Below are 112,868 nucleotides of genomic sequence, written 5' to 3' on the forward strand. Positions count from 1 at the left end.
ATCTCCGGCGGCTCCCGCCCCGAGGGCACGCTCCTCGACGCGGCCCTGCGCCAGGGCTTCCGCCCCCGCGTCGCCCATGTCGTCGGCGAGTGGACCGCCAAGCTGGGCCACGTCGCCGCGGGCCTCGGCGTGACCCTGGTCCCGGCGCTGGCCGCCGAGTCCGTGCGCCCGGACGTGGCACTGCTGCCGGTGCTCGACGAGGGGGCTCCGGCGCGGGCGGTGTATGCGGCGACGGTGCGGGGGCGTTCGCTGTCACCGGCGGCGGAGGGGTTCATCGGGGTGCTGCGGGAAGTGGCGGCCGAGTTGGCCGCCTCCCCTCAATGATCTACCCATGCTCCTCCCGTCACGCCATACTGCCGAGCACGCTTCCCCACGGCGACGGAAGGACCTGACTCCCTTGAATTCCATACGTGTTCGGATCGGCGTACTCGGACTCGCCCTGCTGGCGGGGCTCGCCGCCCCGACGACGGCGACGGCGGACACAGCCCCGGCCCCGACTGTCGAGGAGCTGCGGCTGGACAAGGCGCAACCGCAGGAGATCCTCAGGCGTTCCGGATTCGACACGGTGGCGCCGGAGTTCGCGCGAGCGCTCGCGGCGACGGAGACGTATGCCCAGGCCCGCCGGACCGTCGTACGGGAGGGTTCGGCGCTGTGGCGGCGGGCCGTGGCTCGGGCACAGGGTCGGGCGCCGGCCGGCGGGGATCTGAGCCGGGACGACGACCGGCCGCTGTACTGGGCGCGGCTGGGGATGACCCGGGAAGTGCGCACCTGGGAGCCGGAGTTCGGGCTCAGTGGCGCCCAACGGGCCCGGCTGATCGAGGAGTTGGAGCGGAGTTCTCGCGGGCAGACCGCCATCCGGTATCCGCAGGGCAAGGGAATCAAGCGGGTTCTGGTCACCGGGTTCGACCCGTTCACGCTGGACCGGGACATCCGGATCTCCAACCCGTCCGGGGCGACCGCGCTGGCCCTCGACGGCACGGTGATCGAGACGGCGGACGGTCCGGCACGGATCGAGACCGCCGTGTTCCCGGTGCGCTGGCGGGACTTCGCGGCAGGGACGGTCGAGCGGACGCTACGGCCCTATCTGCCGAAGGTGGACCTGTTCACGACCGTGAGTCAGGGCCGGGTCGGGCGGTTCGACATCGAGCGGACCAACGGGGCCTGGCGGGGCGGCTCGCTGGACAACGAGAACACCGGTACGGCCGAGACGATCCCGGTCACCGACCCGGCCTCGCAGCCGCAGTGGACGTCGACCAGCCTGCCGTATGCCGCGATCGTGGCCGCGAGCACCGGGCGGTTCCCCGTCTACGACAACACGAGCGTGACCGAGATCCCGGCGGTGGCACCGAGCCCGTCGTGCGGCCGGACGGACCGACGCCCGGGTCGACGGCGCGTGCCGGGGGCGGCGGCAACTACCTGTCCAACGAGATCGCCTACCGGGCCACGCTGTTGCGGGACCGGCTGGGGCTGCACGACTCGCTGCCGGGCGGGCATGTGCACACGCCGGTGCTGCAGTTCGGCACGGGCAACACCGACCCGGCGACGGGGGCGGTCACCGACCCCGAGTTCGTGCGGAACCGGCTGGACATCATCGGTCAGGTGCGGGCGATCCTGACGGTGGCCGTCAACGAGTGATCACTGACTGATCACTGGGCGATCACTGGGCGATCACTGGGTGACTTCCTCCTCCTCGGAATCTGCGGCGCCGTCCTCGACGGTCTCCTCGCCGGCCAGGTCGCGGGCCATCAGCGTGGCGCCCGCGACCGCGCCCGGCATCAGGAACACCGCGACGAACGGGACCACGAAGGCCAGCGCGAGGGGGGTGCCGAAGCCCCAGACCAGGGTCTTGCGGGAGCGGAGCAGGGTGAGGCGGTCGCGCAGGTCGACGCAGCGGCGCTGGAGGGCGACGGAGGTGAGTTCCTCGGTGAGGAAGAAGCCGGTGACGAAGAAGCCGATCACCGGGACGACCGTCTGGCCGACCACCGGGATGAAGCCGCAGGCGAAGAGCAGGATGCCCCAGAGCGCGGCCCGTATGAGGACTCTCAGGCTGTCGCGGCCCGAGATCCACAGCTCGCGCCAGAGCGGCAGGCCGGACTCCGGTGCGGTGCCGTCCGGGGAGACGTCCCGGTCGACCTTCTCGGAGAGGTTCTCGTAGAAGGGCTGGCCGATCAGGAGGGTGACCGCGGTGAAGGTGAGGACGGCGAGGAGCAGGCCGAGGGCGAACAGGACGGCGGTGAGGAAGCCGCGGAACAGGCCGAGCCAAGGGCTGGACCAGTCGTCGGCGAAGGGCGTCGCCCACGCCACGAAGTCCTCGCCCCACAGCGCCAGCGAGACCAGCGCCGCCGCATAGAGGACGAGCGTTATCAGGCCCGGGACCAGCCCGAAGCCGTACTGCTTGCCATGCCGGGCCACCCAGCGTTGGCCCTTCAGCAGGTAGTTGAAGCCCACCCCAAGATCGCGCATGGAGAAAACTCTAGCGGCACGCACTGACAGTGACGGGGTGGGCCGTGGGGAGTGGGCGGGGTCAGAAGGGGCGGTCGCCGGCGATGGCGACGCGTTCGGCGACCCGGCGGTGCGAGCCGTAGTCGTTCACCGCGTAGTGCTGTGTGGCGCGGTTGTCCCAGAAGGCGACGTCTCCGGGCTGCCAGCGGAACCGCACCTGGTACTCCGGAACGTGCGCCTGCTGGAAGAGGATGCGCAGCAGCCGGTCGCTCTCCTCGCGCTCCATGCCCGTGATCCGGGTGGTGAACGAGGTGTTGACGAACAGCAGCCGGCGGCCGGTTTCCGGATGGGTGCGCACCACCGGGTGCTCCACGGGCGGGAACTCGTCCTGATGGGGGGCGAGGCGCTCGGGGCCGTAGAAGCGGGCGAATCCGGGGATGAAGTCGTGCACGGCGGTGGCGCCGTCGATGCGGTCCTTCACGTCCTGCGGCAGGTTGTCGTACGCGGCGGCCATGTCCGCCCACATGGTGTCCCCGCCGAACGGCGGGACCTCGCGCAGCTGCAGCACGGCACCGAGCGCGGGCCGCTCACGGAAGGTGACGTTGGCGTGCCAGACGTTCTCGAAGGTGGGCGTGGCTTCGCCACCCTTGTCGAAGCGCACCACGTCCTCGCTGGATCCGCGGGCGAGCAGCGGGTTGGTCTCCAACTCCCCCCAGTTACGGGCGAAGTCACGCTGCTGCGCGGAGGTGAGGTGCTGAGCACGGAAGAAGAGGACCTTCCACTCCAGCAGGGCGCGGTTCAGCTCCTCGCGCAGGGCGGGGTCGAGCGGACGCGACAGGTCGGCGCCTGTCACCTCGGCCCCGATGGTGCAGCCCTGCGGCACAAGCTCAAGGTGCTGATACGGCCGTTCCTGCCACCCTTCGGGCAGCCGCCGCAGCGTGCGCGCACCCTCGTACATCCCGCCCTCGGGCACGCGTGCTTCGCGCAGCACCGTCGGCGGTACGGCGGATGGGACGGTCACGGTCATGGAGTGTCTCTCCTCGTTCGCGTTGTCCATGGCAGAAGTCGTCCATGGCTGAAGTTGTCCATGGCAGAAGACGGCCGCAGACGACGGCCGACGCGAGACGTGTGCCTTGGAGCGTCGCGAACGAAGGGCGTTGCGCGCGGCGAGCACACGGCTCGGCGGCAACTCGACTAGCGACCGGAGCGTTCGCACCCGGTCCGATCAGGGGCACGCAGAGGCCCCGTCGTCGTGTCGAACCGGTACTCGATCATGTCGACGATTGTGTGGGCCCCCCTTTGCCCTGTCAATGGCGCGCCGCCCCGGTGACCGGTCACCGGGGCGGGCGGACGCTCCCGGCTATCCGAACTGGCCGGGCTGGTAGTCGCCGGCGGGCATCTGGAGCATGACGTTCGCCCGGTTGAAGGTGTTGATGAGGGCGATCCCGCACACCAGGGCGGCCAGCTCCTCCTCGTCGTAGTGCTTGGCGGCATTCTCCCAGGCCTCGTCCGTGACACCGCCGGCCGCGTCCGCGATGCGGGTGCCCTGCTCCGCCAGTTCCAGCGCGGCCCGCTCGGCCTCGGTGAAGACCGTGGCCTCCCGCCAGGCCGCGACCAGATTGAGACGCTCGGGGGTCTCACCGGCGGCGACGGCGTCCTTGAAGTGCATGTCGGTGCAGAAGCCGCATCCGTTGATCTGGCTGGCACGGAGCTTCACGAGCTCCTGTGTCGCGGCCGGCAGCGTCGAGTCCTTGAGCACCGTGGTCGCCGCGGTGATGTGCTTGAAGGTCTTCATGATGGTCGGGCTCTTGAAGGCGTCCAGTCGGGCAGTCATGGTGATCTCCTCCGCCGTTGTTGTTGGCTACACAGCTATGACGGAACGACCCCGGCACGGTGTGACATCGCCGGATGTGACCTGCGTCTCCTTGCCTCAACCCGCCACGGACACGGCCACCACAACCCCGCGATCCGCCGCCGGAGACACCGCCGCCGTCACCCGCACCGCCGCAGCCCGCGCCACCCGCCCCGCTCGCGAGGCCGTGGCCAGCATCAGGGGCTGAACCGACTCCAGTGCGGACACCACCAGTTCCTCCCCGGCGATGAGCACCGGCCGCGCCGCCTTCGTCGTCGCCGCGGCGGCTTCCGTGAGGTCGGCGAGAGGCGGCAGGGCAGCGCGTACGACACCCGCGCCCGCGGCGGCCGCACGCTCGGCCAGGGCCACCTGGAGCGGCATCAGCGGGGCCAGCGCGGACGTCAACGCGTCGGCAACACGGCGGAGTTCGGGGGTCGACTCGTTGAGGACGTCGGTCGCCGCCCGGATCAGCGGAGTGAGAGCGAGCAGCACACCCGCGGCCAGGCCCGCCGCCGCGGGCAGCAGCGGTGACGTCGCCTCGACGAAGTCGCCGAGGGCGGTGGCGAATTCCTCCACCGCGGGCTCCACCGCGTCCAGCACCGGCAGCAGGCTGTCGCTCAGCGCCGCCAGCAGCGCCTGGGCGGGCTCGCTGACCGGGTGCACGGCGAGCGGGGCGCCGCTGGTGCCGAGCCGGGTGAGGGTGTCGACGATGCGGTAGAACGCCTCCTGGGCCTGCGGGGAGGCGCTGGCCTCGGCGAGTTCGGCGGTGGTCTCGCGCAGGACGCGCAGCACCTCCGCGCCCGAACCGTCCCGTGGGTCGAAGGTGTTGATGGCGATTCTGGTGATGTTCCCGGCCGTGTCCAGGAGTTGGCCGGTGATGTCGGTCGTGCTGCGGGCCATGCGCAGCATCTCGTCCCTGCTGGGGAGCGAAGGGATCGTCGCCATGAACACTCCTCGCGTAAGCGCTCCGCTGGAAGGCGGTGACTCGGCTGCGGGTCCGTCGGGGCTGGTCGCGCAGTTCCCCGCGCCCCTTTGGGCGCTGCGGAACCGCCAGACCCTCCCAGGGCACACCGCCGGGCCCCCTCAGCATGCCCCGTTCACCGGGCCGGGGATGCGCCATCCGGGGCATCGGCGACACGGACTCCCTCTTGTTGCCGTTGAGTCGAACAGGTACATCTCGCCGTACCGATCTCAGGAAGCCCGGAGGAGGTACGCGTGCGCACCACGAGAACCGCCCCTGCGAGACCCGTCCTGATCACCGCCCTGGCACTCACCACGGCGGGCTCACTTCTGCTCACCCCCGGCAGCGCCGGGGCCGACACCGAGCCCGTCACCCGGGAAGGCCCCGCCCTCGACCGACAGGCCGCCCTGACCCCGGTGAGCGCGGCCGAACGGGCCCTCGCCACCAACGTCGGCAGAACCGATTCCGCAAGCGGCTATCCCCGCGAGCAGGTCCTCACCCCCGGCCCCGAGAACCCCGCCGACAAGTCCATCGAGCTCGGCCTCACCCCGTACCACGCGATCGCCCCGAAGCTGAACGCCCTGCAGGCCCTGGGCGATCGGGTGAGCGTCGAGGTCGTGGGCCGCTCGGCAGGCGGGCACCGCCTGTACCTCGTCACGGTCACCGCCCCGGAGTCCGCCCGCCAGACCCGCGCCCAGGAGCGGATGCGCGAGCTGATCGAGAAGGCGGCCGCAGTCGCGGCCAAGTCCCCTGAGATCAAGGCGCGTTACAAGATCCCGCTGTTCGTGAACAACAACATCCACGGCAACGAGTGGGAAGGCACAGACGCCTCGCTCGGCCTCATCAAGCAGCTGGCGACGGCGAACGACACGAAGACCAAGGACCTCCTCTCCCGCTCCCGCCTCTACTTCAACATCACCGCCAACCCGGACGGCCGTATCGCCGGCACCCGCACGAACGCCAACGGCTTCGACATGAACCGGGACTTCGTGACCGCCTCGCAGCCCGAGGTGCGCGCGATGCGCCAGATCCAGATCGACAAGCAACCCGCCGTCATGCTCGACCTGCACGGCTACGTCAACGGCACCCTCATCGAACCCACCACTCCCCCGCACGGCGAGAACTACGAGTACGACCTCTTCCTCAAGAACACCTACGCCAACGCCCTGGGCATGGAGTCGGCAGTCAACGGCCTCGGCTACACACCTGCCAAGGACGGCGTAGAGCCCGCCCAAATCCCCTTCCGTGATCAGCAGGAGGGCTGGGACGACTGGCCGCCCATCTTCACCCCGCAGTACGCGGCCTTCCAGGGCACGGTCGCCGCGCACACCGTAGAGATCCCCCTCGCGGTGAACAACGAGGAGTACGACACCCTCCCGACGGCGGAACTGCGCCGTAGGTCCGCGATCAACGTCGACGTAGCGGGCGCCGCCATCCGCGCCACCCTCGACTTCACGCGCACCCACCGCGGTTCACTGATCGCCGACCAGATCGAGGTCTTCCGGCGCGGCGCGGCAGGCGAGGCGCAGATCCCGGTATCGCAGGAGACGGTCCCCGGCGTCCCCGGCATCGGCCCCGAGGACGTCTACACCACGAACTTCCCCCGCGCATACGTCATCCCCGCAGGGCCGCCCCAGCGCTCGGCGACCGCCGCCGCCCGCCTCGTGGACCACCTCCTCGCCAACGACGTCACCGTCACCCGCGCGACCCGCCCCTTCCGGCTCGCAGGACGGACGTACGCACAGGGCTCCTACGTCATCGACATGCACCAGCCCAAGCGCGGCCTCGCGAACGCCCTCCTCGCCGACGGCACCGACATCAGCTCCAAGGTATCGGTCATGTACGACATCTCGGGCTGGAGCCTGGGCCGCCTCTGGGGCGCCACGGTGAAGCCCGCACAGAGCGGCAGTCTGCCGTACGACGCACTGCGCACCATCGAGAGGGCCACGCCCGTCGCCCACGTCGCCCCCTACGGCCGCTTGCGCCTCCGCCTGGACACCCCCCAGGAGATCGCGGCCCTCAACGACCTCCTCCAGCAGGGCATTTCCCTACGCCAGGCCCCGGACGGCAGCGCAATCCTCCAGCCCTCGGCACGCAAGGCGGCAGTCACCGCAGCCCGCACCCACGACGTGGCCTTCGAGGCAACGCACACGCGCGGCACCACGGAACTGCGCCGACTCCGCCTGGCAGCCGCCGTCACAGCGGGCGAGCTGTTCGCGCTCCGGGAGATGAACTTCGAGGTCACGCCCGTCTCCACGGCCGTACTGAACGCGGGCTTCGACTGGTCGAGGACAGACGCTCTGTTCGTCTCGGCCGGACTGTCCTACGACGCCCTGAATCCGGCTGCCCGCAAGGCGCTGGACACCTTCCTCACCCACCACGGCGGGCTGGTCGGCCGAGGCACCACCGGCGCGGACCTCACCTCCGCGACCGGACGGCTGGCCGCCAAGCCGGTGGAGGGCAACGGTGACGCCAACGGCGTGGTGCAAGTCGTCAATACGGGCGGGCGGATCACGGGCGGCGCTCCGGACCACAGCTTCGTGTACGCGCCCGTCTGGTTCACCGACCTCGGACCCGAAGCGCGGGTGGAGCAGTCGTACACGACCGGTAACCCCCTGCTCTCCGGGCACTGGCGGCCATTGGAGGACGGCAGTGGCGGTCCGGAGGCAGCGGCCGGGCAGGCCTCGGTCGTCAGTGGTCCAGGTGCCGTGCTGTTCGGCACCGAGCCCCTCTTCCGGGATCATCCGAAGGGGGAATTCGCGCAGGTGGCCCGGGCATTGTTCACCGTGGCACAGGCGAGTCAGGAGAGTGGTGGATGACGACGAAGGAGATCCACGGCACCGTAGCGGACGGTTTCGACGCAGTGCGCGACGAATTCGCCGCGTTCGTGGCGAGCGAACGGGACGACTACGAGGGCCAGTTGTGCGCATACGTCCACGGCCGCAGAGTCGTCGACCTGTGGACCGGCGACGGCGCCGACGCCGCATCCCTCTACGGCGTGTACTCGTCCACCAAGGGCGCCGCCCACCTCGTGGTCGCGCTGCTCGTGCAGGACGGCACGCTGGAACTCGACCGCAAAGTGACCTACTACTGGCCGGAGTTCGGCGCCGAGGGCAAGGCCGCCCTCACCCTGCGCGACCTGGTAACCCACCGGGCAGGCTTGATCGGCCTGGACACCGGCTTCTCCCCCGACGAGCTGGCCGACGACCGCATGATCGCCGAACGGCTCGCGGACCAACGCCCGTTCTGGCGCCCCGGCACCGCCTTCGGCTACCACGCCCTGGTCATCGGCGCACTCACGGGCGAGGTGGCACGCCGCGCGACGGGACGCACCCTCCAGGAACTGTTCGAGGAACGCGTACGCGCCCCGTACGCCCTCGACTTCCACCTCGGCCTGCCGCAGCCACTCGACCCCCGCTTCCGCTCGGCGCAACCCATGCTGCCGACCCCGAAACAGCAGGCCGTACTGGACGCGGCCCCGACCGGCCCGCACACCCTCGCGTCGATCGCGTTCAACGCCCATGTGCCGAACCCGGGCGAATTCACCGACTTCGCCAACTCCCGCACCGTACGTGCCAAGGGCCAGGCCTCAGCGGGCGGCGTGGCATCCGCGCGCGGCCTGGCCGGCATGTACGCGGCGGCCATCAGCGAGATGAACGACCGCCCACCCCTACTCAAGCCGGACACCGCAGCCGAGGTGGGCCAGATCCACTCCATCGGCTACGACCTGGTCACCCGCACCCACCGCTCCTACGGCCTCGGCTTCCAGGCCACCGCCGACACCTGGTACCCCTTCCTGGGCGCCGGCGCCTTCGGCCACAGCGGCGCCCCCGGCTCCCAGGCCTTCGCCGACCCCCGCAGCGGCCTGGCCTACGGCTACACCCGACGCCGGTTCGCCTACCCAGGCGGAGCAGCACCGGAGAACGAGCGGTTCGTAAGGGCCACTCACAGGGCAACGCTGGCGACCTGACCGCAAACAACAACAAACGGCAAGAGCCCACCAACAACAACTGGTCCGACGCGCCGGCCGCGAGGGAGCCGTAGGGGGCGCGCCGGTGTCGAGACGGCGAACGCGCGGAGGCGCGAAGCGCTGAGCACGATCGCCGTCTCGACACCGGCATCAAGCGCCCCCGGAGGCGCCCGAGCAATCAGATCAGCACGGTGATGTTGCCGCGTGTGGCCTTCGAGTACGGACACACGAGGTGGGCCTTCTCAACCAGAGACCTGGCCGTTTCCGCATCGACATTCGGAATGTCCGCAGAGATCTCCACGATGATCCCGAACCCGTCCGCGTTCTTCCCGATCCCCACCTTCGCGGTGACCGTAGAGCCGGAAATATCAGCATTCTCCCGCCGAGCAACAACACCCAGCGCCCCCTGAAAACAAGCGCTGTACCCAGCGGCGAACAACTGCTCCGGATTGGTGCCGGAGCCGCTGCCGCCCATCTCCTTGGGCGGGTTGACGACGACGTCGAGCTTGCCGTCGTCGGTGGCGACGCGGCCGTCACGGCCGTTCTCGGCGGTGGCGACGGCGGTGTACAGGACCTCGGACTGCTGAATGGGCATGCGGTTGTCTTCCTCCTCGTCCGCCGCGACTCGCGCCCACGATCGACGGCGGTTTCGGAAAGAAGTTATCGCATGCCGAAAACTAGGGGTAGGCCTCAGGGGTACCCCGTAGATCCTGAGGACTACGGTGGATCACCACGCAGAGTGACGCGGTCTACACTCCTGGCCTCCTAGCCTCATCAGCATGAATCGTCTGCCTCGCGGCGCCACGGCCGCGTTACTCGGCCTGTCCTTGGCCCTCCTCGGCACAGGCACGGCCTTGGCCGCACCCACACATACGCCCGCCCCTGCCCCCACCCAGAGCAACCAAGTACGCCTGGAACTCCCCCGCCCCACAGGCCAGTCGGCCATAGGCCGCGACACCCTGCACCTGGTCGACAAGACCCGCCCCGACCCGTGGGTGCCGGAGGCAGGCGCCCGAGAGCTGATGGTGTCGCTGTACTACCCCGCCCGCCCCGGACACGGCAGGACAGCCCCGTACATGACCACCGGCGAGGCGCGAGCCTTTCTGGAGGACCGCGATCTGGCCGACACCGTGCCCGCCGAGACACTCAGCGGCACCCGCACCCACGCCCGCCCCGGCGCCCGCCCTGCCCAGGGGAAGTTCCCGCTGGTCGTGCTGTCGCCCGGGTTCAGCGTCAACCGCTCGACCCTGACCCTGCTCGCCGAGGAGCTGGCGAGCCGTGGGTATGTGGTGGCCTCCGTCGACCATGCCTATGAGTCGGTGGGTACGGCGTTCCCCGGCAATCGCCTGCTGACCTGCGTCGCCTGCGAGAAGGCGGCCGGAGCCGGGGAGAACGTCGCCGAAGGCCGTGCCCAGGACGTCTCCTTCCTGCTCGACCGGCTGACCTCCCGCCATCCGGCCTGGCGCCACGCCGAGCTGATCGACCGCACCAGGATCGGCATGGCCGGTCACTCCATAGGCGGCGCTTCCACCGCGTCCACCATGGCCAGCGATCAACGGGTCCGGGCCGGGGTCAATCTGGACGGCACACTGTTCGACCCCGTGCCCGCGAGCGGCCTGGACGGGCGGCCGTTCATGCTGCTGGGCACCGAAGGGGACGACACATCCTGGGTGCGTGACTGGCCGCACCTCGACGGCTGGAAGCGCTGGCTGGCCGTGAAGGGCTCCGGACACTTCACCTTCACCGACACACCGGTGCTCGCCGGCCAGTTGGGGCTCCTGCCCCCGGAGGAGCCCCTGTCGGGCGAGCAGTCGCAGCGAATAACGCGCCGCTACGTGACGGCCTTCTTCGACCTCCACCTCAAGGGCGTCAGCCAGCCCTTGCTGGACGGCCCGTCATCGCAGTTCCCGGAAGTGCTCTTCTACAAATGACCTGCGGCTACGGGTGACCGTCGACAAATGACCTACGGGTGATCGTCGACTCAGAGCTTGACGATCATCTTCCCGGTGTTGTCGCCGCGCAGGACGCCGAGGAAGGCCTCCAGGTTGTTCCCGATGCCCTCGACGACCGTCTCGCGGTACTTGAGCGCACCCGAGGCGACCCAGGGGCCGACCTCCTCGACAAACTGCGGCTGGAGGTCGTAGTGGTCGCCGACCAGGAAGCCCTCGATGCGGCCGCGGGTCTGGATGAGTCGGGCGAGGTTGCGCGGGCCGGGGGCAGGCTCGGTGTTGTTGTAGACCGAGATCATTCCGCAGACGGCGATACGGCCGTCCCGATTCAGCCGGCCGATCGCCGCCTCCAGGTGATCGCCGCCGACGTTGTCGAAATAGACGTCGACCCCGTCCGGGGCGGCATCCCGGAGCTGGTCGCTGACCTTGCCGTTCTTGTAGTTGAACGCGGCGTCGAAGCCGTACTCCTCGACCAGCAGCTTGACCTTCTCGTCCGAGCCCGCGGACCCGACGACCCGGGAGGCACCCTTGAGCTTCGCGATCTGCCCGACCTGGCTGCCGACAGCACCGGCCGCACCCGACACGAACACGACGTCGCCCTCCTTGAAGGAGGCGGTGCGCAGCAGACCGGCGTACGCAGTGAGGCCGGTCATGCCGAGCACACCGAGGTACGTGGACAGCGGCGCGGCGCCCGGGTCGACCTTGACGGCGTTCTTCGCGTCCACGGCGGCGTACTCGCGCCAGCCGAAGAAGTGCAGGACGTGGTCGCCGACGGCGATGCCCTCGGCGTTGGAGGCGACGACCTCGCCGACGGCTCCACCCTGCATGACCTTGCCGAGCTCGAAGGGGGCGACGTAGGACTTGGCCGCCGACATGCGTCCGCGCATGTACGGGTCGACGGAGAGGTACTTGTTCCGGACGAGGACCTGGCCTTCGCCCGGCGTCGGGACCTCACTCTCGACCAGGGCGAAGTCCTCGGGCTTGGGCCAGCCGACAGGGCGGGAGACGAGGTGCCATTCGCGGTTGATCATGGGGGGCGCCTTTCCGAGCGAGCGAGAAATACTTCGATGCCAATAGTTCAGCACCTGAAACAACCATGCTCCTGAATATTTCATGATGTCAAGTAACGGGGTACGCTGAGCCGCATGGCCACTGACCGGAAGACCCGCCGCCCCGACGCCCTCACCATGGAAGTGGTCGAGCTGATCGGTGACGTCGTGGCCCGCTACCACGAGGACTTCGACGTCGCCGCCGCCGACCACGCCCTGACCGGCGCGCAGGCGCGGCTGCTCAGTCTGCTGTCCCTGGAGCCGCTGCCGATGCGCAAGCTGGCCCAGAAGCTGAAGTGCGAGCCGTCGAATGTGACCGGGATAGTGGACCGGCTGGAGTCCCGGGGGCTGGTGGAGCGCCGCCCGGACCCGAACGACCGGCGGGTGAAGCTCGCGGCCACGACCGACGAGGGCCGGCGTGTGGCGCGCGGCCTGCGGGAGTCGCTGCGGTTCGCGCGGGAGCCACTGGCGGGACTCTCCGAGGACGAGCGACTGGCGTTGCGGAATTTGCTACGGCGGATGTTGGAAGCGAGCTGAGCGCTTCGCTGGAGGGTGCCGCGATGTGCCGGGATGTGGCCGTCGTTCGACTGCGGCGCCGTCGTGGTTGGTCGCGCAGTTCCCCGCGCCCCTTTGGGGCGCTGCCGAAACCCCACTCTGCTGGCTAGGCGCACCACCACAGGAACCGCTCGCACGTTTCCGAAGGCGAGGGATCCGGTGTCGGGTCCGAGGTGGTCGGGTCCGCGCTGGGGGCAGGGGTCTCGGCGGGGGCCGATGGGGCGGGATCCGGGGTGGTCGGGTCCGGCGCCGGGGCCGCTGTCGCGGACTGGGAGTCCTGCTCGGTCTCTTCCTTTGTCGGCTTGTCGTCCTTCGCGGACTTGGACGCCGAGGGGGAGGTGGAGCCGGACGGGCTCGCGGAATCCGTCGATCCGGCGGTGCCCTCCGCGTCGCCTATCGGCTCGGCCGTCTCGCCCGCCTCCTTCGACGTGCCGCCGTCGGCGGACGCGTCGCCGCCCGCGGCCGCCGGTTTCGAAGGCGAACCCGGGGCGTCTATGCCGAGTTCCGCAAGGCTCAGGCCGGCGGCAGCGAGGATGAAGCCCGCGGATATCAGCACGGTCCGGCGACGGCGGCGCCGGTGGGCCGCGGCCTTGCGGTCGCGACGGCTCGCGCCCCCGGCGGGGTCCTCGTCGTCGGCACCCTCGGGGTCGGGCTCGTCGTCCGACTCGTCGTGGACACCGACCGCACCCACGGCGACCGTGACATCCCGCGCACGACCCCGGCCCCGACGACGACCACGACGCCGGGCGGCACGTCCGCGGGGCTCGTCCTCGTCGCCGTAGTCGTCGTCGCCACCGTCGCCGTACTCGTCGCCGCGACCCGTGCCGTACTCGTCATCGCGTCCGGCGCCATGCGCCGCGTCGCGATCATCACTGTGGGCCTCACCCTCACCGGCGCGTGGAGCCTCGTACGACCCGGCGGGCGCCTCGTAGGACCCCCCGGAAGCCCTGGGAGCGTCATAGCCCCCCGATCCCCCGTACGCCCCCTGCGGAGCGCCGTACGCCCCGCCCGGAGCCTCGTACGCCCCCGCGTACGCCGTTCCTGCGCCGAGTGAGCCGGGCGGTGCGCCGCACCCCGGGCAGGCCAGGGCGCCGTTCAGGTGCCTTTGGCACGGGTGGCAGTAGTCCATGACGCGAGGAGACTAAGTTCCTCACAGGCAACGTTCATAGTCACAGCTGTGAAAGTTATGTGGGGAACTTCCGCTTCCGGTATGGCACGTTGACGGCGGGGCACCGAAAGCTCTTCTCGAAAGTGTCGAAACTGTTATGTGTTCGACCCATTGACACCCCGACCGCCCCGTCCTTACTGTCACGCCAGCATTTCGAACGAGTGACGAAATATCGAACAACAACCGAGCCGACGACGCAACAAGGGGCAACTGCAGTGCGCATCACCGGAATCAGCACATACGTGGTCGGAACGCCGTGGCGCAATCTGACGTATGTCCAGGTGCACACCGACGAGGGGATCACGGGTGTCGGCGAGACCCGGATGCTGGGCCACACCGACGCGCTGATCGGCTACCTGCGGGAGGCCGAGAACAACCACATTCTCGGCTCCGACCCGTTCGCCACGGAAGACCTCGTACGGCGGATGAAGTACGGGGACTACGGGCGGGCCGGCGAGATCGTCATGTCCGGGATCGCCGTCATCGAGATGGCCTGCTGGGACATCAAGGGCAAGGCGCTCGGCGTACCCGTGTGGCAGCTGCTCGGCGGCAAGGTCACCGACAAGGTCAAGGCCTACGCCAATGGCTGGTACACGACGGAGCGGACGCCGGAGGCCTACCACAAGGCGGCCCAGGAGGTCATGGCCCGCGGGTACAAGGCGCTCAAGATCGACCCCTTCGGGACCGGGCACTACGAGCTGGACCACCAGCAGACCCTGTACGCCGTGTCGCTGATCGAGGCCGTGCGCGACGCCATCGGGCCGGATTCCGAGCTGATGCTGGAGATGCACGGCCGGTTCTCACCCTCCACCGCCGTCCGTCTCGCGCACGAGCTCGCGCCCTTCAAGCCCGCCTGGCTGGAAGAGCCCGTGCCGCCGGAGAACCTGAAGGCGCTCGAAAAGGTTTCGGCGAAGGTCGACATGCCCGTCGCCACCGGTGAGCGCATTCACGATCGCATCGAGTTCCGCGAGCTGTTCGAGAGCCAGGCCGTCGACATCCTGCAGCCCGATGTCGGCCACATCGGCGGCATCTGGGAGACCCGTAAGCTCGCCGCCACCGCCGAGACCCACTACATGCTGGTCGCGCCGCACAACGTCGGCGGCTCCGTGCTGACCGCCGCCTCCCTCCAAGTCGGCTTCTCCACGCCGAACTTCAAGATCCTGGAGCACTTCAACGACTTCGCCGACGCGGAGATCAAGAAGGTCGTCAAGGGGGCGCCCCAGGTCGTGGACGGGTACTTCGAGATCTCCGACGCGCCCGGTCTCGGCGTCGAGCTCGACACCGACGCGGCGGCCGAATTCCCGCAGCAGCAGGCCCGGTTCGACCTGTGGGCCGAGGGCTGGGAGCAGCGCAAGCCGAAGGGCAGCGGGAAGTGAGCACCGCCGTCGTCATCGAGGCGCCCGGCGAGCACCGGCTCACCGAGCACACGCCGCGTGAGCCCGGTCCCGGCGAGGCGCTCGTCGGCGTGCACGCCGTGGGGATCTGCGGCAGCGACCGCGAGGTCTATCAGGGCAACCGGCCCGAGGGGTACGTCCGTTACCCGCTCACCCCGGGTCACGAGTGGTCGGGGACCGTGCACACCGTCGGCGCCGGTGTGCCGGAGTCCCTCATCGGCCGCAAGGTCGTCGGCGAGGGCTTCCGCAACTGCCAGGTCTGCGACCGCTGCCACGCGGGCGAGACGACCCTGTGCACGGCCGGCTACGAGGAGACCGGGTTCACGCAGCCGGGCGCCATGGCCGACACGCTCACCCTCCCGGCCCGGCTCCTGCACGTCCTGCCGGACGCGGCCGACCTCACGGCGGCGGCCCTGCTCGAGCCCGCCGCCTGTATCGCGGCCGCCGCGCTCAAGGCCAATGCCCGGCCCGGGGAGCGCGTGGCCGTCGTAGGCACCGGCACGCTCGGCATGTTCGCCGTGCAGTTCCTGAAGGCGGGCTCCCCGGCCGAGCTGCTGGTCGTCGGCACGCGGGGCGACCGCGAGGCGCTGTCGCGCCAGTACGGCGCCACCGACTTCCGTACGAAGGACCAGCCGCTTCCCGACGACTTCGACGTGGTGATCGAGACCGCCGGGTCCGCGTCCGCCGCGCGCACCGCCGCCTCCCTGCTCAGGCGCGGCGGACGCCTGGTCCTGACGGGCATCCCGGCGCCGGGCGCCGAGGGTCTCGACCCGACCGATCTGGTCGTACGGCAGCTGGAGGTGCACACCGTCTTCGGGGCGCCGCCGGACGCCTGGGCGCACACGGTGCGGGTGTTCGCCGCCGGGCTCCTCGACCCGTTGCCGCTCGTCTCGCACGAGCTGCCGCTGGCCGAGTTCGCGCAGGCCATCGAGCTGGTGGGATCCGGTGATCCGAAGGTCGGCAAAGTGCTCCTGCGCCCCTAGCCGTACGCCGGTACGGGGGCAACCTGACGGCTTCCGTACCGGCGTACACCCAAGCCCCCCGCACCCTGAGCCGCGAACTTCGTCCGACATATCGAACAAGAAGGACAGCTTGTGACCGACGCCTCCGATACGGCAGCCCGTCGACCCGGTGAGCAGGCCCTCACCACGCTCGGCCTGGGTGCGCCCACCCTCGACCCCGCCGACGCCTCGCCGCACTCCTTCCCCGGTGGCGGCGGCTGGCGCACCGAGGTCCCCTCGTGCGAGGGACCCGAAGCGCTGGCCGTGATCCTGAAGGAGTCCTCGCGGCTCGATGTGCCGATCCACCGGATCAGCCAGGGCAGCGGTGTGTGGATGCTGACCGACGCCGAGATCACCGAGATGGTCGACGCGACGAATGCTCGTGACATCGAGCTCTGCCTGTTCACCGGCCCGCGCGGGACCTGGGACATCGGCGGATCCACCCGGACCGACTCGCGCGGCGGCGGTCTGCGCGCCCGTGGCCATGACGCCGTCGCCGGCTGCGTCGAGGACGCCGTCCGGGCGACGGAGCTGGGTGTCAAGTGCCTGCTGGTCGCCGACGAGGGCGTGCTGTGGACCCTGCACCGGGCCCGTACGGCGGGCATCATCCCCGCCGACACCACCCTCAAGGTCTCGGCGCTGATCGGACCGGTCAATCCGGCCGCGTACGCGGTCTACGAGAATCTGGGCGCCGACTCGATCAATGTGCCCAGCGATCTGACGCTCGACCATCTCACCGAGATCCGGCGGGTGTCCGCCGCTCCCATGGACATGTACATCGAGGCCCCCGACGATCTCGGCGGCTACGTGCGCATGTACGAGGTCGCCGAGCTGATCCGGCGCGGTGCACCGCTCTACCTCAAGTTCGGCCTCTCGAAGGCGCCCGGTATCTACCCGTACGGGCACCATCTGCGCGATCTGACGCTGACCACGGCCCGGGAACGGGTGCGGCGCGGCCGGCTCGCCCTGGACCTGCTCGCGCGGCACGGAGCGGACGGCGAGATGGCGCCGCTCGGCTCCCGGCTGCCGGGCGCGCTCCGTCGTTTCGAAACACCCTCATAACGTTCCGGCCGTCACCTCTTCACAAAAGAAGACGCAGCCGAACACAATCCCACACACCCTCTCTTCGGTCGTACCGCACCACCGACGGGTTTCACCGCACCGCCAGACCGAGCCAGTCACAGACATCAAGGATGATGATCATGCGTACTCGCCGAGCCGCACTCGCCGCGATAGCCACGGCCGCCTCCCTCTCCCTCACCCTCACTGCCTGCGGTCAGAGCGGCGAGGGCGGCAGCGAGGAGGGCTCCGGTAGCTCCGAGGGAGCCACCATCGGCATCGCGATGCCCACCAAGTCGTCGGAGCGCTGGATCGCCGACGGCAACAACGTCAAGAGGGAACTGGAGTCCAAGGGGTACAAGACCAAGCTGGTCTACGGCGAGGACGACCCGGACCAGCAGGTTTCCCAGGTCGAGAACCTGATCACGCAGAACGTGAAGGCGCTGATCATCGCGGCCATCGACAACAAGTCGATGAACAACGTGCTCCAGCAGGCCAAGGACGCGAACATCCCGGTCATCTCCTACGACCGCCTGATCCTCGGCACCCAGAACGTCGACTACTACGCCTCGTTCGACAACGAGAAGGTCGGCGAGCTCCAGGGCAACTACATCGTCGAGAAGCTCGGCCTGAAGGACGGCTCCAAGAAGGGCCCGTTCAACATCGAGCTGTTCGCCGGCTCCAACGACGACAACAACACCCGCTACTTCTTCGGCGGCGCGATGAAGGTCCTGCAGCCCTACATCGACAAGAAGCAGCTCGTCGTCCGCTCCGGCCAGACCAAGCTGACCCAGGTCACCACCCTGCGCTGGGACGGCGGCACCGCCCAGAAGCGCATGGACGACATCCTGACCGGCTCCTACAAGTCCGAGCGGGTCGACGCGGTCCTCTCGCCGTACGACGGCATCTCCATCGGCATCCTGTCGGCCCTGAAGTCCGACGACTACGGCTCCACGAGCAAGCCGCTGCCGATCGTCACGGGCCAGGACGCCGAGCTGGCCTCGGTGAAGTCGATCATCGCGAACCAGCAGTCGATGACCGTCTTCAAGGACCTCCGCGAACTCGCCAAGGTGGCCTCGAACATGGTCGACGCGGCGCTCAACGACAAGGAGCCCGAGGTCAACGACACCAAGACGTACGACAACGGCTCGAAGGTCGTCCCCGCCTACCTGCTGGAGCCGGTGGCCGTCGACAAGTCCAACTACAAGAAGGAACTCATCGACTCCGGCTTCCTCAAGGAAAGCGACCTCTAAGACAACCGCCGCACCTAGGGATTGGAAGGCACGACCATGGCGGGACCCGTCCTGGAAATGCGCTCGATCGTCAAGACCTTTCCCGGCGTCAAGGCGCTGTCGGACGTCACTCTGACCGTCCAGCAGGGCGAGGTCCACGCCATCTGCGGGGAGAACGGCGCCGGCAAGTCGACCCTGATGAAGGTCCTCTCCGGCCTTCATCCGCACGGGACGTACGACGGTGAAGTCCTCTTCGAGGGAGAGGTCTGCAAGTTCAAGGACATCAAGGCCAGTGAGCATCACGGCATCGTGATCATCCATCAGGAGCTGGCCCTGATCCCCTACCTCTCCATCGCGGAGAACATCTTCCTCGGCAACGAGCACGCCACCCGCGGGATCATCAGCTGGACCGAGACGCTCAGGCACGGCACCGAGCTGCTGCGGCGGGTCGGTCTCAGCGATCACCCGGACACCCGCGTCGCCGACATCGGCGTGGGCAAGCAGCAGCTCGTCGAGATCGCGAAGGCGCTGTCGAAGAAGGTGAAGCTGCTCATCCTGGATGAGCCGACGGCCGCCCTGAACGACGAGGACAGCGGCAAACTCCTCGATCTCATCCTGGAGTTGAAGAAGCAGGGCATCACCTCGATCATCATCTCCCACAAGCTCAACGAGATCCGCAAGGTCGCCGACTCGGTGACGATCCTGCGCGACGGCCGCACGATCGAGACGCTGAACGTGAAGGCCGCGGAGACCACCGAGGACCGGATCATCAGCGGCATGGTCGGCCGGGATCTGGAGCACCGCTTCCCGGAGCGGTCGAAGCACGACACCGAGGTGGGCGCCTCGGCAGCCCTGGAGGTCCGCAACTGGACCGTGTTCCACCCGATCGACCAGCAGCGCAAGGTGGTCGACGATGTGTCGCTGTCCGTGCGGCGCGGGGAGATCGTCGGCATCGCGGGCCTGATGGGCGCCGGCCGCACCGAACTGGCGATGAGCGTCTTCGGGCGCACCTACGGCCGGTACGCGGGCGGTTCGGTCTTCAAGGACGGTCGGGAGATCCGTACGAAGACGGTGGCGGAGGCCGTGAAGCACGGCATCGCGTATGTCACCGAGGACCGCAAGCACTACGGCCTCAACCTCATCGACACCATCGGCCGGAACATCTCGCTCAGCGCCCTGGGCAAGGTCTCCAAGCGCGGGGTGGTCGACGAGCACGAGGAGCGGCAGGTCGCCGAGGGCTTCCGCAAGTCCATGAACATCAAGGCGCCGACCGTCTTCGAGCCGGTGGGCAAGCTCTCCGGCGGCAACCAGCAGAAGGTCGTCCTCAGCAAGTGGATCTTCGCGGGTCCGGATGTGCTGATCCTGGACGAGCCGACGCGCGGTATCGACGTCGGCGCCAAGTACGAGATCTACACCGTCATCGACCAACTCGCCGCGCAGGGCAAGGCGGTGGTCTTCATCTCCTCCGAGCTGCCGGAGCTGCTCGGCATGTGCGACCGCATCTACACGATGGCCGCGGGCCGGCTGACCGGTGAGTTCTCGCGGGCCGAGGCCTCGCAGGAAACGCTGATGCGTCAGATGACCAAGGACAAAGAGGTAACCCGATGAGCACGGATGTGACCGCCAAGACGCCGGCCCCCGCGCCGGCCGGGAAGGGCGGTTCGAGCACAGGCGACGGCCTGTTGCAGCTGATGTTGGACGGTATGCGCCGCAATATGCGGCAGTACGGCATGCTGTTCGCACTCGGCCTGATCGTGGCGCTGTTCGCCGTGTGGACCGACGGCGACCTGCTGCTGCCGCGCAATGTCTCCAACCTGGTGCTGCAGAACAGCTACATCCTGATCCTCGCGATCGGCATGATGCTCGTCATCATCGCGGGCCATATCGACCTGTCGGTCGGCTCGTTGACGGCGTTCATCGGCTCGATGGCAGCCGTGTTCATGGTCAAGAACGACCTGCCATGGCCGGTCGCGGTGATCCTCTGCCTGGCCATGGGCGCGGTCGCGGGCGCGGCACAAGGGTTCTTCATCGCGTACGGCGGCATACCGAGCTTCATCGTCACCCTCGCGGGCATGCTGATCTTCCGCGGTCTCACCGAGATCTTCCTCGAGGGCCAGACGCTGGGCCCGTTCCCGGAGGGGCTGCAGAAGGTCTCCAACGGCTTCATGCCGGAGGTCGGGCCGGATACCAACTATCACAACATCACGTTGTTGTTGGGCATCGGGCTGATCGCGTTCGTGGTCTTCCAGGAGTTCCGCGACCGCCGCCGGCAGCAGGAGTTCGACCTCGACGTCCTGCCCACCAAGCTGTTCCTGCTGAAGCTGGTCGCGCTGGGCGCCGCCATCCTCACGGTGACGCTGATGCTCGCCAGCTACAAGGGCGCCCCGATCGTGCTGCTCGTCCTCGGTGTGCTGCTGGTCGGCTTCGGCTATGTCATGCGCAACGTGATCATCGGCCGCCACATCTACGCGATCGGCGGCAACCTCCCGGCGGCCAAGCTGTCGGGTGTGAAGGACAAGAAGGTCACCTTCCTGGTCTTCCTGAACATGGGCATGCTCGCTGCCCTGGCGGGTCTGGTCTTCGCCGCCCGCTTCAACGCGGCCTCGCCCAAGGCCGGTCTGAACTTCGAGCTGGAGGCGATCGCGGCCTCGTTCATCGGCGGCGCGTCGATGAGCGGCGGCGTCGGCACCGTCCTCGGAGCGATCATCGGCGGTCTGGTCCTGGGCGTGCTGAACAACGGTATGAACCTCGTCGGTATCGGCACCGACTGGCAGCAGGTCATCAAGGGCCTGGTCCTGCTGGCGGCGGTCGGCTTCGACGTGTGGAACAAGCGCAAGGTCGGTTCGTAAGTCGTCCCGGGCCCCGCTCACAGAGCGGGGCCCCTCCATTTGCAGGAGCCGCACATGGACATGAACAGACGTACGGTCATAGCCGGAGCCGCGGCGGCGGGGATCACCGCCGCGACCATGGGCACCGCGCACGCCACGGGAGGCAAGAAGCCGGTGAAGTCGCTCTTCGGCAAGCTCGCCGACGGCACGAAGGTCCACAGCTGGTCGCTGGAGAACGGGGGGACGCGGCTGAAGGTCCTCTCCTACGGCGGCATCGTCCAGTCCCTGGAGATCCCCGACCGGCGCGGGCGCTACACCAACGTGTCGCTGGGCTTCGACAACATCGAGGACTACGTCGCCAACAGCCCGTACTTCGGCGCGCTGATCGGCCGTTACGGCAACCGCATCGCCAAGGGCAAGTTCACCCTGGACGGCAAGAGCTACCAGCTCTCCGTCAACGACGGCGAGAACAGCCTGCACGGCGGGACCAAGGGCTTCGACAAGGTCGTCTGGAACGTCGAGCCGTTCACCAAGGGCTCGGACGTCGGCCTGTACCTGTACTACACGAGCGTCGACGGCGAGATGGGCTACCCCGGAACGCTGAAGACCAAGGTGACGTACACCCTCACCCGGCACGGCGACTGGCGCATCGACTACGAGGCCACCACCGACAAGGCCACCGTCGTCAACCTCACCAGCCACGTCTACTGGAACCTCGCGGGCGAGAGCAGCGGCACCATCTACGACCACGAGCTGTCCATCGCCGCGTCCCGCTACACGCCGGTCGACTCGGGGCTGATCCCCACGGGCGAGCTGGCGAAGGTCGCGGGCACCCCCTTCGACTTCCGCTCCACCAAGACCGTCGGCGAGGACATCCGCGTCGCCCACCAGCAGCTGCTGTACGGCAAGGGCATCGACCACAACTGGGCGCTCGACAAGGGCATCACGGCCAGGCCGCAGCACGTCGCCACGCTCCGCGACCCGTCCTCCGGCCGCACGATGAAGATCGCCACGACCGAGCCGGGCCTGCAGTTCTACTCGGGCAACTTCCTCGACGGCAGCTTCGCCGGCACCGGCGGCAGCATCTACCGGCAGGGCGATGCGCTGTGCCTGGAGACACAGCACTTCCCGGACTCGCCGAACCAGCCGTCGTTCCCGTCGACAACGCTGCGACCTGGGCAGACGTACCGTTCGACGACGGTTCATTCCTTCGGGAAGTGACCCTGCTTCACAGTAGCTTCACAACTTTCCATCGAATTCTCAGCGGTTGAACAGCGCCTCATAGGCATCCGTATCTAAGGGCGGCCCGCGCTCCCCCGCGCGGGCCGCCCAAAGACGACGGACCCGGTCGTCCCCACCGGGTCCGCCCCATACGGAGGTTCCATGGCTGAGAACGTCACCTCGCTGTTCCGCAGCACGGCGGCGCACAGCCCGTCGATGGCGGCGCTGACCCGCGAGGGCGGCGACGGAGCCGGTCCGATCGACTTCTGTATCCCGTGCAACCCGTACTTCCCCACGCCCGCCATGTTCGACGACATGGCAGGCCGGTTGCGCGACATCATCACGTACTACCCCAGCAGCGCCGACACCATCACGGCCGAGCTGTGCAACCTCCTCCAACTCCCGCCGCAGGCCGTCGCGATGGGCAACGGCTCGACCGAGCTGATCACCTGGATCGACCACCTGATGGTGCGTGAGTCCCTCGCCATCCCCGTCCCCACCTTCGGCCGCTGGACCGACCAGCCGATGGAGACCGGCAAGCGGGTCGACATGTTCCCGCTCCAGGAGTCCAGCGGCTTCGCCCTCGACCTCGCGCAGTACGCCGAGTTCATCCGGGCCCGCGGCACCCGCGTCGCCGTCATCTGCAACCCGAACAACCCCGACGGCGGTTATCTGCACAAGCACGCGCTGGTGCAGTTCATGGACGCGATGGCCGACCGGGATCTGGTCGTCATCGACGAGTCCTTCCTGGAGTTCGCGGACGCCGAGCAGGAGCCGTCGGTCGTCCACGAGGCGATGCTCCGCCCGAACGTCATCGTCCTGCGCAGCCTCGGCAAGAACTTCGGACTGCACGGCATACGGTTCGGCTATCTGGTCGCCAACCCGGCGCTCGCGGGCCGGGTCCGCTCGATGCTGCCGAAGTGGAACCTCAACGCCTTCGCCGAGCACGTGGTGTTCATGCTGAAGAACCACGGCCAGGAGTACGCGCAGAGCCTGCACCAGGTGCGCCGCGACCGCCTGGACATGGCCAGCCAGCTCTCCGCCCTGCCCGGCCTCACGGTCTACCCCTCCCAGGGCAACTTCCTCTTCGTGCGCCTCCCCGTGGGCGCCGAAGGCACCGTGGTCCGGGACCGGCTGCTCACCGAGCACCGGATCCTGGTCCGCGAGTGCGGCAACAAGATCGGTTCGTCCAGCCGCTTCCTGCGACTCGTGGTGCGCCCTCAGGTCGACGTGCGTCGCCTGGTGTCCGGCCTGGAACAGGTGCTCTACGGGACCAGGAGGGGAGCCGCCGTGCCCGAGCTGGATACAGGGACCAACTACAGCTCGGGTACGGCGGCGGTGGACCGGCTGGTGGGGCAGACCAACGGGGCGGGTGTGCAGGGTCTTGCGGCGATGGCCTCCGGCGGCATGGCGGCTCCGGGGCAAGCCGGAATGCCGACGCCGATGCCTATGCCGATGCCGGCGGCGGCTTCGGCGCAGTCCTACCCGCAGCCGGTTGCCGCGCAGGCGTATCCTCAGCCGGTGCCTCCGGCGGCGCCAGTGCCTCCGCCTGCGCCGACGCCGATCCCGGCGCCCCAACCCATCCCCGCGCCCCAGCCCGTCCCCGCGCAGTTCCCGGCCGCTGCCGCGTCGGCGGCCCAGCCGACGGGCCCCACCCCGCCGGGAGTTCCGGCCCGGGGTGGGCTCACCGCCGCCCAGGTGCGGGGAACCAATGGGCTGACCCCGGCGCCGGCCACTGGGTGGCCCAATGCCGGGAGTTGGCCGAGTGCGGCGGGGCAGGCCGGGTAGCGCCCTTTCGCCGTAGGGGTGCGGGTGCTTGGGCGACTGACGGTTCGTTGTGGCTTGTCGCGCCCGCGCGGCGGAGCCGCAAATTGATACAGCCCCGCGCCCCTTACGGGGCGATGCACTACCCGGAGTTCAGACGCCACTGTTGGCAGTTGTTGCCCAGCCAGCTCCACTGGCGTACGTCCGTCCCGTCCGCCGTTCCGCAGTTCGTCGCTTCGGCCACCTTGCCCGTTGCCTGGTTGACGATCCTGACGTAGCCGCCGTCTGTCGCCACGAAGCGGAACCGTTGGCAGGTGTTGTTCAGCCACGACCACTGGCGTAGGTCGGCGCCGTCGGCGGAGGAGCAGTTCTCGGTGTCGAGGGCCTTGCCGGTGGCGACGTTGACCAGGCGGTGGGTGTCGTCGCCCAGGTCTTCGAGCCGCCACTTCTGGTTGTTGCCGCCGCTGCACGTCCACTGCTGGACATTGGCCCCGTCGGCCGTCGAACCCCCGGCCACCTCAAGGCACTTACCACTGTTGCGGTTCGAGAGGGTGTACGTCGTGGAGGCGGAGGCCGGCTCTCCCGACGGGCCGGTCATGCTCGCGCCGAGGCGTGCCGGTGTGCCGAAGTTCGGGGTGCCGTCGGAGTTCCAGGTGAATTTCTGGGCGCGGGCTGTGCGCCCGTTGTCGCAGCCATCGCTCGCGGCGTCGTTGGCGTGGTAGACGATCCAGTTCTCGGTGCCGTCGGGGGACGTGAAGAAGCCGTTGTGTCCGGGGCCGTAGACGCCTGCCGCGTCATTGCGCTGGAAGACGGGCGTGGACTTCTTGGTCCAGGAGGACGCGGAGAGCGGGTTGGAGCCGGTGAGGGTGAGCTGGCCTAGTTTGTAGTCGGGGGTCCAGCAGCCGCTCGCCGAGTAGATGAGGTAGGTCCGGCCGTTGCGCTGCAGGATCTCCGGGCCCTCGTTCACCGTACCGCCGGACCTCTCCCAGGAGTTGGTGGGAGTGGAGATGGTGGAGAAGCCGGTGGCGAGGGTGTAGGGGTTGGACATGCGGGCGGCCACCAGGTTCTGGGTGCCTCCTCCGCTCGCGCTGCCGAACAAGTACAGGCTGCCGTTGATCGTGGCGACCGTCGCGTCCAGCATCCAGGCCGAGTTGAGCTGGTTGCGGTAGGTGTACGGGCCCATGGGGTCGGACCCTGCGCTCTCCAGGACGTGAGTGCGTTGGGTCGGGTTGTAGTCGGAGACGTTCTGGCCGGCGACGTAGTACAGATACCAGCGGCCGTTGATGAAGTGGATCTCCGGCGCCCAGATGTTGCAGCAGCGGTTCGGCGCGTCGCCCTTCCACACCTCCACGCTGGGCGCGGAAGCGAGCCCCGCCAGGGTCGTGGACTTGCGCATGGTGATGACGTCGGTCCAACTCGTCGCCACCATGTAGTAGTTGCCGTTGTGGTACGAGATCCAGGGGTCGGCGCCCTTCTGCGCCTTGACCGGATTGGTGAAGGAGGCCGCGCTCGCGGAGGACTGTCCCAGCCCCAGCAGGATGACCAGCGCGGCCAGCAGGGTCAGTAGGCGACGGGCCATCCGCTGCTCCAGTTCAGTAGGTTGATGCCGAGTTTGGGCCTGCCGTTGTCCTGGCCGTCGTAGTAGTGGTAGACGATCAGGTCCCCGTCGGCATCGTTCATGATCGACTGCCCGCCGGGTCCGATGTACCGGCCGTGCGACTCCAGCACGGGCGTCCCACCGTTGTTCATCATCGCCACGCCGTTCTTGTCGTAGTACGGCCCGGTGACGCTGGTGGCACGGCCGACCTTGACCTTGTACGTCGAACTGGTGCCGGCGCAGCAGGTGTCGTACGAGGCGAAGAGGTAGTAGTAGCTCCCCCGCTTGACGATGTAGGGCGCTTCGACGGCCTTGGTCCCGGTGGGGCGGGAGGCGAGCGAGTACCGAGTGGTGTTGCTCGACAGCTGCTTACCGGTGGACGGATTGACCTGGATCATCTTGATCCCCGTCCACCAACTGCCGAAGGACAGCCACCACTTGCCGTCGCTGTCGACGAAGAGGTTCGGGTCGATGGCGTTGTAGTCGCTGGACGAGCCGGAGGTGTAGACGGTCCCCTGGTCGCTCCAGCTGCCCGGCCGGCCGGTGCTGGAGGTGGCGAGCCCGATGGCCGAGGTGTTCGAGCCGAACTTCGAGACGGAGTAGTACAGCAGGTACTTGCCACCGTGGTACGAGATGTCCGGCGCCCAGGCCTCCGGCACGGAGGAGTACGACGACCACCAACTCGGCCGCGACGAGAACGCGTCCGCGCCCGCACTGAAGGCGGTGCGGTTGCCGGACGTCTTGCTGGCGATGCCGCCGCCGGTGGCGTACAGCAGGTACTGGCCGGACGACGTGCGGATCATCGTCGGGTCGTGGGTGACGATGGAGCCGGTGACGGTACCGGGGTTGGGGTAGGCCGACGCGCTGGACGGGATGAGGGCCAGCAGGGCGGCGGCGGGGAGGGCGAGAAGGGCGGTTTTGGTGCGGCTCACGTGAACGCTCCTGTTCTGCATCTCGAACAACGATCGTCACTTCGGACGGACCGTAGAATCGAATCACTTGCGCGTCAATGACCCGCGCACGTCGCAGAAGTCGACGACCCACGCCCACCGAAACGGGCCAGCCATCCCGGCAGGTCCACCTCCGCAAGGACGGTCTTGCCGGGAGGGTCCCGGTCCAGCACCTCCCACCGGTCGGCCAGCGCCTCGACGAGGACGAGTCCGCGGCCGTGTTCACCGAGGAGACACGGAGGCGGTACGTCGCCCGGCTTCGGGAGGCCGGGTTCGGTACGGGTGTCACTGACCTCGACCCGGATGCTCCCCGTCGGCAGCGACAGCCGCAGCTCGAAGTCCCGCCCGGGGACCCGGCCGTGGGTCACCGCGTTGGCCGCCAGTTCGGCGACGATCACAGCGACCGCCTCCGAGGCGTCACTGCCGTACGGGATGCCCCAGGTGTGGAGCTGGTTCAGGGCGAGGTGCCGGGCGAGACGGGCGCCGCGTGGGGTGGCACTGAGGCGCAGGGTGAACGTACGTACGGTAACCGGGGGTTGGGGGGTGAGCGGTGCGTGCATGCTCAATCTGGCGGTCCTGCGGGGCAGTTCACCAGGCCGGCGGCGCGTACGGTGCGGGAGCGTACGCGGTTACGGGCTGGACAGTACGCGTGACCGACCGTGACCATGTGCGCGGGAGGTGACCGACAGTGGTCGATGCGGTGGGTGGCGGTGAGCCGGAGGCGTCGGACAGTCTGCGGACGTTCGGGGCGGTGGTGCAGGCGTTGCGGGAGCATGCGGGGCTGAGCCGGGAGGAGTTCGGGGAGCGGGTGGGGCTGTCCAAACACACCGTGGCTTCGGTGGAGTTGGGGCGGCGGATGCCGGATCCGGAGTTCGCGGAGCGGTCGGAGCCGGTGCTCGGCAATACGGGGGCCGTGCGGAACGCGGCCAAGCATTTGGCTCCGCAGCCGGGGTTGGCGGCGTGGTTTCGGCGGTGGGCGCGACTGGAGACGACCGCGATCACACTGTGCACGTACGAATCCCGGATGGTTCCCGGTCTACTGCAGACGAAGGACTACGTGCAGGCATTGGCCGCCGACCAGTTGCCGCCGCTGGACGACTCGCAGATTGAGGAACGGTGGGCAGCACGGGCGGAGCGACAGCGACTGTTGCGGGAGCGGCCGAACACGGCGTTCAGCTTCATCCTCGAAGAGCACCTGTTCCTTCGACGCACCGGCGGGGTGGACGTGACGCGCGCGCTCATCGATCACGTACAGGAGATCGCCCAGCTGCGGAACGTCGAGATCCAGATCATGCCCCTCGTGCAGGAGTCGCACGCCGGGCTTCAGGGCCCCATGCGGCTTCTGGAAACCCCGGACAACCAGTGGTTCGCCTACTGCGAGGGGCAGGAGAGCGGGCAGTTGATCTCCGACCGGAAACTGGTCAGCGTGCTCCAGAGCCGGTATGCCAGGATGCGTTCACAGGCTCTCACCCCGAAGGACTCCATGAGCCTGTTGCAGCGGATGCGAGGAGACCTATGAGCACGTCCGAGATGACCTGGTTCAAGAGCAGTTACAGCAGCGCATCCGGCGACGATTGCCTCGAAGTAGCCCTCTCCTGGCACAAGTCCAGCTACAGCAGCGGCGGCGACGGCGACTGCGTCGAGGTCGCCCTCACCCCCGCCACCATCCACGTACGCGACTCGAAGAACAATCGCGGCCCGCAACTCACCCTCTCCCCCACCACCTGGACGGAGTTCATCGCGCACGTGGCTGGCCGTGGCCGGTGAGATCCCCGCGTCGTGGGCGAGTTCGGTCGTCGTCACGCCATGGTCCGCGACCGAGTCGAAGCGGGTGAGGACGCGTCCCCACCAAGGGGCCAGCGCGGTGGCTAAGTACTGCCGTAACACACGCGCGAGGTGGGCGACCGTCTCCTGGTCACCGTCGGCCAGCGGCCTCACCCAGCGCAGTCGGCGGCCGGCGGCCGGCGCGGGACAGTTTCATGAGGGTCTTCCTTCCCCGTTGGGTGCGTACGCGACGTCGTACCGCGTACACGGACCAGCCTGTGCCCCATGAGCCCGCAGCCGCACACCGCTTAGACCTGGATCGAATCGAAACGGCATGTCCGGCAAGCAACTTGACGAACACTCACCCCATGGACCCCACAGATCGCTCCCGAGTCAATGGTCCGCGCAGCACCGGTGGTCTGCGCACGTCTCCCGAGCCGGGACTTGACGGGTACCGGAGGTACCCCGTTCGTGCACCGCACTGTGCCCTCAAGCTTCTTGCCCTGCTCGATCGGGCCGCGTAGGAACGGTCCAGAGGGATGTCTCGGCCGAGTTGCCGGGACTCAGCGGGAGCCAGGAGGGATGCGCAACCATGCAGGCCCACGATCACGACGTGACGAGGGGCGCGGAGCGAGCCCGTACGGCAGCTCCACCCGCCAAGAGCCCGCTCCCGCAGAGCCAGAACTCGCCCGCCGTCGGCGGAATGCCCCCGGCTCCACTGCTCGCCCTGCAGCGCACGGTCGGCAACGCCGCCGTCTCCCGCATGGTGGAGCAGGAGCGGCACGAGCACGGTCCTGACTGCGGGCACGAGCAGGCGGAGCCGGTGCAGCGCCGCCACCGGCCGGCGGAGCCGGTGCAGGGCCGTTCCGCGGTGCACGATGTGCTCGGCGTTGGGGGCCGGCCGTTCGGCGGGCCGCTCAAGCAGGAGATGGAGGCGCGGCTGGGCGCCGACTTCTCCGACGTCCGGCTCCACACCGACGCCGCGGCCAAGGCCTCGGCCGCCGAGATCGGCGCTCGTGCCTACACCTCGGGCAACCACGTGGTGCTCGGCGCGGGCGGCGCCGACAAGCACACGCTGGCCCATGAGCTGACCCACGTCATCCAGCAACGCAGCGGCCCCGTCGCCGGGTCCGACAACGGTGCGGGGCTCAAGGTCTCCGATCCGCACGACCGGTTCGAGCGTGCCGCCGAGGCCAACGCCCACGCCGTGCTGAACCGGCCGATGCCCACGGCGTCCTCCGACGCCGGAGCCCACGAGGGTGACCGCTCGGTGCAGCGCGCCGAGAAGGCCGGGACCGTTCAGCGCACGCCGGACGGAACGACGCCGCCCACGAGCCAGAACCCCGGTAACCCCGCCCCGCCCGCAATCAGCCAGGAGCAGTTCCTCGCCGTTATGGCGGGTGTGAAGGACCACATCGCGAACAGGTACATCGAGGACCACGTTCCGGACCTCAGGGACTGGGCCACCGGCGCGAACGACGCGGAGGCCTATCGCACGATGACCGACAAGGGCTCCTTCTGGACGCGTTCGCGGAACCACGAACCCACCACCACAGGGGGCCGGGCCTTCGTCGCCTCGAGGTCACAGACGAACACGGACGACATGGCCATCGAGCGCGGCCCGAACAGCGCGGACTGGCAAACGGAGGTGGAGCAGAAGTTGGTGGCGGCACTCAACGAGAGGGTCCTCCACCACTACACCTCCGAGGGGCGCATCAACACGATCTTCGAGAACGGCGAGCCCGGCGAGATGAAGTCGAAGCAGAAGCTCGTCAAGGACGACCCGTCGAAGGCGAACGCCCACAACACCGGGGAGTTCGACGAGCAGGAGCTGGCGAACGACGGATTCGTGTTCTTCTTCATCGGCAAGAAGAACGCGGCGTTTCGCAACACCCGATTCTCCGAGGGTTCCGGCCGTCCGGCGCGCATCGAAGTGCCGATCGACGGCCTGGTCAAGAGCGGCTGGATCATGATGAACGACTTCCTGGATCAGGAGTACCCGACGCTGCGCTCCGACGCGGAGGGGAACCTCCTGTCGTACAAGCGGGACGACCTCCATCCCCAGGACCCGAAGTTCAACTCCCCCGAGGGAAAGATGATGGAGGCCATGGCGTCGATCCGGGGGATCTGGACGCAGGTCCCCCACCTCGACGTGCTCGCGAAGAACATCGCAACGTTCCTCTCGCAGTCGTTCGCAAACGGCGCGGGGTCGGTCGGGCCCCAGCAGACCCAGGCGATCATGGATCTCGCCAAGGTGCGCAAGTGGGTCGACGACGCGTTCAAAAACAGGGGGCTCGACGGCGAGTACCGCGGACTCGTGAACGAACTCGAGAGCCAGTTCGCGAAAAGCGTCAAGTTCGACACCCAGGTCCGGCGCTTCGATCCGGACAGCGAGCTCATCGGCGGTCAGATGCGCTACATGGAGGGCACCCCGGGCGCGAAGAGCCCGGAGGCGAAGCTCACGCCGGGTGCCGTCGCCCGGTACAAGGAGCATCTGCGCGGCAACATCCTGGCCGGACCGCACATCATTCCCGGCCTCGCCTCCCGCGGCGTCCTCGAGATCACCCGTATCGAAGGACAGGGCGGCCACGATGCGCTGGTCAGGAAGATGAAGGCGATGTTGGGTGACGATCTGGTCGACATGCTCCTCAAGGACTTCATCCGGCCGCAGGCCATGATGCCCTGGTCGGTGGCCATCACCAGGGGCGATGTCACGTACAAGAGCTGAGAGCCCCACCGGGCGGGCGGCCCCAGCGGTCACTTGGGGCCGCCCGCAAGGTCACTTACCCGGGCACTCCTTCCAGGCCAAGTGGTAGGTCGTGCTGATGTCGCCGTCGGTCGAGTCCATCGTCATGAAGCTGGAGCTGCCCGGTGTCGACGTCCCCGCGCTCACGCGCAGCTCCGTGTTGATGTTGAAGTTGCGCTCGACACCGCAGGGCGACCAGACGATCTGGGCGTACTCCGTCTCGTCCGTGGCCTGCCAGTTGTCGTTGTACAGGCCGCTGAAGGTGTGGGTCTTGGACGTCGTGTTCGACGAGCCCTGGAAGTAGTACGAGGCCTTCTGCATGCCGGTCGCGCCGCGCTGGAGCGAGGCGAAGCCCCGGTAGTCCGCGCTGGCGATGCCGTAGGTGAAGCCGCCGGGGACGTGGACGATCAGGTTGAGCTGGCAGTTCTTGCGGAATGCCGTGGGGTCGGCGTTGCCGCCGACCTTGGCGAGGTAGTCGCTGTAGGTGACGGTGAAGGCGGTGTTGTCCGCGGAGACGGCCACCGCGGCCGTGCCCAGCGGGCAGCCCGAGCCGTTCACGGTGGCGACCTTGATGACGACCTTGTCCGTGGGCGGGTCGTCGAAGGAGGCGGACTGGGTCGCGTGCGCGGGGAGTGTGGCCGTGAGGAGAGCGGCCAGCGCGCCGCCGCTCAGCAGGAGTCCACGAGACATGGTCTCTCCAAAGAGTTGGGGGGTGGCTGTGTGCCTCCAGCCTTCGTTGATTCTTGAAGAAACTGTGAGGTTTCTGTGAAGGCGAGAGGCGTTCGCATCGTACGCGCCGCATGCACGGCCGTCAGGGGCGAACTCCGGCCATTTACAACCCAGTTGAGCGAGCAGTCTAGGGACTGACCGGCTGCGGCTGCGACTCCGCCTCGGCCTGCTCGGTCTCCGCCGCCTTCTCCTGGCGGTACGCGCGGATCGAGTAGGCCAGGGCCGCGGCCCACACCGCGTACAGGGCGACGTACAGAGAAGTGCTCAGTCCGCGCGACGCGCCGATCCAGTCGCTCTTCAGCAGCGTACGGACGTTGGTCACGATGATCACGCCGCCCACCGCCGAGCCCAGGATCCGCGGCGGGACCAGGCGCACGAGCCACGCGGCGATCGGCGCGGCGACCAGGCCGCCGATCAGGAAGGCCGCCACCCACACGAAGTCGATGCCCTGTGAGCCGAGCGAGAAGAGGAAGCCGAGGCTCGCGGCTACCGCGACCAGGAACTCGCTGGTGTCGATCGAGCCGATGACCTTGCGGGGTTCCATTCGGCCGCTCGCCAGCAGGGCGGGCGTACCGACCGGGCCCCAGCCACCTCCGCCGGTCGCGTCCAGGAACCCGGCGACCAGGCCGAGCGGGGTGAGGAAACGCCTGCGCAGTGGCTTGCCCAGCTGGCCCTTCGGCACGCCGCGGAAGGTGAACCGGGACATGACGTACAGGCCGAGCCCGAGCAGGATCAGGGACATCACCGGCTCGGCGACCTCGGTCGAGAGCTTCGACAACACCGTCGCGCCCAGGAAGGCACCAACTGCCCCCGGCACACCGATCTTCGCGACGACCTTCCAGTCCACGTTCCCGAACCGCCAGTGCGAGGCGCCCGACATCAGCGTCGTACCGATCTCGGCGAGGTGGACGGTGGCGGAGGCCGCGGCCGGGTTGGTGCCCATGGCGAGCAGCAGGGTGGTGGAGGTGACGCCGTAGGCCATGCCGAGGCTGCCGTCCACGAGTTGGGCTCCGAGGCCCGCGAGGGCGAGCAATATCAGCGTGCGCATGCGGTCGCTCCGTCCCGTCTTCCCGAGGATTCCTACCGGGTTGGTAGGGATAGACAGGAGGGGATGCTAGGGCATCAAGCTGAGGAGAAGCTGAGAGCCTCTGGGCTTGTTCCCGTGCCGCACTGCGCCCAAGGAAAACGCCCGGCTGGGAAAGCCCAGCCGGGCGCCGGTGCCTGGCCCGCCCAGGAGCGGGTTCAGCGAGTCGAACGCTGGATCAGCTCGTACTGGGCGGACGTGGACTCTCCGGTGATGAGCCCGTAGCCGCCGGCGGACCAGAACTGTCCGGTGCGGCCGGTGGGCGCGAGGGCCTCGATGTCGTACGCCTGGGTTTCGCCACCGGGGACGGCGTCGCCCTCGACGGAGGTCCAGACGCCGTCGCGCAGGCGCCAGTAGAGGGCGGTGCCCTCGTAGCCGTAGCGGTCGCCCGAGACCCAGACGGTGCCCTTGCCGTCGCCGGTGATGGCATTGGCCCACAGCCCGTCGACCGGCCCGGTGACGTCGTGCCAGGTGCGGCCGTTCCAGTGCAGCACCTTGGTCTGCTGCGGTTCGTCTTCGACGTACGGGGTGAGAGCGGTGACCCAGACGCTGCGGGCGGACTCCTGGTACACGGACGTGATCGTGAGATCGCTGCCGGCCGGCGCGGTGTCGGTCCACGAACGGCCGTCCCAGTGCAGGAGCACGGATCGGCCCGGCTGGCCGGCGTACGCGAACTGCCCGACCGCCCAGGCATCGTGGGCGGTCCGCGCTTCGATGGCGCTGATGTGGACGCCCGTGGGGAGGGGCGTGCTCTGCCAGACGCCGTGGGCGTAGGAGTTGATCGCGGTGTCGCTCACCAGCCAGACCTTGCCGGGGACGGCGGCGAGCTTCGCGAAGCCGTAGCCCTTCTCCGCAGGCAGCGGCATCTGCGTCCACCGCTTGCCGTCGTAGTGGGCCAGGGTCTCGCCGTCCTGGCCCCAGCCGTACGCCCAGACGTCGTGCGCCGACACCGCGTCCACGGCGTACCACACGCCGGTCCCCGGCACACCGGGGGTGGACTGCTGCTGCCAGGTCCTGCCGTTCCAGCGCAGGATGACGCCCTGGCTGCCGATGCCGTCGACATACTGGGATCCCACCGCCCAGGCGGCGTTCGGACCGGCCGACGCGATGTCGGAAAGCGCGGAGTTGTCCGAGAGCGTCCCCGCCAGGGAGGTGCGCCAGGCCGGAGCCGAGGCCTGGCCCGGGGCCGACGCGGCGGGAGCCGCACCGTCCGCCGCTGAGACCGCGGCCGGGGCGACGGCCACGGTAGCCGCCGTTAAGGCCGTGACGATCGCGATCTTGAGATACGTGCCTGTCTTCATGACTGCTCCCCGTTGTCTGCCGGCTACGGGGGTGCCGCGTGGATCCTGCAACTTCGCCCCCGTGGTCACTTGCTCACTCATGAGACCGCTCGCCCCGCCGGACGGTTGTGCCAAACAGAGGGCGATCGCATATCGGGCTGTCGGTCCGATGTCGGCCGCTGTCAGCGTCTTGTCGGCAGGGCCTGGAACCTTTCCAGGCCCTGCCGGGTGCGCCTCCGGCAGACATGCGACAGGCAGGGAATCCCCATGACCACTGACGTCACCATCATCGGCGCCGGGCTCGGCGGCCTCACGCTTGCCCGTGTCCTGGCGGGCTGCTCGCCATCCACGCCTACAACGGCCGCTGGCCCTGCAGGCGGCGGATCTGATGGACGAGTTCCAACGCCACAGCCCAGGACATGAGCACTACGGGTTCTCCCAAGCCGCCGGTTCGGCCGCCAGCTCCTTCACCGCCACCGGCAGGGCGTCCGCCGCGATGTCCGCGATCGTGACGCCCTCCAGGATCCGGCGGACGTTGGCGCGCAGCGCGATCCACAGCGGCAGCAGCGGCTCGGCCGACCCGGCGTAGGACAGGCCGGTCGGGCGGACCCCGCGTACGGACACGATGGGACCGTCGACGGCCCGGATCACATCGGCGACGGTGATCGCCGCCGCGTCCCGGGCCAGCCGGTAGCCGCCGTTGCCGCCGCGCCGGCTGTCGACCAGTCCGGCGCGGCGGAGGTCGCCGAGGATGCCCTCCAGGAATTTGTGCGGGATGTCCTGGACCGTGGCGATGGTCTCCGCCTTCACCGGACCGTCGCCGTGGCGCACGGCCAGCTCCAGTGCCGCCCGTACCGCGTAGTCCGCCCGTGCCGAGATCCTCATACGACCATTGTCACCGGTCCCGCCGGCCTCAGCGCAGCCGGATCACGTTCCAGGACAGCGGTTCCAGTACGGCGGTGAGGGTGCCGTCCGTGAGTGCCGTGCCCTCGACGGGGTGCGGGGTGACGCGCTCGGGGTCGTCGAGGGTGTTGCGGGCGTCCGGGTCGGCGTCCGCGAGTGCGCTGTGCTCGACGACCGACGTCAAGTCCAGGCCGTTCAGGGCGACTTCGAGCGGCAGTGCTTCGGTGCGGCTGCGGTTCACCGCGAACACGGTGACCGTGCCGTCGTCGGCGCGTACGGCGGTGGCGTGCAGCAGGTCCGCCTCACCGTACTTGTCCGTCTCGTACGTCGGTGAGTCCACCCGTACGTCCAGGACCTGCCCGCGTCCGTACTTCGAGGCCTGCGCGAACGGGAAGAACGTCGTCTGCCGCCAGGCCGGGCCGCCCGGCTCCGTCATGATCGGCGCGATGACGTTGACGAGTTGGGCGAGGCAGGCGACGGTGACGCGGTCCGCGTGGCGGAGCAGGGCGATGAGGAGCGAGCCGAAGACCACGGCGTCGGTGACGCTGTAGTTGTCCTCCAGGAGGCGGGGCGCCTCGGGCCAGTCGTCCTGCTCGAACGTCTTGGCGTGCGCCTCCCACTCGGGCAGATACCAGACGTTCCATTCGTCGAAGGAAAGGTTGATCCGCTTCTTCGACTTGAGCTGTGCCCCCACGTGGTCGGCGGTCGCGACGACGTTGTCGATGAAGGACTCCATGTCGACGGCGGAGGCGAGGAAGGAGTCGATGTCGCCGTTCTCGGGCCAGTAATAGGCGTGCAGCGAGACGTAGTCGACCAGGTCGTACGTCTCCTTGAGGACCGTCGCCTCCCACTCCGCGAAGGTCGGCATGGACTGGCTGGAGGAACCGCAGGCGACGAGTTCCACGGTGGGGTCCATCTGACGCATGGCACGGGCCGTTTCGGCGGCGACGCGACCGTATTCCTCGGCCGTCTTGTGGCCCGTCTGCCAGGGGCCGTCCATCTCGTTGCCGAGGCACCAGAGCTTGATGCCGAAGGGGTCCTTGTCGCCGTGGGAGACGCGGAGCTCTGCGAGGGCGGTACCGGAGGCGTGGTTGGCGTATTCCTGGAGCTCCAGGGCTTCTGCCACGCCTCGGGTGCCGAGGTTGACCGCCATCATGGGTTCGGACTGGGGGCCGATCTTGCGGAGGAAGTCGATGTATTCGGAGAGGCCGAAGCGGTTTGACTCCGTCGAGTGCCAGGCCAGGTCGAGGCGGCGGGGGCGGTCTTCGGCGGGGCCTACCGAGTCCTCCCACTTGTAGCCCGAGACGAAGTTTCCTCCGGGGTAGCGGATCGCTGTTACGCCGAGTTCCCTGACCAGGTTGAGGACGTCTTGGCGGAGGCCCGCATCATCGGCGGTGGGGTGATCCGGTTCGAAGATGCCTGTGTAGACGCAGCGGCCGAGGTGTTCTACGAAGGAGCCGAAGAGGCGGGGGTCTACCTGGCCGATGGTGAATGCGGGGTCCAGGGTGAAGCGGGCGGTTCGCATGGATTCCTTTCGTCTGCGGGTTTGTGGGGGCTGGTCGCGCCCACGCGGCGGAGCCGCAAATTGATACAGCCCCGCGCCCCTAAACGGCCTCGGGCCAGCCGTTCTTTTTCCAGTTCAGCTTGTTCAGGCCCAGCTTGGGCGTGCCCTCGTCCTCCGCGTCGTAGTAGTGGTACGCCAGCCAGTCCTCGCCCCTGTCCCGGAACACCGACTGGCCCCCCGTGCCGACATAGCGACCATGCCCCTCCAGCAGCAGGTCGCCACCGCCCTCCAGCATCGGCTTGCCTGTGCTGTCGACGTACGGCCCCGTGATCTTCGTGGCGCGGCCGACCCTGATCTTGTACGTCGAGTTCACGCCCGCGCAGCAGGTGTCGTAGGAGGCGAAGAGGTAGTAGTGGCGGCCGTGTTTGACGATGTACGGGCCTTCTACCGCGTAGGGCGCGTCCGGGCGGGTGGCCAGGTGGTGGACCGGGGTGCCTGCCACCGCCTTGCCTGTCCGCTCGTCCAGCTCGATCATGCGGATGCCTGTCCAGTACGAGCCGAAGGACATCCAGAGTTTACCGTCCGCCCTGATCAGGGCGGGGTCGATGGCGTTCCAGTGGTCGGTTGTCTCGGAGGTGAAGGCCTTGCCGTGGTCGGTCCAGGTGCCGGGGAGGCCGGAGGGGGAGGTGGCGACGCCGATCGCGGAGTGGTTGGTTCCCCAGCTGGATACGGCGTAGTAGAGCCAGTAGCGGCCGGCGCGGTAGGAGATGTCGGGGGCCCAGGGGTCGCCGGTGTCGTTGTACTCGTACCACCAACTCGGCGGCTCGGCGAAGGCGTTGCCCGCGTCCGTCCAGTGGGTGCGGTCCTTGGACACACGGGCGCCGATCACGCCGCCGGTCGAATAGGCGACGTAGCCGGCCGACTTGAGGCGGATGACGGTCGGGTCGTGGATGATCTGCTGGCCGGTGATCGGCTGGGGGTCGGGGTAACTCTCCGCCGCCTGTGCCGTGTGGGGGAGGAAGGCCAGGAGGACCGCCGCCAGTACGGCCGTCATCGCTCTGTGCGCTCTCACTGTCCCGCCAATCCCGTGTGGGCGACGCCCGCGACGATCTGTCGCTGGAAGAAGATGAAGACGACGATCAGGGGCAGGCCCGCCATGAGGCCGCCGGCCATGAGCTGGGCCCACTGGATGCCGTAGGAGTTCATGACGGTCGCGATGCCGTTGGGCATGGTCATCAGGTCGGGGTTGTTGGTCACCATGTAGGGCCACAGGAAGTTGTTCCATGAGGCGATGAAGGTGAAGATGCCGACCGCCGCGAGGGAGGGGCGGGCGAGGGGGACGACGATGGTGAAGAAGACGCGCCAGCGGCCCGCGCCGTCGATGAAGGCGGCTTCCTCCAGCTCGCGCGGGATGCCCTGGAAGAACTTGTAGAGGATGTAGACCATCGCGGCGGGCGCGCACTGCGGCAGGATCATGCCCCAGTACGTGTCGACCATCCCCATCTGCTGGACCGTGGTGAAGAGGGGAACGCCGAGGACCGCGGGGGAGATCATCAGGCCCGCCATGACGACGGCCATGAGAACGCCCTTGCCGCGGAACTCGGTGCGGGCGAAGCCGTATCCGGCGAGCGCGCTCACGAGCAGGACGACCGAGGTCACGCAGACCGAGACGACCAGGGAGTTCACGAACCAGTTGGTGATGTTGCCGGTCTCGAAGAGGGCCGTCCATGCCTGGCCCGTCCAGTCCTTCGGCAGCCAGTGCGGGGGCACCTCGACCGCCTCGGTCTCCGACTTGAGGGAGGTGAACAGGCCCCAGGCCAAAGGCGCGAGGAAGACGATGGAGACGGCCGTGCCGAGGAGGGTGAGGATGATCTGGCTGGGGGTCCACGCCTTGCGCGGCTTCATCGGTACGGCGGTCGTCATCGGGCTGCGCCCTCCTCACGGTTGCGCAGCAGCCACATCCGGGCGAGGGCGACGGCCGCGATGATCACAAAGAAGATGATGGAGATGGCGGAGGCGTAGCCCACGCGGTAGCTGGTGAAGCCCTGTTCGAGGGTGTACTGGACGAAGGTGCGGGTCGCGCCCTCGGGGCCGGGGAGGAAGTCCATCATCACGACGGCCTGGTCGAAGACCTGGAGCGAGGCGAGGATCTGCAGGGCGATGACGAGCCCGGTGATGTTGCGCAGCAGCGGCAGGGTGATGTGGACCATGCGGTGCCAGGCGTTCGCGCCGTCGAGTTTCGCGGCCTCGTAGAGGTGGTCGGGGATCGACTGGAGCGCGGCCAGGTAGAGCAGGAAGCTGAAGCCGACGGTCCACCACAGGGTGGTGATGACGATGGCGAGCATGGCGTACGACTTGTCGGTCAGCCAGGGTGTCTCGGTGCCGAAGATGTAGTTGATCATTCCGGTGCCGGGGTTGAACAACCACTGCCACAGGTTGGCGGCGACGGTCGACGGCAGCAGGAACGGGGCGAAGAAGCACAGCCGCCACAGCCACTTGCCGCGCTCGATGTGGTGGGCGAGCATCGCGAGGAGGAAGGCGAGGACCGTGATGCAGGGGACGACCAGGAGCGTGAAGTACGCGCTGTGGCCGAGGGTGTCCCACATCAGGGGGTCCTGGAGGGCCTCGCGGTAGTTGTCGAGGCCGACGAAGTTCGTGCTGTCGCCGGAGATGTTGGCGTCGGTGAAGCTGAGGTAGAGGCCTCGGAGAAGTGGCCAGATGACGAAGAGGGCGAAGAGGACCAGGAACGGGGCCACGAACCAGCCGCCGTGCTGAAAGCCCTGTTTGCGGCGGAGGGTGGCGCTGTCGGCGGCGGTCTTCGCCCGCGCCGGTGCGATGACGGTCTGAGCGCTCGTGGTCATGCGACCGCACCTCCCTGCGCGGCGGTCTTGCCGTCCATGGGGTTCTTCGTCGCGAGCAGCCTGGTGAGCTCGCTCTTCATCCGGCGGGCGGCGGTCTCCGGCTTGGCGGAGCCCATCGTCGAGGAGACGACGATGGGGCCGACGCGCTGGGCGAGGATGCCGGTGGACCCGGCGAACCACACCTTGGGCTCGGTGGCCTGGTGGTCCATGGCCGAGACGTACTCGTTCTGCGGGCTCATCTTCTTGTACGCGGCCGTGGACAGGACCGGCCGGTAGGCGGGGATGTGGCCGCCGAGCGCCCACTGCTGGGCGTGCCTGATGACGTAGGCGGCGAGTTGGTGGGCGCCTTCGTTGGTGGCACCGCCGCGGTCGGACTGGTGCGGCAGGACGAAGGCGTGCGACTCGGCGTGGGTGGCGGGCTTGCCGAAGACGGGCGGCAGCGGGGTCGCGCCGTAGTCGACCTTCGCGGTGCCGTAGACCGGCACCGACCAGTTGCCCTCCCAGACGAAGGGGGAGCCGTTGACGAACTGTTCGGCGCTCGCGAGGCCCCCGAAGCTCGGGTTGGAGTACCCGTCGGTGATGTGCCGGCGCAGGAACTCCAGTACCTGCGTGGCCTTGTCGGTGTCGAAGGTGACCTCGGTGTCGGCGTCGTTGAACCAGGTGCCGCCGAGCTGGGTGTAGAAGGCGACGAAGAACCACCACTGGAAGTTCTGGTCGCTGTTCCAGAGTCCGATGGTCTGCAGGCCCCTCTTGGTGGCCTTCTTGGCCTCCTTGAGCACGTCGAACCATTCGTCGGTCGACGTCACGGGCACGATCCGGCCGTCGTCGCCGAGCAGGCCCGCCTTCTTCAGCACGTCCTTGCGGTAGAAGCAGAGCTGGACGTGGATGTCGAGCGGGACGGCGTAGAGCTTGCCGTCGATGACGCCGCGGTTCCACAGCTGGGGGTTGAAGTCCTGCTGCCGTACGCCGTACTTGGCGAGCAGGCCGACGTCCCAGGCGTCCAGGAGGCGGCCGGGCGAGAACCCGGTGACCCGGCCCATGTGCATGACGCCGAGATCGGGTGCGCGGTTGCCCGCGGCCGCCATGGCGAGCTTGGTGTAGAAGGGGCTGCCCCACTGGAGGGTGGAGTCCTTCACCGCGATGTCCGGGTTGTCCTTACGGAAGGCGTCCAGCATCGCGATCATGTTGTAGCCGTCGCCGCCGCTGAAGAGGTTCCAGTAGCGCACCCGGGTGTCCGCGCCGGACGCGAGCGCGTCGGCGCCCGTGCCGAGTGCGGCGAAGCCGAAGCTGCCCGCGACCGCCAATCCGCCTGCTGTGGCCAGAAGTTGCCTGCGATTCAGGCCGGGTTGTCCCATGCGCCCGCCCTCACTGTTCGACATTTCGAATTACGCTCGTAACTTCGAACGGACCGTAAAATCGAAGCGCTTGCACGTCAATGGGTTGCACAGGACTTTCGGTCGGCGCCGGTCGTTTCCCGTTGAACAACGGTCGGCCGATCGCATGACGTGGACAGTTCCGGGCGCGTAACCTCGGACCGGCTGCCGAACGGCGGTGAGAAGGGGGTCCGATGGGCATCGCGGGCGCGCGCAACAGTGCGGGGCGGGTCGCCGCGGCGCTGCGGCGCGCGAGAACCAGCTCCGTGATGCGCGAACTCGCCGGCGACCTCGGTGCCGCCGTACGGGCCAGGCCCGATCCACCGGCCGGGGTGCACGAGGTGTGCCGGGCGTTGTGCGAGGAGATGAGCGTCCGCCGCGGCGGACGGCCCGTCGAGCTGCGCTTCGAGCGGTTCCCCGAAGAGATCGAAGTCACCGGTCTGTGGGTGGAGTTCCAGGACTTCGACCTGGTCATCGTGGAGGAGCGGGCCGAGGCGGTGCAGCAACTGGTCATCCTGGGCCACGAGTTGTGGCACCTGCACGCCGGTCACCGCCACCACCACGGCATCGGCACGGCCGCCGCCCATGCCCTGGCCGGGCCCCGGGGCTGGGACGACGTCGCCCTCACGGTCGCGGCCCGCAACGGCTCCCGGCAGACGGACGAGGCGGAGGCGGACGACTTCGGGCACCGGCTGGCGGCGGCGTTCCGGCCGTATCTGTCGGGCCAGGGCGGCAGGCCGTCCCTCGACCCGCTGGAGCGGTCCATGGGCTACCGCGGGCGCAGAGGCACGAAGCGGTGACGTACGTCTCCGCACCGGTGGGCGACAGCCTGGCGGCGGGAAACGTCCTCAGCGGGCTGCACATCTCCTACTGGCTCCCGACCGCCGTGCTGACCGCCGCCCTGGTGATCAAACTGCCCAGCATCCTCAAGCTGTGGCGGGACCCGCTGCTGCGCGCCGTCGGCGGACTACTCCTGTTCGCCTGCGCGGTGTTCGTCTTCGCGGCCCCCGGCACCATCGCCTGGACCAACCGGGTCACCGGCGTCCCGAACATCGCGGCCCCCTGGGTGTACTCCCTGATCACCGCGCTCTCCGCGTCCTGGCTGCTGCTGGTCGTCCACTGGCGCAACGGCCGTACCGTGCGCCATGCGCAGACCCGGCGCGCGACCCGGTGGGTGGTCTCCGTCTACGCGGGTGTGGTCGTCGCGCTCTGGGTGCTGTTCGCGCTCGCGGACGTACCCGTGGAACAGATCCGGGACCTGGACACCTACTACGCCAACACGCCCTTCATGCGCGAGGAGATCCTCCTCTACCTCATCGCGCACACCGTGGCCTGCTCGATCACGGCCCGGCTCGTCTGGAACTGGATCCGCACGGACGGCCTGGACGGCTGGCTGCGCTGGGGACTCAGGTTCCTCGGGGTCGGCTATGCGACGAACCTGCTCTTCAGCGCCGCCAAGCTCACGGCCGTCGTCGCCCGGTGGACCGGCCACGACCTGGACTGGCTGAACACCAACGTCGCGCCGTCGGCCGCCTGCATCGCCGCCACCCTGGTGGCGACCGGCTTCATCGTCCCGCATGCCGGCCAGTACCTGCACGAACACTGGCTGGTGCGCCGCCGCCACCGCAGCCTGAGACCCCTGGCCCGCCTGATGCGGACGGTCTCGGGCAGCCGCGAGCCCTACACCCTGCGCGCGACCCCCGAGATGCGCCTGATCCGCCGCGAGACGTTCATCCGCGACGCGCTTCTCCAGCTCTCCCGGCACCTCGACGAGGACCTGCGCGGACGGTCCTACGACGCGGCTCTCGCCCTCGGTTCCGAACCCGGCCGGGCCCAGGCCCAGGCCGCCGCCGTGACGATCCTGGACGCCATGGAGGCCGAGCGGCGCTCCCCGGACAGCGACGGCACGACCACCCCCGACACCACGTACCTGCTGCAGGAGATCCAGGCCGTGTCCGAGGCCCTGCGCAAACCCGAGGAGATCAAGGCGGTGCGCGCCCGCGCGGCCGTCCCGGCAGAGAGCACGTCCGCGCATGAGTACTGCGTCTTCCCGGGGGACAACCCCCGGACACCCGGCAGCAAAGCAGGTCGGCAAGGATGACCGGCGTGGACATCGCGAGGCAAGCTTGAGTGCACGTCCCTCCCCCGCCAGAGTCGCCGTCGTCCTCGGGGGATCTCACACCGGCATGCTCGCGGCAAGCGCCCTGGCCGGGCTCACCGACCGGGTCGTCGTCGTGGAACGCGACGAGCTGCCCGAGGAGTCCGCGCCCCGCAAGGGGCTGCCGCAGGCACGCCATGCCCACATGCTGTGGTCGGGCGGCGTCCGGGCGCTGGAAGAGCTGGTGCCGGGCGTCACCGGTGCGCTCCGGGAAGCCGGGGCGCGGAGGGCGCCGGTCACCACGGACATGGTCGCCTACTCGGCGCACGGCTGGTTCCGCCGCTGGCCGGAGTCCCACCACGTCATCCTGGCCGGGCGGGACCTCCTCGACGCCACGATCCGGGCCCAGGTCCGCACGGACGAGCGGATCGAGGTGCTCGGCGGCACGGAAGTGCTGGGGCTCCTGGGCGGCCCGGCGGCCGTCACCGGGGTCCGGGTGCGCGGGCGCGACGGCCGGGAACGCGCCGTCGAGGCCGGCCTGGTCGTCGACGCCACTGGCCGGGGCTCCGGGGCGCCCCGCTGGCTGACGGCCCTCGGGCTGCCCGCACCGCAGCGGCGCGAGGTCGACTCCGGCCTGGCGTACGCCAGCCGGCTCTACCTCGCTCCCGAGCAGGCCCGCGGCGGCTTCCCCGTCATCAACGTGCAGCCCGACGCACGGGACGGCGGCCCCGGCCGGGCGGGCTTCCTCCTGCCCATCGAGAACGGCCGCTGGATCGTCACCCTGAACGGCACTCGCGGCGGCGAGCCCTCTCCCGCGAACGAGGACTTCGTCCGCTTCGCCCGCGAGGAGCTGCGGCATCCGCTGATCGGCGACCTGCTCGCGCGGGCCGATCCGCTGTCCGACGTGGCGTTCACCCGCACCACCGTCAACCGGCGCTACTTCTACGAGCGGATGCCGGCCTGGCCCGAGAACTTCCTGGTCCTCGGCGACGCACTCGCCGCGTACAACCCGGTCTACGGCCACGGCCTCGCCGTCGGTGCCCAAAGCGCCCTGATCCTGCGCGACATGACACGCCGTCACGGATGGGCGGCACCCGGGCTGTCCCGTCGTATCCAGAAGGCGGTGGCCCGGCCGGTCGGGGCGGCGTGGGATCTGGCGACAGGGCAGGACGTGTTCTACCCGGGGGCGACGGAGAACGGGCCGACGCTGCGGGACCGCGTGCTGACCGCGTATGTCGACCGGCTCCTGTACACGGCCACGGGCAACGGACGGATCGCCCGCCGCGTGACCGACGTGACGTCGCTGGAGCGGCGGGCGGAGGTGTTGCTCACTCCGTCGGTTCTGCTGGCGGCGGCGGTGGGGCCGTTGAAGCCGCCACTGAGCGGACCGCCGTTGACCGGGGACGAGTTGAAGCGGGCGGGCCTGCGGTGAACCCGCGCGCGAGGGGCGTCAGCCGGCGAACGCCGGCTGCGCCAGCCCCTTTCCGGCCCCCGGCACCACCAGCAGCGAACCCGCCACCGGGTGCGGGGACTCAAGGCCCACCCGCGCCGTCGTGATGTACAGGTCGGTCAGGTCCGCACCCCCGAACGCGCATGCCGTGACCCGCGGGGTCGGAAGGGTGATCGCCCGGTCCAGCTCGCCGTCCGGCGTGTAGCGGCGTACCGCTGCGCCGTCCCACAGTGCCACCCACACACAGCCGTCGGCGTCGACGGTGAGGCCGTCGGGGAAGCCCGCGCCCTCCTCGATCGCGACGAACGGGCGGCGCCCGGAGACCCGCCCCGCCTCGTGGTCGAAGACGTCGACACGGCGGGTCGGCGAGTCGATGTAGTACATCCGGCGTCCGTCGGGGCTCCACCCGGTGCCGTTGCTGACGGCCACGTCGTCGAGGACGGCCTCGACGGATCCGTCACCGGAGACACGGGACAGGGTGCCGCCGCCCGGCGCTTCGTCGTACCGCATGGTGCCCGCCCAGAGCGATCCGTCGGGTGCGACGGCGGCGTCGTTGGCGCGGCGGCCGGGGACGCGTTCGCGGTGCAGCCAGCGGAAGCCTCCGTCCGCGTCCAGCAGTCCCACACCGTCCACGAGGTTGAGGACGAGCCCTCCGCCGACGCGCGGCTTGGCGGCGCCCACGTGCTGGTCGACGATCCGCAGCGTTCGCCGGCCGGTCGCGGGATCGTACGTGTGCACCCGCCCCCCGAGGATGTCGACCCAGATCAGCCGCCCGGCCGCCGCGTCCCAGGTCGGGCCCTCGCCGAGGGTCGCCTCGGCCCGTACCGCCACTTCGTACTTGTGCGTCATCCCACGCTCCGGTGACCGAGCCGCTCGGACAGTTCGGCCGCGCCCTTGGCGGCGAGCTGCTCCAGCTCACCGCGCCGCTCGTCGCTCCAGCGGATCATCGGCACGGAGATGGACAGCGCGGCGACGACCTGCCCGGTACGGTCCCGGACGGGCGCGGCGACGCAGGAGACGTCGGGGTTGGACTCCCGGCGCTCGACCGCGAGCCCTCGCTCCCGGATCTCGTTGAGGGTCTCGCGCAGGGCTGCCGGGTCGGTGATGCTGTTCGGGGTCATCGCGACCAGCTGGGCGTCGTCCGGGATGCGCGCGGTGAGTTCCTTGTCGGGAAGGGAGGCCAGCAGCATCTTGCCGACGGAGGTGCAGTGCGCGGGCAGCCGGCGTCCGGCGGCGGAGACCATCCGCACGGCGTGCGTCGAGTCGACCTTGGCGATGTAGATGACGTCGGTGCCCTCGAGGATCGCCACATGCACGGTCTCGTCGCAGGTCTCGGCGACCGAGCGGGCGACCTGCTGTCCCTCGGCGGCGAGGTCCAGCTGCTCGGCGTACCGGCTGCCGAGCTGGTACGGCCGTACGCCGAGCCGGTACCGTCCCGGCTGGCCCGGTACCTGGACGATGTAGGACCGGGCGGCGAGCGTGGTGACCAGCTCGTGCACGGTGGTGCGCGGCAGTTGCAGCTTGCGCACGATGTCGGGGGCGGAGAGCGTGCCGTCTCCGTCGAGGAAGAGCTCGAGAATATCGAGAGCCCGGGTCACGGCAGGTACAAGACGTCCCACGTCCGGCCCCCTCCCTTGTGTTCGAGATTTCAACAGGCGATCGGAATAACGAACACAGGCTACTCAAGGTGTGTTTGCCTGGGCAATGGGGAGGCACCCATCACCCCTGTACCTCCCCCAGCCTCCCCCGCAACCGCTGCGCCCTCAGCACCAGCTCCAGCTCGAAGCGGCGGTCCGGGTCGTCGATCTCGTCGCCCCACAGTTCGCGGATCTGGCGCAGGCGGTAGCGGACGGTCTGAGGGTGAACGCCCAGGCGGGCCGCCACCTCGGGGGCTCCGCCGCGGGTCTCCAGCCAGGCCAGCAGAGTCTGGGCGAGACGGCGGCCGTGGGTGGGGCCGCAGTGGGCGAGGGGGGCGAGGCAGCGCAGGGCGAGGTCGTCGAGGAGTTCCTCGGGCTGGAGCAGGACCAGCGCCTCGGTGTGCTCGGTGCAGTACAGGACGTCACCGGCAGGCAGCAGACGGCGTTCCATCAGGCGTACGGCCGCCTCCGCCCAGCGCAGTGACTTCGCCGCGTCCGCCAGGGGTACCGGAGGGCCGATGGCGCCGGACCAGCCGGTCAGGGCGCGGTGCAGGAGTTCGGGGCGGCCGGCGGCGTCCGGTTCGGGGACGACCATGCGGGGCTGCTCGTACTCCATGTCGAGGAGGACGCCCTGGCCCACGGCGGGGGCGACGGCCTCCCGGGCCGGGCGCAGCAGGACGCCCACCGCGACCTTCTCCGGCAGCGGCCAGCCGATCCGGGCGGCCCGTTCGGTGAGCGCGTCGGCCGGGTCGCCGCGGTGGTGCTCGGCGAGCAGGAGTTCCATCAGCCGGCGTTGCAGCCTCAGCCGTTCTCCGGCCTGCCGCGCCGCCGCCTCCGCATAGCCTCGTACCGACTGGTCGACCAGGCCGTCGAGGTACTCGTAGCCCGCGTCGACCAGCTCGTACATCGCCGGGGGCGGGATATTCACGCGCTGGCCGATCTCGGCGAAACGGCGCCAGGCCAGTCGTACACCCATTCGGTAGATCGCCTGCAGCGAGTCCAGACTGCGACCGTTGAGGCCCTCGCCTCGGCCGAACTCCTGGAAGACGCCCGGCGGCACGGTCGGGCGGCCCTCCGCGGTCTCCAGGTGCTGGACGAAGACCTCGATGGCGCGGCGGATGCCGACCAGGGCCATCGGCTCGCCGGACTCGTCGAGGACGACCGGCAGATGGGGGTACTCGCGGCGGATCTCGCGCAGGATCTCCTCGGCCAGGTCGGGCGCCTCGGACATGGCGATCGCGGCGAAGCGGCGGACCTGGAGGCGAGGCACATCGAGCCACGCCGAGCGGGTGGACACTGCCGGGGAGCGGGCAGGCTGTGTCATTGGCTTCGCCTCCGGGGCGCTACAGCCGGTGTCGAGAGGGCGACCGTGCTCAGCCCCTCCTTCGTCGGGCCTCCGCGCTCCCCCACGCTCGGCTTCGCTCGCGCGGGGGGACCCCCACGCCCTCCCGACACCGGCGCGCCCCTGCGGCTCCGCACCGGTCAGCTCCCCTGGCCGGCTTGCTCGTAGGTGATCAGGGGGGTGTTCGGTTGGTCGGGGGTCGCCTCCAGGAGCGCGACGATGCCGAGGGCGGCTCCTACGGCCAGTGCGGCGGCGGCCGCCACCGTGAGCGCTGCGGCGAGCAGTCTGGACATCTCGGGTCAGCCTTTCCGGACATTTCTAGACGCATCTGGACACATCTAGAGGTACTCGAAAGGTCGCCCTCACCCTTGCACCGGCCCCGTCCGGCAAAGGTTCAGTCTTGACTTTCCATTGACACTCCGTCAAGGGTGCGCCTACGGTTCCCGGCGCAGACGGGTTCGCGCGCACTGTTCCCCCAGCACACCCCAAGCCTTTGGAGTGCCAGGATGCGCCGTACTGCCTCACCTCTCTCGCTGATCCTGCTCGGCCTCGGCACGTTCCTGCTGGTGCTGGCGCCCCTGCTGGCCTGGTACGTGGAGCCGCGTGCCGCCGTGAATCCGATCGACATCGACCAGACCGCCGTTTACAAGGGCACGGGTTCCGTCTTCGACGTGGAGCAGGTCGAGACCGTCCCCGATCAGGCCATCACCATCACCCAGCGCGTCCGCGGCGACGTCGCCGCGAGCGAGCGCAGCGGACGGGCCGCGGTCTGGGACGTGACGACCACCGTCGACACGGACAAGTCACTGCCGGCGGCCGATCCGCACGACGCGCTTGACTTCGTACCGCACCGCTGGGTCAGCGACCGCCGGACCAACCGGCCGGTGCACTGCTGCGGCGAGACGCCGTACATCGAGGGCGAGGCGTATCTGAAGTTCCCCTTCGACGTGCAGAAACGCGACTACCAGTGGTGGGACAACACCGGCGGGCGCACGGTCACGCTGCGGTACCGGGACGAGAAGAAGATCCAGGGGTACGAGGGCTATCGGTTCACCGCAACCGTTCCGGCCACCAAGACCGGAACGCGACTCGTGCCCGGCGCCATCATCGACCAGCCCGAGCGGTCCCAGGTCTTCGCCGAGGAGTGGTACGCCAACCACGGCATCGAGCTGGTCGTCGACCAGGCCACCGGCCGGGTGCTCTACGCCCAGACCGGCCCCCGCCGGACGCTGCGCGCGCCGGGCGGGGACAAGGACGCGGCGGTGCTCCTGGACAGCCCGAAGATCGCGTTCACGGACGAGACACAGGAGTTCGCTGTGGAGCGGGCCAAGGAGGACAGCGGGCAGCTGCGCCTGGTGGGGCGGACCCTGCCGGTGGGGGCGGCCGTGGCCGGATTCGTCCTCGCGGCGGTGGGTGGCGTTCTGGTGATACGTGGGCGGAAACATCCGGAAAACACCGAGGAATCCGAACAATACCCACCGACCCTCACGATGTGATGTGGCGTCAGCTCCACAAAGCCCGGAAATTGTCACGCCGGTGAGTAGCAGCTTCGAACCGCTGGGCGAAAACTGTCCACCCCCACAACTGAACACAGTGCGCCCACACCCTGCTCACAGGAAAGTCCGCTCCGTTCACAGGAGGAGTCCACGCCTTCCCAGGCGAAATCCACCCCACCCCCACAAGCACCACCCCCACCCCATGTGCCACTCCCCCCACTGAGTTCCGCACCCTGAGACGAGTTGGAGCACCGATGCCCCAGCACGTGCCTTCCCGGCTGCGCGCCGCACTCCCCCGGGCGCCGCAGCACCCCCCGGCGCTCCCCCCACCTCCGCGCCGAATCGTTTTCCTCGCCCATCGGGACCTGGGCAATCCTGCCGCCGGCGGTTCCGAGCTGCTTGTCGACCGGCTCGCCGACGGACTGACCCGCCTGGGCCACCAGGTGACCCTGCTGTGCGGCGGCCCGGCCGCCTTCCGTGACTACCGGGTCGTGTCGGCGGGCGGTGAGTACGGCCATTTCCTGCGCGCCCGTTCCGCCTTCGCCCGGCAGGTCGGCGACTGCGATCTGCTGGTCGAGGTGTGCAACGGCATGCCGTACTTCGCGCCGATGTGGCATCGCGGGCCGACGATGTGCCTGGTCAACCATGTCCACACAGATCTCTGGAAGATGCGGTTCGGCGGCGGGCCGCTGGCGCCGGCCGCCCGGATCGGGCGAAGACTCGAACACTGGGCGCTGACCGGTGCGCAGCACCGGAGTCTGATGGTCGCCGTCTCCCCCTCGACAGCGCATGCCCTGCGCGCCATCGGCGTCGAACGGGACCGGATCCGTGTCGTCCACAACGGGGTCGAGGACCCCGGTCCGCGCGCCGACCGCTCGCCCGATCCGCTGTTCGTGGCGGTGGGGCGGCTCGTCGAATACAAGCGGATCGATCTGCTGCTGCGGCTGTGGGAGCGGGTGCGGCCGGTGACGGGCGGGCGGCTGGTGATCGTCGGCGACGGGCCCGAGCGCGGGCGGCTGGAACAACTCGCCGGTGCGGGCGTGGAGTTCACCGGGCATGTCAGCGAGGCCGAGAAACACCGGCTGCTGTGTGCGGCGTGGCTGCTCGTGCATCCCTCCGCGGTGGAGGGGTGGGGGCTGGTCGTCACGGAGGCCGCGGCGCGGGAGACACCGGCGATCGCCTTCGATGTGCCGGGGCTTCGTGACTCCGTCGTGGACGGGGAGACGGGGGTTCTTGCGCATGGGGAGTCCTCGTTCGCGGCGGCGTGGTGCACGCTTGCGCTCTCGGAGCATCGCCGGGAGCTGATGGGGAAGGCGGCGCGGGACCGGGCGGCACGCTATCGCTGGGATCGGACGGTTCGGCAGTTCCGTGCGGTTGCCTCTGAGGCGGTGCGGAGTGGGGCGCCGTGACGCCTATTCGCCGTGGCGGTCAGGCCGGGTTGCGACTGCGGGTCCGTGGTGGCTGGTCGCGCAGTTCCCCGCGCCCCTATCGGGGCGCCCCAGCACGTCGGCAAATGAAGGATCCCTCGCTTCGGCGGTCCCTCACTCTCTTCCGTGCGTTTCTGCATGAGCAGGACGACCCCGACGCCTGCTACTCGCTCCTCGCCCGGGATGCTGTCGATCAGGTCGAGGCTTACGGCGGTCCCGTCGTCGGGCGTACCGTCGTCGATGTCGGTGGCGGCAGCGGGTACTTCACCGAGGAGTTCCGCAGACGTGGCGCCCGCGCGCACCTCTTCGAGCCCGACGTACGTGAGCTGGGTGAGAAGCCGCCTGACGGGGCCGTGGTCGCGGACGGTTATCTGCTGCCGTTGTACGACTCAGTCGCGGACGTGGCTTTCTCGTCCAATGTGCTCGAGCATGTGGCCGATCCGCAGACGTTCCTGAGTGAGCTGGTGCGGGTGACCCGGCCCGGTGGGCTGATCTATGTGTCGTTCACCAACTGGCTGTCCCCGTGGGGCGGTCATGAGTGGGCGCCCTGGCACTACTTCGGTGCGGAGTGGGCCCGGGCCCGCCATCGGCGCCGTACCGGGAAGCCCGCGAAGCACACCCTCGGCGAGAACCTGTTCGCCGTGCACATCGGCCCCACCCTGCGGCAGGTGCGTGCCCGGGACGACGTCACGGTCGTCTCGGCGCGTTCCCGCTACTGGCCGTTCCTCGCGGAGACCGTCGTCAAGGCGCCGGGCATCCGTGAGGTGGCCACCTGGAATCTCCTCCTCGTCCTCCGGCGGTGTCCTCCATGACGACCACGGTCCAGGCTCCTCCTCCGGCAGCCGTCCCCACCACCACGACCGCGTCGGGCCCGCCGCACGGCCCCCGGTCGCGGCGCTGGCTGCTGGGGTTCTGGGCCGTGGTCTTCGTGCTGCTGCTCGCGGTGCACCCGGGGCGGCAGACCTTCGACACGAAGCTGGGCGTGACCGTCGACCCCGGTCAATTCCTCGCCGATCTGGGCCAGTTGTGGCAAGACCGGGGTTCCTTCGGCGGGATCTCGGACCAGTACGTCGGCTATCTGTGGCCGATGCTGCCGTACTACTGGCTGTGCGATCTGGTGCGGTTGCCGGTGTGGCTGGCGGAACGGCTGTGGCTGTCGCTGATCGTGTCCGTCGCGTTCTGGGGTGCGCTGCGGCTGGCCGAGCGGCTGGGGATCGGCAGCGGTGGGTCCCGGCTGGTCGGGGCGGTGGCGTATGCGCTGTGGCCGACCTTCACGATCGTCGTCGGGTCCACGTCGGCGGCGGCGCTGCCCGGTGCGTTCCTGCCGTGGGTGCTGCTGCCGCTGACGAACGAGCGGTACGCCGCACGCGTCGCCGCCCTCCGCTCCGCGCTGATCGTGCCGTTCATGGGCGGGGTCAACGCGGCGGCGACGCTGGCGTCCCTGCTGCCGGTCGGCCTGTATCTGCTGTCCCGACCGCCCGGGCCACGGCAGCGCAAGCTGATCGCCTGGTGGGTGCCCGGGATGATCCTGGCGACCGCATGGTGGTGGATCCCGCTGCTGCTGCTCGGCTTCTACGGCGAGAACTTCCTTCCGTACGTGGAGACTTCGCAGACCACGACGGACACGATGGCGGCGACGGAGGCACTGCGCGGCGCCGGGAACTGGGTCGCCTATCTGCACTTCGGTGAGGCCTGGCTGCCCGCCGGGTGGACCGTCGTGTCGTCGGTGGTCGTGATCGTCTGCTCGACGCTGGCCGCCGGACTCGGCCTCGCGGGACTGGCCCGGCGTGATCTGCCGGAGCGGCGCTGGCTGGTGCTGACCGTGCTGACGGTGGCGGTGATCGTGCTCGCCGGGTACGGCGGGGCGTTCGGGGCGCCCTTCCACGGGGTGGTACAGGACTGGCTGAACGGCGGGCTGGCTCCCTTCCGCAACATCTACAAGTTCCTGCCGGGCCTCGCCCTCGCGCTCGTCCTGGGCCTGGCCCATCTGGTGGGCGTGGCCGCCGAGCAGCGCGGCACCCGCCCGGTCCGTGGCCGTCGTCTCGCACCTCTGATCGCGGCGGTGCTGGTGCTGCCGGGGCTGATGTGGCCGTATCTCAACGGGTCGATCCTGAACCCGGGTTCCTTCCAGGAGATCCCCAAGTACTGGACGGCGACGGCGGACTGGCTGGAGGAGTATTCGCCGGATTCGCGTGCCCTGGTGGTCCCGGCGACCGCGCACGGCATCTACACCTGGGGCTCGACCATCGACCAGCCGTTGGACGTGGTGGCCGAGTCGCGCTGGGCGCAACGGGATTACGTCCCCATGGGCACCCCCGGCAACCGGCGCGCGATGGACGCCGTGGAGCAGGCGCTGATGTCGGGAGGTGAAGTCCCGGGTCTGGCCGACTACTTGAGCCGGGCCGGCCTCCACTACGTCGTCGTCCGCAACGACCTCGACCCCGACCAGATCGGCTACGTACCGACCACGACGGTCAAGCGCACCCTGGAACAGTCCGGGTATGAGCGGGTGAAGGGCCTGGGTCCGGTCATGACGGGCGGCCGGATCGCCGAGGGCACCCCGCTGGAGATCGAGGGCATCTATCCGAGGCAGCGGGCGGTGGAGATCTACCAGCCGCCGGGGGACGAGGGTGTGCCACGTCCCGGGCAGGCTTCTCTGCTGCCGGTGTCCGACACGGCTGTGGTCTCCGGCGGCCCGGAGGCGCTGCTGCCGCTGGCGACCGAACTCCGGGGCCGGGCCACGGTGTTGACCGGGGACAACCATCCCGGGCTCGGCACGCCACCCGTGCAGGTGGTCGGGGACGGACTGCGTCGCGCGGACACACGGTTCGGGCTGGTCAACGCCAACACGTCGTACACGTACACCCGCGACGAACGCAACGCGCCGGACGCCGCCCAGGACGCCGGCGAGAAGCCCCACCAGATCCTGCCGACCGAGGGCCTCGGCCATCAGACGGTCGCCGAACTGCGCGGCGCCCGCTCGGTCACGGCCTCCTCGTACGGCAACTGGCTGTTCCATCTCCCGCAGTACGACCCGGTGAACGCCTTCGACGGCAACCCGGACACCGCCTGGGCGGAGGGCTCGGCGGGCTCGGCGGACGGTCAGTGGCTGCGGATCGGGTTCAGTGAGGCGTACGACATGCCGTCGTCGTTCAGGGTTTCGCCGTTGCCGCAGGAGAGCGTGCGGTCGGCTGCGACGCGGGTGCGGGTGGAGACGGAGAAGGGGGTGCGGACCAGCGTCCTGCGCCCGGACGGGACGGCGCAGAGCATCAAGGCGCCCGCGGGTGAGACGAGTTGGATGCGGCTGACGATCGTCGACTCGGTGGCGCGGCACACAGGTCTGACGGGTGCGGGCTTCTCCGAGATCTCGCTGCCTGACGTGCAGGTCACGCGCATGCTGCGGCTGCCGACGGACGCGCAGGATGCCGGTGCCGCCGCGGAGATCGTCTCGCTGCACCGCACGGCCGACCCGACCGGTCTCTCGGCGACGGGCACGGAGGCGGGCCTGCACCGCCGCTTCTCCACGGGCACGGCAGGGGCGTACGAGGTGACGGCGAGCGCGGTGCCGGTGCCGGGCGCGGAACTCGACCGGCTGCTGTACGACGTCGCGCCCGACCAGCAGAACCGCATCGTCGCCACCGCCGACTCCACGGCACGGCTCGGCGCGGGCCTGGCGGCGCGCAACCTCACCGACGGTGACCTGACCACGGCGTGGATCGCGGGCGACCGCCCCACCATCCACCTCCGCTGGGACGGCGAACAGCCCGTCGGCGAACTGGTCCTGGCCCCCGCGGGCGGCCTCTCCACCCGCCCCACCGAGGTACAGATCAGCTCCCCGGACGGCGCGGCCCTCGCCGGCGTCGACGAGAACGGCTGGGTCCGCTTCCCGCCGATCACCACGGACCGCCTCGACATCACCGTCACGGCGACGGCTCCGCTGACGCTGCACAACCCGGTCGTGGATGAAGATCTCCGCCTTCCGGTGGGCCTGACGGAGGCGTACATCCCGGCGCTCGACCGCTACCGCACGCCCCAGCCGGCCGCCACGCGGGCCTTCTCGCTGCCGTGCGGGCAGGGGCCGGTGATGGCGGTGGACGGGGAGTTGTACGAGACGAGTGTGCGGGGGACGGTACGGGACCTGACGGAACGGCGCCCTGTTCAGGTGACGCTCTGCCAGGAGGGGCGAGCGGACGCCGAGTTGGACCTGACCTCCGGCCCGCATCGGGTCGAGGGCGGGGACGCCGGGCCGCTCGCGCTCACCGATGTCACCCTGACGCGCGGCGGCGCGCTCACGGAGCCCACGTCCGCGGACCGCGACCTCCGGATACGTGACTGGCTGGGCGACCAGCGCCAGGTGACGGTCGGGTCGGGCGCGGCCACGTACCTGACGACGTACGAGAACTACAACGACGGCTGGAAAACCACCCTGAACGGGGACGAGTTGTCCCCGGTCCGCCTCGACGGCTGGCAGCAGGGCTGGCGGATCCCGGCCGGGGCGGGCGGCACGGTCAAGCTGTCGTACGAACCCGCGACGACGTACGACGCCACGCTGATCGGCGGGGGTGCAGCGGTGGCGGCCCTGGTGGGACTTGTCCTCTGGCGCCGGCGCGCCCCGAACCCCGACGATCCGCAGCCGGTGCCCCCGCCGCCGGGCCTGTGGCTCGGGACTGTGGCGCTGACGCTGGTGGGCGCGGTGATCGCCGGGTGGTTCGCGCTGCTGGTACCGGCGTTGGCGCTACTCGCTCACCGGCGGCACACACTGCTCGTACCGATCGCGTTCGTCGCGCTCGCGGGGGCGGGGATCGCGGCGGCGGTGAGGGCCGGGGAGCCGGTGGGCGCGGAGGAGGGGGCCTTCGGACCGGCGGCTCAACTCCTCGCGCTGATCGGGTTGTTCGCGGGGTTGGTGAGCGTGCGGGAGCGGGACTCGACGGCGGTGCCGCCACCGGTCGGGGGTCCGCCCGCCTCGGAAGAACCGACGCAGCAGTTGCCGCAACGGCAGCGGGGCGCGAGCCCTCTCGGAGCCGAGCCCCCGCCGCCTGCCCGCCCGGACTCCGGCCCGACCGTCTCGGCGCGGGGCCCCGGCGGCCCGGCGCCCGATCCGCCCACCGTGCGCTTCTCGTTCCGCAAGCCGAAGTTCAGGGTGACACCCCAGGCCGACCTGAGGGGAGACCGCGCATGACGACGCTGGAGCACCGCGCCGAAGGCCCCGTACGGCCTCCCGAGCGCATCCCGTTCCCGGTGGTGGACGAGATCTCCCGCCACTGCCTCCAGGAGGAGGAACCGGAAACGGTCCACATCGAGGTCCACCTCCCGGGCCACCTGGACCGCGACCGCCTACGGGCCGCCTTCAACGAGGCCCTCCGCCGCCACCCCCGCATCCTCATGCGGGAGGCGGCGGGGCGGTGGTACCGGCGGCGGTACGAGTGGGAACTGACGGCGGATCCGGATATGGAGGTCGTGACCTTCCTCCCGCCGAGCCGGGATGCGCTACGGGACGCGCGGACCCGCGCGCTGGCGGAGGCCCCACCGTTGACGGCTTCCCCGCCGATACGGCTGGAGGTGGTGGAGGGGGCGGGGGCGGGGGCGGGGCCGGTGGAGGGGAGCGAGGCGACGGACGCGGTGGGCGAACCGGCCGCGGCTGCGGGTAGCGGTGCGGGCAGTGGTGCGGGCCGGGGCAACGCCCACGCGAGCGCCGTAGCTGCGGGCAGCGGCACCCATCATCCCGCCGCCGCGGACAGTCGTGCGGGCCGGGACGACGCCCACCCCAGCAGCGGCGTCGACGCAACCGCCGCCACTGCTGTACCCACCGCCGCTGCATCCGCCGCATCCGCCGCCGCTGCGGGCAGTCGTGCCGCTGGGGCGGCACGGGTGGGCGCAGCGGCACCCGGCCAGCGCCGGCCAGCGCCCCAACCCCCCAGCAGCAACGCCGGTCACAGCAAAGGCACCGTCCTCTTCCTCACCATCAACCACACCGCCCTCGACGGCCCCGCCTGCCTCCGCGTCCTCGCCACCGCCGCCGAGCTGTACAGCGGCCGGGACAACTCCCCCGCAGCCTCACCCATCCGCGCGACCCAACCCCCACCCCACCCCGAAGAGACCCCCTCCAACTGGTCACCCCCCGCCCGAGTAGCCCCCGGCACCCCCGAACCCTCCCCCGGCAACGGCATGCTCGTCACCGAACTCCCCCTCCCCCACCGCCCCAAAGGCTCCCCCTACACGGTGAACGACCAGCTCATGGTCGCCACAGCCCTGATGATCAGCCACTGGAACAGAGAACACGGCGAACACCCCCGCCCCCTCCGCATCACGATGCCCGTGGACGACCGCCCCAGAGACACGACGATGCCGATAGGCAACGGCACCCGCCTGGTCGAAGTCCCCTTCACCCCGGACGAGTTGAACCCGACGGACATGCCCGCACTCCTCAGCCGTACGGCGACAAGAACCCGCGCCCTCAAGTCCCTCCCCCGCCCCCAACTCGGCCACGGAGCCACCCTCCTCACCGCCCCGGTCACCCCCGTGTCCTGGCGCGCCGCCCTCACGAGAACCCTCCGCCGGGCAGCCGCCCCCTGGACTTCGACCACCCTCCTCAGCAACATCGGCCGCATCCCGTACCCCCTGGACTTCGGCGAGGAGGCAGGCCGCGCGCACGCCGTCTGGTTCTCGGCGCCCGCCAGAATGCCCCGCGGCCTCACCGTCACCACCGCCTCCACCGCCGGCCGCCTGCACCTGGCCCTGCGCTGGTCCCACGCCCTGCTCAGCCACGGCGACGGCGCGCACCTGCGTGACCTGTTCGAGCACTATCTGCACACCACGGAGGTGGCCCCATGACGACCACGTCCACGACCACCACCCCACCCCGCACGGAACTCCGCGACTTCTACGAGAACCCGGCGGTCCCCGTAGCCTCCGGCACCCCCCGCACCCTCCGCCAGGCCCGCCTCCTGGCCACCGCCCTCGGCCCGTCGACCGGCCCGTCCGGCCGCACCCGCACGATCCTCGACATCGGCTGCGGCGACGGCACGGCAGCCGCCACCACCGCACCTCTCCTCCCCGGCCACCGCATCATCGGCGTCGACTGGTCCCAGGACGCCCTGAAACGCGCGCACACCAGAATCCCGTACACCCTCCGCGCAGAACTCAACTCCCTCCCCTTCAGGGACAGTTCGGCGGACGCCGTGCTGTTCAGCGAGGTGATCGAGCACCTCGTGGACCCGGACGCCGCCCTGGACGAGATCCGCCGCGTGCTGCGCCCGGGCGGCCATCTGATGCTGTCCACCCCGAACCTGGCCGCCTGGTACAACCGCGCCCTCCTCCTCGCGGGCGTGCAGCCCGTCTTCTCGGAGGTCAGCCTGCGCGCGATCCACGGCCGGCCGGGACGGGAGGTCGTAGGACATCTGCGGCTCTACACGGCCCGCGCCCTCCGCGAGTACGTCACCACGGCCGGCTTCGAGGTCGTACGACTCAAAGGGGCCCCCTTCCACGGCGTACCGCGTCCCCTGCGCCCGCTCGACCGCCTCGCCTGCTCCAGAGCACCGCTCGCCTCGATCCTCCTCCTGCACGCGCGAAGGACGTAGCCGATGTGGTGGGGAGTGGCCGCGGCCCTGTTGGCGAACGTCCTGTACAGCACCGGTTTCGTCCTGGAGAAACGGGCGCTCGCGGCCCTGCCCCAGGTCACCGTGCGCGAACCGGCGAAGCTGCTGCGGCTGGTCCTCGGCAGCCCGCTGTGGATAGGCGGATCGCTGTCGTTGGCCGCCGGTTTCGCCGCACAGCTGGTCGTCTACCGCACGCTCCCGATCGCCGCCGCGCAGGGCATCTTCGTCTCCGGCCTGGTACTGCTGGTGCTGCTGTCGGCGCGGCTGCTCGGCGAGGAGACCACCGGCCGCGAGCGGTACGCGCTCGGCGCGATCCTCGCCGCGCTGCTGATGGTCGTGCTGTCGCTGCGGGAGGACACGGACACCGTGGGCAGCGAGGCACCGTACCCCCTGATCCTCCTCGTCTGCGTACCCTCGCTCGCCGCCGGCGTCTGGCTGTACGGCTCCGCCGAGCGCCGCGCCCGCCACCGGCACCGGCTGCCGACGACCGGCGTCGAATACGGCGTGGCCGTGGGCGTGCTGTACGGCGTCAGCTCGCTGGCCATCAAGGGCGTCTCCAACTACCTCACGGCAAGCGGAATCGGCGAGGCGCTGCTCAATCTCCTCCGCTCCCCGTATCCGTATCTCCTGCTGTTCACCGGCGCGTTCGGGCTGGTCATGTCGCAGGCGGCGCTGCAACGCTGCCGGGCCTCGCTGATCGTGCCGGTGTGTACGACGGTGACCTGCCTCTATACGGCCGTGCTCGGCACGCTGTCGTTCGGCGAGGCGCTGCCACAGGAGCCGTTGCGGCTGGCGTTGCGGCTCGCGGGCACGGCGCTGGCGATCACCGTACTGCTGACCATGCCCAAGCACGACCGGCAGGCAGCCGCCCAACCCTCCCTCGGTGCCAAGGAGTTGACACCACCGTGAAACCCGACGACCCCCTGCTCCAGATCCTGGCGTGTCCGCTGGACAAGGGCCCGCTGCACCTCGTCACGGATGAGACGGACGAGACCGACAAGGAGGAACTGCTGTACAACCCGCGCCTGCGCCGCCGTTACCCGATAGTCGACGGCATCCCGCAGCTGCTGCCCTCGTCCGGGGAGCAGGTCACGGACGACGAACACGAGGAACTACTCAAACTCGTCAAGCGGATGGCCCCATGACGACCACGGACCCCAAAACCCTTGCCGCCCGTGTGGCGCCTCTGCTCCCGACCCGCCTGGTCGCGGCAGCCGCCCGGGCCGTCTACCCCCGCTTCGAACCGGAGCTGGCCCGGCTCGGCGAGCTGTGCCCACCGGACTGCGGCACGGCGGTGGACATCGGCGGCTGGTACGGCCCCTGGACGCGCCGCCTGGCAAGGCGTGCCCGCGAGGTCGTAACCGTGGAACCGGTCCCCCACCTGGCACGCCTCCTCGCCGGCACGGCCCCACCGAACGTCCGCGTGATCCGCGCCGCCGCCTCCGACCGCCCCGGCATGGCCCGCCTCTGGCTCCCGGCGGACGACCCGGGCGACAGGGGCGTGTCGTCCCTGGTCCGCCGAGACATCCACAGCCGTGCGCTGGACGTCGGATGCGTAGCCCTGGACGACTTGGGGCTCCGAAATGTCGACTTCATCAAGATCGACGTGGACGGCGGCGAACTGGCGGTGCTGCGCGGCGCGACGGGCATCCTCTCCCGCGACCGCCCGGCCTTGTTCGTCGAGCTGGAGTCCCGCATCCAGCCGATAGCCCGCGTAGTCACCTACCTCTCCCTGCTCCGCTACGACGGCTGGGTCCTGCCCGGCGACACCTGGGTCCCGCTCGCCTCCTTCCCCCTGGAGGCCCACCAGGCGGAGGCCGCCCACGTCGTCTCCCAGGGCCTGCTCCCCCGCGTCCTCCCCTTCCGCCACCGCCCCCGCTACATCAACTCCGTCCTCTTCCTCCCGGACGGCCGCCGTCCGGGCGGTCGCGTGGTGAGCGACGAGGTGAGCGACGATGGGGGGCATGCCGTCCGCAACGCGCCCCCCAGGCCCCTTCACCCCCCTCGACTTCCAACTGGTCCTGCTGCGCCGCATGGCCGACCACAATCCGGACCTGGTGGCGGACGCACGAGCTGAACTGGGCGCCTCCATCGCGGACATGCGCGAGGCGAACAAGCGCTGGCAGGCAATGCTCCACTCACCGCGGGCGCGAGCGGCGGCGTCCCGCTACCGCTCGATCCTGGGCGCCCCGGAGTCGACGATCCCGCGCACGATCGGCGACCTGAAGTGCGAGGCCTGGCAGTGGCCGCTTCCCCTCTGGCCGGACCTGCGCTTCGAGGTACTCGTCGCCCCGAACGGCGCGGTGTGGAACGAGTGGCTGGTCCGCGCGCCGGGTGCGGAGAGCCCGACCCTCCGCACCCTGGACGACCTCACCCCCTGGTCCTGCACGGTCGACGAGGCAGCCCAAGCCTTCGCCCCGGCCCGCCCACTGGAGGGTTCGGCCCCGACTCGGTGGGGGCTGGCGTTCACGGCGCCGGATGGGGAGGGGAGGCGTCGAGAGGTGGTCGCGGAGTTCACGTGGGGGTTGCTGCAGCGGACGGCGGTCGGCGACGTGGTGGTGTAGCCCGTGGCGTTGCCGTCACCACTGCCGTCACACCGGTCCCGGCGGCGCCATGGATTCTTCAAACTACGGCCGGTCGAAGGTCTCGACCTTAGTGCGGTACTTCAGCCCTCCCTGGACTTCGGGGAAGATCTCAACAATGAAGTCCGGAAGAGCCCCCGCTGAGGGCTTTCCATCAGCTCCACGACTACCGGGCTCCGCTTGCCAATCCACCAGGTGGACGACTGCAGCATACCTACCATTGTCGAGCCGAATCTCCACTTTCTCCGCGTCGACATAATTTCCTACGGCTTCGAGTCCGCCGAGTTCCAGTACCCCGTCCGAGACGAGGAGATATGGATCAGACGAGACGAGGAGATAGGATCGCTCTCGTTCGCTCAGATTTCCCGGATCCTCCACGCCGCGCACGGCAACCTGGAATGCCCCGTTACCTCCAATGTTGATCGGCACAAAGGCGCCGACCGAGATCTGGCGTTCGAGGGCAGAGTCCTCCGCTACCTCATCCTCCCACTGATCCAGCTCGTTGACGTGGTCGAAAGCGCTCGCACGCCAGACGCCAAACAGGCCGGCACTGGTCGCCACAGCGTGAGAGACGTCCAAGTCACGCAACTGCATGGCTCTGCCCCACCTAACATGTTCTGACTGTGATCGAGATGCTGCACACCAAGTCGCCTGGTTGCAGTCCTTGCTTCTTAAGCTGTGCTGATATTTGAGACCCGAGGCTTCGGTTCACCGAACTATCGAGTGGCCACATATTACTGACGTCATCAAGCCCGCCGAGCTAAAGGTCGATCTTGTGGTCGATGTCAGTTCCAGGAACTGACTGATTTCCGGCTCGACGCCAGACATCAGCAGCACTTCCCGAACGCTGAACCTTTGTCACAATGAGCTGCGGAGCGGAATTCAGAGCAGCAACCTTTTCGTCAGCCGCCGCAATCTGTTCCGGCGACCGGTCGGGCTTGTAAGTCAGCTCAAGTTTCGCCCCCTTGCAATTGTGGACCAGGACCGGCGTGTCGCCTGCCAGCACATAGTACGTGTGCAGGCCAGCCCGCTCCTACCTGCAAGTTTGCTGGTCAGCGGGCGATTTGGCAGTCGCCGGATGTTCGTGCCCGTGCGCTGGAGTCTGCTGGTGTTGCCGTCACTACTGCCGTCAGTGGTCTACACTGCCTGGGGAATTCCAGGAATTCCGAATGCGTGTCAAGCGGCTTTGTCGTGCGGGGTGAGGCTGATGGTCAGGTCGGCGCCGAGAGCCTGAGCCAGGCGGCGCAGGAGGGGAAGCGTGGGCACGGTCCCGCCGCCTTCGAAGCGGGAGATCTGCGGCTGCTTCATCCCGCACCGCTCGGCCAGCTCGGCCTGGGACAGCCCGAGCTCGATGCGCCGGTCGTGGACGAGTTGCCCGAGCTCACGGGCGAGCACGGAAGGCGGGTCCTGCATGGTTCCTCCCCGCCTCAGGCCGCTGGGGCGACGATGGTGACGGTGGGCTCGTCTCCGCCGGCGAGGTGCACGTCCACCGTGAGGTCCAGTGCGCGGGCCAGGCGCATGATGACCGCGATGGGCGGCAGCTCGGTGGCCGTCTCGATGCCTTCGATGTCATCGACGTCGACGTGCATGCGCTCGGCGAGATCGGCCTCGCTCAGACCCAGCTGCTTACGCCGGTCGTAGACGGCCTTGCCCAACGTCATGGCGAGGCCGGCCTCTTCGTAGACCCGGTCGTACTCGGGGTCAGCGTCCAGGTGTTCGCCCAGCAGCTGGCGGTGGCGACGGGTCCTCCATTCGCTGTGGTTCATCGGTTCTCCTTGAGGTTGCGGCTGTAGAGGTCGTGCTCGGAGGCGGCTTCATGCTCTGCCTCGCACAATCGCTGTGCGGCGTGGGCGCGGTCCACTTCGGCCTGCTCGCGCATCTTGGTCTTGCGGAACACGGTGAGCAGCACGACACGTCGGCCGGGCGCCAGCCAGTAGGTGATCCGCTGATGGGCATCGCCCAGGCGGAAGCGCAGCTCGCGGAGCTTGCCGCCCAGGTGGCGGGAGTGCGGTTCGTCGAGCGTGGTGGGCTGCTCGGCGAGCAGGTCGGCGACGCGTTCGGCCTGCTTGTAGTGATGGGCGGGAATGTTCTCCAGCCACAGCCGCACCTCCGGCTCGATCTCGATCGAGTACCGCCCACTGTCCATAGCGCCGATGATATATGGCACGGGGTGCGGGAACGCGACTTCGTAGTTCAGGTCGTGTGCCGTCGCCGCGACCGCAGCCACTCCAGCGTCGCACTCCCCCGTATTCCCCCTTTCGTCCTGATGCCACGGCGCCGCCCGCAAACCAGCGGCAACCTGCCGAGGCGGCGCAGGGTCGGCTTCTTTCGGCAGGATCGGGCCCGAGCGGGAGAGGCAGCGTACGGCCGGGCTGGTGCGTCGCCCAGTCTTGCGGCGCGGGGCCGGGGCGGGAGGGAGCGGCCTCCGACGGGTGGCCGGGAGCTTCGCTCCCCGCCGGAGGCGACGCAGGCCACCGCCCTCGGCGAGTCCGGCGGCGGGCGTGAGGGTCGGCCCCCTGGTCGGCCATGTGCCTGCGATCCGGCCGTAGGACGGTCGTGGGCGACAACTTGCTCCGCCAGGAGCCCGGTTCCGATCATCCCGGCAATCTGGCCGGTTGCCGCTCTCGCAGTCCTGGACCGTTCCCTTGCCTGGGCGGCTGGCCTCCCGAGCGAACGGCGGGCTTGTCAGCGACGGCGGTCAGCCAATGCGGGTGGGGCCCGCCTTGAACCTCGTAGAGAAAATCTGAACGCACCGCCCTGACAGCCCTGACCAGCGTCCCGGCACGGCGGGTCAGTGGCCCCGCTTGCCGCTGCCCGTCTCCAGGGCCTCGACGCGGCCACGGAGGTCGGCAATCTGCTGAGCGGCCTCGGCCAGCGCACGTTCCAGTGCCTCGACGCGGGCAGTCGTCCCACCAACGGGTGCGGTCGCCTCCGGGCCGTCGAGGTCATCAGCGTTGTCGGCGACGTGGTCGTGGTGGGCGACGAAGGCTCCCTTGCCGGGACGGGAGATGGCCCACCCGTCCTGCTTCAACAGGGCCATGGCCTTCTGCACGGTCAGGCTCGCCGCCCCGAACTCCCGCATCAGCACGGCCTGCGTCGGCAACGCGTCCCCCGGCCGCAACCCGCCCGAGCGGATCCGCTCGCGCAGGGTCTCGGCGATCACCTCGAACGTCAGCGGCACCCCGCTGCCCGCCGGCCTGCGCCCGCGCCTCGCCACCACCAGGCCGGTCACCCCCGCTTTCCACGCCCTCTACCAGCGAAATCCAGCCCGTCCAAACCGGGAAACCGGCCCCACACTACCCGCGTCCCACCACCCACAAGAAAGGAATCAGGAGGGATGCGCTTGAATGCGCCGGTGAGGCGATGTTAACGTCACGCACCCGCCGGTGATCACCACCCGCGCCCCGCCGACCAGGCCCGCCCGGCCCCGGCCCCGCGCCCAACTTCGAGGCGCCCCGTTCCCCTGTGAGCCGACAACTTCGGCCTGCCCACGCCGCCCCGCGCCGTACCGCTTCCGCGCTCCCGCCGAAAGGCCCCTTCCCGCATGGGAACCGTGGCGACGGCCAGTTGGGCGGCGAGGACGGCGCACAACGCGAATTGACGGTCGTCGGGGATGACGCCAACCACTGGCGCAATGCGGACCAGATCGTCGCCGTCGGCAGCTTCGATGACGACGACCCGGACGGCAAGATCACTGGCTCGGACGCTCCCGATCTCCTGGTGAAGTCCGCAGGGGAACTGTGGCTGTACTTCGGGAGCAGAGATCCGAACGGGTTCCTGGACGACGTGCCACCGGTCTCTCTCGGCGACGCCGACTGGCAGAACATGACCCTGATGGCGCCCGGCGACCTCAACAAGGACGGCCTGCCGGAGCTCTGGGCCCGGGACATCAGGAGCGGCAAGATCCATCAGTACACCAGCCGTCCCAACCCGGTCGCAGGTGACACCACCGCCGCCGACCTCACCGTCTACGGCGAGCCCGGCCCTCGCGAGACATCGATCGGGACCGGCTTCACCGCCGCCGCGTACCCGCACCTGTCGACCAACGGTGACTTCGAGGGCGACGGCTTCGCCGACCTATGGGCACGGGACGGCCAGGGCAGTTCCGTCGAGTTCCCGGGCAGGGCGATCGCCGGCGGTTCCGCCTTCGGCGGGGCCCGTCCCCTCGTCACCGGCGGCACCCCTTGGGCCGAGTGCGAGAACTTCAAGTCCTCGGCCACCGGCGAGCACGCGCTCTGCGGCCCGATTCTCGCGAAGTACAAGGCGCTTGGAGGGCCGTCGGACTTCGGTTACCCCGACACCGACATCAAGACCGCACCCGACAAGATCGGACGGTACGCCCACTTCCGCAGCCCCGGGAGCACGGCCATCAACCGGTCCATCTACTGGAGCCCGGACACCGGTGCGTGGTCGGTGAGCGGCGCCATCTGGACCAAGTGGGGTGAGCTGGAGCGCGAGGCGGGCTACCTGGGCTATCCGACCTCGGACGTGCGTCGCGTCGGCAATGGTTCCGGTCGTGTCACCACCTTCCGCAAAGCGGGCAAGGCCGGAGCCGTCAACTGGGAGCCCGACATCGGAGCCTTCGCGATGACTGGCCGTATCTACGCCAAGTACCGGGAGCTCGGCGGACCGGTATTCATGGGCTTCCCCATGACGGACCAGAAGTCGACATCCCCGAAGGCCGGTGCCTACCAGCGGTTCCGCGAACCCGGCGAGGACGGCTACACGGCGTCCATGTTCTACAGCGGCGCCACCGGCGCCTGGCCGGTATTCGGCTCCGTTCAGAAGAAGTGGGAGGAACTCAGAGCGGAGGACGGCTGGCTGGGCTTCCCCACCTCGGTCGAGTACGAGGTGGCCGGTGGGGTCCGCACGGACTTCGAAGGCGGCTACATCCGGTGGAACCGCACAAGCGGAGTCGCAGGCGGGCACAAGGAGGACGACAGGACCGCGCACCTGCGCACCGACCTGTCCGGTGATGTCAACGGCGACGGCCGCACCGACCTCATCACGGTCTACAACTACGAGAACGCGTCCACCGGGATACACGTCCTGCCCGGCACCGCCGCCGGCGGATTCAAGGCTCCGGACGAGGAACCGGCGTGGGCGAAGCACCCGGGCCGGATACGACTACACCCGCAGCAAGTGGGCCGCGGGTGACTTCAACGGTGACGGCCGCGCGGATGTGGCGGGCTTCTACGGGAACGCCGACGGGAGCATCACCGTGTGGTCCTTCCTCGCCACGGCCGAAGGCACCTTCGAGGAGACCAAGGCGCTGACGATCCCCAAGGGAAGCTGGGACTGGGACAAGTCGACCCTGCTCGCCGGCGACATCAACGGCGACAAGCGGGCCGACCTCGTCGCCTTCTACGACGAAGGAAGCGGTACGACGAGCGCGCACAGGTTCCTTTCCAAGGCCGATGGCACGTTCAACGCTCCTGCGAATGTGTGGACGAGCAACGCCGGTTCCTGGCACTACGGGAGCGCCAAGTACGCGATCGGTGACACCGACGGAGACGGCAAGGACGATCTGATCGGCATCTACGGCTACAGCACCGGAGCCGTCGCCCTCATGACGTTCCCCGCGACGACGGGCGGTGCGATCGGCAAACCGCTCAAGTCGTGGAATGTCGAGCCGGGCAACTGGGAGTTCGAGTGTGTGGAGCTGACCAGCGGTGACTACAACGGCGACGGTCGCGCCGACGCCGCCGCGATGTACGGCGAGGACGAGGGCGTCACCGGCCTGCGCACGTTCCCGGCCAAGGCGGACGGCCGGTTCGGAGACCCGCTGAGCAGTTGGCGTAGCAATGCGGGCAGTTGGCACGTCGGCAATTCCGGCACGCCGTTGTCCGGGGACACCGATGGCGACGGGCGGGAGGATATCGCCGTCATGTACAACTACGCGAACGGCTCAACGAGGGCGATCGCCTTCCGCAGCCGGGAGGACGGCGGATTCAACGGTCCGCGAGGTTCCTGGTACGCGGAACCCGGCACCTGGTAGGGCTGCGGGCGACTGACGCTCACGTGTGGCACGAGCTTCAGTCGCCCGCGAACCCGGAAGGGCCGCTTCTAGCGGCCGCAGCCAGAACCGCCTCGACCACCCCCGCCAACGACCCCGGATGCAGAAACAGGAACAGATTCGGCTCGACCAGTTCCAGTTCCATCACGCGTGGTGCGCCGTCGGGGCCGTCCACGAGGTCCACGCGGGCGTAGAGCACGTCCGGGGCGTCCGGTATGGCGGTCAACGCGCGTTCGGCGACGGCGGGTTCGGGCGGGGTCGGGGTCCAGGGGGTGAGGTCCGGGTGGGCCACCTGGGTGCGTCGTATGCCGTGCCGGGTGTCAGTACCGCCCGCTTGTGGCTGGCGTGCAGCAACCCTCAGCCGAAGAACTGCAGCGCCCGCTCGCCGCTGACGTCGATGCCGCGCATGTACGGCTGGATCATCGCGGTGAGCCCTTCGTCGTGCATCCGCGCAAGATGCCGTACGGCGGTGTCGTGGTCGTCGGGGGTGTAGCGGGCGGCGTAGCGGGAGCCGGCCCCGACTCGGTGGGGGCTTGCGTTCACGGCGCCGGATGGGGAGGGGAGGCGTCGGGAGGTTGCCGCGGAGTTCACGTGGGGGTTGCTCCAGCGGACGGCGGTCGGTGACTAGGGACCTTGAACAAGTGCAGGTTGGTCACGGCGAGGGTTTGCTCCGCGTCGTACGCCTCGAACGTGCTCATCCGCTGGAAGCCGAGGCGGGTGGCGAGCTTGAGCGAACGCTCGTTGGCTGTCTGCGTCACGACCAGGACCGGCTGGTCGGGCAGCTCGTCGGCAGCGGCGCGCAACGCAGCCGTGGCGGCCTCGAACGCCAGGCCCGCGCCCCAGGCGTTGTGCCGCAGCAGGTAGCCCAGTTCCAGCTCCCCACCGTCCTCGGTGACATGCCCGGGAAGGTCGGCGGAGCGTCGGTCGAGCACGAGCGTTCCGATGAGCCGGTCGGTCGTCTTGTCGGCGATGACGAACGTGCCAGGCTTGTTGGCCACGTTGGCGATACCGGCCGCATCGAGATACTGCTCGACAGCACTCCGGGGCCTCGGTCCGCCGAGGTACATCCGGACCCGTGGATCGGTCTGAAGCTCGATGATTCCGTCGCGGTCGGCGTCGTGGGCCTTGCGCAGCCGGAGTCGGTCGGAGGTGATCACCGTGGCGGACAGCATGGAGGAGGCATTCATGGGAGCCATCCTGTACGAACCCCCTGCCATGGATCCTCGTCCTGTCAAGCCAGGCAGAGGAAAGACAGCCAATCCCCAGAAACACCCCATATCGCAGCCGGTGATCCGCCACGATGCCCCCATGAACGAACACGGATTCCTGGAGAGCACCAAGCAGTTCGCGCTCTACCTGTCCGAGCTCCAGAACGGCCTCGATCCCGAGTCGTACGACCTGCTGCTGCGCATCCTCAAGGGCACCAACGACGCGATGGTCCACCGCAACACCGACATCGACATCGCCCTCTCCCCACGCGAACAGGAGCTGTTCACCCCCGAGTTCGGCAAGCAGCTCCAACAACTCCTGACCCTCCTGGGCCCACTCGGCACGCAGACCTTCGTCGACGTCGGAACCTCTACGGGCACGGATCCCGATCAGAGCGACAGTGAGCGGGAACGACTCCGCCGCGAGGTAGAGGCGATCGCCAAGGCCAGCGGCCTCGAACCGTAGCCACGCGGTTGCTGTCCCGGCCCGAAGTGCCGGGACAGAGCTTCGGAATCAGCTCAAGGCCTTACCCACCTCATAGATCGTGGGCCTGTCCTCAGGAACAGGGCTGAGCATGGCGTCAACCAGTTCGCCCAGCTCGCCAGGCACCCTCACAGGCCGACGCCTGCCGCTCGCCACAGCCTCTCTCTGCACCGGGCGCGGGGCATCGTCCGGGTACTCGACCGCCCGCCAGCCTGTGGCGGAGATGAGCAGGGAGGCGCCGAGTGCGTAGATGTCGGCTTCCTGCGTCAGCTCGGCTTCGCCGGTTGCGAGCACGCTGCGCGCGATCTCCGGCGCCTCGTAGTGGACGAGGCAGCCGCGGAACGGGAAGTCGTACCCCTCGGGCACGTGCCCGCCTCGGGCAAGGGCGAGGTCGATGAGGTGGGTCCGATCCGCGCCGATGATGAAGTGGGCGGGCTGTACGTCACCGTGTGCCCAGCCCCTGACGTGGAGTTCGGCCAGTGCTTCGACGCATCCCAGCGCCACGCTGGTGTGCGGTGCAATGGACGAGTCAGGCTGGCGGCACGGCTCCCATAGCTGGTACAGGTCCGGCCTTCGTGCCACGGCTGAAAGTTCCAGGTTCCCTGCTCCCACTCGCCGTACGCGAAGTCGACGAAGCCGAGGCGATGGAGCACGGCTCCTTCGCGTGCGGGTGCGAGGGCGGTCCAGGGCTGGGCGGACCAGTCGGCAGTGGCCTCGATCGGATAGCCGACCTTCACGGCATAGTGACCGCGATGGCTCTCGACCTCCCAAACCATTGAGCCTCGGCGATCGAGAACCAGGCGTTGGGCCATGGGCATGAGCGCGTCGAGCACCACGATCGGCAGTTCAGGAGGTGACCCTGACAACGTCTGTTCTCCTTCCGGGCGAACGCGGCCAACCACGAACGGAGGCTGGCCGCGTCGCCGATGCGGTGGGCGCTATGCCTGACCGTACGGTCGGCCGCAGTCCGAGTCGCACTGCGCGAGGTTCGTGCCGTCCACGGTCCACAGGTCGTCGAAGACCATGAACCCGGCCCGCGACACCGGTAACTGAAGGGTGACCATGGCACGGACCGAGTACTACGACGACCCGGCGGCACCTGAGCCGAACAGCTTGGTGGTCGCCGCTTCCGCCGTGGTTACCGACGACGAAGGGCGCATTCTCCTTCAGCGCCGACGGGACAACGATCTCTGGGCGCTACCCGGTGGCGGCATGGAGATGACCGACTCACTCCCGGGAACGGCCGTCCGCGAGGTGAAGGAGGAAACGGGTCTGGACGTGGAGATCACCGGGCTCGTGGGCACGTACACCGACCCTCGCCACGTCATCGCCTACTCGGACGGTGAGGTGCGCCGACAGTTCAACGTCTGCTTCACCGCCCACGCGGTCGGCGGCCGACTCGCGATCTCGGACGAGTCCACGGAGCTGCGGTTCGTCCAGCCGGAAGAGATCGACCAACTGCCGATGCATCACACGCAGCGGCTGCGGATCCGTCACTTCCTGGAGCACCGTGAGCGGCCCTATCTCGGCTGACTTCGTGGTTTGCGGGTGACGGCAAATCTGACGGCGACGACGACACACAGAAGCCGTTGATCACGACGTCCTTCGTTGTAACTCAGTCAGGTGCGGCTGCGTTGTGCCCGCAGAGTGCGGCCGTAATGGCTGCGCCGAGTTACGAGCACTCGGCTGCGGCCACGATCGCCTCAACCACACCCGCCACCGACCCCGGATGCAGGAACAGGAACAGGTTCGGCTCCACCAGCTCCAGTTCCATCACCCGCGGTTCACCATCGGCACCGTCCACCAGGTCCACGCGCGCGTACAGCAACTCCGCCCCGTCCGGTACGGCGGCCAACGCCCGTTCAGCGACGGCGCGTTCGGACGGAGTCGGGGTCCAGGGTTCGAGGTTCGGGTGGGCCACCTTGGGTGCGTCGTACGCCGTGCCGGGGGTGAGCACCGCCCGCTTGCGGCTGGCGTGCAGCAACCCTCCGCCGAAGAACTGCAGCGCGCGCTCGCCGGAGACGTCGATGCCGCGCATGTACGGCTGCACCATCGCGGTCAGCCCTTCCTCGTGCATCCGCGCAAGATGCCGTACGGCCGTGTCGTGGTCGTCGGGTGTGTAGCGGGCGGCGTAGCGGGAGCCGGCACCGGAGGTGGGCTTGACGACATACTCGTGGTCGTGGGGGAGGTGGGCCGTATCCCCGGGCGCTATATAGCTAGTCGAGACGACCGGCACTCCCGCCCCCGCAAGATCCCCGAGGTACCGCTTGTCGGCGTTCCACCGCACGACCTCGGCCGGATTCGCCAGCCGTGTCAGGGTCGCGCACTTCTGCGTCCACGCCAGGAATTCGTCCGCCCGCCAGCTGTAGTCCCAGGTGGAGCGGATGACGGCCAGGTCGTACGCGGCCCAGTCGGCGTCGGTGTCGTCCCAATACACCGCCTCCGTCTCGGCTCCGGCCTCGCGCAGCGCCCGCAGGAGCACGGGGAGGTCGGCGTCCTTGCTGGGCTCCGGTCGGGGGTCGTAGGTCACCAGGGCGACTCGGGGCACGGCAGGGCTCCATTCTCGTACGGGTCCCCGCAGGCTAACCGGGGCGCCCGCAGCCGGGACAACCCATTTGGACGCCGGCGGCCCGGACGACGTCAGCCACGACACAGCTGACGTCGTCCGGGCCGGGGAGCGGGCGTCGGGTCAGGGCGAGGACGAGTAGAAGTCCCGGGGGCACCCGCGCCGGTCCCTCGCCCGGGCGAGCAGGCTGCCCGGGTACTCCACCGCCCAGTAGCTCACCGTCGCGGCGAGAACCGCCGTTGCCGTGACGATCGCGACGGCCAGGGCGAAGCCCGGCTGGGATCCCTCGGAGGGGAGCAGGCCGGTGTCGTACAGGAGGAGCATGACCGGCTCGTGCCAGATGTAGAGGCTGTAGCTGATCAGGCCTACGGCGGTGAGCCAGCGGGCCCGCAGGGCGCCCTGCCAGCGCGGTTGCACGCTGTTGTGGAGGATCGCGTACAGCAAGGCGAACCAGAGCACGGCCGCCAGCGGGTGGTAGTACGTGCGCCAGAAGCCCTCGGGGCCGGTGGCGCGGGCGGTGTACGACAGTGCGTACAGGGCCGTCGCCGCGGTCGCCGCCAGTGCTGTCGCCGTCCGTACGCCCAGACGGCCACGGTCCTCCAACGCGACCAGCAGCACCGCCAGGCCCATCCCTGCCGCGAAACCGCCGAAGCGGGCCTGCGGGCCGAAGTAGACGGGCCAGTCGGTGTGCGGGATGCCGAGGGTGTAGTGGGCGATGGTGATCCACACCAACGGGAAGGCGTAGAGGGTCGCGCAGCCCGCCGTGCACGCCGTGATGCGGGCGCGGCGGGTGGGCAGGCGGCGGCAGGCGCGGATCGTTAGCGGGCCTACGGCGATCAGTACCAGGTAGAAGCTGATCTCCAGGGACAGGGACCAGGTGGGGCCCAGGGTGTAGAAGATCCGCTCGCGGTCGAAGATGTGCGTGAACGTGAGGTGTTCGAGCAGGTCGCGCCAGTCGCCGGGCAGGGTCGGGTTGCGGCTCGCCCAGACGACCAGGACCGCTGTCACGTACACCGGCAGGATCCGGATCGCCCGCCGGAACAGGAAGTCCTGGCCTGTGCGGACCGTGCCCTCGCCGTCGATCGCGGTGCGTGCGTACGGGAGTGTGAGCAGGTACGCGGACATCACGAAGAACAGGTCGATGACCTCAAGGGACAGCAGGGCGGCCAGGTGGGGGTTGTCGACCGGCGGGTGGCTGCCTGTCGCGTCGTACACGTAGTACTGCTGCCACACGTGGAAGGCGACCGTGCTGAGGGCGGCGAGGCCGCGGACGCCCTGGAGTTCCTGGGTGTGGGTCCGGGTGCGTTTGCGCGTGGGGCGCGCCTCAGCAGTTGGTGCGGTCGTCAGCGTCATCGAGCCACCGCCTTCGCCACCGAGCGCGGCGTGACCCGCCAACGACGGTCGCCCAGCAGTTCCTTGAGGTGCGACTGACGGGCCACCATGTTCTTGAAGTGGGTGTAGAAGACGGTCGAGATCAGCAGGTAGCGCCAGAACCAGCCGCGCCGGGCCCGCAGTTCAGGAACCGCCAGCCGCCACGCGAACGCCGCCTGCACCGCGCCTGCCGACACCGTGAACGCGGCGGCGAGCAGGCAGGTCGGCACCGCCCAGTCGATGCGGTCCACGCCGCCCGCGCGCCACACCGAGTGCAGCAGGATCGCGGGGATCTGGAGGGTCAGCCAGGGCTGTACCTCGCGCCAGCCGAGCAGCACGAACACGCCTGCTTTCTGGCGGGCGGTGAAGGCGTCCGAGCGCAGGGACCGCCACAGGTGCCGGTGTGACACCTGGAGCCAGCCCTGCGCCCACCGCGAGCGCTGGTTCCACAGTGGCCGCAGGGTCGTCGGCGCCAACTCACGGGAAATCAGGGTCCGGTCCACGGCGATCCGCGCGCCCTGCGTCAACGCGCGTAGCGTCGAGTCGATGTCCTCCGTCAGCATCGAGCCGTGCATCCGGGTGCGGGCGAGGATGTCCGTGCGCCAGAAGCCGTTGGAACCGCCGAAGATGCCGAAGCCGTACATCCGGGCCCGGCCGGGATGGCTGACCGCGTAGATGGCCTCGAACTCGGCGGCCACCTGCCGGGCCACCCAGGAGCCGTCGCCGTTGCGGATCACGCAGTGGCCCTGGACGACGTCGTGGCCGTTGGAAAGCCAGTCCCAGGCATGGCGGAAGGCATCCGGCGCCGGGTGGTGGTCCGCGTCGAAGATCCCGACGAACTCGCCGCGCACCTGTGTCACGGCCGCGTTGATGTTCTGCGCCTTGGAGGTGCTGCCCGGTACCTGGAGCAGGACCAGGCGCGGGTCGCGGGCGGCGACGGCGCGCAGGGTGTCCTCGACGGGGAGCGGGTGCGGGGTGTTGTACGCGAGGACGATCTCCAGGTCGTTCGGGTAATCGAGGCTCAGGAACGACTCGACGGTGTCGACGATCGTCGCCGCCTCGTTCGGCAGATACGCGGCGATGACGGCGCTCGCGGGCGGGTACGGCTGCGCGGGCGCGGCGGGCCGCGCGGGTGCGTCGAGCGAGAAGAGGCACTCCAGGATGATCAGCGCGGCCGACAGCAGCAGCCCGGCGACCACCACCCAGTACACGGTTCCGGCGAGGTCCCAGCCGAGCGCGTCGTACGTCTGCTCGTAGAGCAGGAAGGGGGCGCCGATGCCGAGCAGCAGGGCCAGCAGGGGGGACGTCGCCAGCAGTAACGGACGTATACGAGGACGGCGTGCGCGGCGGTGCGGGGTGCTGGCCCGCATCCACGGTTCGTAGCGGACGGGCCGCAGGTCCCGGTGGCGCAGTGCCTCGGCGACGGCGGCGACGGCCTGGGCCGTGACGTGGGCGGCTTCGCCTGTCTGGTCCGCGAGTTGGACCCAGCCGACGGCCGGGGTCAGCCGTACGTTCTCGTCGGCGACGACGAACCGGGTGCCCGCCGCGGTGGTCGCGAACTGGTGCAGCCGGCGCCGGGCCGTCTCCTCGTCGAGGCCCGGCATCAGCACGAGCAGCCGCCCCTCCTCGTCCCGGCCCAGCCGGTCGCAGCCACCGCCGAGCCGCTCGACGACCTGCGCGAGCCGCTCGGCGACCTCCTGCCGGACCCGCGGCCCGAACCGCTCCTCCAGCGTGGCCATTTCGGCGACCTGGACGACGGCGAGCACGCCGCTCCGGCGGCCGGTGACCGGGCGGCGCAGTTCCCGGTCGAGCTCGGCGCGGAAGTGGGGCGCGGAGTACAGGCCCGTACGCGGGTCCAGGGCCAGCCGCTCGACGGGGACCGGGACGCGGTTGAGCTTGGCGGCGATGCGCGCGGAGAGTTCCACGGGGTCGGATGCGTCCGGTACGCAGTCGTCGGCGCCGTGGGTCAACAGGTCGGCGACGGCGGCCGGTTCGCGGTCGTCGGTGACCATGAGCAGCGGGACGGTCTGCCCTTCGGGGGCGGTGCGGATCTCTCGGACGACGTCGACGCCGCGCGCATGTTCGTCGAGCGCGACGATCGCGTCCGGCGGGGCCTGGCGGACCTGCCGGTTCACCTCACCGGGGAGGGCGTGGACGACTTCGTAGCCGGTCGACTCTAGCGTCCGGGTGAGCCGTTCGCGCCTCGGGCCCGGGGTGCCGACGGTGAGGACACGTCCGGCGGTCTCCGGAGGAGGGCAGGCCAGAGCGTCCCGGGGCGCGGGTGTGCGCCTCAGTTGGGTGTGCATGTATGGGGTCCCATCCTGTTCGGATTGTGGGGGGAGGACCTTGATGTGGTGTGCGGTTGGTGGTGCGCGGTTGGTGGTGCGCGAGTGATGCTGTGCGTTTGTTGTGCGACGCACCAGCTTCGACGACCGCTGTGACACCGCCCCTTCAGTGGCGTAACACTTCTATGTCGTGTTCATGCCCAAATTGCGGAGGCGGGACGGTGGGACGGTTCCCTCAGCCGGTCTCGCTCACGCGGACACCGTTGGCGGCGGTGTCGAAGACCTGCCGGTACTTGTGCCATTGCGCGTTCGGCGCGGAGAGGTAGACCACGTACTGGGTGCCGTCGGTGCTGGAGAACGCCAGCTCCGCCGCTCGGTACTGCCGTGCCCTGCCGTCGAAGGTGAACTCCCAGTACCCGGCGGGTCGTCCGCGGAAGGTCGTCTTGGCCATCCGCACGCGTTCATAGCCGGGGTTGTCGCGGGCGGTCTGTTCCTCTTCCGTCTCGCGCCAGTGCCGTAGCGGATCGGTGCCCGCGAACTCGATGGCGTTGACCCTGAGCCCGACCAGGCCCGACGGGTCGATATAGGCGACTTCACCGCCGTCCAGCGTCTTACGGGTCCAGCCGTCCGGTACGGGTACGGAGAACCCGCTGCCCGCCTTCTTGAGCTGATATCCGTCGGGCACCGGCGGCAGGGTGGCGCCGGCACTGGGAGAGGCGGAGGCACCGGACCCGGACGCGTGGGAACCCGGCTCATCGGCGGTGCCCTTGAGCCACCACAGTGCGCCGCCCGCCACAGCGGCGGCGAGGGCCACTGCCACGACCGACCGCACCACCGTACGGCGGCGGTTGCCGCTGCCCTTCCCTGCGGGAGGCGAGGGGGTGGCGGCCCGGTCCGACCGGGTGGGCGGATCGAGGCGAGCGGTCCGTGTGGCGGTCACATCGCCCAGGCGGCGTTCGACCTCGTGCACGTCCATGCGCTGCCCGGGTTCCTTGACGAGCAGACCCTCGATGACCGGGGCCAGGTCCCCGGCGTTGCGCGGGGGGTCGTACGGATCCGTTGCGATGGCGTACGCGGTCTCGATCGGGGTGTCGCGGCCGAACGGGTGCTGCCCCTCGACCGCCTGGTACAGCGTCGCCCCCAGGGCCCACAGGTCACTGGCGGGACCGGGCTCGGCTCCCCGGAGGCGTTCGGGCGCCAGATAGCGGATGGAGCCGATCAGCTCACCGGGCTTGGTCAGGGAGGACGTTCCCGACTCCATGGCGATCCCGAAGTCGGTGAGGACGATCCGCCCGCCGTCACCGAGCAGAACGTTGGCGGGTTTGACGTCCCGGTGCAGGACCCCGGCGTCGTGGGCGGCGCGCAGGGCGGCGGCCATGGCCAGCCCGATCCGGGCCGCTTCCTCGGGAGGCAGCGCACCCCGCTCCTTCAGCACGTCACTCAGCGTGGCCGAAGGTATGTACTCCATGACGATGCACGGCAGGCCCTCGTCATCGACGACGTCATGCACCACGATCACATTGGGGTGCGCGATCCGGGCGGCGCTACGGGCTTCGCGGCGGGTGCGCTCGTGGAGCGTGCGGACCTCGTCGTCGTGCAGGTGCGGCGGGATGCGCAGCTTCTTCACGGCGACGTGGCGGCCGAGCAGCTTGTCCTCGGCGCGCCACACGGTGCCCATGCCGCCACTGCCCACCCGCTCCACCAACTGGTAACGGCCGGCGACGAGTCGCCCAAGATCGGACACCGAGATCGTCACCTTCTCCGCTTCCCGTTCGTGAACAGTCGAGGTCGACGAGGCACGATAACCCATACGGACGTACGGGCACGCCAACGGTTCGATCACATGGACGGGTGGGGCAAGGGTGGGGCACAGGTGGGGCACAGGTGGGGCTACCCCCACCTTCGAGGTTCCGGGCTGCCGGATGGGCCCGCGGTGGGCCGGTCCGTAGCGTCTGATCCGTGTTGACGACGATGCGAAAGCAGTGGGGCCGGCTCGTCCGGCCGAGGGTGGCGCTGGTCGCGGCCGGAGTCGGTGCGGCGGTCGTGGGGGCCACCGTGCTCGGCTCGGGAGCGTGGGCGCAGGGCGACGACAGCGGCTCGGCGGGCGGTACGCGGTTGCAGCGGGATGCGGATGCGGTGGTGGGCACCGGCGCCTCCGGTCTGGTCGTGCAGGCGCGCGACGCCGGCGGGCGTGACCGCGAGGCAAGGGCGGGCGTCCGGGATCTGGACCGGGGTGGGAGGGTCCCCTTCGACGCGTACTACCGGATCGGCAGCGACACCAAGACCTTCGTGGCCGTGGCCGCTCTTCAGCTGGTGGCCGAGGGCGAGTTGGCCCTCGACGACACCGTCGACACATGGCTGCCAGGGGTGGTGACCGGCAACGGCAACGACGGAAGCCGGGTCACCATCCGCAACCTGCTCCAGCACACCAGCGGCCTGCCCAACTACACGGACATCCTGTTCAGCGATCCCAAGGAACTGACGCCCGAGAACTATCGCGCGAAGCGCTTCACGGCGCGCACCCCCGAACAGCAGGTCGCGTTGGCCATGACACGCGCTCCGGGCTGGCTGCCGGACGCCGACGACCCCGGCTCCGAGACCCGGTGGGCCTACTCCAACACCAACTACGTCCTGATCGGCATGATCATCGAACGGGCCACCGGACATCCCTGGGAGCAGGAGATCCACGAGCGGATCATCGAGCCGCTCGGCCTGCGCCACACCCTGACAACGGGTACCTCCGCCTACGTCCCCCAGCCCACCGCCACCGCCTACCTCCAGTTCCCCGGCCGGGACGACCTCACCGACACCACGCTCCACGTCGACGGCGGCGCGGACGGCGGCATCGTCAGCACGACCACCGACATGAACACGTTCCTCCGTGCCCTGATGGACGGCACGTTGCTGCCGCCGAAGCAACTGGCGCAGATGCGCACCACGGTGCCGACACCCGACTTCGCCGGCGGCGACAAGGCCCGCTACGGGCTCGGCATCGCCTGGCGCCCCGTCGACGGCTGCGACACCGGCGTCTGGTACCACGGCGGCACGTCCTTCGGCACGGTCTCCGAGGCCGCCGTCACTCCGGACGGCGAGGTCTCGGCCGCGGCGGCCGTGTTCACCACGCGCTTCGGTGACGAGCAGCGGTCGGCGGCGCAGGAGAAGGCGACGCACGGGATGGTCGAGCGCGCGGTGTGCGGAAAGCGCCGATAGGGCGTGTTTCGAAAACGCTTGGTGGCAATGGTGGAGTGCTCGGGGCTGGTCCAGAATGCTCGGATGCTCATGCTCGAGACTCCCCGTCTGCTCCTTCTGTCGATCGCCACGCCGCCGGGCTCCGCCACGTGCTGATGAGCCCGGCACACCGTGGAATCGACGTTCAGGTCCCACGTGATCGCCCCCTCCATATCGGCCTGGCGCTGGAGCCGGGAGAGGATCCGATCCCAGGTGCCATCCCGCTGGCACCGGCGGAACAAGTCGTAGATCCGACCCCACGGCCTGAAGTAGATCTTGGATCTGATCAAGGCGTGGCGCAACGTGCGCAAGGCCATCAAGGGCGGCGGCCGTCGCGATCGCGCCGAACACCGGGCGGGATCTGATGATGATCTGTTGCAGGCTCGCTCCTCATCTCCCGCACGTGCACTGCGGTTCAGCTACGTTCGCGGCCGTTCGGACAAGACCCGATCTCGCGGCCCGCCCACGAGCCAGCCGCCCATGAATGCAGGTGAAAGTCCCGGTACGCAGCCCAAGACCCGACCAATACAGTTGGAAAGCGCGTTGGGGGCGGGCAGCCGCAGGCGGTGTTCAACCTGCTTGACATGGTTGAGGTGTCGTGAGGTGATCCACACACCGTGATCCTGTGGGGGGAGATGTTGTGTCGTACATGGCCGTGACGCTCGCTGGTGCTGACTCGCCGGGTGAGCATCTCCAACTCGCGGCCTTCACGGCCGCGGCTGCGGTCTGTTTCACCTGGGTGGGGCGCAGGCAGCGCGGAACCGGGCGTAGCCTGATCGCTCCGAACGAGACGATGAGAACCGCCGATCGGCTGGTTTCACCGCCGCCGTCAACTCGCGGCCACCGAGCCGCCGGGTGCGTGTGGATCGGCGTGGGAGGCATCTTCGTCTTGCCGGCAGTGTTCAACATCGTGGCCGCGATCCGGGGACTCATCGGCTAGACCCGGGTAGGGCCTGCCCCACGACGTGGACATACCGCCGCGCCGCAACCGCACCAGATCGAGCGGGGAACAACGGGGAATCGCGGTGAAAGTATCCGAGCTCGAAAAGCTGATGTGCTCTGGTGTGCTCCCGGCCCAGAACAGGTCAGACGCGGCTCGAGGACACTCCGCAGGTTGAGGCCCCCGCCGACCGGTTCTGCCTCGGGCGGAATACGGGGCAGGGTCGGCTCTCTTGGGCAGTCTTGCAGGAACGACCGCCCAGTTCCACGGTCGATGAGGCGTGAACGCATGGTGCGGAGCGTGGCCGCCTTGAGCTCGGACGAGGTCTCTGGATGGTCGGGGACGCGGGCAGGAGGGGTAATTGATGGCACCGACGGCGTCATACGACGAGATCGCTGACTGGTACGAGACCGAGTTCCTCAACCGCCCGCGTGCCGGAACGGGAGATGGGCACCCTCTGAGCCTGGACGTTCTCCTCAACGATCTTCTGGGTGAAGGCAGCGGCACCTGCCTGGAGATCGGCTGTGGCACCGGCATCCACGCAGACCGCCTCCGTGCGCTGGGCTGGACCCCGATCGGCGTCGACCTTTCCGGCGGGATGCTGCGCTATGCGTGTGAGCGGCTGCCGGTCGCGCAAGCCGACGCCGGGCGATTGCCGGTCCGTGACGGTTTCCTGCCTGCGGCTGTCGCGGTGATGGTGCACACGGATATGCCCCGTTATCCGGAGGTGCTGCGTGAGGCCGTTCGAGTTCTGCGTCCGGGTGGCGTGTTCGTGCACATCGGTGTCCATCCCTGCTTCTCCGGTGGATTCGCAGATCGCGGCGACCTTGAGGCAGTTGTCATCCGCCCTGGCTATCTCGACGGCCGCTGGACCAAGGCGTCCTGGACGGACAAGGGAGTGCGCGACAAGGTCGGCGCCACCCATTGGCCCCTCCCTGAACTGCTGCACGCGTTCCTCGCCGCCGGCCTGACACTCGACCGGTTCGCCGAAAGCGGAGCCCCCACACCGGCCGTGCTGGCAATCAAGGGCACCAAGCCTCGGTGATCCAGCTAGACGACAAGCCAACCTCGATGCTGGTGCGGGCAGGCGGGTAGCCCGGCTGTCGCGACGGGTGGGCGCCGGCTTCCACGGTTCCAGAGGACTTCGAGTGCTCGTCGGGACGGGATCGCTGCTGGTTAGCCGGGGTTCGGGAGCGCGTCGAGGCGTTCGATCGCGGCGGTGATGACATCGGTCCAGGGCCAGTGCTGCGCGAAGCGCAGGTAGCGGCGGCGGCCGGTGGTGATCAGGTGGGCGGCTGCGGAGAAGAGCCGCAGCCGTATCCGGCGGGGTTCCCAGAGGCGGGCTTTGCCGGTCAGGGCGAGCAGGGGCAACCAGGCCAGAACCGCAAGGGCGAGCTGGACTGTCTCCAGCCAGATCCGGTTCTGCGCGGTGTCATGCAGGGGCAGGTTGGTCAGCCCGGTGGTGCGGGCGGCGCGGATGCGGTCCTCGGCCCGCGCCCGCAGCCGGTGGCGCAGCTCCAGCTTCGCGATCGGGGCGTCGGCTGTGTTGGTGGCGAAGCAGGTCAGCCGATGGCCGTCGGCGTCGGTGAAGCGCAACTGGGCCCCGGGGTGCGGACGTTCCTTGCGAACGATGAGCCGCATCCCCTTCGGCCGGCCGTGAAGCACGACGCCGGCCGGCTCTGCGACCCAGGCGCCGTCGCGGATCTGGCCGTCGGACTCGATCGCCGGGGTCCAGGCGGAGGCCGGCACCTTGAGCACGGCGGCATAGATGGCGTCGGTGATGGTCATGCCGACGGAGTACGAGAGCCATCGGCCGCGCTGGGCGAGCCAGGCCACGAACTCGTGCGTACCGCCGCCGGAATCGCAGCGGATCAGGGTCTGCCGCCCGCGTCGATACGGCTTGGGCAGCTGGGCCAGGGCCATTCGCGTGGCCTCGATGTGATCGGCGGCGGTGTTGCTCCCGGCATTCCCCGGCCGCAGCAGCGCAGCCACCGGCTCCCCGCTCCCACCCGGACCGTGGTCGACGAACGCCATCAGCGGGTGATGGCCATACGTCTTCCTCCAGGTCGCGGCGGCGTCCTGCTTGTCCGAGTGCGCGATGACCAGCACTCCGTCGACGTCCACGATCACCTGCCCGCCCGCGTCCGGTGCCGCCCCGCCCGCCAGCTGCCACACCCGCTCAGCGGGTGACGGCCATACGTCTTCCTCCAGATCGCGGCGGCGTCCTGCCTGTCCGAATGCGCGATGACCAGCACTCCGTCGACGTCCACGATCACCTGCCCGCCCGCGTCCGGTGCCGCCTCGCCCGCCAGCTGCCACACCCGCTCGCGAACTTCGGCCCGCGCGGCCCGGATCGCGGACAGGGGTCGCTGCCCAGCCGCGGCCAGGACATCGACCAGCCGGGACTCCGTCGGATCCGAGGCCACCGGACCAAACACCCCAGGCTCCGCGCGGAGCATGCCGACATCGGCCAAGCAGTCGCCGCTCAGTGCGGTCGCGAGCGCCACATCCATAAGGATCTTGCCCGGGTCGTGCACAGCCCGCGGCTTGCGCCATGTCTCCAGCGCCGAAGAGATCGCGCGATACAGTCCGGTCTTGCTGGCAGTCTCGACGAGCGACACCGCGCCGGCTTGGCCGACGACGCCGCGACCGCCGCCCTCAAGGCGGACACGGGGTAGGACCCGAAACGCTGCTTCACCTGGAAAGTGCCTCCGAACCACGCGCGGACAAGGACCTCGACAATCCTCATTCTCGCTGGTCAGAGGCATTCTCCGTGTTCGTGATCACGATCCGGACAGCCCGCCACGCGAAAGGCCGAAGCTGGAGCCCGGTGTCGGAATCGGTCAGTCGCTGCGGGATTTGCCGAACTCTTCTATCAGCACGGGATACTGCTCCCCACCGTGTCCGGCGGCGATCGCGCGGTCGGCCATCGCCTTGATCAACTTCGGCAGTTCGGCGTTGACACCCACCGCCTCGCTCTCCTCGATCAAGTGAGCCATCGCCCGCGCGTCGGTCTCCAGGGCCGACACCTCGGCCGGGAAGGAGCCGCTGTCGATCTGCTTGGCATACCCAGGCAGCCATTCGGCCACACCGGTAGCGATCTGCTGCGCAAACGGCGCATACGTGGCGGCGTCAACACCGGCCGTCCTGAGCAGGGCAGTGCCCTGCAGCCAGGCGTTCAGGACGCTCCACATCATGGCCAGGCCGGCCACGTCGTACAGGGATGCCAGCCCATGGTCCGCGCCAAGGTAGGTGGCGGTGCCGAGCGCGTCGAGTGTTGACTTGTGTGCCTCGAAGTCCGACTGCGGCCCGCTGTGCAGGATCACTGCCTCGGCGCTGCCGATCGTCGGTGGGATGGCCATGATGGCGCCGTCCAGGTAATGGGCGCCGCGCTGCTCGGCCCATTGGGCGGCTTCCCGAGCCTGGGTCGAGTCGCCCGAGGTCAGGTTGATCAACATCGTGCCGTGCAGCTCGATATCGCTCGCGCCGAGCAGCTCGTGCATGGCCTGGTAGTCGGTGACGCAGATGATCGTCAGGGAACCTGCCTTGAGCGCGTCGCCAACTGTTGGCGCCAGCCGTGCACCCTGGGCCACCAGTTGGTCGGCCTTGGAGGTCGTACGGTTCCACACGGTTGTGGGATGCCCGGCTTTCAGGAACGCGCCGGCGAGTGCCTGGCCCATCAGCCCAAGTCCGATGACTGTCACGGGTGTTTCGGGTTTGCTGTTCATGGCAGCATCGTCAACGTTGATACCGGTGTGAAGGTCAAGTGAGGTTTCGATGCGGATCGGGGAACTGAGTCGTCGGGCGGGCGTCAATGCCCATCAGTTGCGCTACTACGAGGCCCAGGGCCTGCTGGAGGCAGACCGCGGTGCGAACGGATACCGCGAGTACGGCGAGAGCGCCGTGCTGCGGGTGAAGCAGATCCGGCACCTGCTTGGTGCTGGTTTGTCCTCCGAGGACATCGCGTACTTGCTGCCCTGCGCGGTCGGGGAGGCCCCGGAGCTGCTCGGGTGTCCCGAGTTGCTGGCCGCGATGCGGTCACGGCTGCGGCGACTGGACGATCAGATGGACAGGCTCGCTCAATCCCGCGACGCTCTTGCCGACTACATCGACGCGGCCGAGCGAATGGGCAACGAGACCTATCCACCATTTGACGATGCCGACCTGGAGCCCGTGCCCGCCTGAGCAGCCAGAGTGCCCCGTATTGCGAGCCGTCTCGACCAGCAGCACCCCGCTGGCCTGCGAGACCACCGCCGACGCCCCGGCCTGGAGACGATCACGTGGAGACAGAGCAGCACGCTTCACCTGAAGAGTGACTTCTCTCCCGCGGTGGACGGAGCCTTCGACCAGCCCCTCGATCAGCATCCGGGGCGCCGCGCCCAACATCGTGAAAGCCCCAGGCTAAGGCCTTGAGCTGGTTCCGAAGCTCTGTCCCGGCACTTCGGGCCGGGACAGAAGCCGCGTGGCTACGGTTCGAGGCCGCTGGCCTTGGCGATCGCCTCTACCTCGCGGCGGAGTCGTTCCCGCTCGCTGTCGCTCTGATCGGGATCCGTGCCCGTAGAGGTTCCGACGTCGACGAAGGTCTGCGCGCCGAGTGGGCCCAGGAGGGTCAGGAGTTGTTGGAGCTGCTTGCCGAACTCCGGGGTGAACAGCTCCTGCTCGCGTGGGGAGAGGGCGATGTCGATGTCGGTGTTGCGGTGGACCAGGGCCTCGTTGGTGCCCTTGAGGATGCGCAGCAGCAGGTCGTACGACTCGGGATCAAGGCCGTTCTGGAGCTCGGACAGGTAGAGCGCGAACTGCTTGGTGCTCTCCAGGAATCCGTGTTCGTTCATGGGGGCATCGTGGCGGATCACCGGCTGCGATATGGGGTGTTTCTGGGGATTGGCTGTCTTTCCTCTGCCTGGCTTGACAAGTCAAGAACGCAGGGCAGGGAGTTCGGACAGCATGGATCCCATGGCCCACGACACCGACCGCGACGGAATCATCGAGCTTCAGACCGCCGACAAGACGACCGGCCGGCTCATCGGAACGCTTGTGCCGCAAACCCTCGCCGCAGCCAACCTCCACTCGTTCAAAGCCTGACCGGCACCCCTTTGCCGGTGCGGTTTTCCGCAGGGTGGGTCATGCGGAAAACCGCACCGCACCGGACGGCAACCCTCATACTGGCGTTGAGCTGCGGTTTCTAGGTTGGATGGCGGTCGGGGCCGTTGCCCCGGCGAACCTGTCCCTCCGCTGGGAGACCCGTATGCAGCTCACGTCCTTGGCTCTGACCGATCAGCCGACCGGCGGCGTCGCCGGCTGGGCTGCCGATCTTGTGGAGACCTTGGGTGGTCCGGGAGCCGGTCTGGCCATCGCGTTGGAGAATCTTTTCCCGCCGCTGCCGAGTGAGGTGATTCTGCCGCTGACCGGGTTCGCGGCGGGGCAGGGGTCGCTGAGTCTGGTCTCGGCGCTGTTCTGGACCACGCTCGGGTCGGTTGTGGGGGCCGTGGTGCTGTATTGGATCGGCATGGTTTTCGGGCGTGAACGCATGCACGCCATCTGGGCGAAGCTGCCGCTGGTGAAGGCCTCCGATCTGGAGCGTACGGAGCGCTGGTTCGTGAAGCACGGCACCAAGGCGGTGTTCCTCGGCCGTATGGTTCCGATCTTCCGGAGTCTTGTCTCCGTGCCCGCCGGGGTGGAGCGTATGCCGCTGCCCGTGTTCGTCATGCTGACGACGCTGGGCAGCTTGATCTGGAACTCCGTTCTGGTGCTGGCCGGTTACTGGCTGGGCGACCAGTGGTCGTCCGTGGAGAGGTATGTCGGGGTCCTCTCCAAGGGTGTGCTGGTCCTGGTGTTCGTGGCCCTTGCGGCATACGTCGGCGTACGGCTGCGCGGCCGCAACCGGGCCCAGCACCGCCGTACTTCATGAACTAGGCTCGGCGCTCGTGCAGGGGGATTCCGCAGGCATCATCGGCCAGGACTCCGCAGGCGTCACCGGCCAAGCCCTGTCGGCCTCCTGGCCGCGTCGAAGTGCCGGTACGCTCCTCGGCTGCGTCACGGGACTGTTCGACTTCCTTCACTTCCTCGTCGTCGGCACCGCCCTCGGCCCCTTCCTGCTGTGGCCGCTCACCCGCGCCGGCGCCCTCGGCATCCTCATGACCGGGGCTCGTCGGCTGATGGTCCTGGAGCGGAGGCGGCGGGCCGTCTTCTTCGGCGATGTCTTTCCCGGTCGCTACCGGGCGTCCGACCAGAAGGTCCTGCGCTATCTGGCGGTGCGCAGTTACGCCGGTCTGCTGTGCGGTGTCGTGATCGCACTGCTGGGTTTCGGCATCGTCCTGGCGGGGCTGCTCGTGGCGGGAGTGGTGCAGGGGAGCGTCCGCTGGGACGAGTTGCTGACGCAGGTGCTGTTGGGTGGTGTGCTGCTCTTCCTCAATCTCCAGGGGCTCCACTCGCTCGCCGCCCTGGACGCGCGTCTCGCCCGCGAGCACTTCGGCCCCTCAGAGCGGGAACTGCTGCAGCGGCGCATCCACGAACTGGCCGCCAGCCGGGCAGCGGTCGTGCAGGCGGTCGACGCCGAACGCCGGCGTATCGAGCGGGACCTGCACGACGGAATCCAGCAGCGCATGGTGGCACTGGCCATGCTGCTGGGCCGGGCACGTCGGGGGCGCAGTCCCGAGCAGGCGGACGCCATGCTGCGCCAGGCGCACCAGGAGTCCCAGGACATGCTGGCGGAGCTGCGCGAAGTGACCTGGCGGGTCTATCCCTCGGCGCTGGACAGCCTGGGGCTCGAAGAGGCGCTGGGCGGGGTGTCCGAGCGGTGCGGCATTCCCGTACGGACGGAGTTCGACGTCGGTGGGCCGCTGCCTCAACCCGTGGCGACCGCCGCGTACTTCGTGGTGTCGGAGTCCGTGACCAACGCGGCCAAGCACTCCCGTGCCACGGCCGTCTCCGTGCGGGTGGTGCTCCGCGGCAGAATGCTCGCCGTGCAGGTCCAGGACAACGGCAAGGGCGGCGCGGATCCGACGGGCGGCGGGCTGAGCGGACTGCGCAGCCGGGTGGCCGCGCTCGACGGCGTCCTGCGTGTCGACAGCCCCGAAGGGGGACCCACCACCATCACCGCGGAGCTGCCATGCGCCTGATGATCGCCGAGGACTCGACCCTGCTGCGCGAGGGGCTGGTCCGGCTCCTCGTGGAGGAGGGGCACGAGGTCCTGGGCGCGTACGGCGACGCCGGGCCGCTGCTGGAGGAGATCGCCGTACGGCGGCCCGACGTCGTCGTACTCGACATCCGGATGCCGCCTACGCACACCGACGAGGGGCTGCGTGCCGCGCTGGAGATCCGTGAGAGGTGGCCGGAGACCGGCGTACTGGTGCTGTCCCAGCACATCGAACGCAACTACGCCGCCCAGCTGCTGGCCTCCAACGTGGAAGGAGTCGGATACCTCCTCAAGGACCGCGTCGCACAAGTCGAGGAGTTCCTGGACGCATTGGAGCGCATTCAGGCCGGGGGCGCCGCCATCGACCCGGAGGTGGTACGGCAGTTGGTGGTCCGGACGACGCACGCCGACCCCCTGACCCGCCTCACCCCTCGCGAGCGCAGCGTTCTCGAGACCCTGGCCCAGGGGCACACCAACACGGCGATCGCTCAGCAGCTGCACATCTCGCTGAGCGCGGTGGAGAAGAACCTCAACGCGATCTTCGACAAGCTGGAGCTGTCGCACACCACCGGTTACAGCCGGCGGATCCTGGCGGTGCTGAGGTATCTGGAGGCGTAGCGAACGCCGGTCACGCGCCTGGCGGCTACGCCCCCTCCCCCGGATCCCAGTCCAGCAGCCGTACCTTCGCGACCGTCCGGACGTGCCGCCGCATCGCCGCCGCGGCTGCTGCGGGGCGGCGGTCGGTGATCGCGTCGAGGATGGCCTCGTGCTGGGCGTAGGAACGGGTGGGGCGGCCGGGCTGGCGGAGGGATTCGGTGCGGCTCTCGGCGATCTGGTCGGAGATGGAGCGCATGAACTCGGCGAGGATGCTGCTGTGCGCGGCCGCCGTGACCGCCGCGTGGAAGAGGCGGTCGCCGTCGACGCCGGGCCGGCCGTGCTCGATCTCCTCGGCCATGTGCGCGAGCGCCTGGCGCATCGCGGTCAGGTCGTCCTCCGTACGGCGCTCCGCGGCCAGTTCGGCGAGTTTCGTCTCCAGGGCCTCACGGGCGTCGAGGACGTCGGGGAGGCGCCGGCGGCGCTCGACCAGCTTCTCCACGGGCTCCACGTCGAGGCTGTCCCGGACGAGGTACGTCCCGCCGCCGTGCCGCGCCTCCACCAGGCCCTGGACCTCCAGCACCACGATGGCCTGCTTCACCGAGGCCCGGCTGACGCCCAGGCGCTGGGCGAGGTCGCGCTCGGGCGGGAGACGGTCGCCGGCCTTGAGGCCGCCCTCGGCGACGTACTGGCGCAGCCGGTCCAGCACCTGCTCGTAGAGGCGCTGCTTGCTCATGGGGCGCAGGGCGTCGGTCACGGGTCCCCCTCTCGTGGGGAGGGTAACACTGGGTGGTCGAGTGGTTCATTGGCTCACTGGCTCACTGGACTATTGGCTCAGCCAATTCTCGCGCGGCCCCTTGACGCGCCGGACAGCCGGGCCCACGCTAACCAGCCAGTCGGGCGAAGTGGTTCAGCCACTCGTCCACTCACCCTTCGCGATCGGTCCGTCCACTCACCGCTCCGGGACCCAAAGGCGGGAGCCCGTATGTCCTCCGAACTCATCTCGATCCTCGTCCTCGTCGTGGTGTTCGTCATCGCCACCACGCGTTCCATCAACATGGGCGCGCTCGCCTTCGCCGCCGCCTTCGCGGTGGGCGAGCTCGTCGCCGACCTCGACGCGGACGGCATCTTCGCCGGCTTCCCCGGGGACCTGTTCGTCGTCCTCGTCGGCGTCACGTATCTGTTCGCGATCGCGCGGGCCAACGGCACCACCGACTGGCTGGTCCACGCGGCCATCCGGCTCGTACGGGGGCGGGTGGCGCTGATCCCGTGGGTGATGTTCGCGATCACCGGGGCGCTCACGGCGATCGGCGCGGTCAGTCCGGCCGCGGTCGCGATCGTCGCGCCCATCGCGCTGAGCTTCGCCTCCCGTTACGGGATCAGCCCGCTGCTGATGGGCGCGATGGTGGTGCACGGCGCCCAGGCCGGCGGGTTCTCGCCGATCAGCATCTACGGTTCGATCGTCAACGGGATCGTGGAGCGCGAGAAGCTCCCCGGCAACGAACTCGCCCTCTTCCTCGCCTCGCTCCTCGTCAACCTGGTCATCGCGGGCGTGGTGTTCGTCCTCTTCGGCGGGCTGAAGCTGTGGACGCAGGGCGCGGTGGCGACAGGGACGGGGACGGGGACGGAAGCTGGTGACTCCGGCAACAGCGGCGGTACGGAGAAGCAGCGCCCGGAGCCGAACGGCACCGGCACCTCCCCCGCTCCCACCTCCCCCTCCCCCACAGCCATCACCACCACCGCCACCACCACCCCCCGCCCCGACGCGCCCCCCGACATCCGCCTCACCCCCGCCCGTGTCACCACCCTCGTCGCCCTGGTCGCCCTCGTCGTCGCCGTGCTCGCCTTCGATCTCGACGCCGGGCTCACCGCGATCACGCTCGCCGTGGTCCTCAGCGCCGCCTGGCCGGAGGACAGCAAGAAGGCGGTCGGGCAGATCGCATGGCCGACAGTGCTGGTGATCTGCGGTGTGCTCACGTACGTCGGTGTGCTGGAGGAGATGGGCACGATCACCTGGGCGGGCGAGGGCGTCAGCGACATCGGTGTGCCGCTGCTGTCCGCCGTGCTGCTGTGCTACATCGGGGCGATCGTCTCGGCGTTCGCGTCGTCCGTGGGCATCATGGGCGCGCTGATTCCGCTGGCGGTGCCGTTCCTCGCGGAGGGGGATGTGGGCGCGGTCGCCATGGTGGCGGCGTTCGCGGTGTCGGCGACGGTCGTGGACGTCAGCCCGTTCTCGACGAACGGCGCACTGGTCCTGGCCGCCGCGCCGGACGTCGACCGCGAGCGATTCTTCAGGCAGCTGATGGTGTACGGAGGGATCGTGGTGGCGGCGGTACCCGCGGTGGTGTGGCTGGTGCTGGTGGTGCCCGGCTGGGGGTAGATCCCCGGTCGCCTTCGCGGCAACGAGACAACAGTCGCAGCAGCGAGACAACAATTAAGGAGTACGACGCGTGTCCTCTCTCTTCCCCACCCTGACCCATGGCCCGACCGCCGACCGGCCCGCGCTGCGGTTCGGCGACCGCTCCCTGACCTACGGGCAGCTCGCCGCCGCGGCCGGCGCGACGGCCGGGAGAATCCGGGGCGCGGGGCGGGTGGCCGTCTGGGCGACCCCGGCGCTGGAGACGGCCGTCGCCGTGGTGGCGGCGCTGGAGGCCGGGGTGGCCGTCGTACCGCTGAACCCGAAGTCGGGCGAGAAGGAGCTGGGGCACATCCTGGCCGACAGCGCCCCGTCGGCCGTACTGACCGCACCCGGCACTGAACTCCCATCCCTCGTAAGCGACTTGCAGCGGATCGACGTAGACCCGCAAGCCACCGGCGCCTCCGCCCCCGAAGCCCCCGAAGCCCCCGTGTCCCCCGAAGATCCCGCCCTCGTCGTCTACACCTCCGGCACCACCGGCCCACCCAAGGGCGCCGTCCTCCCGCGCCGCGCGCTCGCCACCACCCTCGACGCGCTCGCCGACGCCTGGCAGTGGACCGGCGACGACATCCTCGTCCACGGCCTCCCCCTGTTCCATGTGCACGGTCTCGTCCTGGGCGTCCTCGGCCCGCTGCGGCGCGGTGGGTCCGTCCGCCACCTCGGCCGGTTCAGCACGGAGGGCGTGACACGCGAGCTGAACGACGGCGCGACCATGCTCTTCGGCGTACCGACGATGTACCACCGCATCGCCCAAGCCCTGCCCGGCGAACCGGAGTTGGCGAAGGCTCTCGCCCATGCCCGGCTGCTCGTCTCCGGGTCGGCCGCGCTGCCCGTGCACGACCACGAGCGGATCGCGGCGGCGACCGGCCGCCGGGTGATCGAGCGGTACGGCATGACGGAGACGCTGATGAACACCAGCGTGCGGGCCGACGGGGAGCCGCGGGCGGGGACGGTGGGCGTACCGCTGCCGGGCGTGGAGCTGCGGCTCGTCGAGGAGGACGGGGCGGCCATCACGTCGTACGACGGCGAGACCGTGGGGGAGATCCAGGTGCGCGGGCCGAACCTGTTCACCGAGTACCTCAACCGGCCGGACGCGACGGCCGCCGCGTTCACCGCCGACGGCTGGTTCCGTACCGGTGACATGGCGGTGCGGGACCCCGACGGCTATGTCCGGATCGTCGGGCGCAAGGCCACCGACCTGATCAAGAGCGGGGGGTACAAGATCGGGGCGGGCGAGATCGAGAACGCGCTGCTGGAGCACCCGGGGGTGCGGGAGGCCGCGGTCACCGGTGAGCCCGACGCCGACCTGGGTGAGCGGATCGTCGCCTGGATCGTCCCCGCGGATCCCCAATCCCCGCCCGCCGACGACGAGTTGGCCGATCACGTGGCCCGTCGCCTCGCCCCGCACAAGCGACCGCGCGTCGTGCGTCACCTCGACGCCCTGCCCCGCAACGACATGGGGAAGATCATGAAGCGGGAGCTGAGCACCGATGGCTGACCGTCTCACCGCCCGCGAGATGATCGCCCTCGTCGCCGACGGCTTCTCCGAACTCCCGCCCCCGCCGGATCAGTCCGCCCCGGACGGCCCCCTCGCCTGGCAGGGTTACGACGCCTCGCGCGCCCGCGCCGCCGAACGCACGGGCGAGCAGGAGTCCGTCGTCTGCGGCACGGCACACATCGAGGGCACGCACGCGCTGCTGATCGCCTTCGAATTCGGTTTCCTGGGCGGCTCGTTGGGCGAACGGACCGGCGACCGCATAGAGGCCGCCCACGCTCACGCCCGCGCCCACCGTCTCCCCGTCGTCCCGCTTCTCGCCACCGGCGGCAGCCGTATGCAGGAGGGGATGCTCGCGCTCACCCAACTCCAGCGCGTGGCCCGGCAGTCCGCCCTCACCCGCGAGGCGGGCCTGCCCCAGATCGCCGTGCTCCGCGACCCGACGACCGGCGGCGGCTGGGCCACGCTCGGCGCGGGCGCGGATGTCGTCCTCGCCCTACCCGGGGCCCAGGTCGGCTTCGCGGGCTCCCGGGTGCGGCCCCCCGACGCGGATCCTGCCGCGTATACGGCGGAGGCGCAGGTGGCGGCCGGTGCGGCGGACGCGGCCGTACGGCCGGAGGAACTGCGGGAGACGCTGGGGCTGTGGCTGAGGCTTCTGACGGGATCGTCGGCACAGGAGGCGCCGGTCCCCCGGGCGCTGGGCGCCGCGGCGGAGCCCCCCGCAGCCGGAGCCGGCAGCACGACGGAGCCCGCCATCACGAGCGACGCGGCCGAGGCCGGGACCGGCCGCACACCGTCACCCTCCGTCCACGGCGGCACCCCGAACCTCCCGCCAACAGGCTGGGCCGCCGTCCAGCGCGCCCGCTCGCCTCAACGCCCGCGTGCCCAGGCCTACTTGGACGCCTACTTCACCCACCGCGCCGCCCTCAGCGGTGACCGCTGCGGCGGCACCGACGCGGGGATGCTCTGCGGGTTCGGCGAGCACGGCGGTCGTACGGTCGCGTACGCGGCGCAGGCCGGGACGGCGACCCGGCCCGCCGGTTACCGTACGGCCGCCCGTCTGATCAGGCTGGCCGACCGGCTCGGCATCCCCGTGCTGACGCTGGTGGACACCCCGGGTGCGGCCAATGACGCCGAGGCGGAGCGGCAGGGGGTGGGCGCGGCGATCGCGGACGTGTTCGCCGCGGTGGCCGCCGCCCGTACGCCGATCACCACCCTCCTCATCGGCGAGGGCGGCTCGGGTGGAGCGCTGGCGCTGGCCGCGCCCGGCAACACCTGGGCCACACCGGACAGTTACTTCTCGGTGATCGCACCGGGGCCGGCCGCGGCGATCCTGAAGCGTCCGCCGGAGGAGGTCGAGGCGACGGCGGACCAGCTCCGTATCCGGCCGCAGGACCTGGCGGAGCTGGGGGTGATCCGGGGCGTGGCCGACTGACTCCCGGCGGAACCCGGTGACATCACCATGCACCGTCCGTAACAATGGAGTTCGTACAGGTCACATACATCACGGGGGATCGGGCGGCGCCATGGACGGGTTGATGGAGTTCCAGACCGAGGGCGGCGCCATGGTGGTCGTGGAGGGTGTCGAGGACGAGTCGGGCGCCCGGCTGGTCTCGCGCGGCGACGGGCCGGCGCGGGCGGCGGGCACGTTCGAGGGCGCGCTGGACGGGGTCCGGGCGGCGGCCGAGTCCGCGTTGCGGGTCTTCCGGGACGGCTCGCTGCGGCCGGAGTCGGTGGAGCTGGAGTTCGGGGTGAAGCTGACCGCCGAGTCCGGAGCGGTCATCGCCAAGGGGTCGGCGGAGGGTCATTTGGTGGTGAAGCTCAGCTGGTCCCCGGGGCAGACCCCGGCCGCACCGGAGGCCGCCGGCCGGTCATGAGCAGCGCTGCCTGGCACGCCCGGATCTCCTGCGGGAACGAGGTCGGCGCGGGCTTCCTGGTCTCCCCCCGCCGTGTCCTCACCTGCGCCCACGTCGTGCGCTGGAGCGGCGCGTCGGCGGTGACGGTGACCTTCCCCAACAGCAGAGGGCTCGATCCGCTGCCCGCCACCGTGACCGCCCACGGCGGCTGGTCGGGCGGCGCGGCCGACCCCGGTGATCTGGCCGTCCTCGAACTGGGCCGCGAAGTCCCGCTGGCGCCCGCCGAGTTCGCGCCGCCGGGCGCCGAACTGGGCGACCCCGCACCGACGCTCGTCGCCTACGGCTTCCCCAAGGGGTACGACGAGGGCATGCTCGCCCGGTACCAGGCCGTGCCCGGCGCACTGGTCTCGGACGAATGGCGTCAGCTGGAGGCCGTGACGGCCCACGGGCAGCCCCTGGCGGCCGGCTTCAGCGGCGCGGCGGTGACCCTCCCGGACGGCAGGGTCGTCGGCATGGTGGCGTCGGTCGCGGGTGCGCGGGACGTCCGGGTCGGGCGGATGCTGCCCACCCAGGTCATGGCCCGCTACTGGCCCGAGCTGGGCGAGCGGGTCCCCACTCCCGACCATCACCCCGATGCCGTAAGGCGGTTGTACACGCTGGTGCGAAGGGCGGTGGCGCACGACGTGGACTGCGATCCGAACCGGCTGTACGTCGATGCCGTGGGCCCGTTCGGGCCGCAGTTGCCGGAGGGCGGGTTCGCCTCGCTGGGGGCGGCTGCCGGGTATGTGCAGTGGGAGGTGCCGGGCGCGGAGGCGGTGGGCCGGTTCGCCGACCGGCTGCAGGAGCTGCTGGACGCGCCGCCCGCCCGGCCCGCCGCCGCGCACGCATGGTCGCCGATCCTGGTCGAGATCGAGCACAGCGGTGCCGGCATCGACCAGGTCACCGTCGAGGTGTCCGCCTACCGCGACGGGCACCGGCGGCGCGTCGGGTCGCGCAGGTTGCCGCGCACCGCCGTACGGGCGTACGTCCAGGAGCGCATCGACGAGGCGTTCACCCAGCTCGCTCCGGACGCGGACGAGCTGATCACGTTCGTACTGCCCCGCGAGTGGCTGAACGAACCGGTGGCGCACTGGGAGTGCGGTGAGGACGACTCCACCCCTCTGGGCTGTGCCTATCCGCTGGTCGTGGTGGACCGGTCCCGGCACCGCAGCGGGCGGCTGCGGCACCGGCTGGCCAAGCGGTGGCAGCAGCTGGACGCCTGTCCCGGCGCGCGGCTGCACCGCGTGGAGTGCGGTGCCCCGGAGCGGCCCCCGAGCCTGCGCAAGCGGCTGCGCGACCACTCCGCCGACCTGGCGGGATTCGCCTTCCCGCCGTCCACCGCACAGCCGCACTTCGAGGTCGGCCTCAACACCCCGGTGCCGGTGCTGCTGTGGTCGCGCACGGGCTGTGCCGACCTGCGGCACGACGGTCCCTGTTCCGGAGCCGCGTTCCTCGACGAGCTGTCCGCCTCCGTCGCCGATGTCCCGCCCATCGAACTCCCGCGTCACGTCATGGAGTTGAGGGAGGCGGCGGACGCGGACGACGATCCGGAGAGCCACTGGGCGAAGGACGTCCAGCTGCTCTGGGACGACCCGCGCTGCTTCCCCGAGCCCGCCACCTCCCTGCACTCACCCGTCGCCTGAGCCGCCCGCCGACCACCACCACGACACGAACCACCCACGGAGAGAAGATCCATGCCCCTGTGGCCCGTCTACACCGGCACGACCGAGCCGCATGACGGCATCGACCGGCTGCCGCCGCCCCCGCCCTGGCGGGCCTTCGACGGTGGCCCGGTGCTCGACGCCCCGGACGGGGCCGCCGACGCGTCGGCCGTCTCCCCGGACCGCACCCATCGCGCCGCGACGTACCGGGCCACCCCGCAGACCGTCCAACTGGTCAACGCGGCCCTGTACTTGCGCCGCCCGCTGCTGGTGACGGGGCCGCCCGGCACCGGCAAGTCCTCCCTGGTGTACGCGGTCGCGCGCGAGCTGAGCCTCGGCCCGGTCCTGCGCTGGAACATCACCAGCCGCAGCACCCTGCACGACGGCCTCTACCAGTACGACCCGCTGTCCCGCCTGTACGCGGCCCGGCACACCCCGGCGGCGGAGACCGGCGGCGCGGGCGGCATCGAGGACCACCTCCGGCTGGGCCCGCTGGGCACCGCCCTCCTCCCCTACGCCCGGCCGCGCGCCCTGCTCATCGACGAGATCGACAAGAGCGACCTCGACCTGCCCAACGACCTGCTGAACGTGCTGGAGGAGGGCCAGTACGAGATCCCCGAACTGATCCGGGGCGCCCGCACGGCCCAGGTGATGATCGACGGCACCGACCAGCGGGCGCCGGTGCGGCGCGGCCGGGTCCGCTGCCGGGCCTTCCCCTTCGTCGTCCTCACCAGCAACGGCGAGCGTGAGTTCCCGCCCGCCTTTCTGCGCCGCTGTGTGACCTTGCACCTGCGGCAGCCCGACGACGGCCAGCTCGCCGACATCGTCCGCGCCCACTTCGACGAGGAGCCCGACGCCTACGCGCAGACCCTGATCGACCGTTTCCTGTCCCGGGTGGGCGGCGGCGACCTCGCCACCGACCAGCTGCTGAACGCCATCTACCTGGCCCGCTCCTCCGACCTGGCCGCCGAGTCCCTCGACGAGCTGGCCGAGCAGCTGATGCCGTATCTGAGCGAGGCACCGCAGACCGATGCCTTCTGAGCGCCCCGGACCGCGCACGCCGCTGCGCCGCCTGGCCGACATGCTGGCCGAGGCGTCCGGCGGCCCGCAGCCGACCCCGCTCGAACTGGCCGAACTCCTGTGGCTGGCCCGCCATATGGAGCCCCCGGCCGAATCCCCGGCCGCCCCTGCCGCGCGGGCCCCCGCCGATGTCGTACGCCCTCCCGCAGCCGCGACCAAGGCACCGCCGCCATTCCCGTCCGGGCAACAGAACATCGGCGAGCCGTCCGCGCCGCCGCCATCCCCTCGCGCCCCGCTGCACCTGCCCGCGCCTGAGCCCGCGCCGGCCACGAAACCCCAGGTGACGGCCGAACCCCACACCACCCTCCTGGCCCCCGCGCCCCCGATGCTGCGCCACCCCCTGGCCCTGCAACGCTCCCTGCGCCCGCTCAAGCGCCGTACCGACGCCCCCGACCGGCTCGAACTGGACGAGCGGGCCACGGCCGACCGCATCGCCCGCCTCGGGGCCGCCCCCGAGTGGTGGCTGCCGGTGCTGCGGCCCGCGCGGGAGCGCTGGCTGCGGCTGAACCTGGTGTACGACACGGGCCCGACCATGCCGGTCTGGCGCCCCCTGATCCGCGAACTGCACACCGCGCTCGTCCAGTCCGGGATCTTCCGCACGGTCACCCTGCACCGCGCCCACCCGGACGGCACCGTGCGCTCCCTCCCCGGCGACGGCCGCACGGTCACCCTCCTGGTCAGCGACTGCATGGGCCCGCAGTGGCGGCAGGGCCCGGCCGGCACCCGCTGGTTCGGCACGCTGGCCCGCTGGGCGCACCGGATGCCGCTGGCCGTCGTACAGCCCCTCCCGGAACACCTGTGGCGGGACACGGCCCTGCCGTCGACGCCGGGCCGCCTGTCGGCACCGCATCCGGCGGCACCGGCGGCCTCGCTCGCGTTCACGCCGTACGACGGCGCTCTCGACGAGCCGGACGGCACCGGCACCGTCCCGCTGCCCGTGCTGGAGCCGGGGGCGCGCTGGCTGGCGAACTGGGCGGCGCTGGTCGCGGCGCCGGGAGGGCAGGAATTTCCCGGTTCGGCGGCCCGGCTGGGCGGACCGCTGCCGGCTGCCTCCGACAACCGTACGGACATCACCGGCCTGTCCGCCGAGGACCTGGTCCTCCGCTTCCGCGCGACGGCCTCGCCTCAGGCGTTCCGGCTGGCCGGCCATCTCGCGCTCGGTCGCCCGGACCTGCCGGTCATGCGCCTCGTCCAGGCCGCCGTCGAGCCACATCCGCGCCCCCAGCATCTCGCCGAGGTGATCCTCAGCGGCATGCTCACCGCGGTCCCCGGCCCGCCCGGGTCGTATGCCTTCCGGCCCGGCGTGGGCGAACTGCTGCTGCGCGGCCTGCCGCGTACCGCGCGGGGGCGTACGGCCGAACTGCTCGCCCGGGTGGGCGGGTTGATCGACGAGCGGGCGGGAGTGGCGCCGGGTGAGTTCCGGGCGTCCACACCGGCGGCGGGCGGTACGCCGACCGTCGTGGACGGGGAGGCGTTCGCGACGGTCACCACGGAGAGCGTGCGGCAGCTGACGGGCGGGGGCGCGGGGACGTCGGGGTCCGTGCCGCCGGTTCTCGCGGGCCGCTACCGGATGCTGGGCTTGTTCAGGCCGGACGGCACATTGTGGCGGGCCCACGACACCGAGGCGGACCGGACCGTCGTGATCCGGCGGCAGCGCCCGGTCACCGACCCCGAGCGGCGGGAGGCCTTCCTGCGGGAGGCACGGATCCTGAAGGGCATCGACCACCCGGGTGTGGTGACCGTCCACGACTTCGGCATCGAGGACGGCACCCCCTACGTGGTGATGGAGCATCTGGACGGCATCCCGCTCAACGCGATGGCCGCGGTGGGCGGTTACGAGCTTCCGTATCCGCTGCTGGTGTCGATCGGGACGCAGCTCGCGCGGGCCCTTCTGACCTGCCACATGTCCGGCATCACCCACGGAGGGCTCGAAATGGGGCGGGTCGTCCTCCTGCCCGACGGCACGGTCAAGCTCAGCCACTTCACACCGGGCCGGACCGCCGGCCCTCAGGTGCGCGCGGAGGATCTGCGGGCCCTGGCCGAGCTGCTGCTCGAACTGGCGGCGGCGACCGCGTGGCTGACGCGGCCGGTGCACCCGGACCAACTGATCCATCTGCCGAGCAGCTTGCGTCCGCAGTTCGCGGACGCCATCGACCGGCTGCTGTCCCAGGTCCTGAACACCCAGATGGAGGGCCTGGAACAGCTCATCTCCCCGGACTTGGCGCCGGCGGCCCGTGAGGCCTACGAACAGCGCTTCCACTACGTCCTGGGTCCACTGCACGTGGAAGGCCCGACCGGCGACATCCCCATCCCCCCGGACCTCCGGCCCATGCTCGCCATGCTGCTGCTCAGACACGGCCGCAAGGTGACCCACGACGAACTGGCCGCCGGCGTGTGGGGCCCGGGCGAGGCGCCGCAGGACACCGTGGCCGAACTGGGCCGGCAGGCGTCCGAGCTGCGCGCCCTGCTGGGCCCCGGCACCCTCGCCGTCCAGCCCGACGGCTACGCCCTGCACACGAGCGCCGACTTCGTGGACCTGATCGAGTGCGAACGGCTCGTGGAACGGCTCGTGGCCCGCACGCCCCGCAACCGCGCGGACTACGACCGGGCCCTGAAGCTCTGGCGCAGCGGCGAACCCCTCGCCGGCGTCCCCGGTCCCGCCGCGCACACCGCCCGCGCCCAGCTCCAGCAGCTCCGCCTCGGCCTCTACCGCTCCCGTGCCGAACTCGACCTGGAGCGCGGTGAGTTCGAGCGCGTCGAGACCGACCTCGCCGAGCTGCTCCGCGCCCATCCCGCCCGTGAGGACTTCCGCCGCCTGTACATCATCGCGCTCCGCCGCCAGGGCCGTACCGAGGAGGCTCTGGAGGCGTACGAGGAGTACGAGGTGTCCGGCGGCCTGAATCCGGAACTGCGGACCCTGGGGCACGAACTGCGCGAAGAGCTGGAGAGGTTCGACGACGCTCCGGAGGGCGGGTACGAGGAGCCCGCCGCCGACAGCACCGTCACCGACTACCTGCTCGGCTACGCCGCGGCGGCCGAGGAGCAGCCGCCGGAGGAGCCGTCGGAGGAGCCGCTTCCTCAGGAGGACGTGCCGGTCGACCCGCGCGACGAACTCCCGCCGGAGGCCTTCGGCAATGAGGGCGACGAACCGGACGTCGACCCACGCGACTGCGCCGCCTTCGAGTTCGTGGACGGCCCGCCGTCCGACGAGGCGCTGGAGGACCTCCGCCGGCTGGTCACGATCCTGCTCACAGTGAGTGGTCTCGACTCCTACCAGTACGAACTACGGGAATTCCGCACGGGGTTCACGGTGCTGACTGCGCCGTACCTGGACACTGCTCCCCTCTTCCGGGCGACCGTGGCCGGGCTGCCGGAGCTGCTGGAGCGCCTGGACGGCCGCCGCCTCCGGGTGGAGTTCTGGCAGGCGTGGTTCCGGCGGGAGGGCAGCGAGGGGGGCAGTGACCGGCCGGCCGCCGAGGCGGTGACGGCCGCGCTGGACGCGTCCGGTGCGCGGGCGGTCCTCGCCTTCTCGGACTTCTGGCACCAGGTGGAGGTCGACGAGAATCCCGACGCGGACCCGGGGCTGTTCGAGCCGTTGGGCGACGGGACGGGGTGGTACCGCGCGGTCCGGCCCGACGAGGTGCGCGAAGCGCCCGCGGCGGACGCCGTGGTAGACGTCTCCGGCACGGCCTACGACATGGTCACGGCGTCGACCGCCCCCGTGGTGCGCGGCCCCTTCCCCATGCCGGCTGACTGGGGACTCGTACGTGCGGAGAGGGCGTCCGAGGCCGTCGTCCTCTCCCTCCCCGGCGGCGAACTCGTCCCGCTGGACTCGTCTTTGGCCCGCTTCGCACCCGATCACGTCCGTGCGACCTGGAGCTACTTCACGGTCGACCTGGCGGAGCGCGGCCTCACGCCCGATGCCGTGCCCGGCGTCGAGGTGAGATGGTCCGTCAACGACCCGGTGAAGGCCGCGAGCAACCCCGGTCTCGACCTGCCCGGCCTGCTGACCGAAACGCTGCTCGGCGCGCGGGGCCTGTACGGCGACGGACTGCGCGAGGCACTGGCCCGGACGAAGGTGCCCGGCTATGGCATCCGCTGGATCCTGCCCGCCGAGGTCCAGAGCGCGCCGCTCGGTACCCGGCCCGACCGGTCCCGCCCCGCCAATACCTCCTCGGCGCTCATCGCCGGCGCCGACGCGGTCATCCTCGCCTTCGACGACGTGCTGGCCCGTATGTTCCCGGCGGGCGCCGAGCGGGAGGTGCTGCGGGACGTGGCGCGGCTCATCTCGGAGGAACGTGATCCCGAGGACGCGCTGACCGGGCAGCCGCTGCTGCCGGGTGGCGGGCCGGTTCCGCCGCTGGAGGGGCACGCCAACTCCCTCGATCTGCTCAGGGCGTTCGCCGGACACGGCCTGGCGCAGGAGGTGCGCCGCCGGATCGACCGGCACGAGGCGCGGGCGGCGGCGACCGCGCGGCCCACCCCGCTGGCCGACCAGTTGGTGAGCGCCCTGCGCGCGGGGGACGTCCCGCTGGCCGTGGTGACCGACCGGGCGCCCGAGCCGGTCAGGAAACACCTGAACCGACGGGGCCTGACGCGGCACTTGGCGGGTGGCGTGCACGGCCGCGGCACCGACCTCGCTCTCCTCATGCCGCACCCGCACGTCCTCCAGCAGGCCCTCGACCGGCTGGGCGTGCCGGCCGCCCGCTGCGTGATGATCGGCTCCACCGTCGCCGAGCGGGCCGCCGCCCGCGCCGTCGGCCTGCCGTTCATCGGCTTCTGCCCGGACGACCAGACCCGGCGGCGACTGCGCGCGGCGGACGCCGAGACACCCCTCGTCACAAGCCTCCGTACGCTCATGACCGCCGCCCGATACCGCTGAGCCCACAGGACAAGGCAGCGACGCGCCGCGCGAAGATCAGGAATCACCCGTCCAGTCGCACCCCACCCGGCCCCCCACAACAGGCGCGCCCCGTCACGCCCCCGCACGATGCGAGGGAGAGGCCCGCCGCCCGGCGGCCCGCGAATCGAGGCCGGCCGGCGCATCCGGCGGCCCGCCACGCTCTGCACACTCGGGAGGATCTGCCGTGACCGACAGTCTGAACCAGTTGCGCCGTTGCCACTTCGCCGTCGACCTGGGGGCGGCACGGACCCGGGTCTATCTGAAGGGGACCGGGCTCGTCGTCGACCAACCGTCGGCGGCGGCCGTGAACACCAGGACCGGTGCGCTGATCGCGGTCGGGGAGTCCGCGGAGCGGATGACGGGCCGTACGCCGCCATACATCCGGGTCGTCAGGCCCGTATCGGGTGGCAGCGTCGTCGACATCGAGATGGCGCAGCGGATGCTGCGGCATCTGCTCGGCGACAAGATCCGCCGCTCGCTGCGCCGCAAGCCGTTCCTGCGGGCCGCCGCCTGCACACCGCACGACGCGGACCCGCTGGCCCAGCGGGCGACGATCGAGACGCTCGTCGGGCTCGGTGCGCGCCGGGTCGAGCTCGTCGACACGCTGATCGCCGCCGCCGTCGGCTGCGGGCTGCCCGTCGAGCAGCCGGAGGCCACGATGGTGCTGGTGTGCGGGGCCGCCGCCACGCAGATCGCCGTGCTGTCGCTGGGCGCGATCGTGACCGCCGAGCGTATCTCCGTGGGCGGCGAGGCCGTCGACCGCGCGATCGTGCAGCACCTGCGGCACCAGCACGAACTGATGCTGCCGAGCCAGTCCGTACGGCCCCTGCAGCTCGCCCTCTCCGGCAACGGACTCACGCCCCACGGGCCCGCCTCCACCGAGATCCACGGCCGGGACGTCGCCACCGGTCTCGCCCGTTCCGTGCACGTAGACACCGCCGCCGTACGCGACGTCATCCAGACTCCGCTCACCGCCGTCCTCGACGGTATCGGCAAGGTGCTGCGGGACTGCCCGCCCGACCTGGTGGCCGACCTGTCCGACCGGGGGGTCATGATGGTCGGCGGGAGCGCCCTGATTCCGGGGCTCGACCAGATGGTGCGGCAGGCGACCGGTATGCCGGTGCACATCGCGGAACGGCCCGACGTGTGTGCCGTACAGGGTCTCGGCTGCATGCTGGAGGGCGAGATCGAGCCGATCGCGCTCGACACGAGCACGACGAACTGACGACTCACTGACTACTGACTGACGACTGACTGACGACTGACTGACGACGGCCGTGCCCGAGGACTCCCTCCCGGCACTCCTCGAAGCTTCCACAGCGTCGGCACCGACCCCGAACTGCGCACCACGCTCCAGCACATCGTGGACAGCGCCGCCGAACTCACCGGCGCCCGGTACACGGCGCTCGGCACGGCCGACGCCGTCCGTCGGCTCGCCCGCTCACATCCAGGGGTCGGCCCCGGGGTCGCCGCCCGCCGCCACGGTCGCGAGGCGGTCCATGTAGTGCGCCCAGCCCTCCTCGTGCGCTGCGGAGGCCTCCGGGGAGGGGAGGCCACGGTGGGTCAGGCGGAGGAGGGTGCCGTCGGGGACGGGTTCGAGGGTGATCTCGATCGTGGTCGAGCCGGGCGGGACGGGCATGTCGCCCTCTGCCCAGCCCCAGGTGAAGACCAGGCGCTTGGGCGGGTCGATCTCGATGAAGCGGCCCTCGGCGATGTTCTCGCCGTTGACGTTCGTGCGGTAGGCGCCGCCGGGTTCGAAGGTGAACTCGCCGGAACGGCCCATCCAGGACAGCCACTTGTCCCGGTCGGTGAAGAAGGAGAACACCGTCTCGGGGCGGGCGGCGATGTGCCGCTCGACGGTGACCGCGCCTGCGTTCACGAGGTGGCTCCCTTTGATTGCGCGTCGCGTTCGGCCGCTTCCGCCAGCTCGGCCAGGGTGTCGAGCTTGGCGGCCCACATGGACTGAAGGTAGTCGGCGAGCGGGCCCATGTTCTCCCGGTCGGCCCGGTAGAAGCGTTTCTTGCCGTCCTGGCGCAGCGTAACCAGGCCGGAGTCCCTGAGCACCTTGAGGTGCTGGGAGACCGCCCCGAAGGTGACGTCGAACCGCTCGGCGATCTCGCCCGCGGACAGCTCGGCGTCCCAGACGAGCCGCAGAATCTCACGCCGTCTGGGCTCGGCGACTGCCCGTACCGCATCCATGGCTCTCATTTTAGCCGCCGCTACAGTTTGCGCTTCTGGGCACTTCATTTTAGTCTCGACTAAAGCACACTGTCGGCATGGACGACCATGAACACCCTGACCCCCGCCATCGAGGAATGCGCCGCCGCCGTCGCGGCCACCGCCTCCGCCATCCGTGCCGAGCAGCTCGGCGAGCGCACACCCTGCGAGAAGTTCACCGTCGCCGAGCTCCTCGACCACCTCGGCGGCACGCTGGCATCCTCCGCGCGGGCGGCCCGTAAGGAGCCGCAGTCCGAGGCGGACGCGGGGATGTCCCCGGCGATCGTCGCGCGGACCGCCACGGAGGCCGCCGCCGCGTGGGCCGGCCCCGCGGCCTACGAAGGCACCACCGTGTTCGGCCCCGGCGAGATGCCCGCCGCCCTGGCCGCCACGGTCACCCTCGAAGAACTCGCCCTGCACGGCTGGGACTTGGCCTGCGCCACGGGTCAGTCCTTCACCCTCGGCGACGAGACCGCGCAGGCCGTCCTCACCGCCGTCGAGCAGATAGCCGACCAGGCCAGGGGCAACGGCGGCTACGGTCCTCCCGTACAGGTCGCACCCGACGCCCCCGCCTTCCACCAGGCACTGGGCACCAGCGGACGCGACCCTGAGTGGAAGGGCTGAAGACCTGGAACTCCACCTGAAACCATGACCGGCATGGACATCGACGAGGAAGTCATCCCGATCCTGCACGTCAAGGACGCCGCCGCGGCGGTCGCCTGGTACGGGCGGCTGGGCTTCACCCAGGAGTGGGAGCACCGCTTCGCCCCCGCCCTCCCGGCGTTCGTCGGGATCGCCCGGGGGCGGATGCGGCTGTTCCTCTCAGAGCACGAGGGCGACGCCCGCCCCGACACCCTGGTGTATCTGCGGGTGAGCGATGTCGACGCGGTCGCCGCGGAGTTCGGGGTGCGGGTGGAGGAGGCCCCGTGGGGTGCACGGGAGGCCGAACTACGTGACCCGAGCGCCCCGAAGGGGCGCGGGGAACTGCGCGACCAGCCACAACGGACCCGCAGACGACCGACGGCCCACCACGGCACGGCACCGCACCGCACCGCACCGCACAACCAGCGGAGCGCTCACGTACGGGTGACCGTCCCGCACTCCTCCTCGCGGTTCGGATCCGGAGTGCGACTGCGGTCATACGGGTCGACGGCCGAACCGGAGGGCGAGGGGCCGGTGGGGATGTCCGAGTCGAAACCGGGGTGGAGGAAGCCGTCGTAGACGTCGCAGGCGGAGTTGCCGATCTCCTGGTCGTACCGCTGCACGCCGAGCTTTCCCGGGGTGACCTGGTAGCGGGAGGGGTCGTCGAGGCGGAGGTCGAGCAGGCGGCGTACGACGGTCCGGGCCACCTCGGTCGCATCGTCGCGCGCCTTCACCAGCGGGTAGACGAAGGTGTAGTTGGCGTGCACGGCGAGCGAGCCGTCCTCGCCGGCCTCGAAGGTCATCCGCCCGCGCGTCTTGACGACGTCACCGGCGAGGCGGACTTCATCGGGGTCGAAGCGGCTGAACATGGTCAGGGGGTCGTGGTCCTTGTCGGGCTTGCGCAGCGACGTGTTGAGCAGTTGCACAAGCTCCGTCTGCTTCGGCTCGATCACGTCGAACGCGGTCTCGGGCCGGCCGCCGCGCAGAGTGGCCGGGTCGAGGTTGGCGTCGACCAGCAACTCCCGGGTCTGCCGCAGGGCTTGGTCCACCTGCGCCGCGGAGAACGTGCCGACCGCGGTCGCCCTCGGCAGTACGATCCCGGCCGCGCCGTCGGCGTAGTCCTTGGCCGGTGACCCGGCGAACGGGTCGGCGAGGGTGGCGGTGTCCGGGGCCACCGAGGACGGCGGTGCGGTGGGGCGGGCGGTTTCGGCAGGCAGCGGGGAGGTGGCGCGGGCGTCGTCCGAGGCGCCGGATCCGAAAGGGTCCCCGGGGAGCAGCGACGGCTTCACCGCCACCAGCGCGACGACGATCGCGACGGGAACGCCGAGGATCGCCCACAGCCGCCGACGCCGTGCCCCTCGCCGCTCCGGCACCCGTCGGTCGGGCCCGGCGCGCCACGCTTCGGGCGCCTGCCCCCGCGCGTCCTGCTCCCGCAACCGCGCGGTGACCATACGGGCCCGCGCGGACGGTTCCTTCGGCGCCGAGGCCGGGATCTCCCGCTCCGCGTCCTTGAGGAACCGCTCCCACTCCTCGTCGGAAATGGGCGTCTCGTCGGACGGCTGTCCGGCCATGCTGCTGCTCCCCCTCGTCCACGTCCACGTCCACCGTCACCACCGGACCCATCGAGCCTTCCGCCCGCCGGTCCCCCCAGGGCGACGTCGCCCCCGCTGGGCCGGGGCTGACGCGTCGGCGCAAGTGTAAATGTGCCGCGATATGCCGTCGGCCGTCTGCGGCGCCGTCGGGGCTGTGTCACCACGCGGCGGAGCCGCGTGGTGACACAGCCCCGCGCCCTTTCGGGGCGCTTCCGAACCGTCGGCCGACTTCAGCCGACCCGCTTAAGGTGGCTGTATGGGTGGCGGCGTGGTGACGCTGTTCCTGTGTGGCGACGTGATGCTCGGACGGGGCGTCGACCAGATCCTCCCGCGCCCGGGCGATCCGGCCCTGCGGGAGACATGGGTCGCGGACGCCCGTTCCTACGTCGACCTGGCCGAGGCGGCGAACGGTCCCGTTCCCGCCCCCGTACCCCCGTCCTGGCCGTGGGGCGAGGCGCTGCGCGTGCTGGACGAGGCCGCGCCGGACGTGCGGATCCTGAACCTGGAGACGTCCGTCACGCGCAGCGACACGTTCGCGCCCGGCAAGGAGGTCCACTACCGGATGCACCCGGCCAACCTGCCCGCCCTGACCGTGGCCCGCCCCGACGTGTGTGTCCTGGCCAACAACCACGTCCTCGACTTCGGCCGCCCCGGACTCGACGAGACCCTCGGCTCAGTCGCCGGCGCGGGCCTGCGGACGGCGGGAGCGGGACGGAACGCCGCCGAGGCGTACGCGCCGGCGGTCGTCCCGCTCGGGCACGGCCACAGGGTGCTGGTGTTCGCCCTGGGGGCGTGGTCCAGCGGCATCCCGCCCGACTGGGCCGCGACGACGGACCGGTCCGGAGTCGCCTACGTGCCCGAACTCTCCGCCGCCGAGGCCGCCGCGACAGTCGTACGCATACGACAGACCAGACGCGCGGGCGACCTCGTCGTCGTCTCCGTGCACTGGGGTTCCAACTGGGGTTACCACGTCCCCCACGACCAGACCGCCTTCGCACACGCCCTGGTCGACGGCGGCGCCGACGTCGTCCACGGGCATTCCTCCCACCACCCACGCCCGCTGGAGGTGTACCGCGACCGGCTGATCCTGCACGGCTGCGGCGACTTCATCGACGACTACGAAGGCATCTCCGGCTACGAGCAGTACCGCGACGACCTGCGCCTCGCCCACCTCGTCTCGCTGGACGCGGAGACGGGACGGCTGACCGGGCTGCGCCTGGTGCCGTTGCGGGCGCGGCGGATGCGGCTGGAGCCCGCGCCGCCGGACGACCGCGCGTGGCTCGCCGAGACGCTCGGCCGGATCAGCGGCGGACTGCGGATCGCCGTGGAGCGCGACGGCACGCTTCGGCTGTCGCTTGCCGGTATGCCGGGGTGAGCATCAGCCGTCGGCTTCGGCCCCGATGAGCGGGACGGTCGCTCCGGTTGTGCCAGGCGTGGCGGGTGCCGTTCTGGATCACGGATCTTCGGTGTAGGTCAGGCGGGAATGGTCGTCCAGGGCGGTGTGCAGGTAGGCGTAGCCGGTGCCGGTCCGGTTGCGTCGGCCTTCGGCGCGTCCTTGGGCGCGGTGGCCGCCGCCGTCGGGGATGCGGCCGAGTTTCTTGACGTCGATGTGGATCAGTTCGCCGGGCCGGGAGCGTTCGTAGCGGCGGGCCGGCTCGCCGGTGGCCCGGTCCAGCGCGGCCAGGGCGGGCATGCCGTGACGCTGGAGGATGCGGTGGGCGGTGGACGCGGCGATCCGGGTGCGGGCGGCCAGCCGAAGTGGACCGATGCGGTGCTCGCGCCGTATCCGCACCACCTGTGCTTCCACCGTGGCGGGCGTCTGCCGGGGTGAGTGGTGGGGGCGGCTGGAGCGGTCGTGCATGCCCTCGGCGCCGTGGTGGCGGTAGCGGCCGGCCCATCGGGCGGCGGTGGTGTGACTGACCTGGAATCGTTCCGCGGCCCGTCGCACAGCCCAGCCGTCGTCGACGACACACCGGGCCAGACGCAGCCTGCCGGTCGGAGTCAGCGGGGCATTACGGTGGGACAACGAGAGCCTCCTGGGCGGCGGTTGTAGATGTCCAGTCCACACTGACTGTGTCACTTTCCGTGGACGTCATTTCGACGTGAGTTCGGGAGCACCTGCGGCTCCTCTGCGTGATCAATGCCGGTGAGAATTGATGTCACTGTGCCGCTGTGTCAGCCCTTCAGGCCTGACACAGCGGGCTGATCGTTGGCGGTAGGCGTGTCCGCCATGAGTGCGCTGAGATTGATCACGGCCCTAGTCGGCGATCTCTGCGTTCGAATGGGGCTGGGCGAGCCGGCGGCAGAGGCGATCTCTTTACCTTGTGACGGTATGCCGCGAATGCGTGTATAGGTGGTGCTCAGCCGGATACTCGGGCGGAATGGTACGGACGTTGAAACGGCATGGAAGGCACGGCGGGCACAGCGCGACCGACCAGAAGGCCGAGACCGCGCGGGCAGCCGAGGCCGGGCCGGATGAGCAGGTGGAGCAGCAGGCGCCGGACACCCCGACGGACCTGCCCAAACGATCCTGGGGAGCAGTGCTCAAAGGCACCTTGAAGGAGTTCAAGAAGGACGAGCTGACCGACCGGGCCGCGGCGCTGACCTACTTCAGCATCCTGGCGCTGTTCCCAGCACTGCTGGCGCTGATCTCGCTGCTCGGGGTCGTCGGGCGGTCGGCGTCGCAGCAGGTGCTGGACAACATCCAGAACCTGGCCCCGGGCGCGGCGCGGGATGTCCTGAGCAGCGCGGTGCAGCAGATGCAGGGCAACGCCGGCCTCGGCTCGGTCATGGCGATCGTGGGTCTGCTGCTGGCGGTGTGGTCGGCCTCCGGCTATGTCGCCGCGTTCATCAGGACCGCCAACGCGGTCTACGACGTCCCGGAGGGCCGCCCGGTGTGGAAGGTGCTGCCCGTGCGCGTCGGCGTGACGGTGGTCCTGATGGTCCTGGCCGTGGTCAGCGCGGTGATCGTCGTGTTCACCGGCGGCCTGGCCCAGGAAATCGGCAACGCGCTGGGCGTCGGCGACACGGCACTGACGGTGTGGTCGATCGCCAAGTGGCCGGTACTGGCGGTCCTGGTCACGACCATGATCGCGATCCTGTACTGGGCGACACCGAACGCGAAGGTTCGCGGCTTCCGCTGGATCACACCGGGCAGTTTCCTGGCCTTGCTGATCTGGATGATCGCCTCGGCCGGGTTCGCGCTGTACGTGGCGAACTTCGCCTCGTACAACAAGACCTACGGCACCTTCGCCGGCGTGATCATCTTCCTGGTGTGGCTGTGGATCACGAATCTGGCGATCCTGCTGGGCCTGGAGTTCGACGCGGAGATGGCCCGGCAACGCGCAGTGGCGGGCGGTCAGCCGGCCGAGGAGGAGCCGTACGTCGAGCCGCGCGACACCCGGAAGTGGGACGAGGAGGATCGCCGCCGTCTTGAATCGTGACTGAAAGAAGGAGCCCCGCCGGGGCCTGGTCCAGGGCGCTTCGTAGGTCCCGGCGGCGGGGGCCGGATCGATCACAGCATCGGTGTGATGGGGCCTGGGACGGGAAGTCAGCTGGTCATGGGGACGATGGCGGATCTGCACGACGGGGATCGCCTGCTGGCCAGGCGGGCGATCGGGTGGGGGCCGCCCTGGGTGCGGCGGGTTGCGCCGACAGTGGAGGAGGCGGCGGAGCACACCAAGCTGTGGTGGGCGACGGCCGCAGCGATGGTCGCGTTCGGTGGGTGGCGCGGTCGTGCGGCCGCCGCTGCGGGGGTGGCGGCCATGGCGACGGCCCAGGTGCTGTCGAACGCGGTCGTCAAGCCGCTGTACCGGCGGCGCCGCCCACCACAGGAATGGGTCCCGCCGGAGGAACTCCAGGAGCGCCCGGACAGTTCCTCCTTCCCCTCCGGGCACACTGCCGCGGCCTTCGCTTTCGCGGGTGCCGTCGCGCCGGTGTGGCCGGCCGCCGGTGCCGCCTGTGGGGTGTCGGCGGTGCTGGTGGCCGTGGAGCGGGTGCACAGCGGTGCCCACTTCCCCTCCGACGTGGCCGCTGGCGGCGTGATCGGGCTGGCCACAGCCGCCCTGATACGGGGCGCAACGCATCTGCTGCGGCGACGTGCGTTCTGACCGGAGGTGAGGCGCTGATGCGGGGTACCCGGACAGCCGACCGGATCAAGTTGACGAAGGGCAGGTGAGCAGCCATGACAGCGGACAGCTCCCACCGCACCGATGCCGGAGCGCAGGAACCGGTGGGCGACCTGGTCCAGCGCGCCTCGCAGCAGTTGTCGCAGCTGGTCCGCGACGAGATGCGGCTGGCGCAGGCGGAGATGACCGAAAAGGGCAAGCGGTTCGGCAAGGGTGGTGGCCTGTTCGGCGGCGCCGGCCTGGTGGGCGTGCTCACCCTGCAGGCACTGGTGGCCACCGTGATCGCCGCGATGTCGCTCGCCATGGACGTGTGGGTGGCGGCTCTGATCGTCACCGGCGTCCTGGCCGCCATCACCGCACTGATGGCGGCTCTCGGCAAGCAGCAGATCAGCAAGGCATCCCCACCGACACCCGAGCAGACCATGGACAGCGTCAAGGCCGATGTGAGCGAGATCAAGGAGAGGGCGCAGCGATGACGCACGACAAGCCGCACACGGGCGATGAGGCAGCAGCCCCTTCCCCTGAGGAACTGCGGGAGCAGGTCGAGGCGACGCGCGAGGAACTTGGCGAGACCGTCGAGGCACTCGCGGCGAAGACCGACGTCAAGACCCGCGCCCAGGAGAAGACAGCGGCCGTCAAGCAGCAGGTCGCCGAGAAGACCACCCAGGCCAAAGCCCAACTCAAGGACAAGGCGACGCACGCCGCCCACGCCGTGCAGGACAGGGCTCCGGAACCGGTGCGCGCCAAGGCCGCCGCGGCTACCGAGCAGGTCCGCGACAAGGCCGTGCACGTCGCCGAGCTGGCCCGGGAGAAGGCACCGGAACCGGTCCGCGAGAAGGCCGGCCAGGGCATGGAGGCGGCGCGGGCCAACCGTACCCCGCTGGTCGCCGCCGCCGGCGGCGCGCTCATCGCGCTGCTGCTCATCCGACGTGCCAGGAGGCGCCGATGAAAGCCTCGAAGATCGCTTACAAGCCGGTCGGCCTGGCCATGGGCGCTGTCAGCGGCGTTGTGGCAGGTGCATTGTTCAAGCAGGTCTGGAAACAGCTCGGACAGGAGAAGGATGCCCCCGATGCCACCGACGAGCACCGCACCTGGCGTGAGGTGGTGTCGGCAGCCGTCCTGCAGGGCGCGATCTTCGCTGGCGTCAAAGCCGCCGTCGACCGCGGCGGCGCCACCGCCACCCGCCGCCTGACTGGCACCTGGCCCGGCTGACCGACTGCGGGTGGCCGCACAACCCCGGCCTGGCGAATGCCAACGGTGGCCGGTCAGGACGGGCAAGCGTGCGGCAAGAAGGGCGCTGAACCGCCCCAGGCGTGCGCCACCTCCTGTCGGCCTGCTCCCAGGCCGTACGTTCACTCAGCCCGGCGAGCACGCCAATGCGCCACCGCTGCCGCCAGTTGTTCCTGAAGTTGTGCAGGCATCGGCTCCTGCTGTGTCGTAGCGACCACGGCCTCCGCTACATCGTGAACCTTGATGTTGGAGTGCTGAGACACCCGGACCAGGATCTGCCACGCCTCCTCGTCGGTGCAGGAAAAGGTGGCCATCAGCGCGCCGCGCGCCATGTCAATGACGGGCCGTCGCTCCAACGCCTCCTTGAGCTGCTCCGTCTCCTGCAACAGCTGTTCGGCGTGCTCACCGGTAGGCAGCCCGCCATCATCACGGAAGTTATCTCGGGCCCCGTTCTTGTGCGGCGTACGGTGCAAGGGGCGTTCGCTGCCGTCACGCCGAGGGTCGGGGCTCTGGGGAGGTCGCATGGTGAGCGCCTTCTCCCCGGCACCCCGCCGACACACCTGCCCGCACCCCTTTACCGGCCCGCCGTCACTGCTACTTCGCTCCGCGTTGCGGGTGTTTGACACCGTCGCCGACGCAGAAGCGCACCCCACCGTCCCACCACAAGCCTTTGGGCGACGTCAAAACAGACCGACATCGCACACTCGGCCAGAAGGTGACTCCCGCAGTCACCTCGAAACGACTCCCACCCTCGGTTACAAAGCCACCACACCGAACCCAGAGGCCCTCACCCCTTTCAAGGACCGCTCAAGGCGTGTCGCCTGTCACCAACGTCCCGGGACAACACAACTAGAGCCGCTGGTGCGGGGTATCCCGCCGCTCCCCTCCCGCCGCGGCCCGGGCAGGCGACGGCCCGCCAAGCTCCACGCGGACAAGGGTTACGACTACGACCACCTGCGCCGATGGCTGCGCAAGCGCGGCATCCGGCACCGCATCGCCTGCAGCCTCATCTGCTGCCGCAGACTCATCAAATGAGGCGACGTCTTAGGTCATGGGCCTTGGCGGCGTCGGCGAGGGGGAGGGGTCACGCAGGTCACAGCGATGCTGTGCGCGATTCCTCCTGCGGGCTCGGTCCTCAGCGTGTGGGCTGTGGGTGCGGTTGGCTGTAGCGGGTGGCGGGGGTGGGGACGTTGCCGCCCGCGAGCAGGGAGGCCTCGGCGGCGAGGAAGGCGTCGAGTGCGGCGGTCTGGTCCTCCAGGCCCGGTACGCAGATCGTCTCGCCCAGGCGCAGGCCGGCGAGGCTGGCTCGGGCCACGCCGTCCGCGGTCATCGCGAAGGGGAGGTGTCCGTATCCGCCGGCGAACTCCGTCGCCACCACGCCCGGGCAGACCACCTGGGTGCGGATGGGGGTGTCGGCGAGTTCCTGGGTGAGGGTGCGGGTAAAGGCGACGGTGGCGGCCTTGGCGGCGGCATAGATGGTGCGAGGCGGCATGTGCGGGTTGCTCTGCCCGGCGCTGAAGGCCAGCAGTGAGGCGACCGTGACGATGGTTCCTTCGCCCGCGGTCAGCATGCCGGGCAGGGCGGCGCGCGCGAGCTGGATGGACGCCACGCCGTTGAGTGTGAGCAGGCGGTCGATCTCCTCCGGGGCGACGTCGGCGAGGGGAGCGTAGCCGCCGTCTCCCGCGTTGCTGATCAGCAGCCGGACATCGCCGACGGCCAGACGCTTGGTCACCGTGGTGAGGCCGTCGTGGTTCCCGAGGTCCGCGGGCAGGACCTCCACGGCGGCGCCTGCCGCGCGGAGTTCGTCCGCGAGCTCGGAAAGGCGGTCGGCCCTCCGGGCCACCAGGACGAAGTCGCAGTCGGCAGCGAGGAGGCGGGCGTAGGCGGCGCCTATTCCGGAGGAAGCGCCGGTGATGAGAGCAAGAGTACGAGGCATGAGGACAGCTTGATTCAAGCGCCTGCATCATGTCAAGCGTTTGATGACTGACCAGTGTCGTATTCTCGCCTTATGACGCTGCATGACGAGGAGCCGGTCGGCGCCGACGCACTGGACCGGGTGACCTGGGCACTGCGGCGGGCGGAGTTGGCCGTGACAACCCTGAAGGAGCAGCGGTTGCGCTCGCTGGGCTTGGCGGCGGCACACTATTCCCTGCTCATCGCCGTCCACGTCGATCCCGGCCTGGCCGGAGCGGAACTGGCCCGCCGTCTGAACGTCACCCCGCAGGCGGTGGCCTCCCTGGTGGCCCGCCTGGAGGGCCGGGGCCTCCTGGAACGCCGGCCGCACCCGCGCCACCGTCACGTGCAGGAACTCCACCTCACCGACACCGGCCGCGACGCCCTGCGCAAGGCCGACTCCGTGATCGCGGAGATCGAACAGCAGATCACCGAGAAGCTCGGCGCCAAGGACACCACCCAACTGCAGGCGCTCCTCGGCCAGGTGACCGACGCGATACAGCAGGTGCAACCGGCAGGCCCCCTCAGCCGACCGGTCACCTTGCGCAAAGACGGCACACCAGGGTGACCGTGCGAGCAGCCGGCACGTCATGGCCTCACCACCTTGGACGAGGAAGCCCCGCGTCATCACCGAACCAGCCTGAACCTGTCGCGGCATTCGCACACGGCCTCGGCTCTTGCCAGAGGTGCTGGTCACCTGCGCACGACGGGTGAGCGATGCGTGAGCGGACGACGTGAGACGAGACGCCACACGTCAGCCCCTCTCCCTCTGCCGTGATGGACCGCGTCGTACATCGCGCCGTGCCTGCGCCGGTGTTGGGCCGTGAGAGTCAGCTCGACCATTCCTCATCTGTTGCTGTCTTGATCAGAGGTTCAGCAGGTGTGCCGCGTTGCGGTGTGCGATGCGTTTGAGGTCGGCGCGGGAGAACGGCGCTGTGCGGAGGAACTCGACTGCCTCTGCCGTTGA

Annotated in this window: 99 protein-coding genes and 10 pseudogenes (2 of these 109 only partly in view); 61 read left to right on the top strand and 48 right to left on the bottom strand. The window is 69.9% G+C overall.

Features of this window, described 5'->3' with window-relative positions; translation table 11 throughout:
- Both QQY66_RS14295 and QQY66_RS14300 read left to right on the top strand, forming a co-directional pair.
- Nucleotides 1–324: pseudogene (locus QQY66_RS14295) on the top strand (LysR family transcriptional regulator); it begins 620 nt to the left of the window's first position.
- A 73-nt stretch (nt 325–397) separates the two neighbouring features.
- A pseudogene (locus tag QQY66_RS14300) lies at nt 398–1,635 on the top strand (pyroglutamyl peptidase).
- A gap of 33 nt (nt 1,636–1,668) precedes the next feature.
- On the opposite strand, the gene QQY66_RS14305 reads toward QQY66_RS14300, so the two are convergent.
- The 4 genes from QQY66_RS14305 to QQY66_RS14320 all read right to left on the bottom strand — a co-directional run bounded on the left by QQY66_RS14305 (nt 1,669) and on the right by QQY66_RS14320 (nt 5,239).
- Nucleotides 1,669–2,463: an EI24 domain-containing protein gene (locus tag QQY66_RS14305; protein ID WP_301979760.1), complete on the bottom strand. Its 795-nt coding sequence runs from the start codon at nt 2,461–2,463 to the stop codon at nt 1,669–1,671.
- Nucleotides 2,464–2,524: 61 nt separating this feature from the next.
- On the bottom strand, nt 2,525–3,469 hold the full coding sequence (locus QQY66_RS14310; protein ID WP_301979761.1) for a TauD/TfdA family dioxygenase: 945 nt from the start codon (nt 3,467–3,469) through the stop codon (nt 2,525–2,527).
- Between the two features lie 333 nt (nt 3,470–3,802).
- Nucleotides 3,803–4,276, bottom strand: coding sequence for a carboxymuconolactone decarboxylase family protein (locus tag QQY66_RS14315; protein ID WP_301979763.1), 474 nt, complete (start codon nt 4,274–4,276; stop codon nt 3,803–3,805).
- A gap of 96 nt (nt 4,277–4,372) precedes the next feature.
- A complete protein-coding gene (locus QQY66_RS14320) occupies nt 4,373–5,239 on the bottom strand; it encodes a hypothetical protein (RefSeq protein ID WP_301979764.1) in 867 nt (288 codons plus the stop codon).
- 270 nt (nt 5,240–5,509) lie between these two features.
- Between QQY66_RS14320 and QQY66_RS14325 the strand changes: the two genes are divergently transcribed.
- Together QQY66_RS14325 and QQY66_RS14330 are read left to right on the top strand one after the other, a co-directional pair.
- On the top strand, nt 5,510–8,074 hold the full coding sequence (locus QQY66_RS14325; RefSeq protein ID WP_301979765.1) for a M14 family zinc carboxypeptidase: 2,565 nt from the start codon (nt 5,510–5,512) through the stop codon (nt 8,072–8,074).
- Entirely contained in the window at nt 8,071–9,225 is a 1,155-nt protein-coding gene (locus QQY66_RS14330) for a serine hydrolase domain-containing protein (RefSeq protein ID WP_301979766.1), read from the top strand. Before QQY66_RS14325 ends, QQY66_RS14330 begins: the two co-directional genes overlap by 4 nt.
- Nucleotides 9,226–9,403: 178 nt before the next feature.
- Here the strand turns inward: QQY66_RS14330 and QQY66_RS14335 are convergent, their stop codons facing one another.
- Nucleotides 9,404–9,820 carry an organic hydroperoxide resistance protein gene (locus tag QQY66_RS14335; protein ID WP_301979767.1) on the bottom strand — a complete coding sequence of 139 codons (417 nt, stop codon included), beginning with the start codon at nt 9,818–9,820 and terminating at the stop codon, nt 9,404–9,406.
- 184 nt (nt 9,821–10,004) lie between these two features.
- On the opposite strand from QQY66_RS14335, the gene QQY66_RS14340 reads away from it, so the two are divergent.
- The gene (locus QQY66_RS14340) at nt 10,005–11,156 is read left to right on the top strand and encodes an alpha/beta hydrolase (RefSeq protein WP_301979769.1); all 1,152 of its coding nucleotides are present in this window, start codon (nt 10,005–10,007) and stop codon (nt 11,154–11,156) included.
- A gap of 50 nt (nt 11,157–11,206) precedes the next feature.
- Here the strand turns inward: QQY66_RS14340 and QQY66_RS14345 are convergent, their stop codons facing one another.
- On the bottom strand, nt 11,207–12,205 hold the full coding sequence (locus tag QQY66_RS14345; RefSeq protein ID WP_301979771.1) for an NADP-dependent oxidoreductase: 999 nt from the start codon (nt 12,203–12,205) through the stop codon (nt 11,207–11,209).
- 114 nt (nt 12,206–12,319) lie between these two features.
- On the opposite strand from QQY66_RS14345, the gene QQY66_RS14350 reads away from it, so the two are divergent.
- Nucleotides 12,320–12,760 carry a MarR family winged helix-turn-helix transcriptional regulator gene (locus QQY66_RS14350; protein WP_301979772.1) on the top strand — a complete coding sequence of 147 codons (441 nt, stop codon included), beginning with the start codon at nt 12,320–12,322 and terminating at the stop codon, nt 12,758–12,760.
- Nucleotides 12,761–12,884: 124 nt separating this feature from the next.
- Here the strand turns inward: QQY66_RS14350 and QQY66_RS14355 are convergent, their stop codons facing one another.
- The gene (locus QQY66_RS14355; protein WP_301979774.1) at nt 12,885–13,469 is read right to left on the bottom strand and encodes a hypothetical protein; all 585 of its coding nucleotides are present in this window, start codon (nt 13,467–13,469) and stop codon (nt 12,885–12,887) included.
- On the opposite strand from QQY66_RS14355, the gene QQY66_RS14360 reads away from it, so the two are divergent.
- The 9 genes from QQY66_RS14360 to QQY66_RS14400 all read left to right on the top strand — a co-directional run bounded on the left by QQY66_RS14360 (nt 13,449) and on the right by QQY66_RS14400 (nt 24,469).
- Nucleotides 13,449–13,832 carry a hypothetical protein gene (locus QQY66_RS14360; protein ID WP_301979775.1) on the top strand — a complete coding sequence of 128 codons (384 nt, stop codon included), beginning with the start codon at nt 13,449–13,451 and terminating at the stop codon, nt 13,830–13,832. The genes QQY66_RS14355 and QQY66_RS14360 overlap by 21 nt on opposite strands.
- A gap of 329 nt (nt 13,833–14,161) precedes the next feature.
- Complete coding sequence (locus QQY66_RS14365; protein WP_301979776.1) at nt 14,162–15,322, top strand: mandelate racemase/muconate lactonizing enzyme family protein; 1,161 nt, start codon at nt 14,162–14,164, stop codon at nt 15,320–15,322.
- Entirely contained in the window at nt 15,319–16,323 is a 1,005-nt protein-coding gene (locus QQY66_RS14370) for a zinc-binding dehydrogenase (RefSeq protein ID WP_301979778.1), read from the top strand. Before QQY66_RS14365 ends, QQY66_RS14370 begins: the two co-directional genes overlap by 4 nt.
- 111 nt (nt 16,324–16,434) lie before the next feature.
- The gene (locus tag QQY66_RS14375; RefSeq protein WP_301979780.1) at nt 16,435–17,403 is read left to right on the top strand and encodes a hypothetical protein; all 969 of its coding nucleotides are present in this window, start codon (nt 16,435–16,437) and stop codon (nt 17,401–17,403) included.
- Between the two features lie 140 nt (nt 17,404–17,543).
- Entirely contained in the window at nt 17,544–18,653 is a 1,110-nt protein-coding gene (gene chvE, locus QQY66_RS14380) for a multiple monosaccharide ABC transporter substrate-binding protein (RefSeq protein WP_367666972.1), read from the top strand.
- Nucleotides 18,654–18,689: 36 nt separating this feature from the next.
- Nucleotides 18,690–20,240 carry a multiple monosaccharide ABC transporter ATP-binding protein gene (gene mmsA / locus QQY66_RS14385; protein ID WP_301979783.1) on the top strand — a complete coding sequence of 517 codons (1,551 nt, stop codon included), beginning with the start codon at nt 18,690–18,692 and terminating at the stop codon, nt 20,238–20,240.
- Nucleotides 20,237–21,481, top strand: coding sequence for a multiple monosaccharide ABC transporter permease (mmsB, locus tag QQY66_RS14390; protein WP_301979785.1), 1,245 nt, complete (start codon nt 20,237–20,239; stop codon nt 21,479–21,481). Before mmsA ends, mmsB begins: the two co-directional genes overlap by 4 nt.
- A 54-nt stretch (nt 21,482–21,535) precedes the next feature.
- Nucleotides 21,536–22,681, top strand: coding sequence for an aldose epimerase family protein (locus QQY66_RS14395; protein ID WP_301979786.1), 1,146 nt, complete (start codon nt 21,536–21,538; stop codon nt 22,679–22,681).
- Between the two features lie 162 nt (nt 22,682–22,843).
- Nucleotides 22,844–24,469, top strand: coding sequence for a histidinol-phosphate transaminase (locus tag QQY66_RS14400; protein ID WP_301979788.1), 1,626 nt, complete (start codon nt 22,844–22,846; stop codon nt 24,467–24,469).
- A 118-nt stretch (nt 24,470–24,587) separates the two neighbouring features.
- Here the strand turns inward: QQY66_RS14400 and QQY66_RS14405 are convergent, their stop codons facing one another.
- The 3 genes from QQY66_RS14405 to QQY66_RS14415 form a co-directional block, all read right to left on the bottom strand.
- Nucleotides 24,588–26,024, bottom strand: a complete 1,437-nt coding sequence (locus QQY66_RS14405) for a family 43 glycosylhydrolase (protein ID WP_301979790.1) — start codon at nt 26,022–26,024, stop codon at nt 24,588–24,590.
- Complete coding sequence (locus QQY66_RS14410) at nt 26,006–26,974, bottom strand: arabinan endo-1,5-alpha-L-arabinosidase (protein ID WP_301979792.1); 969 nt, start codon at nt 26,972–26,974, stop codon at nt 26,006–26,008. The genes QQY66_RS14405 and QQY66_RS14410 overlap by 19 nt, the downstream gene beginning before the upstream one ends.
- 74 nt (nt 26,975–27,048) lie before the next feature.
- Complete coding sequence (locus QQY66_RS14415; protein WP_301987312.1) at nt 27,049–27,552, bottom strand: ATP-binding protein; 504 nt, start codon at nt 27,550–27,552, stop codon at nt 27,049–27,051.
- 128 nt (nt 27,553–27,680) lie between these two features.
- Here QQY66_RS14415 and QQY66_RS14420 point away from each other — a divergent pair, with 128 nt between their 5' ends.
- The 3 genes from QQY66_RS14420 (at nt 27,681) to QQY66_RS14430 (ending at nt 31,484) form a co-directional block, all read left to right on the top strand.
- Entirely contained in the window at nt 27,681–28,511 is an 831-nt protein-coding gene (locus QQY66_RS14420; protein ID WP_301979794.1) for a helix-turn-helix transcriptional regulator, read from the top strand.
- Nucleotides 28,508–28,759 carry a DUF397 domain-containing protein gene (locus QQY66_RS14425; RefSeq protein ID WP_301979796.1) on the top strand — a complete coding sequence of 84 codons (252 nt, stop codon included), beginning with the start codon at nt 28,508–28,510 and terminating at the stop codon, nt 28,757–28,759. Before QQY66_RS14420 ends, QQY66_RS14425 begins: the two co-directional genes overlap by 4 nt.
- Nucleotides 28,760–29,348: 589 nt before the next feature.
- Nucleotides 29,349–31,484 carry a DUF4157 domain-containing protein gene (locus QQY66_RS14430; RefSeq protein WP_301979798.1) on the top strand — a complete coding sequence of 712 codons (2,136 nt, stop codon included), beginning with the start codon at nt 29,349–29,351 and terminating at the stop codon, nt 31,482–31,484.
- Between the two features lie 51 nt (nt 31,485–31,535).
- Here the strand turns inward: QQY66_RS14430 and QQY66_RS14435 are convergent, their stop codons facing one another.
- From QQY66_RS14435 to QQY66_RS14475, 9 genes are all read right to left on the bottom strand, one after another.
- A complete protein-coding gene (locus QQY66_RS14435) occupies nt 31,536–32,192 on the bottom strand; it encodes a DUF4360 domain-containing protein (RefSeq protein WP_301979799.1) in 657 nt (218 codons plus the stop codon).
- Between the two features lie 166 nt (nt 32,193–32,358).
- The gene (locus QQY66_RS14440; RefSeq protein ID WP_301979801.1) at nt 32,359–33,279 is read right to left on the bottom strand and encodes a sulfite exporter TauE/SafE family protein; all 921 of its coding nucleotides are present in this window, start codon (nt 33,277–33,279) and stop codon (nt 32,359–32,361) included.
- 194 nt (nt 33,280–33,473) lie between these two features.
- Nucleotides 33,474–34,616, bottom strand: coding sequence for a hypothetical protein (locus QQY66_RS14445; RefSeq protein ID WP_301979802.1), 1,143 nt, complete (start codon nt 34,614–34,616; stop codon nt 33,474–33,476).
- A 405-nt stretch (nt 34,617–35,021) separates the two neighbouring features.
- Entirely contained in the window at nt 35,022–35,480 is a 459-nt protein-coding gene (locus tag QQY66_RS14450; RefSeq protein WP_301979803.1) for an Rrf2 family transcriptional regulator, read from the bottom strand.
- 28 nt (nt 35,481–35,508) lie between these two features.
- Nucleotides 35,509–37,023: an alpha-N-arabinofuranosidase gene (locus QQY66_RS14455; protein WP_301979805.1), complete on the bottom strand. Its 1,515-nt coding sequence runs from the start codon at nt 37,021–37,023 to the stop codon at nt 35,509–35,511.
- 79 nt (nt 37,024–37,102) lie between these two features.
- Nucleotides 37,103–38,056: an arabinan endo-1,5-alpha-L-arabinosidase gene (locus tag QQY66_RS14460; protein ID WP_301979806.1), complete on the bottom strand. Its 954-nt coding sequence runs from the start codon at nt 38,054–38,056 to the stop codon at nt 37,103–37,105.
- A gap of 14 nt (nt 38,057–38,070) precedes the next feature.
- A complete protein-coding gene (locus tag QQY66_RS14465; RefSeq protein WP_301979808.1) occupies nt 38,071–38,925 on the bottom strand; it encodes a carbohydrate ABC transporter permease in 855 nt (284 codons plus the stop codon).
- Nucleotides 38,922–39,863, bottom strand: coding sequence for a carbohydrate ABC transporter permease (locus QQY66_RS14470; RefSeq protein ID WP_301979810.1), 942 nt, complete (start codon nt 39,861–39,863; stop codon nt 38,922–38,924). The genes QQY66_RS14465 and QQY66_RS14470 overlap by 4 nt, the downstream gene beginning before the upstream one ends.
- The gene (locus QQY66_RS14475) at nt 39,860–41,218 is read right to left on the bottom strand and encodes an extracellular solute-binding protein (protein WP_301979812.1); all 1,359 of its coding nucleotides are present in this window, start codon (nt 41,216–41,218) and stop codon (nt 39,860–39,862) included. The genes QQY66_RS14470 and QQY66_RS14475 overlap by 4 nt, the downstream gene beginning before the upstream one ends.
- Nucleotides 41,219–41,430: 212 nt before the next feature.
- Here QQY66_RS14475 and QQY66_RS14480 point away from each other — a divergent pair, with 212 nt between their 5' ends.
- The 3 genes from QQY66_RS14480 (at nt 41,431) to QQY66_RS14490 (ending at nt 44,766) form a co-directional block, all read left to right on the top strand.
- Nucleotides 41,431–42,036, top strand: coding sequence for a toxin-antitoxin system, toxin component family protein (locus QQY66_RS14480; protein WP_301979814.1), 606 nt, complete (start codon nt 41,431–41,433; stop codon nt 42,034–42,036).
- A gap of 29 nt (nt 42,037–42,065) precedes the next feature.
- On the top strand, nt 42,066–43,337 hold the full coding sequence (locus QQY66_RS14485) for an MAB_1171c family putative transporter (protein ID WP_301987313.1): 1,272 nt from the start codon (nt 42,066–42,068) through the stop codon (nt 43,335–43,337).
- An 85-nt stretch (nt 43,338–43,422) separates the two neighbouring features.
- Entirely contained in the window at nt 43,423–44,766 is a 1,344-nt protein-coding gene (locus QQY66_RS14490; protein WP_301979816.1) for an NAD(P)/FAD-dependent oxidoreductase, read from the top strand.
- 18 nt (nt 44,767–44,784) lie between these two features.
- Here QQY66_RS14490 and QQY66_RS14495 read toward each other — a convergent pair whose 3' ends face one another.
- The 4 genes from QQY66_RS14495 to QQY66_RS14510 form a co-directional block, all read right to left on the bottom strand.
- A complete protein-coding gene (locus QQY66_RS14495) occupies nt 44,785–45,633 on the bottom strand; it encodes an SMP-30/gluconolactonase/LRE family protein (protein WP_301979818.1) in 849 nt (282 codons plus the stop codon).
- Nucleotides 45,630–46,403 (bottom strand): IclR family transcriptional regulator, encoded by a 774-nt coding sequence (locus tag QQY66_RS14500; protein ID WP_301979820.1) that lies wholly within the window; start codon nt 46,401–46,403, stop codon nt 45,630–45,632. Before QQY66_RS14500 ends, QQY66_RS14495 begins: the two co-directional genes overlap by 4 nt.
- Nucleotides 46,404–46,503: 100 nt before the next feature.
- Nucleotides 46,504–47,745 (bottom strand): CdaR family transcriptional regulator, encoded by a 1,242-nt coding sequence (locus QQY66_RS14505; RefSeq protein ID WP_301979822.1) that lies wholly within the window; start codon nt 47,743–47,745, stop codon nt 46,504–46,506.
- 158 nt (nt 47,746–47,903) lie between these two features.
- Nucleotides 47,904–48,056, bottom strand: coding sequence for a hypothetical protein (locus QQY66_RS14510; RefSeq protein WP_210574061.1), 153 nt, complete (start codon nt 48,054–48,056; stop codon nt 47,904–47,906).
- Between the two features lie 213 nt (nt 48,057–48,269).
- Here QQY66_RS14510 and QQY66_RS14515 point away from each other — a divergent pair, with 213 nt between their 5' ends.
- The 10 genes from QQY66_RS14515 to QQY66_RS14560 all read left to right on the top strand — a co-directional run bounded on the left by QQY66_RS14515 (nt 48,270) and on the right by QQY66_RS14560 (nt 60,845).
- On the top strand, nt 48,270–49,259 hold the full coding sequence (locus QQY66_RS14515) for a DUF3068 domain-containing protein (protein ID WP_301979824.1): 990 nt from the start codon (nt 48,270–48,272) through the stop codon (nt 49,257–49,259).
- A 254-nt stretch (nt 49,260–49,513) separates the two neighbouring features.
- The gene (locus QQY66_RS14520) at nt 49,514–50,668 is read left to right on the top strand and encodes a glycosyltransferase family 4 protein (RefSeq protein ID WP_301979826.1); all 1,155 of its coding nucleotides are present in this window, start codon (nt 49,514–49,516) and stop codon (nt 50,666–50,668) included.
- A 104-nt stretch (nt 50,669–50,772) separates the two neighbouring features.
- Complete coding sequence (locus tag QQY66_RS14525) at nt 50,773–51,498, top strand: bifunctional 2-polyprenyl-6-hydroxyphenol methylase/3-demethylubiquinol 3-O-methyltransferase UbiG (RefSeq protein ID WP_301979827.1); 726 nt, start codon at nt 50,773–50,775, stop codon at nt 51,496–51,498.
- Entirely contained in the window at nt 51,495–55,865 is a 4,371-nt protein-coding gene (locus QQY66_RS14530; RefSeq protein WP_301979831.1) for an alpha-(1->3)-arabinofuranosyltransferase family protein, read from the top strand. The genes QQY66_RS14525 and QQY66_RS14530 overlap by 4 nt, the downstream gene beginning before the upstream one ends.
- On the top strand, nt 55,862–57,517 hold the full coding sequence (locus QQY66_RS14535; protein WP_301979833.1) for a condensation protein: 1,656 nt from the start codon (nt 55,862–55,864) through the stop codon (nt 57,515–57,517). Before QQY66_RS14530 ends, QQY66_RS14535 begins: the two co-directional genes overlap by 4 nt.
- A complete protein-coding gene (locus QQY66_RS14540) occupies nt 57,514–58,263 on the top strand; it encodes a bifunctional 2-polyprenyl-6-hydroxyphenol methylase/3-demethylubiquinol 3-O-methyltransferase UbiG (protein ID WP_301979834.1) in 750 nt (249 codons plus the stop codon). The genes QQY66_RS14535 and QQY66_RS14540 overlap by 4 nt, the downstream gene beginning before the upstream one ends.
- A gap of 15 nt (nt 58,264–58,278) precedes the next feature.
- Nucleotides 58,279–59,190, top strand: a complete 912-nt coding sequence (locus QQY66_RS14545) for a hypothetical protein (RefSeq protein WP_301987315.1) — start codon at nt 58,279–58,281, stop codon at nt 59,188–59,190.
- The gene (locus QQY66_RS14550) at nt 59,187–59,426 is read left to right on the top strand and encodes a Trm112 family protein (protein WP_301979836.1); all 240 of its coding nucleotides are present in this window, start codon (nt 59,187–59,189) and stop codon (nt 59,424–59,426) included. The genes QQY66_RS14545 and QQY66_RS14550 overlap by 4 nt, the downstream gene beginning before the upstream one ends.
- Nucleotides 59,423–60,358, top strand: coding sequence for an FkbM family methyltransferase (locus QQY66_RS14555; RefSeq protein WP_301979837.1), 936 nt, complete (start codon nt 59,423–59,425; stop codon nt 60,356–60,358). Before QQY66_RS14550 ends, QQY66_RS14555 begins: the two co-directional genes overlap by 4 nt.
- Nucleotides 60,246–60,845, top strand: a complete 600-nt coding sequence (locus QQY66_RS14560; RefSeq protein ID WP_301979839.1) for a hypothetical protein — start codon at nt 60,246–60,248, stop codon at nt 60,843–60,845. Before QQY66_RS14555 ends, QQY66_RS14560 begins: the two co-directional genes overlap by 113 nt.
- 63 nt (nt 60,846–60,908) lie before the next feature.
- On the opposite strand, the gene QQY66_RS14565 is transcribed toward QQY66_RS14560, so the two are convergent.
- The 5 genes and pseudogenes from QQY66_RS14565 to QQY66_RS14585 all read right to left on the bottom strand — a co-directional run bounded on the left by QQY66_RS14565 (nt 60,909) and on the right by QQY66_RS14585 (nt 64,095).
- Nucleotides 60,909–61,457, bottom strand: coding sequence for a hypothetical protein (locus QQY66_RS14565; protein WP_301979841.1), 549 nt, complete (start codon nt 61,455–61,457; stop codon nt 60,909–60,911).
- 582 nt (nt 61,458–62,039) lie between these two features.
- Nucleotides 62,040–62,261, bottom strand: a pseudogene (locus tag QQY66_RS14570) (helix-turn-helix domain-containing protein); the annotation flags it as partial.
- 29 nt (nt 62,262–62,290) lie between these two features.
- On the bottom strand, nt 62,291–62,629 hold the full coding sequence (locus tag QQY66_RS14575) for a helix-turn-helix domain-containing protein (protein ID WP_103815984.1): 339 nt from the start codon (nt 62,627–62,629) through the stop codon (nt 62,291–62,293).
- The gene (locus QQY66_RS14580) at nt 62,626–63,009 is read right to left on the bottom strand and encodes a type II toxin-antitoxin system RelE/ParE family toxin (protein ID WP_301979844.1); all 384 of its coding nucleotides are present in this window, start codon (nt 63,007–63,009) and stop codon (nt 62,626–62,628) included. The genes QQY66_RS14575 and QQY66_RS14580 overlap by 4 nt, the downstream gene beginning before the upstream one ends.
- Before the next feature lie 645 nt (nt 63,010–63,654).
- Complete coding sequence (locus QQY66_RS14585) at nt 63,655–64,095, bottom strand: winged helix-turn-helix domain-containing protein (RefSeq protein ID WP_301979846.1); 441 nt, start codon at nt 64,093–64,095, stop codon at nt 63,655–63,657.
- A gap of 233 nt (nt 64,096–64,328) precedes the next feature.
- Between QQY66_RS14585 and QQY66_RS14590 the strand changes: the two genes are divergently transcribed.
- Together QQY66_RS14590 and QQY66_RS14595 are read left to right on the top strand one after the other, a co-directional pair.
- Nucleotides 64,329–66,020, top strand: coding sequence for an LGFP repeat-containing protein (locus QQY66_RS14590; protein ID WP_301979847.1), 1,692 nt, complete (start codon nt 64,329–64,331; stop codon nt 66,018–66,020).
- Nucleotides 66,021–66,030: 10 nt separating this feature from the next.
- Nucleotides 66,031–66,861: pseudogene (locus tag QQY66_RS14595) on the top strand (FG-GAP repeat domain-containing protein); the annotation flags it as partial.
- A 37-nt stretch (nt 66,862–66,898) separates the two neighbouring features.
- Here QQY66_RS14595 and QQY66_RS14600 read toward each other — a convergent pair.
- Together QQY66_RS14600 and QQY66_RS14605 are read right to left on the bottom strand one after the other, a co-directional pair.
- Nucleotides 66,899–67,398 (bottom strand): annotated as a pseudogene (locus tag QQY66_RS14600) (hypothetical protein); the annotation flags it as partial.
- Between the two features lie 68 nt (nt 67,399–67,466).
- Complete coding sequence (locus QQY66_RS14605) at nt 67,467–68,066, bottom strand: GNAT family N-acetyltransferase (RefSeq protein ID WP_301979849.1); 600 nt, start codon at nt 68,064–68,066, stop codon at nt 67,467–67,469.
- Between the two features lie 121 nt (nt 68,067–68,187).
- Between QQY66_RS14605 and QQY66_RS14610 the strand changes: the two genes are divergently transcribed.
- On the top strand, nt 68,188–68,553 hold the full coding sequence (locus QQY66_RS14610; protein ID WP_301979850.1) for a hypothetical protein: 366 nt from the start codon (nt 68,188–68,190) through the stop codon (nt 68,551–68,553).
- Between the two features lie 48 nt (nt 68,554–68,601).
- On the opposite strand, the pseudogene QQY66_RS14615 reads toward QQY66_RS14610, so the two are convergent.
- Both QQY66_RS14615 and QQY66_RS14620 read right to left on the bottom strand, forming a co-directional pair.
- Nucleotides 68,602–69,437: pseudogene (locus tag QQY66_RS14615) on the bottom strand (protein kinase).
- A 72-nt stretch (nt 69,438–69,509) separates the two neighbouring features.
- The gene (locus QQY66_RS14620; RefSeq protein ID WP_301987768.1) at nt 69,510–69,635 is read right to left on the bottom strand and encodes a hypothetical protein; all 126 of its coding nucleotides are present in this window, start codon (nt 69,633–69,635) and stop codon (nt 69,510–69,512) included.
- On the opposite strand from QQY66_RS14620, the gene QQY66_RS14625 reads away from it, so the two are divergent.
- Nucleotides 69,634–70,104 carry an NUDIX domain-containing protein gene (locus QQY66_RS14625; RefSeq protein ID WP_301979851.1) on the top strand — a complete coding sequence of 157 codons (471 nt, stop codon included), beginning with the start codon at nt 69,634–69,636 and terminating at the stop codon, nt 70,102–70,104. The two genes, QQY66_RS14620 and QQY66_RS14625, sit on opposite strands and share 2 nt — an antisense overlap.
- Before the next feature lie 139 nt (nt 70,105–70,243).
- Here QQY66_RS14625 and QQY66_RS14630 read toward each other — a convergent pair whose 3' ends face one another.
- The 4 genes from QQY66_RS14630 to QQY66_RS14645 all read right to left on the bottom strand — a co-directional run bounded on the left by QQY66_RS14630 (nt 70,244) and on the right by QQY66_RS14645 (nt 76,537).
- A complete protein-coding gene (locus QQY66_RS14630; RefSeq protein WP_301979852.1) occupies nt 70,244–71,119 on the bottom strand; it encodes a RimK family alpha-L-glutamate ligase in 876 nt (291 codons plus the stop codon).
- 141 nt (nt 71,120–71,260) lie between these two features.
- Nucleotides 71,261–72,490, bottom strand: a complete 1,230-nt coding sequence (locus tag QQY66_RS14635; protein ID WP_301979853.1) for an acyltransferase — start codon at nt 72,488–72,490, stop codon at nt 71,261–71,263.
- Nucleotides 72,487–74,814 (bottom strand): glycosyltransferase, encoded by a 2,328-nt coding sequence (locus tag QQY66_RS14640; RefSeq protein ID WP_301979855.1) that lies wholly within the window; start codon nt 74,812–74,814, stop codon nt 72,487–72,489. Before QQY66_RS14640 ends, QQY66_RS14635 begins: the two co-directional genes overlap by 4 nt.
- 214 nt (nt 74,815–75,028) lie before the next feature.
- Entirely contained in the window at nt 75,029–76,537 is a 1,509-nt protein-coding gene (locus tag QQY66_RS14645; RefSeq protein ID WP_301979856.1) for a serine/threonine-protein kinase, read from the bottom strand.
- Nucleotides 76,538–76,752: 215 nt separating this feature from the next.
- Here QQY66_RS14645 and QQY66_RS14650 point away from each other — a divergent pair, with 215 nt between their 5' ends.
- The 3 genes from QQY66_RS14650 (at nt 76,753) to QQY66_RS14660 (ending at nt 80,006) form a co-directional block, all read left to right on the top strand.
- Nucleotides 76,753–78,003 carry a serine hydrolase gene (locus QQY66_RS14650; RefSeq protein WP_301979857.1) on the top strand — a complete coding sequence of 417 codons (1,251 nt, stop codon included), beginning with the start codon at nt 76,753–76,755 and terminating at the stop codon, nt 78,001–78,003.
- Nucleotides 78,004–78,670: 667 nt separating this feature from the next.
- Nucleotides 78,671–78,961: a hypothetical protein gene (locus QQY66_RS14655; protein ID WP_301979859.1), complete on the top strand. Its 291-nt coding sequence runs from the start codon at nt 78,671–78,673 to the stop codon at nt 78,959–78,961.
- Nucleotides 78,962–79,325: 364 nt separating this feature from the next.
- On the top strand, nt 79,326–80,006 hold the full coding sequence (locus QQY66_RS14660; protein ID WP_301979861.1) for a class I SAM-dependent methyltransferase: 681 nt from the start codon (nt 79,326–79,328) through the stop codon (nt 80,004–80,006).
- A gap of 131 nt (nt 80,007–80,137) precedes the next feature.
- Here QQY66_RS14660 and QQY66_RS14665 read toward each other — a convergent pair.
- From QQY66_RS14665 to QQY66_RS14675, 3 genes and pseudogenes are all read right to left on the bottom strand, one after another.
- Nucleotides 80,138–81,142: pseudogene (locus QQY66_RS14665) on the bottom strand (IS1380 family transposase); the annotation flags it as partial.
- Nucleotides 81,088–81,729 carry a transposase gene (locus tag QQY66_RS14670; RefSeq protein WP_301979862.1) on the bottom strand — a complete coding sequence of 214 codons (642 nt, stop codon included), beginning with the start codon at nt 81,727–81,729 and terminating at the stop codon, nt 81,088–81,090. The gene QQY66_RS14670 and the pseudogene QQY66_RS14665, both read right to left, overlap by 55 nt.
- Before the next feature lie 75 nt (nt 81,730–81,804).
- The gene (locus tag QQY66_RS14675) at nt 81,805–82,689 is read right to left on the bottom strand and encodes an NAD(P)-dependent oxidoreductase (protein ID WP_301979864.1); all 885 of its coding nucleotides are present in this window, start codon (nt 82,687–82,689) and stop codon (nt 81,805–81,807) included.
- Nucleotides 82,690–82,738: 49 nt separating this feature from the next.
- On the opposite strand from QQY66_RS14675, the gene QQY66_RS14680 reads away from it, so the two are divergent.
- Nucleotides 82,739–83,146: a MerR family transcriptional regulator gene (locus tag QQY66_RS14680; RefSeq protein ID WP_301979865.1), complete on the top strand. Its 408-nt coding sequence runs from the start codon at nt 82,739–82,741 to the stop codon at nt 83,144–83,146.
- Between the two features lie 281 nt (nt 83,147–83,427).
- Here QQY66_RS14680 and QQY66_RS14685 read toward each other — a convergent pair whose 3' ends face one another.
- Nucleotides 83,428–83,793, bottom strand: a complete 366-nt coding sequence (locus tag QQY66_RS14685; protein ID WP_301979867.1) for a hypothetical protein — start codon at nt 83,791–83,793, stop codon at nt 83,428–83,430.
- Nucleotides 83,794–83,914: 121 nt separating this feature from the next.
- Between QQY66_RS14685 and QQY66_RS14690 the strand changes: the two genes are divergently transcribed.
- The 4 genes from QQY66_RS14690 to QQY66_RS14705 all read left to right on the top strand — a co-directional run bounded on the left by QQY66_RS14690 (nt 83,915) and on the right by QQY66_RS14705 (nt 86,714).
- A complete protein-coding gene (locus QQY66_RS14690; RefSeq protein ID WP_301979868.1) occupies nt 83,915–84,043 on the top strand; it encodes a hypothetical protein in 129 nt (42 codons plus the stop codon).
- Between the two features lie 163 nt (nt 84,044–84,206).
- A complete protein-coding gene (locus QQY66_RS14695) occupies nt 84,207–84,869 on the top strand; it encodes a DedA family protein (RefSeq protein WP_301979869.1) in 663 nt (220 codons plus the stop codon).
- A gap of 40 nt (nt 84,870–84,909) precedes the next feature.
- Nucleotides 84,910–86,079 (top strand): sensor histidine kinase, encoded by a 1,170-nt coding sequence (locus tag QQY66_RS14700; RefSeq protein ID WP_301987317.1) that lies wholly within the window; start codon nt 84,910–84,912, stop codon nt 86,077–86,079.
- Nucleotides 86,070–86,714 carry a response regulator transcription factor gene (locus QQY66_RS14705; RefSeq protein ID WP_301979871.1) on the top strand — a complete coding sequence of 215 codons (645 nt, stop codon included), beginning with the start codon at nt 86,070–86,072 and terminating at the stop codon, nt 86,712–86,714. Before QQY66_RS14700 ends, QQY66_RS14705 begins: the two co-directional genes overlap by 10 nt.
- Nucleotides 86,715–86,739: 25 nt before the next feature.
- Here the strand turns inward: QQY66_RS14705 and QQY66_RS14710 are convergent, their stop codons facing one another.
- Nucleotides 86,740–87,447 (bottom strand): FadR/GntR family transcriptional regulator, encoded by a 708-nt coding sequence (locus QQY66_RS14710; RefSeq protein WP_301979873.1) that lies wholly within the window; start codon nt 87,445–87,447, stop codon nt 86,740–86,742.
- Between the two features lie 228 nt (nt 87,448–87,675).
- Here QQY66_RS14710 and QQY66_RS14715 point away from each other — a divergent pair, with 228 nt between their 5' ends.
- The 8 genes from QQY66_RS14715 to QQY66_RS14750 all read left to right on the top strand — a co-directional run bounded on the left by QQY66_RS14715 (nt 87,676) and on the right by QQY66_RS14750 (nt 101,365).
- Nucleotides 87,676–89,070, top strand: a complete 1,395-nt coding sequence (locus QQY66_RS14715; protein WP_301979874.1) for an SLC13 family permease — start codon at nt 87,676–87,678, stop codon at nt 89,068–89,070.
- A 70-nt stretch (nt 89,071–89,140) separates the two neighbouring features.
- Nucleotides 89,141–90,604 (top strand): acyl-CoA synthetase, encoded by a 1,464-nt coding sequence (locus QQY66_RS14720; protein WP_301979876.1) that lies wholly within the window; start codon nt 89,141–89,143, stop codon nt 90,602–90,604.
- Entirely contained in the window at nt 90,597–92,036 is a 1,440-nt protein-coding gene (locus QQY66_RS14725; protein WP_301979878.1) for a carboxyl transferase domain-containing protein, read from the top strand. Before QQY66_RS14720 ends, QQY66_RS14725 begins: the two co-directional genes overlap by 8 nt.
- 91 nt (nt 92,037–92,127) lie before the next feature.
- Nucleotides 92,128–92,478: a CU044_2847 family protein gene (locus tag QQY66_RS14730; RefSeq protein ID WP_301979880.1), complete on the top strand. Its 351-nt coding sequence runs from the start codon at nt 92,128–92,130 to the stop codon at nt 92,476–92,478.
- Nucleotides 92,475–94,139 carry a trypsin-like peptidase domain-containing protein gene (locus tag QQY66_RS14735; RefSeq protein ID WP_301979882.1) on the top strand — a complete coding sequence of 555 codons (1,665 nt, stop codon included), beginning with the start codon at nt 92,475–92,477 and terminating at the stop codon, nt 94,137–94,139. The genes QQY66_RS14730 and QQY66_RS14735 overlap by 4 nt, the downstream gene beginning before the upstream one ends.
- A gap of 51 nt (nt 94,140–94,190) precedes the next feature.
- Complete coding sequence (locus tag QQY66_RS14740; protein ID WP_301979883.1) at nt 94,191–95,198, top strand: MoxR family ATPase; 1,008 nt, start codon at nt 94,191–94,193, stop codon at nt 95,196–95,198.
- Nucleotides 95,188–100,119: an SAV_2336 N-terminal domain-related protein gene (locus QQY66_RS14745; RefSeq protein WP_301979885.1), complete on the top strand. Its 4,932-nt coding sequence runs from the start codon at nt 95,188–95,190 to the stop codon at nt 100,117–100,119. The genes QQY66_RS14740 and QQY66_RS14745 overlap by 11 nt, the downstream gene beginning before the upstream one ends.
- A 205-nt stretch (nt 100,120–100,324) precedes the next feature.
- Complete coding sequence (locus tag QQY66_RS14750) at nt 100,325–101,365, top strand: rod shape-determining protein (RefSeq protein WP_301979886.1); 1,041 nt, start codon at nt 100,325–100,327, stop codon at nt 101,363–101,365.
- Between the two features lie 216 nt (nt 101,366–101,581).
- On the opposite strand, the gene QQY66_RS14755 is transcribed toward QQY66_RS14750, so the two are convergent.
- Together QQY66_RS14755 and QQY66_RS14760 are read right to left on the bottom strand one after the other, a co-directional pair.
- A complete protein-coding gene (locus tag QQY66_RS14755; RefSeq protein ID WP_301979888.1) occupies nt 101,582–102,019 on the bottom strand; it encodes an SRPBCC domain-containing protein in 438 nt (145 codons plus the stop codon).
- Nucleotides 102,016–102,339: a helix-turn-helix transcriptional regulator gene (locus QQY66_RS14760; protein ID WP_301979890.1), complete on the bottom strand. Its 324-nt coding sequence runs from the start codon at nt 102,337–102,339 to the stop codon at nt 102,016–102,018. Before QQY66_RS14760 ends, QQY66_RS14755 begins: the two co-directional genes overlap by 4 nt.
- A gap of 87 nt (nt 102,340–102,426) precedes the next feature.
- Here QQY66_RS14760 and QQY66_RS14765 point away from each other — a divergent pair, with 87 nt between their 5' ends.
- Nucleotides 102,427–102,981: a TIGR03086 family metal-binding protein gene (locus QQY66_RS14765; RefSeq protein WP_301979892.1), complete on the top strand. Its 555-nt coding sequence runs from the start codon at nt 102,427–102,429 to the stop codon at nt 102,979–102,981.
- 39 nt (nt 102,982–103,020) lie between these two features.
- A pseudogene (locus QQY66_RS14770) lies at nt 103,021–103,317 on the top strand (glyoxalase superfamily protein); the annotation flags it as partial.
- 116 nt (nt 103,318–103,433) lie between these two features.
- Here the strand turns inward: QQY66_RS14770 and QQY66_RS14775 are convergent.
- Nucleotides 103,434–104,570, bottom strand: a complete 1,137-nt coding sequence (locus tag QQY66_RS14775) for a hypothetical protein (RefSeq protein ID WP_301979894.1) — start codon at nt 104,568–104,570, stop codon at nt 103,434–103,436.
- Between the two features lie 277 nt (nt 104,571–104,847).
- Here QQY66_RS14775 and QQY66_RS14780 point away from each other — a divergent pair, with 277 nt between their 5' ends.
- Nucleotides 104,848–105,966 carry a CapA family protein gene (locus QQY66_RS14780; protein WP_301979895.1) on the top strand — a complete coding sequence of 373 codons (1,119 nt, stop codon included), beginning with the start codon at nt 104,848–104,850 and terminating at the stop codon, nt 105,964–105,966.
- Between the two features lie 87 nt (nt 105,967–106,053).
- Here QQY66_RS14780 and QQY66_RS14785 read toward each other — a convergent pair.
- Nucleotides 106,054–106,617, bottom strand: a pseudogene (locus QQY66_RS14785) (leucine zipper domain-containing protein); the annotation flags it as partial.
- A gap of 355 nt (nt 106,618–106,972) precedes the next feature.
- Between QQY66_RS14785 and QQY66_RS14790 the strand changes: the two are divergent.
- The 5 genes from QQY66_RS14790 to QQY66_RS14810 all read left to right on the top strand — a co-directional run bounded on the left by QQY66_RS14790 (nt 106,973) and on the right by QQY66_RS14810 (nt 109,930).
- The gene (locus QQY66_RS14790; protein WP_301979897.1) at nt 106,973–108,034 is read left to right on the top strand and encodes a YihY/virulence factor BrkB family protein; all 1,062 of its coding nucleotides are present in this window, start codon (nt 106,973–106,975) and stop codon (nt 108,032–108,034) included.
- A 117-nt stretch (nt 108,035–108,151) separates the two neighbouring features.
- Complete coding sequence (locus QQY66_RS14795) at nt 108,152–108,700, top strand: phosphatase PAP2 family protein (RefSeq protein ID WP_301979899.1); 549 nt, start codon at nt 108,152–108,154, stop codon at nt 108,698–108,700.
- A 74-nt stretch (nt 108,701–108,774) separates the two neighbouring features.
- Nucleotides 108,775–109,194 (top strand): phage holin family protein, encoded by a 420-nt coding sequence (locus QQY66_RS14800; RefSeq protein ID WP_301979901.1) that lies wholly within the window; start codon nt 108,775–108,777, stop codon nt 109,192–109,194.
- A complete protein-coding gene (locus QQY66_RS14805) occupies nt 109,191–109,667 on the top strand; it encodes a DUF3618 domain-containing protein (protein ID WP_301980777.1) in 477 nt (158 codons plus the stop codon). Before QQY66_RS14800 ends, QQY66_RS14805 begins: the two co-directional genes overlap by 4 nt.
- Complete coding sequence (locus QQY66_RS14810; protein ID WP_301980778.1) at nt 109,664–109,930, top strand: DUF4235 domain-containing protein; 267 nt, start codon at nt 109,664–109,666, stop codon at nt 109,928–109,930. The genes QQY66_RS14805 and QQY66_RS14810 overlap by 4 nt, the downstream gene beginning before the upstream one ends.
- A 140-nt stretch (nt 109,931–110,070) precedes the next feature.
- Here QQY66_RS14810 and QQY66_RS14815 read toward each other — a convergent pair whose 3' ends face one another.
- Nucleotides 110,071–110,421 (bottom strand): ANTAR domain-containing protein, encoded by a 351-nt coding sequence (locus QQY66_RS14815; RefSeq protein WP_301980779.1) that lies wholly within the window; start codon nt 110,419–110,421, stop codon nt 110,071–110,073.
- Nucleotides 110,422–110,851: 430 nt separating this feature from the next.
- On the opposite strand from QQY66_RS14815, the pseudogene QQY66_RS14820 reads away from it, so the two are divergent.
- Nucleotides 110,852–110,947: pseudogene (locus QQY66_RS14820) on the top strand (IS5/IS1182 family transposase); the annotation flags it as partial.
- Nucleotides 110,948–111,083: 136 nt separating this feature from the next.
- On the opposite strand, the gene QQY66_RS14825 reads toward QQY66_RS14820, so the two are convergent.
- Nucleotides 111,084–111,884, bottom strand: a complete 801-nt coding sequence (locus QQY66_RS14825; protein WP_301980780.1) for an SDR family oxidoreductase — start codon at nt 111,882–111,884, stop codon at nt 111,084–111,086.
- Nucleotides 111,885–111,956: 72 nt separating this feature from the next.
- Here QQY66_RS14825 and QQY66_RS14830 point away from each other — a divergent pair, with 72 nt between their 5' ends.
- A complete protein-coding gene (locus tag QQY66_RS14830) occupies nt 111,957–112,469 on the top strand; it encodes a MarR family winged helix-turn-helix transcriptional regulator (RefSeq protein ID WP_301980781.1) in 513 nt (170 codons plus the stop codon).
- Nucleotides 112,470–112,766: 297 nt separating this feature from the next.
- Here the strand turns inward: QQY66_RS14830 and QQY66_RS14835 are convergent, their stop codons facing one another.
- Nucleotides 112,767–112,868, bottom strand: the 3' end of a protein-coding gene (locus QQY66_RS14835) for an amidohydrolase family protein (RefSeq protein ID WP_301980782.1). It continues 1,023 nt past the right edge of the window; 102 of the gene's 1,125 nt are visible here — the last part of the coding sequence; the start codon falls outside the window, past its right edge; the stop codon is at nt 112,767–112,769.

It is taken from the genome of Streptomyces sp. DG2A-72 (genome assembly GCF_030499575.1).
Taxonomy (GTDB): domain Bacteria; phylum Actinomycetota; class Actinomycetes; order Streptomycetales; family Streptomycetaceae; genus Streptomyces.

What these genes read in the sequence shown, in the direction of transcription:
- QQY66_RS14335 (WP_301979767.1), bottom strand. Translation starts at nt 9,820, where the DNA reads ATGCCCATTCAGCAGTCCGAGGTCCTGTACACCGCCGTCGCCACCGCC.
- QQY66_RS14790 (WP_301979897.1), top strand. Translation starts at nt 106,973, where the DNA reads ATGGTACGGACGTTGAAACGGCATGGAAGGCACGGCGGGCACAGCGCG.
- QQY66_RS14520 (WP_301979826.1), top strand. Translation starts at nt 49,514, where the DNA reads ATGCCCCAGCACGTGCCTTCCCGGCTGCGCGCCGCACTCCCCCGGGCG.
- QQY66_RS14320 (WP_301979764.1), bottom strand. Translation starts at nt 5,239, where the DNA reads ATGGCGACGATCCCTTCGCTCCCCAGCAGGGACGAGATGCTGCGCATG.
- QQY66_RS14315 (WP_301979763.1), bottom strand. Translation starts at nt 4,276, where the DNA reads ATGACTGCCCGACTGGACGCCTTCAAGAGCCCGACCATCATGAAGACC.
- QQY66_RS14580 (WP_301979844.1), bottom strand. Translation starts at nt 63,009, where the DNA reads ATGGACAGTGGGCGGTACTCGATCGAGATCGAGCCGGAGGTGCGGCTG.
- QQY66_RS14415 (WP_301987312.1), bottom strand. Translation starts at nt 27,552, where the DNA reads ATGCACGCACCGCTCACCCCCCAACCCCCGGTTACCGTACGTACGTTC.
- QQY66_RS14620 (WP_301987768.1), bottom strand. Translation starts at nt 69,635, where the DNA reads ATGGTCACCCTTCAGTTACCGGTGTCGCGGGCCGGGTTCATGGTCTTC.
- QQY66_RS14440 (WP_301979801.1), bottom strand. Translation starts at nt 33,279, where the DNA reads ATGCGCACGCTGATATTGCTCGCCCTCGCGGGCCTCGGAGCCCAACTC.
- QQY66_RS14605 (WP_301979849.1), bottom strand. Translation starts at nt 68,066, where the DNA reads ATGAATGCCTCCTCCATGCTGTCCGCCACGGTGATCACCTCCGACCGA.
- QQY66_RS14825 (WP_301980780.1), bottom strand. Translation starts at nt 111,884, where the DNA reads ATGCCTCGTACTCTTGCTCTCATCACCGGCGCTTCCTCCGGAATAGGC.
- QQY66_RS14680 (WP_301979865.1), top strand. Translation starts at nt 82,739, where the DNA reads ATGCGGATCGGGGAACTGAGTCGTCGGGCGGGCGTCAATGCCCATCAG.
- QQY66_RS14455 (WP_301979805.1), bottom strand. Translation starts at nt 37,023, where the DNA reads ATGCGAACCGCCCGCTTCACCCTGGACCCCGCATTCACCATCGGCCAG.
- QQY66_RS14445 (WP_301979802.1), bottom strand. Translation starts at nt 34,616, where the DNA reads ATGAAGACAGGCACGTATCTCAAGATCGCGATCGTCACGGCCTTAACG.
- QQY66_RS14565 (WP_301979841.1), bottom strand. Translation starts at nt 61,457, where the DNA reads ATGCAGTTGCGTGACTTGGACGTCTCTCACGCTGTGGCGACCAGTGCC.
- QQY66_RS14515 (WP_301979824.1), top strand. Translation starts at nt 48,270, where the DNA reads ATGCGCCGTACTGCCTCACCTCTCTCGCTGATCCTGCTCGGCCTCGGC.
- QQY66_RS14340 (WP_301979769.1), top strand. Translation starts at nt 10,005, where the DNA reads ATGAATCGTCTGCCTCGCGGCGCCACGGCCGCGTTACTCGGCCTGTCC.
- QQY66_RS14805 (WP_301980777.1), top strand. Translation starts at nt 109,191, where the DNA reads ATGACGCACGACAAGCCGCACACGGGCGATGAGGCAGCAGCCCCTTCC.
- QQY66_RS14685 (WP_301979867.1), bottom strand. Translation starts at nt 83,793, where the DNA reads ATGAACGAACACGGATTCCTGGAGAGCACCAAGCAGTTCGCGCTCTAC.
- QQY66_RS14695 (WP_301979869.1), top strand. Translation starts at nt 84,207, where the DNA reads ATGCAGCTCACGTCCTTGGCTCTGACCGATCAGCCGACCGGCGGCGTC.
- QQY66_RS14625 (WP_301979851.1), top strand. Translation starts at nt 69,634, where the DNA reads ATGGCACGGACCGAGTACTACGACGACCCGGCGGCACCTGAGCCGAAC.
- QQY66_RS14305 (WP_301979760.1), bottom strand. Translation starts at nt 2,463, where the DNA reads ATGCGCGATCTTGGGGTGGGCTTCAACTACCTGCTGAAGGGCCAACGC.
- QQY66_RS14505 (WP_301979822.1), bottom strand. Translation starts at nt 47,745, where the DNA reads ATGACACAGCCTGCCCGCTCCCCGGCAGTGTCCACCCGCTCGGCGTGG.
- QQY66_RS14330 (WP_301979766.1), top strand. Translation starts at nt 8,071, where the DNA reads ATGACGACGAAGGAGATCCACGGCACCGTAGCGGACGGTTTCGACGCA.
- QQY66_RS14800 (WP_301979901.1), top strand. Translation starts at nt 108,775, where the DNA reads ATGACAGCGGACAGCTCCCACCGCACCGATGCCGGAGCGCAGGAACCG.
- QQY66_RS14450 (WP_301979803.1), bottom strand. Translation starts at nt 35,480, where the DNA reads ATGAGGATCTCGGCACGGGCGGACTACGCGGTACGGGCGGCACTGGAG.
- mmsA (WP_301979783.1), top strand. Translation starts at nt 18,690, where the DNA reads ATGGCGGGACCCGTCCTGGAAATGCGCTCGATCGTCAAGACCTTTCCC.
- QQY66_RS14830 (WP_301980781.1), top strand. Translation starts at nt 111,957, where the DNA reads ATGACGCTGCATGACGAGGAGCCGGTCGGCGCCGACGCACTGGACCGG.
- QQY66_RS14395 (WP_301979786.1), top strand. Translation starts at nt 21,536, where the DNA reads ATGGACATGAACAGACGTACGGTCATAGCCGGAGCCGCGGCGGCGGGG.
- QQY66_RS14740 (WP_301979883.1), top strand. Translation starts at nt 94,191, where the DNA reads ATGCCCCTGTGGCCCGTCTACACCGGCACGACCGAGCCGCATGACGGC.
- QQY66_RS14705 (WP_301979871.1), top strand. Translation starts at nt 86,070, where the DNA reads ATGCGCCTGATGATCGCCGAGGACTCGACCCTGCTGCGCGAGGGGCTG.
- QQY66_RS14530 (WP_301979831.1), top strand. Translation starts at nt 51,495, where the DNA reads ATGACGACCACGGTCCAGGCTCCTCCTCCGGCAGCCGTCCCCACCACC.
- QQY66_RS14745 (WP_301979885.1), top strand. Translation starts at nt 95,188, where the DNA reads ATGCCTTCTGAGCGCCCCGGACCGCGCACGCCGCTGCGCCGCCTGGCC.
- QQY66_RS14715 (WP_301979874.1), top strand. Translation starts at nt 87,676, where the DNA reads ATGTCCTCCGAACTCATCTCGATCCTCGTCCTCGTCGTGGTGTTCGTC.
- QQY66_RS14575 (WP_103815984.1), bottom strand. Translation starts at nt 62,629, where the DNA reads ATGAACCACAGCGAATGGAGGACCCGTCGCCACCGCCAGCTGCTGGGC.
- QQY66_RS14350 (WP_301979772.1), top strand. Translation starts at nt 12,320, where the DNA reads ATGGCCACTGACCGGAAGACCCGCCGCCCCGACGCCCTCACCATGGAA.
- QQY66_RS14525 (WP_301979827.1), top strand. Translation starts at nt 50,773, where the DNA reads ATGAAGGATCCCTCGCTTCGGCGGTCCCTCACTCTCTTCCGTGCGTTT.
- QQY66_RS14510 (WP_210574061.1), bottom strand. Translation starts at nt 48,056, where the DNA reads ATGTCCAGACTGCTCGCCGCAGCGCTCACGGTGGCGGCCGCCGCCGCA.
- QQY66_RS14760 (WP_301979890.1), bottom strand. Translation starts at nt 102,339, where the DNA reads ATGGATGCGGTACGGGCAGTCGCCGAGCCCAGACGGCGTGAGATTCTG.
- QQY66_RS14535 (WP_301979833.1), top strand. Translation starts at nt 55,862, where the DNA reads ATGACGACGCTGGAGCACCGCGCCGAAGGCCCCGTACGGCCTCCCGAG.
- QQY66_RS14470 (WP_301979810.1), bottom strand. Translation starts at nt 39,863, where the DNA reads ATGACCACGAGCGCTCAGACCGTCATCGCACCGGCGCGGGCGAAGACC.
- QQY66_RS14725 (WP_301979878.1), top strand. Translation starts at nt 90,597, where the DNA reads ATGGCTGACCGTCTCACCGCCCGCGAGATGATCGCCCTCGTCGCCGAC.
- QQY66_RS14780 (WP_301979895.1), top strand. Translation starts at nt 104,848, where the DNA reads ATGGGTGGCGGCGTGGTGACGCTGTTCCTGTGTGGCGACGTGATGCTC.
- QQY66_RS14670 (WP_301979862.1), bottom strand. Translation starts at nt 81,729, where the DNA reads ATGCCTCTGACCAGCGAGAATGAGGATTGTCGAGGTCCTTGTCCGCGC.
- QQY66_RS14635 (WP_301979853.1), bottom strand. Translation starts at nt 72,490, where the DNA reads ATGACGCTGACGACCGCACCAACTGCTGAGGCGCGCCCCACGCGCAAA.
- QQY66_RS14465 (WP_301979808.1), bottom strand. Translation starts at nt 38,925, where the DNA reads ATGACGACCGCCGTACCGATGAAGCCGCGCAAGGCGTGGACCCCCAGC.
- QQY66_RS14640 (WP_301979855.1), bottom strand. Translation starts at nt 74,814, where the DNA reads ATGCACACCCAACTGAGGCGCACACCCGCGCCCCGGGACGCTCTGGCC.
- QQY66_RS14810 (WP_301980778.1), top strand. Translation starts at nt 109,664, where the DNA reads ATGAAAGCCTCGAAGATCGCTTACAAGCCGGTCGGCCTGGCCATGGGC.
- QQY66_RS14660 (WP_301979861.1), top strand. Translation starts at nt 79,326, where the DNA reads ATGGCACCGACGGCGTCATACGACGAGATCGCTGACTGGTACGAGACC.
- QQY66_RS14560 (WP_301979839.1), top strand. Translation starts at nt 60,246, where the DNA reads ATGCCGTCCGCAACGCGCCCCCCAGGCCCCTTCACCCCCCTCGACTTC.
- QQY66_RS14480 (WP_301979814.1), top strand. Translation starts at nt 41,431, where the DNA reads ATGGGCATCGCGGGCGCGCGCAACAGTGCGGGGCGGGTCGCCGCGGCG.
- QQY66_RS14430 (WP_301979798.1), top strand. Translation starts at nt 29,349, where the DNA reads ATGCAGGCCCACGATCACGACGTGACGAGGGGCGCGGAGCGAGCCCGT.
- QQY66_RS14405 (WP_301979790.1), bottom strand. Translation starts at nt 26,024, where the DNA reads ATGGCCCGTCGCCTACTGACCCTGCTGGCCGCGCTGGTCATCCTGCTG.
- QQY66_RS14435 (WP_301979799.1), bottom strand. Translation starts at nt 32,192, where the DNA reads ATGTCTCGTGGACTCCTGCTGAGCGGCGGCGCGCTGGCCGCTCTCCTC.
- QQY66_RS14765 (WP_301979892.1), top strand. Translation starts at nt 102,427, where the DNA reads ATGAACACCCTGACCCCCGCCATCGAGGAATGCGCCGCCGCCGTCGCG.
- QQY66_RS14610 (WP_301979850.1), top strand. Translation starts at nt 68,188, where the DNA reads ATGAACGAACACGGATTCCTGGAGAGCACCAAGCAGTTCGCGCTCTAC.
- chvE (WP_367666972.1), top strand. Translation starts at nt 17,544, where the DNA reads ATGCGTACTCGCCGAGCCGCACTCGCCGCGATAGCCACGGCCGCCTCC.
- QQY66_RS14400 (WP_301979788.1), top strand. Translation starts at nt 22,844, where the DNA reads ATGGCTGAGAACGTCACCTCGCTGTTCCGCAGCACGGCGGCGCACAGC.
- QQY66_RS14345 (WP_301979771.1), bottom strand. Translation starts at nt 12,205, where the DNA reads ATGATCAACCGCGAATGGCACCTCGTCTCCCGCCCTGTCGGCTGGCCC.
- QQY66_RS14460 (WP_301979806.1), bottom strand. Translation starts at nt 38,056, where the DNA reads ATGACGGCCGTACTGGCGGCGGTCCTCCTGGCCTTCCTCCCCCACACG.
- QQY66_RS14795 (WP_301979899.1), top strand. Translation starts at nt 108,152, where the DNA reads ATGGGGACGATGGCGGATCTGCACGACGGGGATCGCCTGCTGGCCAGG.
- QQY66_RS14425 (WP_301979796.1), top strand. Translation starts at nt 28,508, where the DNA reads ATGAGCACGTCCGAGATGACCTGGTTCAAGAGCAGTTACAGCAGCGCA.
- QQY66_RS14730 (WP_301979880.1), top strand. Translation starts at nt 92,128, where the DNA reads ATGGACGGGTTGATGGAGTTCCAGACCGAGGGCGGCGCCATGGTGGTC.
- QQY66_RS14540 (WP_301979834.1), top strand. Translation starts at nt 57,514, where the DNA reads ATGACGACCACGTCCACGACCACCACCCCACCCCGCACGGAACTCCGC.
- QQY66_RS14655 (WP_301979859.1), top strand. Translation starts at nt 78,671, where the DNA reads ATGGCCGTGACGCTCGCTGGTGCTGACTCGCCGGGTGAGCATCTCCAA.
- QQY66_RS14475 (WP_301979812.1), bottom strand. Translation starts at nt 41,218, where the DNA reads ATGGGACAACCCGGCCTGAATCGCAGGCAACTTCTGGCCACAGCAGGC.
- QQY66_RS14310 (WP_301979761.1), bottom strand. Translation starts at nt 3,469, where the DNA reads ATGACCGTGACCGTCCCATCCGCCGTACCGCCGACGGTGCTGCGCGAA.
- QQY66_RS14735 (WP_301979882.1), top strand. Translation starts at nt 92,475, where the DNA reads ATGAGCAGCGCTGCCTGGCACGCCCGGATCTCCTGCGGGAACGAGGTC.
- QQY66_RS14555 (WP_301979837.1), top strand. Translation starts at nt 59,423, where the DNA reads ATGACGACCACGGACCCCAAAACCCTTGCCGCCCGTGTGGCGCCTCTG.
- QQY66_RS14495 (WP_301979818.1), bottom strand. Translation starts at nt 45,633, where the DNA reads ATGACGCACAAGTACGAAGTGGCGGTACGGGCCGAGGCGACCCTCGGC.
- QQY66_RS14775 (WP_301979894.1), bottom strand. Translation starts at nt 104,570, where the DNA reads ATGGCCGGACAGCCGTCCGACGAGACGCCCATTTCCGACGAGGAGTGG.
- mmsB (WP_301979785.1), top strand. Translation starts at nt 20,237, where the DNA reads ATGAGCACGGATGTGACCGCCAAGACGCCGGCCCCCGCGCCGGCCGGG.
- QQY66_RS14675 (WP_301979864.1), bottom strand. Translation starts at nt 82,689, where the DNA reads ATGAACAGCAAACCCGAAACACCCGTGACAGTCATCGGACTTGGGCTG.
- QQY66_RS14690 (WP_301979868.1), top strand. Translation starts at nt 83,915, where the DNA reads ATGGCCCACGACACCGACCGCGACGGAATCATCGAGCTTCAGACCGCC.
- QQY66_RS14490 (WP_301979816.1), top strand. Translation starts at nt 43,423, where the DNA reads ATGCTCGCGGCAAGCGCCCTGGCCGGGCTCACCGACCGGGTCGTCGTC.